The 112,714-nt window shown below is 54.1% G+C and carries 110 protein-coding genes, 3 tRNA genes and 2 pseudogenes (2 of these 115 cut by a window edge); 46 read left to right on the top strand and 69 right to left on the bottom strand.

Annotation, left to right across the window (positions count from 1 at the left end; genetic code table 11):
* A protein-coding gene (locus HMPREF0201_RS11950; protein WP_016536932.1) for a tellurite resistance TerB family protein crosses the window boundary here: on the bottom strand, positions 1-404 show its 5' portion. The gene continues 268 nt to the left of window position 1, outside the view; the window shows 404 of its 672 coding nt (coding positions 1-404); the start codon lies at positions 402-404; its stop codon lies beyond the left edge, outside the window.
* A gap of 119 nt (positions 405-523) precedes the next feature.
* A complete protein-coding gene (locus HMPREF0201_RS11955) occupies positions 524-889 on the bottom strand; it encodes a YebG family protein (protein WP_016536933.1) in 366 nt (121 codons plus the stop codon).
* Between the two features lie 136 nt (positions 890-1,025).
* On the opposite strand from HMPREF0201_RS11955, the gene purT reads away from it, so the two are divergent.
* Positions 1,026-2,204 (top strand): formate-dependent phosphoribosylglycinamide formyltransferase, encoded by a 1,179-nt coding sequence (gene purT, locus HMPREF0201_RS11960; RefSeq protein ID WP_039898340.1) that lies wholly within the window; start codon positions 1,026-1,028, stop codon positions 2,202-2,204.
* A gap of 69 nt (positions 2,205-2,273) precedes the next feature.
* On the opposite strand, the gene kdgA is transcribed toward purT, so the two are convergent.
* The 3 genes from kdgA to zwf all read right to left on the bottom strand — a co-directional run bounded on the left by kdgA (position 2,274) and on the right by zwf (position 6,517).
* Positions 2,274-2,915 (bottom strand): bifunctional 4-hydroxy-2-oxoglutarate aldolase/2-dehydro-3-deoxy-phosphogluconate aldolase, encoded by a 642-nt coding sequence (gene kdgA / locus HMPREF0201_RS11965; RefSeq protein ID WP_016536935.1) that lies wholly within the window; start codon positions 2,913-2,915, stop codon positions 2,274-2,276.
* Between the two features lie 60 nt (positions 2,916-2,975).
* The gene (gene edd / locus HMPREF0201_RS11970) at positions 2,976-4,787 is read right to left on the bottom strand and encodes a phosphogluconate dehydratase (protein WP_016536936.1); all 1,812 of its coding nucleotides are present in this window, start codon (positions 4,785-4,787) and stop codon (positions 2,976-2,978) included.
* A gap of 254 nt (positions 4,788-5,041) precedes the next feature.
* On the bottom strand, positions 5,042-6,517 hold the full coding sequence (zwf, locus tag HMPREF0201_RS11975) for a glucose-6-phosphate dehydrogenase (RefSeq protein ID WP_039898342.1): 1,476 nt from the start codon (positions 6,515-6,517) through the stop codon (positions 5,042-5,044).
* A 376-nt stretch (positions 6,518-6,893) separates the two neighbouring features.
* On the opposite strand from zwf, the gene HMPREF0201_RS11980 reads away from it, so the two are divergent.
* The 8 genes from HMPREF0201_RS11980 (at position 6,894) to msrA (ending at position 15,803) form a co-directional block, all read left to right on the top strand.
* Positions 6,894-7,763: a MurR/RpiR family transcriptional regulator gene (locus HMPREF0201_RS11980; RefSeq protein ID WP_016536939.1), complete on the top strand. Its 870-nt coding sequence runs from the start codon at positions 6,894-6,896 to the stop codon at positions 7,761-7,763.
* A gap of 126 nt (positions 7,764-7,889) precedes the next feature.
* Positions 7,890-9,332: a pyruvate kinase gene (pyk, locus tag HMPREF0201_RS11985; protein WP_016536940.1), complete on the top strand. Its 1,443-nt coding sequence runs from the start codon at positions 7,890-7,892 to the stop codon at positions 9,330-9,332.
* A 275-nt stretch (positions 9,333-9,607) separates the two neighbouring features.
* The gene (locus HMPREF0201_RS11990; RefSeq protein WP_244878509.1) at positions 9,608-11,662 is read left to right on the top strand and encodes a TonB-dependent siderophore receptor; all 2,055 of its coding nucleotides are present in this window, start codon (positions 9,608-9,610) and stop codon (positions 11,660-11,662) included.
* 2 nt (positions 11,663-11,664) lie between these two features.
* On the top strand, positions 11,665-12,633 hold the full coding sequence (locus HMPREF0201_RS11995; protein ID WP_244878510.1) for an ABC transporter substrate-binding protein: 969 nt from the start codon (positions 11,665-11,667) through the stop codon (positions 12,631-12,633).
* Positions 12,626-13,381, top strand: a complete 756-nt coding sequence (locus HMPREF0201_RS12000) for a class I SAM-dependent methyltransferase (protein WP_016536943.1) — start codon at positions 12,626-12,628, stop codon at positions 13,379-13,381. Before HMPREF0201_RS11995 ends, HMPREF0201_RS12000 begins: the two co-directional genes overlap by 8 nt.
* A 4-nt stretch (positions 13,382-13,385) precedes the next feature.
* Positions 13,386-14,381 (top strand): FecCD family ABC transporter permease, encoded by a 996-nt coding sequence (locus HMPREF0201_RS12005; protein WP_016536944.1) that lies wholly within the window; start codon positions 13,386-13,388, stop codon positions 14,379-14,381.
* Between the two features lie 188 nt (positions 14,382-14,569).
* A complete protein-coding gene (locus HMPREF0201_RS23200; RefSeq protein WP_016536945.1) occupies positions 14,570-15,082 on the top strand; it encodes a hypothetical protein in 513 nt (170 codons plus the stop codon).
* Between the two features lie 16 nt (positions 15,083-15,098).
* On the top strand, positions 15,099-15,803 hold the full coding sequence (gene msrA, locus HMPREF0201_RS12015) for a peptide-methionine (S)-S-oxide reductase MsrA (RefSeq protein WP_016536946.1): 705 nt from the start codon (positions 15,099-15,101) through the stop codon (positions 15,801-15,803).
* A 41-nt stretch (positions 15,804-15,844) separates the two neighbouring features.
* Here the strand turns inward: msrA and lpxM are convergent, their stop codons facing one another.
* From lpxM to znuA, 3 genes are all read right to left on the bottom strand, one after another.
* Entirely contained in the window at positions 15,845-16,825 is a 981-nt protein-coding gene (lpxM, locus tag HMPREF0201_RS12020) for a lauroyl-Kdo(2)-lipid IV(A) myristoyltransferase (RefSeq protein WP_016536947.1), read from the bottom strand.
* A 124-nt stretch (positions 16,826-16,949) separates the two neighbouring features.
* Entirely contained in the window at positions 16,950-18,272 is a 1,323-nt protein-coding gene (gene mepM / locus HMPREF0201_RS12025; protein WP_039898345.1) for a murein DD-endopeptidase MepM, read from the bottom strand.
* A 15-nt stretch (positions 18,273-18,287) separates the two neighbouring features.
* Positions 18,288-19,232: a zinc ABC transporter substrate-binding protein ZnuA gene (gene znuA, locus HMPREF0201_RS12030; protein ID WP_016536949.1), complete on the bottom strand. Its 945-nt coding sequence runs from the start codon at positions 19,230-19,232 to the stop codon at positions 18,288-18,290.
* A gap of 79 nt (positions 19,233-19,311) precedes the next feature.
* Here znuA and znuC point away from each other — a divergent pair, with 79 nt between their 5' ends.
* On the top strand, positions 19,312-20,064 hold the full coding sequence (znuC, locus tag HMPREF0201_RS12035; protein WP_016536950.1) for a zinc ABC transporter ATP-binding protein ZnuC: 753 nt from the start codon (positions 19,312-19,314) through the stop codon (positions 20,062-20,064).
* A complete protein-coding gene (znuB, locus tag HMPREF0201_RS12040; RefSeq protein ID WP_016536951.1) occupies positions 20,064-20,849 on the top strand; it encodes a zinc ABC transporter permease subunit ZnuB in 786 nt (261 codons plus the stop codon). The genes znuC and znuB overlap by 1 nt, the downstream gene beginning before the upstream one ends.
* Positions 20,850-20,908: 59 nt before the next feature.
* On the opposite strand, the gene ruvB is transcribed toward znuB, so the two are convergent.
* The 6 genes from ruvB to aspS form a co-directional block, all read right to left on the bottom strand.
* Complete coding sequence (ruvB, locus tag HMPREF0201_RS12045; RefSeq protein WP_016536952.1) at positions 20,909-21,919, bottom strand: Holliday junction branch migration DNA helicase RuvB; 1,011 nt, start codon at positions 21,917-21,919, stop codon at positions 20,909-20,911.
* 8 nt (positions 21,920-21,927) lie between these two features.
* Positions 21,928-22,539: a Holliday junction branch migration protein RuvA gene (gene ruvA, locus HMPREF0201_RS12050; protein ID WP_016536953.1), complete on the bottom strand. Its 612-nt coding sequence runs from the start codon at positions 22,537-22,539 to the stop codon at positions 21,928-21,930.
* 81 nt (positions 22,540-22,620) lie between these two features.
* On the bottom strand, positions 22,621-23,142 hold the full coding sequence (gene ruvC / locus HMPREF0201_RS12055) for a crossover junction endodeoxyribonuclease RuvC (RefSeq protein WP_016536954.1): 522 nt from the start codon (positions 23,140-23,142) through the stop codon (positions 22,621-22,623).
* 43 nt (positions 23,143-23,185) lie between these two features.
* Positions 23,186-23,926, bottom strand: coding sequence for a YebC/PmpR family DNA-binding transcriptional regulator (locus HMPREF0201_RS12060; protein WP_016536955.1), 741 nt, complete (start codon positions 23,924-23,926; stop codon positions 23,186-23,188).
* A 23-nt stretch (positions 23,927-23,949) separates the two neighbouring features.
* Complete coding sequence (gene nudB / locus HMPREF0201_RS12065; protein WP_016536956.1) at positions 23,950-24,393, bottom strand: dihydroneopterin triphosphate diphosphatase; 444 nt, start codon at positions 24,391-24,393, stop codon at positions 23,950-23,952.
* Positions 24,393-26,165 (bottom strand): aspartate--tRNA ligase, encoded by a 1,773-nt coding sequence (gene aspS / locus HMPREF0201_RS12070; protein ID WP_039898347.1) that lies wholly within the window; start codon positions 26,163-26,165, stop codon positions 24,393-24,395. Before aspS ends, nudB begins: the two co-directional genes overlap by 1 nt.
* Positions 26,166-26,434: 269 nt before the next feature.
* Between aspS and HMPREF0201_RS12075 the strand changes: the two genes are divergently transcribed.
* The 5 genes from HMPREF0201_RS12075 to cmoB all read left to right on the top strand — a co-directional run bounded on the left by HMPREF0201_RS12075 (position 26,435) and on the right by cmoB (position 30,033).
* Entirely contained in the window at positions 26,435-27,001 is a 567-nt protein-coding gene (locus HMPREF0201_RS12075) for a hydrolase (RefSeq protein ID WP_016536958.1), read from the top strand.
* Positions 26,998-27,816, top strand: a complete 819-nt coding sequence (locus HMPREF0201_RS12080) for a DUF72 domain-containing protein (protein ID WP_016536959.1) — start codon at positions 26,998-27,000, stop codon at positions 27,814-27,816. The genes HMPREF0201_RS12075 and HMPREF0201_RS12080 overlap by 4 nt, the downstream gene beginning before the upstream one ends.
* A 70-nt stretch (positions 27,817-27,886) precedes the next feature.
* Complete coding sequence (locus tag HMPREF0201_RS12085; protein WP_016536960.1) at positions 27,887-28,282, top strand: MAPEG family protein; 396 nt, start codon at positions 27,887-27,889, stop codon at positions 28,280-28,282.
* A 39-nt stretch (positions 28,283-28,321) separates the two neighbouring features.
* A complete protein-coding gene (cmoA, locus tag HMPREF0201_RS12090; protein WP_016536961.1) occupies positions 28,322-29,065 on the top strand; it encodes a carboxy-S-adenosyl-L-methionine synthase CmoA in 744 nt (247 codons plus the stop codon).
* Positions 29,062-30,033, top strand: a complete 972-nt coding sequence (gene cmoB, locus HMPREF0201_RS12095) for a tRNA 5-methoxyuridine(34)/uridine 5-oxyacetic acid(34) synthase CmoB (RefSeq protein WP_016536962.1) — start codon at positions 29,062-29,064, stop codon at positions 30,031-30,033. The genes cmoA and cmoB overlap by 4 nt, the downstream gene beginning before the upstream one ends.
* 53 nt (positions 30,034-30,086) lie before the next feature.
* On the opposite strand, the gene HMPREF0201_RS12100 is transcribed toward cmoB, so the two are convergent.
* Together HMPREF0201_RS12100 and cutC are read right to left on the bottom strand one after the other, a co-directional pair.
* Positions 30,087-30,365: a YdgH/BhsA/McbA family protein gene (locus tag HMPREF0201_RS12100; RefSeq protein ID WP_016536963.1), complete on the bottom strand. Its 279-nt coding sequence runs from the start codon at positions 30,363-30,365 to the stop codon at positions 30,087-30,089.
* Between the two features lie 229 nt (positions 30,366-30,594).
* On the bottom strand, positions 30,595-31,341 hold the full coding sequence (gene cutC, locus HMPREF0201_RS12105) for a copper homeostasis protein CutC (RefSeq protein WP_016536965.1): 747 nt from the start codon (positions 31,339-31,341) through the stop codon (positions 30,595-30,597).
* A 90-nt stretch (positions 31,342-31,431) separates the two neighbouring features.
* Between cutC and HMPREF0201_RS12110 the strand changes: the two genes are divergently transcribed.
* Positions 31,432-32,571: a MalY/PatB family protein gene (locus HMPREF0201_RS12110; RefSeq protein ID WP_016536966.1), complete on the top strand. Its 1,140-nt coding sequence runs from the start codon at positions 31,432-31,434 to the stop codon at positions 32,569-32,571.
* Here the strand turns inward: HMPREF0201_RS12110 and HMPREF0201_RS12115 are convergent.
* Positions 32,568-33,134 carry a VOC family protein gene (locus tag HMPREF0201_RS12115; RefSeq protein ID WP_016536967.1) on the bottom strand — a complete coding sequence of 189 codons (567 nt, stop codon included), beginning with the start codon at positions 33,132-33,134 and terminating at the stop codon, positions 32,568-32,570. The two genes, HMPREF0201_RS12110 and HMPREF0201_RS12115, sit on opposite strands and share 4 nt — an antisense overlap.
* A 244-nt stretch (positions 33,135-33,378) precedes the next feature.
* Between HMPREF0201_RS12115 and argS the strand changes: the two genes are divergently transcribed.
* Positions 33,379-35,112, top strand: coding sequence for an arginine--tRNA ligase (argS, locus tag HMPREF0201_RS12120; RefSeq protein ID WP_016536969.1), 1,734 nt, complete (start codon positions 33,379-33,381; stop codon positions 35,110-35,112).
* Positions 35,113-35,180: 68 nt separating this feature from the next.
* On the opposite strand, the gene flhE is transcribed toward argS, so the two are convergent.
* The 13 genes from flhE to HMPREF0201_RS12185 form a co-directional block, all read right to left on the bottom strand.
* A complete protein-coding gene (gene flhE, locus HMPREF0201_RS12125) occupies positions 35,181-35,576 on the bottom strand; it encodes a flagellar protein FlhE (protein WP_016536970.1) in 396 nt (131 codons plus the stop codon).
* Positions 35,576-37,654 carry a flagellar biosynthesis protein FlhA gene (gene flhA, locus HMPREF0201_RS12130; protein WP_016536971.1) on the bottom strand — a complete coding sequence of 693 codons (2,079 nt, stop codon included), beginning with the start codon at positions 37,652-37,654 and terminating at the stop codon, positions 35,576-35,578. The genes flhE and flhA overlap by 1 nt, the downstream gene beginning before the upstream one ends.
* Positions 37,647-38,798, bottom strand: coding sequence for a flagellar biosynthesis protein FlhB (gene flhB / locus HMPREF0201_RS12135; protein ID WP_016536972.1), 1,152 nt, complete (start codon positions 38,796-38,798; stop codon positions 37,647-37,649). Before flhB ends, flhA begins: the two co-directional genes overlap by 8 nt.
* Before the next feature lie 144 nt (positions 38,799-38,942).
* Positions 38,943-39,593, bottom strand: coding sequence for a protein phosphatase CheZ (gene cheZ, locus HMPREF0201_RS12140; protein WP_055696364.1), 651 nt, complete (start codon positions 39,591-39,593; stop codon positions 38,943-38,945).
* 10 nt (positions 39,594-39,603) lie between these two features.
* Positions 39,604-39,993, bottom strand: coding sequence for a chemotaxis response regulator CheY (cheY, locus tag HMPREF0201_RS12145; protein WP_016536974.1), 390 nt, complete (start codon positions 39,991-39,993; stop codon positions 39,604-39,606).
* A gap of 19 nt (positions 39,994-40,012) precedes the next feature.
* The gene (cheB, locus tag HMPREF0201_RS12150) at positions 40,013-41,062 is read right to left on the bottom strand and encodes a protein-glutamate methylesterase/protein glutamine deamidase (protein ID WP_016536975.1); all 1,050 of its coding nucleotides are present in this window, start codon (positions 41,060-41,062) and stop codon (positions 40,013-40,015) included.
* The gene (gene cheR / locus HMPREF0201_RS12155; RefSeq protein ID WP_039898348.1) at positions 41,059-41,925 is read right to left on the bottom strand and encodes a protein-glutamate O-methyltransferase CheR; all 867 of its coding nucleotides are present in this window, start codon (positions 41,923-41,925) and stop codon (positions 41,059-41,061) included. Before cheR ends, cheB begins: the two co-directional genes overlap by 4 nt.
* A gap of 19 nt (positions 41,926-41,944) precedes the next feature.
* Positions 41,945-43,549, bottom strand: coding sequence for a methyl-accepting chemotaxis protein (locus tag HMPREF0201_RS12160; protein ID WP_016536977.1), 1,605 nt, complete (start codon positions 43,547-43,549; stop codon positions 41,945-41,947).
* 42 nt (positions 43,550-43,591) lie between these two features.
* Positions 43,592-45,256 (bottom strand): methyl-accepting chemotaxis protein II, encoded by a 1,665-nt coding sequence (tar, locus tag HMPREF0201_RS12165; RefSeq protein WP_016536978.1) that lies wholly within the window; start codon positions 45,254-45,256, stop codon positions 43,592-43,594.
* 93 nt (positions 45,257-45,349) lie between these two features.
* Positions 45,350-46,306, bottom strand: a complete 957-nt coding sequence (locus tag HMPREF0201_RS12170; protein WP_016536979.1) for a Csu type fimbrial protein — start codon at positions 46,304-46,306, stop codon at positions 45,350-45,352.
* 35 nt (positions 46,307-46,341) lie between these two features.
* Positions 46,342-48,621, bottom strand: a complete 2,280-nt coding sequence (locus tag HMPREF0201_RS12175) for a fimbria/pilus outer membrane usher protein (RefSeq protein ID WP_039899340.1) — start codon at positions 48,619-48,621, stop codon at positions 46,342-46,344.
* A 55-nt stretch (positions 48,622-48,676) separates the two neighbouring features.
* Complete coding sequence (locus HMPREF0201_RS12180; protein ID WP_039898350.1) at positions 48,677-49,399, bottom strand: fimbrial biogenesis chaperone; 723 nt, start codon at positions 49,397-49,399, stop codon at positions 48,677-48,679.
* Positions 49,400-49,413: 14 nt separating this feature from the next.
* Entirely contained in the window at positions 49,414-49,944 is a 531-nt protein-coding gene (locus tag HMPREF0201_RS12185) for a Csu type fimbrial protein (protein ID WP_016536982.1), read from the bottom strand.
* Positions 49,945-50,604: 660 nt separating this feature from the next.
* Here HMPREF0201_RS12185 and HMPREF0201_RS12190 point away from each other — a divergent pair.
* A complete protein-coding gene (locus HMPREF0201_RS12190) occupies positions 50,605-51,876 on the top strand; it encodes a dicarboxylate/amino acid:cation symporter (RefSeq protein WP_016536984.1) in 1,272 nt (423 codons plus the stop codon).
* A gap of 46 nt (positions 51,877-51,922) precedes the next feature.
* Here the strand turns inward: HMPREF0201_RS12190 and cheW are convergent, their stop codons facing one another.
* The 6 genes from cheW to flhD all read right to left on the bottom strand — a co-directional run bounded on the left by cheW (position 51,923) and on the right by flhD (position 57,353).
* Positions 51,923-52,417 (bottom strand): chemotaxis protein CheW, encoded by a 495-nt coding sequence (cheW, locus tag HMPREF0201_RS12195; RefSeq protein ID WP_016536985.1) that lies wholly within the window; start codon positions 52,415-52,417, stop codon positions 51,923-51,925.
* Positions 52,418-52,445: 28 nt separating this feature from the next.
* Positions 52,446-54,467, bottom strand: a complete 2,022-nt coding sequence (gene cheA, locus HMPREF0201_RS12200; RefSeq protein ID WP_016536986.1) for a chemotaxis protein CheA — start codon at positions 54,465-54,467, stop codon at positions 52,446-52,448.
* A 10-nt stretch (positions 54,468-54,477) separates the two neighbouring features.
* On the bottom strand, positions 54,478-55,407 hold the full coding sequence (gene motB / locus HMPREF0201_RS12205) for a flagellar motor protein MotB (protein ID WP_016536987.1): 930 nt from the start codon (positions 55,405-55,407) through the stop codon (positions 54,478-54,480).
* Positions 55,404-56,294: a flagellar motor stator protein MotA gene (gene motA, locus HMPREF0201_RS12210; RefSeq protein WP_016536988.1), complete on the bottom strand. Its 891-nt coding sequence runs from the start codon at positions 56,292-56,294 to the stop codon at positions 55,404-55,406. Before motA ends, motB begins: the two co-directional genes overlap by 4 nt.
* Before the next feature lie 126 nt (positions 56,295-56,420).
* A complete protein-coding gene (flhC, locus tag HMPREF0201_RS12215) occupies positions 56,421-56,999 on the bottom strand; it encodes a flagellar transcriptional regulator FlhC (protein ID WP_016536989.1) in 579 nt (192 codons plus the stop codon).
* A 3-nt stretch (positions 57,000-57,002) separates the two neighbouring features.
* Positions 57,003-57,353 carry a flagellar transcriptional regulator FlhD gene (gene flhD / locus HMPREF0201_RS12220; RefSeq protein ID WP_209420411.1) on the bottom strand — a complete coding sequence of 117 codons (351 nt, stop codon included), beginning with the start codon at positions 57,351-57,353 and terminating at the stop codon, positions 57,003-57,005.
* A 938-nt stretch (positions 57,354-58,291) separates the two neighbouring features.
* Between flhD and uspC the strand changes: the two genes are divergently transcribed.
* The 3 genes from uspC to HMPREF0201_RS12235 all read left to right on the top strand — a co-directional run bounded on the left by uspC (position 58,292) and on the right by HMPREF0201_RS12235 (position 61,460).
* On the top strand, positions 58,292-58,711 hold the full coding sequence (uspC, locus tag HMPREF0201_RS12225) for a universal stress protein UspC (protein ID WP_039898351.1): 420 nt from the start codon (positions 58,292-58,294) through the stop codon (positions 58,709-58,711).
* 711 nt (positions 58,712-59,422) lie between these two features.
* Positions 59,423-59,923, top strand: coding sequence for a non-heme ferritin-like protein (locus HMPREF0201_RS12230; RefSeq protein WP_039898352.1), 501 nt, complete (start codon positions 59,423-59,425; stop codon positions 59,921-59,923).
* Between the two features lie 190 nt (positions 59,924-60,113).
* Positions 60,114-61,460: an anaerobic C4-dicarboxylate transporter gene (locus tag HMPREF0201_RS12235; protein ID WP_016536995.1), complete on the top strand. Its 1,347-nt coding sequence runs from the start codon at positions 60,114-60,116 to the stop codon at positions 61,458-61,460.
* 38 nt (positions 61,461-61,498) lie between these two features.
* On the opposite strand, the gene HMPREF0201_RS12240 is transcribed toward HMPREF0201_RS12235, so the two are convergent.
* Positions 61,499-61,750 carry a DUF2766 family protein gene (locus tag HMPREF0201_RS12240; protein ID WP_016536996.1) on the bottom strand — a complete coding sequence of 84 codons (252 nt, stop codon included), beginning with the start codon at positions 61,748-61,750 and terminating at the stop codon, positions 61,499-61,501.
* Positions 61,751-61,945: 195 nt separating this feature from the next.
* Between HMPREF0201_RS12240 and HMPREF0201_RS12245 the strand changes: the two genes are divergently transcribed.
* Together HMPREF0201_RS12245 and nadS are read left to right on the top strand one after the other, a co-directional pair.
* The gene (locus HMPREF0201_RS12245; protein ID WP_039899341.1) at positions 61,946-62,257 is read left to right on the top strand and encodes a type II toxin-antitoxin system RelE/ParE family toxin; all 312 of its coding nucleotides are present in this window, start codon (positions 61,946-61,948) and stop codon (positions 62,255-62,257) included.
* Positions 62,258-62,563 carry a NadS family protein gene (gene nadS, locus HMPREF0201_RS12250; RefSeq protein WP_016536998.1) on the top strand — a complete coding sequence of 102 codons (306 nt, stop codon included), beginning with the start codon at positions 62,258-62,260 and terminating at the stop codon, positions 62,561-62,563.
* Positions 62,564-62,578: 15 nt separating this feature from the next.
* On the opposite strand, the gene HMPREF0201_RS12255 is transcribed toward nadS, so the two are convergent.
* The 6 genes from HMPREF0201_RS12255 to HMPREF0201_RS12280 form a co-directional block, all read right to left on the bottom strand.
* On the bottom strand, positions 62,579-63,553 hold the full coding sequence (locus HMPREF0201_RS12255) for an ABC transporter ATP-binding protein (RefSeq protein ID WP_016536999.1): 975 nt from the start codon (positions 63,551-63,553) through the stop codon (positions 62,579-62,581).
* Positions 63,546-64,523, bottom strand: a complete 978-nt coding sequence (locus HMPREF0201_RS12260) for an ABC transporter ATP-binding protein (RefSeq protein WP_016537000.1) — start codon at positions 64,521-64,523, stop codon at positions 63,546-63,548. The genes HMPREF0201_RS12255 and HMPREF0201_RS12260 overlap by 8 nt, the downstream gene beginning before the upstream one ends.
* The gene (locus tag HMPREF0201_RS12265; RefSeq protein WP_016537001.1) at positions 64,516-65,361 is read right to left on the bottom strand and encodes an ABC transporter permease; all 846 of its coding nucleotides are present in this window, start codon (positions 65,359-65,361) and stop codon (positions 64,516-64,518) included. Before HMPREF0201_RS12265 ends, HMPREF0201_RS12260 begins: the two co-directional genes overlap by 8 nt.
* Positions 65,362-65,364: 3 nt before the next feature.
* The gene (locus tag HMPREF0201_RS12270) at positions 65,365-66,318 is read right to left on the bottom strand and encodes an ABC transporter permease (protein ID WP_016537002.1); all 954 of its coding nucleotides are present in this window, start codon (positions 66,316-66,318) and stop codon (positions 65,365-65,367) included.
* A 62-nt stretch (positions 66,319-66,380) separates the two neighbouring features.
* Positions 66,381-67,964 (bottom strand): ABC transporter substrate-binding protein, encoded by a 1,584-nt coding sequence (locus HMPREF0201_RS12275; protein ID WP_016537003.1) that lies wholly within the window; start codon positions 67,962-67,964, stop codon positions 66,381-66,383.
* A 260-nt stretch (positions 67,965-68,224) separates the two neighbouring features.
* Positions 68,225-69,388, bottom strand: coding sequence for a methyl-accepting chemotaxis protein (locus tag HMPREF0201_RS12280; RefSeq protein ID WP_039898354.1), 1,164 nt, complete (start codon positions 69,386-69,388; stop codon positions 68,225-68,227).
* A 342-nt stretch (positions 69,389-69,730) separates the two neighbouring features.
* On the opposite strand from HMPREF0201_RS12280, the gene yecR reads away from it, so the two are divergent.
* The 3 genes from yecR to HMPREF0201_RS12295 all read left to right on the top strand — a co-directional run bounded on the left by yecR (position 69,731) and on the right by HMPREF0201_RS12295 (position 71,937).
* A complete protein-coding gene (yecR, locus tag HMPREF0201_RS12285; RefSeq protein WP_016537005.1) occupies positions 69,731-70,072 on the top strand; it encodes a YecR family lipoprotein in 342 nt (113 codons plus the stop codon).
* Between the two features lie 138 nt (positions 70,073-70,210).
* Positions 70,211-71,485, top strand: a complete 1,275-nt coding sequence (locus tag HMPREF0201_RS12290) for an MFS transporter (protein ID WP_016537006.1) — start codon at positions 70,211-70,213, stop codon at positions 71,483-71,485.
* Positions 71,485-71,937, top strand: a complete 453-nt coding sequence (locus tag HMPREF0201_RS12295; protein ID WP_016537007.1) for a DUF3574 domain-containing protein — start codon at positions 71,485-71,487, stop codon at positions 71,935-71,937. Before HMPREF0201_RS12290 ends, HMPREF0201_RS12295 begins: the two co-directional genes overlap by 1 nt.
* A gap of 48 nt (positions 71,938-71,985) precedes the next feature.
* On the opposite strand, the gene HMPREF0201_RS12300 is transcribed toward HMPREF0201_RS12295, so the two are convergent.
* Entirely contained in the window at positions 71,986-73,167 is a 1,182-nt protein-coding gene (locus tag HMPREF0201_RS12300; protein WP_039899342.1) for a NupC/NupG family nucleoside CNT transporter, read from the bottom strand.
* Positions 73,168-73,514: 347 nt separating this feature from the next.
* On the opposite strand from HMPREF0201_RS12300, the gene ftnA reads away from it, so the two are divergent.
* Positions 73,515-74,012, top strand: a complete 498-nt coding sequence (gene ftnA, locus HMPREF0201_RS12305; RefSeq protein WP_039898356.1) for a non-heme ferritin — start codon at positions 73,515-73,517, stop codon at positions 74,010-74,012.
* A gap of 47 nt (positions 74,013-74,059) precedes the next feature.
* Here the strand turns inward: ftnA and HMPREF0201_RS12310 are convergent, their stop codons facing one another.
* Positions 74,060-74,635: a YecA/YgfB family protein gene (locus HMPREF0201_RS12310; RefSeq protein ID WP_016537010.1), complete on the bottom strand. Its 576-nt coding sequence runs from the start codon at positions 74,633-74,635 to the stop codon at positions 74,060-74,062.
* Between the two features lie 492 nt (positions 74,636-75,127).
* Here HMPREF0201_RS12310 and HMPREF0201_RS12315 point away from each other — a divergent pair, with 492 nt between their 5' ends.
* Both HMPREF0201_RS12315 and HMPREF0201_RS12320 read left to right on the top strand, forming a co-directional pair.
* Positions 75,128-75,787 (top strand): SGNH/GDSL hydrolase family protein, encoded by a 660-nt coding sequence (locus HMPREF0201_RS12315; RefSeq protein WP_016537011.1) that lies wholly within the window; start codon positions 75,128-75,130, stop codon positions 75,785-75,787.
* Positions 75,788-75,807: 20 nt separating this feature from the next.
* Positions 75,808-76,797 carry an acyltransferase family protein gene (locus HMPREF0201_RS12320; protein WP_255315106.1) on the top strand — a complete coding sequence of 330 codons (990 nt, stop codon included), beginning with the start codon at positions 75,808-75,810 and terminating at the stop codon, positions 76,795-76,797.
* A 175-nt stretch (positions 76,798-76,972) separates the two neighbouring features.
* Here HMPREF0201_RS12320 and HMPREF0201_RS12325 read toward each other — a convergent pair.
* The 6 genes from HMPREF0201_RS12325 to uvrY all read right to left on the bottom strand — a co-directional run bounded on the left by HMPREF0201_RS12325 (position 76,973) and on the right by uvrY (position 80,526).
* Positions 76,973-77,058: transfer RNA gene (locus HMPREF0201_RS12325), tRNA-Leu, on the bottom strand.
* Positions 77,059-77,069: 11 nt separating this feature from the next.
* Positions 77,070-77,143 (bottom strand) — tRNA-Cys (locus HMPREF0201_RS12330).
* A gap of 52 nt (positions 77,144-77,195) precedes the next feature.
* Positions 77,196-77,271: transfer RNA gene (locus HMPREF0201_RS12335), tRNA-Gly, on the bottom strand.
* A 167-nt stretch (positions 77,272-77,438) separates the two neighbouring features.
* On the bottom strand, positions 77,439-77,987 hold the full coding sequence (pgsA, locus tag HMPREF0201_RS12340) for a CDP-diacylglycerol--glycerol-3-phosphate 3-phosphatidyltransferase (RefSeq protein ID WP_016537013.1): 549 nt from the start codon (positions 77,985-77,987) through the stop codon (positions 77,439-77,441).
* Positions 77,988-78,044: 57 nt separating this feature from the next.
* Complete coding sequence (gene uvrC / locus HMPREF0201_RS12345; RefSeq protein ID WP_016537014.1) at positions 78,045-79,877, bottom strand: excinuclease ABC subunit UvrC; 1,833 nt, start codon at positions 79,875-79,877, stop codon at positions 78,045-78,047.
* Positions 79,870-80,526: a UvrY/SirA/GacA family response regulator transcription factor gene (gene uvrY, locus HMPREF0201_RS12350; RefSeq protein WP_016537015.1), complete on the bottom strand. Its 657-nt coding sequence runs from the start codon at positions 80,524-80,526 to the stop codon at positions 79,870-79,872. The genes uvrC and uvrY overlap by 8 nt, the downstream gene beginning before the upstream one ends.
* A 483-nt stretch (positions 80,527-81,009) precedes the next feature.
* On the opposite strand from uvrY, the gene HMPREF0201_RS12355 reads away from it, so the two are divergent.
* Positions 81,010-81,234, top strand: a complete 225-nt coding sequence (locus tag HMPREF0201_RS12355) for a DUF2594 family protein (protein WP_016537017.1) — start codon at positions 81,010-81,012, stop codon at positions 81,232-81,234.
* A gap of 67 nt (positions 81,235-81,301) precedes the next feature.
* Here HMPREF0201_RS12355 and sdiA read toward each other — a convergent pair whose 3' ends face one another.
* A complete protein-coding gene (gene sdiA / locus HMPREF0201_RS12360) occupies positions 81,302-82,024 on the bottom strand; it encodes a quorum-sensing transcriptional regulator SdiA (RefSeq protein WP_016537018.1) in 723 nt (240 codons plus the stop codon).
* A gap of 153 nt (positions 82,025-82,177) precedes the next feature.
* Between sdiA and HMPREF0201_RS12365 the strand changes: the two genes are divergently transcribed.
* The gene (locus HMPREF0201_RS12365; protein ID WP_016537019.1) at positions 82,178-83,536 is read left to right on the top strand and encodes a CoA transferase; all 1,359 of its coding nucleotides are present in this window, start codon (positions 82,178-82,180) and stop codon (positions 83,534-83,536) included.
* A gap of 30 nt (positions 83,537-83,566) precedes the next feature.
* On the opposite strand, the gene tcyN is transcribed toward HMPREF0201_RS12365, so the two are convergent.
* From tcyN to fliA, 6 genes are all read right to left on the bottom strand, one after another.
* The gene (gene tcyN, locus HMPREF0201_RS12370) at positions 83,567-84,319 is read right to left on the bottom strand and encodes an L-cystine ABC transporter ATP-binding protein TcyN (protein WP_016537020.1); all 753 of its coding nucleotides are present in this window, start codon (positions 84,317-84,319) and stop codon (positions 83,567-83,569) included.
* The gene (gene tcyL, locus HMPREF0201_RS12375; protein WP_016537021.1) at positions 84,316-84,984 is read right to left on the bottom strand and encodes a cystine ABC transporter permease; all 669 of its coding nucleotides are present in this window, start codon (positions 84,982-84,984) and stop codon (positions 84,316-84,318) included. The genes tcyN and tcyL overlap by 4 nt, the downstream gene beginning before the upstream one ends.
* Before the next feature lie 39 nt (positions 84,985-85,023).
* Positions 85,024-86,010 carry a D-cysteine desulfhydrase gene (gene dcyD, locus HMPREF0201_RS12380; protein WP_039899346.1) on the bottom strand — a complete coding sequence of 329 codons (987 nt, stop codon included), beginning with the start codon at positions 86,008-86,010 and terminating at the stop codon, positions 85,024-85,026.
* A 117-nt stretch (positions 86,011-86,127) separates the two neighbouring features.
* The gene (gene tcyJ, locus HMPREF0201_RS12385; RefSeq protein ID WP_016537023.1) at positions 86,128-86,928 is read right to left on the bottom strand and encodes a cystine ABC transporter substrate-binding protein; all 801 of its coding nucleotides are present in this window, start codon (positions 86,926-86,928) and stop codon (positions 86,128-86,130) included.
* Positions 86,929-87,013: 85 nt separating this feature from the next.
* Positions 87,014-87,559, bottom strand: a complete 546-nt coding sequence (gene fliZ, locus HMPREF0201_RS12390) for a flagella biosynthesis regulatory protein FliZ (protein WP_016537024.1) — start codon at positions 87,557-87,559, stop codon at positions 87,014-87,016.
* Positions 87,560-87,597: 38 nt separating this feature from the next.
* Positions 87,598-88,317, bottom strand: coding sequence for an RNA polymerase sigma factor FliA (fliA, locus tag HMPREF0201_RS12395; RefSeq protein WP_039898361.1), 720 nt, complete (start codon positions 88,315-88,317; stop codon positions 87,598-87,600).
* A gap of 392 nt (positions 88,318-88,709) precedes the next feature.
* Between fliA and HMPREF0201_RS12400 the strand changes: the two genes are divergently transcribed.
* Both HMPREF0201_RS12400 and HMPREF0201_RS12405 read left to right on the top strand, forming a co-directional pair.
* A complete protein-coding gene (locus tag HMPREF0201_RS12400; RefSeq protein ID WP_016537027.1) occupies positions 88,710-89,666 on the top strand; it encodes an ATP-grasp domain-containing protein in 957 nt (318 codons plus the stop codon).
* Positions 89,667-89,671: 5 nt separating this feature from the next.
* Positions 89,672-90,388, top strand: coding sequence for a class I SAM-dependent methyltransferase (locus tag HMPREF0201_RS12405; RefSeq protein WP_016537028.1), 717 nt, complete (start codon positions 89,672-89,674; stop codon positions 90,386-90,388).
* A gap of 74 nt (positions 90,389-90,462) precedes the next feature.
* On the opposite strand, the gene HMPREF0201_RS12410 is transcribed toward HMPREF0201_RS12405, so the two are convergent.
* The 5 genes from HMPREF0201_RS12410 to HMPREF0201_RS12425 form a co-directional block, all read right to left on the bottom strand.
* Positions 90,463-91,590: a DegT/DnrJ/EryC1/StrS family aminotransferase gene (locus HMPREF0201_RS12410; RefSeq protein ID WP_016537029.1), complete on the bottom strand. Its 1,128-nt coding sequence runs from the start codon at positions 91,588-91,590 to the stop codon at positions 90,463-90,465.
* Positions 91,591-91,655: 65 nt separating this feature from the next.
* Positions 91,656-92,597 (bottom strand): O-linked N-acetylglucosamine transferase, SPINDLY family protein, encoded by a 942-nt coding sequence (locus tag HMPREF0201_RS23370; RefSeq protein ID WP_244878511.1) that lies wholly within the window; start codon positions 92,595-92,597, stop codon positions 91,656-91,658.
* Positions 92,573-95,005 (bottom strand): class I SAM-dependent methyltransferase, encoded by a 2,433-nt coding sequence (locus HMPREF0201_RS12415; protein WP_016537031.1) that lies wholly within the window; start codon positions 95,003-95,005, stop codon positions 92,573-92,575. The genes HMPREF0201_RS23370 and HMPREF0201_RS12415 overlap by 25 nt, the downstream gene beginning before the upstream one ends.
* Positions 95,006-95,044: 39 nt before the next feature.
* The gene (locus HMPREF0201_RS12420; RefSeq protein WP_016537032.1) at positions 95,045-96,472 is read right to left on the bottom strand and encodes a hypothetical protein; all 1,428 of its coding nucleotides are present in this window, start codon (positions 96,470-96,472) and stop codon (positions 95,045-95,047) included.
* Positions 96,473-96,672: 200 nt separating this feature from the next.
* Positions 96,673-97,512 (bottom strand): flagellin N-terminal helical domain-containing protein, encoded by an 840-nt coding sequence (locus HMPREF0201_RS12425; RefSeq protein ID WP_016537033.1) that lies wholly within the window; start codon positions 97,510-97,512, stop codon positions 96,673-96,675.
* A gap of 414 nt (positions 97,513-97,926) precedes the next feature.
* On the opposite strand from HMPREF0201_RS12425, the gene fliD reads away from it, so the two are divergent.
* The 4 genes from fliD to amyA all read left to right on the top strand — a co-directional run bounded on the left by fliD (position 97,927) and on the right by amyA (position 101,687).
* Positions 97,927-99,348 (top strand): flagellar filament capping protein FliD, encoded by a 1,422-nt coding sequence (fliD, locus tag HMPREF0201_RS12430; protein WP_016537034.1) that lies wholly within the window; start codon positions 97,927-97,929, stop codon positions 99,346-99,348.
* Between the two features lie 9 nt (positions 99,349-99,357).
* Positions 99,358-99,768, top strand: a complete 411-nt coding sequence (gene fliS / locus HMPREF0201_RS12435) for a flagellar export chaperone FliS (protein WP_016537035.1) — start codon at positions 99,358-99,360, stop codon at positions 99,766-99,768.
* Positions 99,768-100,130 carry a flagella biosynthesis regulatory protein FliT gene (fliT, locus tag HMPREF0201_RS12440; RefSeq protein ID WP_016537036.1) on the top strand — a complete coding sequence of 121 codons (363 nt, stop codon included), beginning with the start codon at positions 99,768-99,770 and terminating at the stop codon, positions 100,128-100,130. The genes fliS and fliT overlap by 1 nt, the downstream gene beginning before the upstream one ends.
* 69 nt (positions 100,131-100,199) lie before the next feature.
* Entirely contained in the window at positions 100,200-101,687 is a 1,488-nt protein-coding gene (amyA, locus tag HMPREF0201_RS12445; protein WP_016537037.1) for an alpha-amylase, read from the top strand.
* Positions 101,688-101,744: 57 nt separating this feature from the next.
* Here the strand turns inward: amyA and yedD are convergent, their stop codons facing one another.
* Entirely contained in the window at positions 101,745-102,164 is a 420-nt protein-coding gene (gene yedD / locus HMPREF0201_RS12450) for a lipoprotein YedD (RefSeq protein ID WP_016537038.1), read from the bottom strand.
* A 193-nt stretch (positions 102,165-102,357) separates the two neighbouring features.
* Here yedD and yedE point away from each other — a divergent pair, with 193 nt between their 5' ends.
* Positions 102,358-103,572 carry a selenium metabolism membrane protein YedE/FdhT gene (yedE, locus tag HMPREF0201_RS12455; RefSeq protein WP_016537039.1) on the top strand — a complete coding sequence of 405 codons (1,215 nt, stop codon included), beginning with the start codon at positions 102,358-102,360 and terminating at the stop codon, positions 103,570-103,572.
* Positions 103,569-103,805 carry a sulfurtransferase-like selenium metabolism protein YedF gene (gene yedF / locus HMPREF0201_RS12460; RefSeq protein WP_016537040.1) on the top strand — a complete coding sequence of 79 codons (237 nt, stop codon included), beginning with the start codon at positions 103,569-103,571 and terminating at the stop codon, positions 103,803-103,805. The genes yedE and yedF overlap by 4 nt, the downstream gene beginning before the upstream one ends.
* 33 nt (positions 103,806-103,838) lie before the next feature.
* Here yedF and HMPREF0201_RS12465 read toward each other — a convergent pair whose 3' ends face one another.
* The 3 genes from HMPREF0201_RS12465 to HMPREF0201_RS23450 all read right to left on the bottom strand — a co-directional run bounded on the left by HMPREF0201_RS12465 (position 103,839) and on the right by HMPREF0201_RS23450 (position 107,045).
* Positions 103,839-104,693 carry a MurR/RpiR family transcriptional regulator gene (locus tag HMPREF0201_RS12465; protein ID WP_016537041.1) on the bottom strand — a complete coding sequence of 285 codons (855 nt, stop codon included), beginning with the start codon at positions 104,691-104,693 and terminating at the stop codon, positions 103,839-103,841.
* Positions 104,694-104,994: 301 nt separating this feature from the next.
* A complete protein-coding gene (locus HMPREF0201_RS23255) occupies positions 104,995-105,879 on the bottom strand; it encodes a YadA C-terminal domain-containing protein (RefSeq protein ID WP_209420412.1) in 885 nt (294 codons plus the stop codon).
* A 1,034-nt stretch (positions 105,880-106,913) separates the two neighbouring features.
* Positions 106,914-107,045 carry a hypothetical protein gene (locus tag HMPREF0201_RS23450; RefSeq protein WP_016537045.1) on the bottom strand — a complete coding sequence of 44 codons (132 nt, stop codon included), beginning with the start codon at positions 107,043-107,045 and terminating at the stop codon, positions 106,914-106,916.
* Positions 107,046-107,216: 171 nt separating this feature from the next.
* On the opposite strand from HMPREF0201_RS23450, the pseudogene HMPREF0201_RS12480 reads away from it, so the two are divergent.
* Positions 107,217-108,384: pseudogene (locus HMPREF0201_RS12480) on the top strand (IS3 family transposase).
* Between the two features lie 202 nt (positions 108,385-108,586).
* The gene (locus HMPREF0201_RS12485) at positions 108,587-108,907 is read left to right on the top strand and encodes a hypothetical protein (protein ID WP_016537050.1); all 321 of its coding nucleotides are present in this window, start codon (positions 108,587-108,589) and stop codon (positions 108,905-108,907) included.
* Positions 108,908-109,218: 311 nt separating this feature from the next.
* On the opposite strand, the gene HMPREF0201_RS23455 is transcribed toward HMPREF0201_RS12485, so the two are convergent.
* On the bottom strand, positions 109,219-109,440 hold the full coding sequence (locus HMPREF0201_RS23455; protein WP_071704138.1) for a YceK/YidQ family lipoprotein: 222 nt from the start codon (positions 109,438-109,440) through the stop codon (positions 109,219-109,221).
* 150 nt (positions 109,441-109,590) lie between these two features.
* Between HMPREF0201_RS23455 and HMPREF0201_RS23460 the strand changes: the two genes are divergently transcribed.
* The 3 genes and pseudogenes from HMPREF0201_RS23460 to HMPREF0201_RS12495 form a co-directional block, all read left to right on the top strand.
* Positions 109,591-109,716, top strand: a complete 126-nt coding sequence (locus HMPREF0201_RS23460; protein WP_016537051.1) for a hypothetical protein — start codon at positions 109,591-109,593, stop codon at positions 109,714-109,716.
* A gap of 148 nt (positions 109,717-109,864) precedes the next feature.
* The gene (locus HMPREF0201_RS12490) at positions 109,865-110,173 is read left to right on the top strand and encodes a hypothetical protein (protein WP_016537052.1); all 309 of its coding nucleotides are present in this window, start codon (positions 109,865-109,867) and stop codon (positions 110,171-110,173) included.
* 203 nt (positions 110,174-110,376) lie between these two features.
* Positions 110,377-110,871: pseudogene (locus HMPREF0201_RS12495) on the top strand (tyrosine-type recombinase/integrase); the annotation flags it as partial.
* Positions 110,872-110,906: 35 nt separating this feature from the next.
* Here the strand turns inward: HMPREF0201_RS12495 and fliE are convergent.
* Complete coding sequence (gene fliE / locus HMPREF0201_RS12500) at positions 110,907-111,224, bottom strand: flagellar hook-basal body complex protein FliE (RefSeq protein WP_016537054.1); 318 nt, start codon at positions 111,222-111,224, stop codon at positions 110,907-110,909.
* A gap of 229 nt (positions 111,225-111,453) precedes the next feature.
* Between fliE and fliF the strand changes: the two genes are divergently transcribed.
* Positions 111,454-112,714 carry the 5' portion of a flagellar basal-body MS-ring/collar protein FliF gene (gene fliF, locus HMPREF0201_RS12505; protein ID WP_016537055.1) on the top strand. The gene runs 434 nt beyond the window's last position, so 1,261 of the gene's 1,695 nt are visible here — the first part of the coding sequence; it begins with the start codon at positions 111,454-111,456; the stop codon falls past the right edge of the window.

The raw sequence follows: 112,714 nt of genomic DNA on the forward strand, positions 1-112,714 counted from the left end.
AGCTGTTGCTCGATGAACTGACGTTCTTTGGCGTCGATATGACCATCGCTTTTGGCGGCAAACACCAGGGCGGTTATCAGGCGCTCCGTGCGCACATCGACGGAAGAGTGCTGATGCCCGTAGCCACTGGCCTGCGGCTGGCTCTGGCGAACCCGCTCTTTGTACTTGTTCCACAACACGCTACCGGCTACCGCACCGCCGCCGACCAACAGGGCGCTGGTGCCGTATTTTGTTAGCAATTTGCGTGAAGACTTGCTTGCCAGCAGTAGCCCCGCCAGGCCGCCGAGTGCGCCGGGCACCAGCAGCTTGCTAAGCCCTTCCGGGCCAGCGCCTGGCTGGGAAGATTGCTGAGAGGACGTTGATTGCCCCAGTAACGACTGAAGCTGCTGTAACCAGTTATTCATGACAGGCACCCCTTATTGGCTTAACTCGTCGAGAGTAGGCCACGGCACGTCAAGAAACGTATCAGAGGGCTAAAGATGGGAAAAGAATCGCGCCGGTAGCCCGGCGCCGGCATGCCGTGTTATGCCGCTTTGGTGCGTTTGCGCCCGGTGTGTTCGCTAACGTTATCTTCAGATACCGCAGCCAGTTCCTGTGCATCCGCTTTTGGTTCAGCAGCGGCAGCTTCTGCCCCGACGCTTGCCGTTTCTGGCTCCGGCAGCTTGCCGTTTTTCAGCACGCCTGCCAGCAGGTCTTTGTTTTCCGCCATCCACATCGCCAGAGTGTCGCTCTGCCCTTCTTCAAGCTCGAGTGGGCTTTGCTGTAGCCATTCACCCAGCACTTCGGCTAGATCCAGCATTTTGTCGTAAGCGTCAGCGTCCTTTTTACTGGCAAAGGCCATTTTCTCTTGTCCCTCTCTCACCACCACATATTTAATTTCGACCGCCATTTTGCAGCTCCATTTACCTGTTTATTTATCCAGTATAACGTCATTCATTTTAACACACAAGCCGGAAAGGCGCTGCCAACGCAAACGTTTTCGTTTATACTGCCGCGGTCTTTTTTCTCTGTTAAGGCTAAATCACATGTCAACGTTGGGAACAGCTCTGCGCCCGGCAGCTACTCGAGTAATGCTGCTTGGCTCCGGTGAATTGGGTAAAGAAGTGGCCATTGAATGCCAGCGCCTCGGCGTGGAAGTGATCGCCGTAGATCGCTACGCCAATGCGCCTGCGATGCATGTCGCGCACCGCAGCCACGTCATCAATATGCTGGATGCCGCCGCGCTAAAAGCGCTGGTTGCCGCCGAAATGCCTGACTTTATCGTTCCTGAAATTGAAGCTATCGCTACCGACGCCCTGCTGGAACTTGAGCAACAGGGCCAGCGCGTTGTGCCGTGCGCTCGCGCCGCTAAGCTGACCATGAACCGCGAAGGTATTCGCCGTCTGGCGGCGGAAGAATTACAGTTACCAACCTCAAGTTACCGTTTTGCGGACAGCGAAGAGGCGTTCCGCCAGGCCGTGCAGGAAATCGGCCTGCCGTGCATTGTTAAACCGGTGATGAGCTCTTCAGGCAAGGGGCAAAGTTTCATCCGCACCGCCGACCAGCTGCCGCAGGCGTGGGAATATGCCCAGCTTGGCGGGCGCGCCGGTAAAGGCCGCGTGATTGTTGAAGGCGTGGTTAATTTTGATTTTGAAATCACGCTGCTGACCATCAGCGCCGTGGACGGGATCCACTTCTGTGCGCCTATTGGCCATCGTCAGGAAGATGGCGACTACCGCGAGTCCTGGCAGCCGCAGCAGATGAGCGACCTTGCCCTTGAGCGCTCTAAAGAGATTGCCGGGAAAGTGGTTACCGCACTCGGCGGGCACGGCCTGTTCGGCGTAGAGCTGTTTGTTTGCGGCGACGAGGTTATCTTCAGCGAAGTCTCCCCTCGCCCACACGACACAGGCATGGTAACGCTTATCTCGCAGGACTTGTCCGAGTTCGCCCTGCATGTTCGCGCCTTCCTCGGCCTGCCTGTCGGTGATATTCGCCAATACGGTCCTGCCGCTTCGGCGGTTATCCTGCCCGAGTTGCAGAGCGACAATGTTAAATACTCGAATGTCGGGGCGGCATTAGGCGGCGGATTACAGCTGCGCCTGTTCGGGAAACCGGAAATCGGCGGTAAACGCCGCATGGGCGTAGCGCTGGCGACCGGGAATAGCGTTGACGAAGCCGTTGCCAGAGCGATTGCTTCTGCGGCTCAGGTAAAAGTTGAAGGCTAAAAAAATCTCCCTTAACTAAGGACGATTTGTTGATTAAGCCCTGCCATCGCGGCGGGGCTTTTTTATTGCTTACTGTTTCGCGCCTTCTACCGCTTCGCGAGCCAGTTTGGTGATACGGTCGTAGTCGCCCGCTTCCAGCGCGTCCGCCGGAACCAGCCAGGAGCCGCCGATACACAGCACGCTTTTCAGCGCCAGGTAGTCACGGTAGTTAGCCGGGGAGATACCGCCGGTTGGGCAGAAACGGACCTGGGAGAACGGACCAGCAATAGCCTGCAGGGCTTTGGTGCCGCCATTGGCTTCAGCCGGGAAGAATTTAAACTCTTTCAGGCCGTAGTCCATGCCCAGCATCAGTTCAGAAACGGTGCTGATACCCGGGATAAGCGGGATGGTGCCTTCGGTTGCCGCTTTCAGCAGCGGCTCGGTCAGGCCAGGGCTAATAGCGAACTGTGCGCCTGCCTCCGTCACTTCCGCCAGCTGCTGCGGGTTCAGCACGGTACCGGCACCGATAATGGCTTCCGGCACTTCTTTGGCGATGGCGCGAATGGCGTCCATCGCACACGCGGTACGCAGCGTAACTTCCAGCACACGCACGCCACCGGCTACCAGCGCTTTTGCCATCGGCACAGCATGTTCCAGCTTGTTTACCACGATAACCGGAACGACCGGTCCTGTTTTCAGGATCTGTTCCGCTGTTGTTTTCCAGTTTTTCATCTGAGCGCCTCTTCAGCCAACTTGTAATTTGTGAACCGCCGCGGCCAGGCCGCCACGGGATTAAAATTTAATGCAGGTTGCGCCTTGTTCAGCGCCGGAAAGCTGTTCACGCAGCGCACCAAACATTTCGCGCCCCGTTCCCACGCGCTCTGCGCTGAGATCCGGGTGATAAGCGGTACGGGCGGCAAGTTCAGCCTCGTCCACCAGCAGCGTCAGTTCGCCGGTCTGGCCGTTAACGCGGATAATATCGCCATCCTGCACCTTCGCCAGCAGCCCGCCATCGTAGGCTTCCGGGGTGACGTGGATAGCAGAAGGAACCTTGCCAGAGGCGCCGGACAGTCTTCCGTCGGTGACCAGAGCAATTTTGAAACAGCGGTCCAATAATACTCCAAGCGGCGGCATAAGTTTATGCAATTCTGGCATGCCGTTGGCTTTTGGCCCCTGGTGACGCACCACAACCACGCAGTCGCGGTCGAGTTTACCTGCCTCAAAGGCCGGTAATACGTCATGCTGGCTTTCAAAGATAATGGCCGGGGCTTCAATCACCTGATTCTCAACCGGAACGGCAGAGGTTTTCATCACCGCACGTCCCAGGTTGCCGCTCAGCACTTTGGTGCCGCCGTGACGTGAGAACGGTTTTTCCATGGTCGCGATAACGTCGCTGTCCAGCGGTTTGCTGGCACCTTCGCGCCACGCCAGCTCGCCGTTGTCCAGCCACGGCTCCATGGTGTAATGCTGCAAACCAAAACCGGCAACGGTATTCACATCTTCATGCAGCAGGCCGCCTTTCAGCAGCTCGCGCATAAGAACAGGCACGCCGCCAGCCGCCTGGAAGTGGTTAATATCCGCCGGGCCGTTCGGGTAAAGGCGCGCCAGCAGCGGTACTATCTCAGAAATATCGGAGAAGTCATCCCAGTTAATAATGATGCCCGCCGCGCGAGCCATCGCAACCAGATGCATGGTGTGGTTGGTAGAGCCGCCGGTTGCCAGCAGCGCCACGATACCGTTCACCACCACTTTTTCATCGATCATTTTGCCCAGCGGCATCCACTCGTTGCCGTTGCCGGTCAGGCGGGTGACCTGCCGAGCGGCCGCGTCGGTCAGCGCGTGACGCAGTTCGGCATCCGGCTGTACAAATGAAGAGCCCGGCAGTTGCATCCCCATAAACTCAACCACCATCTGGTTGGTGTTAGCGGTGCCATAGAAGGTACAGGTGCCAGGGGCGTGATAAGAGGCCGCTTCGGCTTCCAGCAGCGCAAGGCGATCGACTTTACCTTCGGCATACAGCTGGCGAATGCGTACTTTTTCTTTGTTTGGCAGGCCGCTGGCCATCGGGCCCGATGGCACAAAGACCGCTGGCAGGTGGCCAAAGGAGAGCGCGGCCATCGTCAGGCCGGGGACAATTTTATCGCACACGCCGAGGTACAGCGCGCCATCAAACATATTATGAGACAGACCAACGGCGGTAGACATAGCGATGATTTCGCGGCTGAGCAGCGAAAGCTCCATCCCGTCCTGCCCCTGGGTTACGCCGTCACACATGGCCGGAACGCCGCCAGCAACCTGCCCGACTGCGCCAACGGAATGCAGCGCTTTGCGGATCTGTTCGGGGTAATGCTCATACGGCTGGTGGGCAGAGAGCATGTCGTTGTAAGAGGTAATGATCGCAATATTGTTACGCAACATGCTTTTCAGCGCGGCCTTGTCATCCGGCTGGCAGGCGGCAAAGCCGTGCGCCAGGTTACCGCAGGCCAGTTCGGAGCGGTGAACGGTTTGGCTCTTAGCCTTCTCGATACGTGCCAGATAGGCTTCTCTCGTTGGGCGGGAGCGCTCAATGATGCGCGATGTTACCCGTAACAAATTTGGATTCATAAAAATTCCTCAGAAAGTGGCTGTTCTCCCGCATTGCAGAAGGTTCGTTTTGGGTGCAAAAAACTGACTTACCGCCCATCAACCCTGCCATCGGGAGCAAAATCGCTTCAGCTAGTGTAAATAAAAAAGCCCCGCAGGTGAATCCACGCGGGGCTTTAATTCATAAAAAACTATGCCACTTCTGTGTTAGATCATGTTACCGGTAAAATGAAGGCAATTTGTTATCGCCTGTTTGCCGTTAACCTTCGCGACTGTTACTCAAATTCGTTCCATGAGTGCCCGTCGCGGGTGATCATAGCAACCGATGCTACCGGCCCCCAGGTGCCAGCCTGGTAAGGTTTCGGCGCATCGTTGTCCGCAGCCCAGGCTTCGGTGATGGAGTCGACCCATTTCCACGCCTCTTCTACCTCATCGCGACGAACGAACAGCGCCTGGATACCGCGCATGGTTTCCAGCAGCAGACGCTCGTAGGCATCCGCCAGATGCGATTCGTTAAAGGTCTCGGAGTAGCTCAGATCAAGCTTGGTGGTTTGCAGGTTATGCTTGTGCTCCAGACCCGGTACTTTGTTCAGGATCTGGATATCCACGCCTTCATCCGGCTGCAGGCGAATGGTCAGCTTGTTCTGCGGTAGCTCCTGCCAGGAGTCTTTGAACAGGTTAAGCGCCGGGTTCTTGAAGTAAACCACGACTTCAGAGCATTTGGTTGGCAGACGTTTACCTGTACGCAGGTAGAACGGCACGCCGGCCCAGCGCCAGTTGTCGATGTCCACGCGGATTGCCACGAAGGTTTCGGTGGCGCTGGATTTGTTAGCGCCCTCTTCTTCGAGGTAGCCCGGCACTTTTTTACCCTGAGCAAAGCCTGCGGTGTACTGACCGCGTACGGTTTTATCCCGCACGTTAGTACGGTCGATGCGGCGCAGAGATTGCAGAACCTTCACTTTCTCATCGCGGATATGGTCAGCAGTCAGATCGGACGGCGGAGACATAGCAATCATGCAGAGAATTTGCAGCAGGTGGTTCTGGATCATGTCGCGCATCTGCCCGGCCTGATCGAAGTAACCCCAGCGGCCTTCAATGCCCACTTCCTCGGCCACGGTGATTTCCACGTGATCGATGGTGCGGTTGTCCCAGTTGTTGGCGAACAGGGAGTTAGCAAAGCGCAGAGCCAGCAGGTTGAGTACCGTCTCTTTGCCCAGATAGTGGTCGATACGGTAAACCTGGCACTCTTCGAAGTATTCACCAACCTGGTCGTTGATCTCCTGGGAGGTTTCCAGCGAAGTTCCCAGCGGTTTTTCCATCACGACGCGAGCAGGTTTGGCATTGAGTTTCGCTTTACCCAAACCTTTGCAGATGGCGCCGAAGGTGCTTGGCGGCATCGCGAAATAGTTGATTGTGACGCGGTTCTGCTGGTCGAGCATTTTCCCCAGTTTGGAGAAAGCGCCGGTGTCGTTGACGTCCAGGTTGCAGAAATCAAGGCGACCGCTCAGTTTTTCCCACAGGCTCTCGTCAATCTTCTCTTTCATGAAGGTTTCGAGGGCTTCGCGTACCACTTTGGTGTATGTCTCTTTATCCCACTCCGCGCGGCCAACACCGAGAATACGGGTGTCCGGGTGGATTTGACCTGCTTTTTCCAGCTGATACAGGGATGGCAACAGTTTCCGGCGCGCCAGGTCGCCTTTTGCACCGAAAATGACCAGATCGCACGCCTGGGCTGTTTGCGTTACCGCCATGTTTGTCTCCTCGTTTCGGATATCCCGGCCGTTACCGCCCCTGAAGGGCGCGGATAGCATTAAGCCGGGCAACTCTTGTAATTTTATTACGCTGCAATGTACTGCTTTTGCTGAATTGACGACAACCGTTAAGCCCGGTTTGATCGCCACATTTGCTAACTTTTCCCAGAATGCCGCACTAAATCGTTATTTGATGCCGTTTTTTCGTACAATGTAACCGGTGCCAAAGTTAGACGCCGATCATGTAATGAAAAAAAACAACAACATTATGTCAGTGACACGCCCTTTAACATTTTAGCGAGAGTATATTCTTGCTAAATCGGCCCACGATTTCTCCAGTTAATGAAATCGCTAAAACCCATGAGTGCCCGTCTTTATGAATATGCTGGAAAAAATCCAGTCTCAGCTGGAACACCTTAGCAAATCAGAGCGCAAAGTCGCAGAAGTGATTCTCGCCGCTCCCCAGGATGCCATCCACTCCAGCATCGCCACCCTCGCCCGCAGCGCTGATGTCAGTGAACCGACCGTTAACCGCTTCTGCCGCCGCCTGGAAACCAAAGGCTTCCCTGATTTTAAACTACATCTCGCCCAGAGTCTGGCGAATGGCACGCCTTATGTAAACCGCAATGTTGATGAAGATGATAGCGTCGAGTCTTACACCGGCAAGATTTTCGAGTCCGCAATGGCGAGCCTCGACCGCGTGCGCCAATCGCTGGATATGTCCGCCGTTAACCGCGCGGTAGACTTGCTAACACAGGCAAAGAAAATTGCCTTCTTTGGCCTCGGCTCTTCCGCCGCCGTCGCCCATGACGCAATGAACAAATTTTTCCGTTTTAACGTGCCGGTTATCTACTCGGACGATGTCGTCATGCAGCGCATGAGCTGCATGAATTGTACCGAACAGGACGTCGTGGTGCTTATCTCCCACACCGGGCGGACCAAAAATCTGGTCGAGCTGGCGCAGCTGGCGCGTGAAAACGATGCCATCGTGCTCGCTATCACGTCCGAGGGCAGCCCGCTTGCCCGGGAAGCCACGCTTTCGCTGCTGCTTGACGTCCCGGAAGATACCGACATTTATATGCCGATGGTTTCGCGGCTTGCCCAGTTAACCGTAATTGACGTGCTGGCAACCGGCTTTACTTTGCGCAGGGGCGCAAAATTCAGGGATAACTTGAAGCGAGTCAAGGAAGCGCTCAAAGAATCGCGCTTTGATAAAGAACGTCTTATCTCAGGCGATGAACGTTAAATTTTGATAACAAAGTTGTAACTTATTAGGCTGTTCGGTTACGTTGTCATGGGTGCTCACAGCGCACCCTGACCCACCGAGTTTTGTTCACGCAACACCAAGTTGTTTCAGTCAACGGAGTAATACATGTCCAGACGGCTACGCAGAACCAAAATCGTTACCACCTTAGGCCCGGCAACCGACCGCGATAATAATCTGGAAAAGATTATTGCCGCCGGCGCTAACGTGGTGCGTATGAACTTCTCCCACGGCTCGGCTGAGGATCATCAGCTGCGTGCGGATAAAGTTCGTGAAATCGCCGCAAAACTGGGGCGCCATGTCGCGATCCTCGGCGATTTGCAAGGTCCAAAAATCCGTGTTTCAACCTTCAAAGAAGGTAAAGTATTCCTCAATATCGGCGACAAATTCCTGCTGGACGCCAACCTCGGTAAAGGCGAAGGCGACAAAGAAAAAGTCGGTATCGACTACAAAGGCCTGCCTGCCGACGTGGTGCCGGGCGATATCCTGCTGCTCGACGATGGCCGCGTACAGCTGAAAGTGCTGGACGTTCAGGGCTTGAAAGTGTTCACCGAAGTGACCGTTGGCGGCCCGCTTTCCAATAATAAAGGCATCAACAAGCTGGGCGGCGGGCTTTCCGCCGAGGCGCTGACCGATAAAGATAAAGCGGACATTCTGACCGCGGCGAAAATTGGCGTTGATTACCTGGCCGTTTCCTTCCCTCGCTGCGGCGAAGACCTGAACTACGCCCGCCGTCTGGCGCGCGACGCAGGCTGTGACGCGAAAATCGTGGCGAAAGTTGAACGCGCCGAAGCCGTCTGCGACGAAGCGGCGATGGACGACATCATCCTCGCCTCTGACGTGGTAATGGTTGCCCGCGGCGACCTCGGCGTAGAGATTGGTGACCCGGAGCTGGTCGGTATTCAGAAAACCCTGATTCGCCGCGCCCGTAAGCTTAACCGCGCCGTGATCACCGCGACCCAGATGATGGAGTCGATGATTACCAACCCAATGCCAACCCGCGCCGAAGTCATGGACGTGGCAAACGCCGTGCTGGACGGGACCGATGCGGTAATGCTGTCTGCCGAAACCGCTGCGGGCCAGTATCCTGCGGAAACCGTTGCCGCAATGGCTCGCGTCTGCCTTGGTGCAGAGAAGATCCCAAGCATTAACGTTTCCAAACACCGCCTGGACGTGCAGTTCGACAACGTGGAAGAAGCGATTGCCATGTCGGCCATGTACGCGGCGAACCACCTGAAGGGCGTTACCGCCATTATTTCCATGACCGAGTCCGGGCGTACCGCTCTGATGACCTCGCGCATCAGCTCCGGTCTGCCGATTTTCGCCCTCTCCCGCCACGAACGCACTCTTAACCTGACTTCGCTGTACCGCGGCGTCACGCCGGTCTATTTCGACAGCGTTAATGAAGGCGTTGTGGCCGCAAGCGACGCGGTAAACCTGCTGCGCGATAAAGGCTACCTGATTTCCGGTGACCTGGTTATCGTGACCCAGGGTGACGTGATGAGCACCATCGGCACTACCAACACCACCCGCATTCTTTGCGTTGAGTAATCCGCACACGCTATAACCGGGCAAGCTCTGCAAGGGCCGCGAGATACCATCGCGGCCTTTTTTATTTCCTGCGTCACGGACTGCCGCCAAATCCACACAAAACCCATTATTTTAAAATTATAATCAATGTGTAATGATATGTTATAACATTACACATTATGACTGAGTGAATCTTAGCTCCGCCATTATTTGAACAGGCACGTTCATTTGAGTACACACATACCGCTATGAAAATCCAACGCACCGTCTTATTTCCCGGCATATTGTTTACGCTTTTGTCTCCCCAACTTTTTGCCTCAGAGTGCAACACAGCTTCATGTGAAGAAAATATCACCGTAGAAAGCAACGCGCCTGCCGGGCTTGCCCCTGCCAGCGGCACGGCATCACGTCTGGGGTTGACCGACAAAGAAACGCCACGCTATGTAGAAACCTTTTCACAAAAAGAGATCCTCGCCCGCGGCGACCGCACGCTTGCCGAGACGGTCGCCCATGCTACCGGGATGTCCGGCGTAGCCTCTCCTACACTTTCAAACAGCTTTTCACTGCGCGGCTTTATGCCGGTGAGTTGGCTGTTGGACGGAATGGAAATGCCGGGCAGCACGCTTCAGTTGGGTAACCCCGCGCACTATCAGCAGGTGGATGTTTTGCACGGTCCCGGCTCCGCACTCAACGGCATCGGTGCAACCGCCGGAAGCGTCAACCTGGTTTCGCGCCAGCCGGGTTTCGTGCCATCCCCTGCAATGCTTAGCTATCAGTTGGGTAGCCACAGCACCCAGTCCTTGCTGGGCGGGGGCGGAGGTACGCTGCCGGGGGATAAGATTGCCTGGCGTCTTGACGCTTCCGGGAGCGGCGGCAATAGCCAGGTTCAGCACGAGCGCAACCGCCAGTCCAGAATCAGCGGCTCGCTGCTTTTCCGCCTCACTGACGAAACCACTCTGACGCTGTACGGCGACAGGATGAACAATAGCAGCGACAACCCCTACTTCGGCACACCGTTGGTAGAGGGTAAAGTGCAAAAGAATCTACGCGGCATCAACTTCAACAACCTGACCGACGCAAAGATAGCCAGCCATGCCACGGCATTGCAGGCCGTGCTGGACAGTGCTCTGGCCCCCGGGCTCACGTTTAATAACCATACCTGGTTTTACTCTGGCTACCGCTACTGGCACAACGTTGAACGCTATCGCTACGACACCGCCTCACCGGACACGATCAATCGTGACTCCTGGGGCGATTTAAGCCACAAAAATACGCTGTTGGCCAACCGTTCAAGCGTTTCAATCGACCATACTTTGCTGGGCCTTGATAACCGAATGGTTGCCGGGATAGAGCTACAGACCGGCCAATTTGATTACCAAAAAAACGGCTTTCCCGGCTCGCAGGATATCCCCATGTTCAGCCCTGCGCGCGAGCCGTTTAGCGCTGAAACCAACATTACGCGTGCCCCATGGAGCAAAGTTACCCAGCGCCAGTATGCGGCCTTTCTGGAGGACAGTCTTCAACTGACGGACCGTCTTAGCTTGCTGAGCCAGCTGCGCCTTACGAGACTGAATATGGACTGGCGCTACTACACGCCAGCGGCCAGTGAAAGCCAGAATCGCAGTTTCCTGAATACCGGCCTCGGCCTGAACTGGGACATCAGCAGCAACACCACGCTTTATGCCAGCTATGCTAACGGCAAGGAAGCGGGCGGCGACATCTTCTTTCTTAGCGCCGACCAGACGCACCTGCCTCTGACAAACTCGCAACAGTGGGAAACCGGGATCAAGAGTCAGTTCTGGGATCGCAGAGCATCGGTTAATCTTGCTCTCTATCAGTTGCGCAAAAACAACCTGTTTACTCCTTCAGCCTCCACGCCGGGCGAGCTCCTCGCCGTGGGGCAACAAACGTCCCGTGGCATTGAGCTTTCTTCTACGATACAACCCACCGAGCGCTGGGAAGTGGCGGGTAATGTCGCATGGACACATGCAAGTTTTAACCGATTTAGCGCGGGTTCTCCGCCTGAAAACCTGAACGGGAATCAGCCTGCCTACGTCCCGACATGGAGCAGTAATCTCGCAATAACCTGGCACCCTATCCACCCCCTCAGCCTGAGGAGCGATCTCCGCTATGTTGGCAGCAGCTACAATGACACCTCCAATAGCCGAAAAATGGACGATTACATCACGCTGGATCTGACTGCCGAGTACCAGCTAACGCCTAAAGTTACGGTGGGTTCGCGCGTACGCAACGTGACCAATACTTTCTATTCTTACCAGCGGACTTACGACGGCCAGGTTCTGATTGCTCCGTCTCGCACGTGGGAAGGCTGGGTGACGGTATGGTTCTGAGGTTGAAGTTAGCAACCTTAATGCTTACGGCGACCGGCCTGTTATTTTCCCCAACGGCCCCTGCCATAAGCCTGAGCAATTGTGGCGAGCCGCAGACGTTTACCGCGCCCCCTAAGCGTATTGTGGTTTACGGCAATCCGGCTCTGGAAAACCTCCTGGCGCTGGGCGCACGGACAGAAATTGTTGGCGTGGTAGGCTACGCGCCGCACAAAGATCCTCAAGGCAGAGCGGCCCGAACCGCCCTTTCGCTTCCCGTCGTAGCCGGGAATGGCCTGATTTCCGCCGAGGCGCTGCTGCTGCTACGCCCTGAAATGGTCTACTCCTCAAGCTGGTACTGGCTTTGGTCACCTGAAGGGGCAACACGCGATCAAATGACGGCCTGGGGAATATCAAGCTGGCTCTCGCCCGGCGCCTGCACAGGACAGCAGAGTGCACCTCAGCAAAAAATCAGCTTTGCCGACCTGTTTCGGGAAATTGAGGATCTGGCGAAAATTTTACGTCTCGAGAAACAGGGCAAGGCGCTCGTTAGTATGGCGAAAGTGCACCTTGCCACTCTGCGCCAGCGTGCGTGCCTCCTGCCCCCGGTGCGGCTACTCTGGTGGTATTCCGGCACGGACTCACCCTACGTTGCGGGGTGCTGTGGCGTTCCAGAAATGCTGAGTGAGGAAAGCGGCAGCCGCAATATTTTCTCTGATGTGCCAGCGCTTTGGCCAAATATCTCCTGGGAAGAGATAGCCCGCAGGGACCCGGATATCCTGGTACTGGCAGATCTGCCGAGGGGCGGTGCCGGAGACAGTGCGGGAGATAAAATAGCTTTCCTCAATCAATTCCCTCTTACCGCCGGCCTGCGCGCCGTAAAAGAAAAAAAATTCATCATTTTGTCCGGCTATGACATGGATCCCTCGATCCGCTCGCTGGACGCTCTGGACAGGCTCATCGCCTCACTTTCTGTTAAGGAAAATCATGACTGACATCACCCTGGACACCCTTGTCACACTTTGGGATAGGCAACAAAGCGCCTACATTGCCAGCAGGGAAGCACGCTTCGACGCCCTGATGGACATACTTGCACTGCAATTTGAGGGGGATTTCTCACTGCTTGAACTGGGATGCGGGGCAGCCTCTCTCACCAGACGCCTTCTTCAGCGTTTCCCGTCCGTACACGTCACCGCGGTGGATTTCGATCCGGTCATGCTGGCCATCGCCCGTGAAACACTCCTTCCGTTCGGCGACCGCGTTCGTATTTTGTCCGCCGATTTGGCCCTCCCAAGCTGGCAGGAAAAAATTGTCGGGCTGCGCCCGCAAGCTATCGTGTCCAGCACCGCGCTGCATTGGCTGATGCCTGACAGGCAGCACGCTCTACACTGTGAGATTCAAAGCTTGCTGGCCGATAACGGGGTATTTCTCAATGCCGATCACCAGCGTTTTAACCCGGCTGAAGTTAACAAGAAAGCCCTCAGTGAGCGCCATGACGCACTCACCCAGCAGCAGGCCTGGGATAACGGCGTAGTTGACTGGGATGCGTGGTTTACTCTTGCCAAAGAGATACCAGAAATTGCCCAGTTGATCCCGGCGCGGGAAGCCGTGTTCTCTGGTCGCCCGGTTCCCCCGCCCACTTCGCTAACCTTCCAGCTGGGGAGCCTCAGCCAGGCCGGTTTCCAGGAGACAGGAACCCTATGGCAGTTGATGGACGATTATCTGATTGCCGGGTGGAAATAGGCGCGTGAAGCTACTTCGCCTGCTGTTATGTGGCATAGCGGCTCTGGCAGCGCTGGTGTATAGCCTGCGTTTTGGGGCCGTTACATTGTCGCTTAACGATGTGATTCAGCTCCTTAACCCGGCCCTTCCCGAAGAGCCGGACATGGCGCTTTACCATAAAATCGTCTGGTCCTTACGCTTACCCAGAGCCCTCCTGGCGATGACCTGCGGCGGCGGGCTGGCGCTGGCGGGGGCCGTGCTTCAGACATTAACCCGCAATCCACTGGCCGATCCGTGGCTGCTTGGCATATCTTCCGGTGCTGGCCTGGGGGCGGTCGTTATCATTGCGCTGGGTATCCAGCCGCTGTTAACGGCCATCCCGTCCGGGGCATTTGCGGGCGCGATGTGCGCATTTGGATTGGTACTGCTTTTAGCCGGACTGGCCGTGACGCAGCCCGCCCGGTTTATTCTTTCCGGCGTAGCCGTTGGGCAATTGCTGAGCGCATTAACCTCACTGATCGTCTTCTGGCAAACGGATTCGACAACCTCGCGTGGGTTTACCTTCTGGCTGCTTGGTGCGTTTGGGCAGGCAACATGGGCGCAGGTGGCTATCTGTGCCACCGCGCTATTTTTTGTGGGGGCGCTTTGCCTGGCAATGTCCCCAACCTTGAACGTGATGGCGCTGGGAAATGTAGCTGCTAAGGGCCTGGGGGTTAACGTTATCGCCCTGCAGATATCGCTCTACCTGGCCATCACGCTGCTTACCGCCACGCTGGTTTCGTTCTGCGGGGCAATTGGCTTTGTCGGCCTGACAGTCCCCCATCTGGCAAAACTGATAATCGGCAATCGCCATCAATGGGTTTTGCCTGCCAGCATTCTCTGCGGCGCTATGCTGACGCTAGTGTCCGATACGCTGGCGCGTACGCTATTTTCCCCAAGAGAGCTTCCTCCGGGCATCATCACGGCGCTTATTGGCGTACCGGTATTTCTGTTCGCCCTCCACCGTCGCCCAAATCCTTAACTCCCTGCGCAGAAAAACGCAGGCCTGAGAGCCCTCCGCTTACGCCGCCCCTGGAGTTGTCACGAAATTGTTAACTCTCGAGGAGGATTTAGTGAGTATTCTCTTAATAAAGTACAGCCGCAGGTTCATGAAGAGTCCGGTCAATTTCACCCGACTTTCCGTTCTTTCACCCCACGGGGGCTTTGACGATGCTGGTAATTATTCTTGCTTATCTGGGCGGCCTGTTGACCATCGCCAGCCCCTGTATCCTGCCGGTGCTGCCTTTTGTGTTCGCTCGCTCCGACCAGCCCTTTGCCCGAACCGGGTTGCCGCTGCTGGCCGGAATGGCGATAACCTTTACCCTGTTTGCAACCCTGGCGGCAGTCGGTGGCGGCTGGGTGGTTGCCGCGAACCAATACGGCCGGGGCGTGGCGTTGGTCCTGATGGCGCTGTTTGGTATTACGCTGCTGTTTCCGCATATTGCCGAGCGGGTAATGCGCCCGCTGGTTAACATCGGCAAGCCTGCCCGCTTTAAAGTCACTATTGATGGTCAGGCACCCGGCAGCGTTCACGGGAGCGATGTCGCACCCGACGGCAGCGGAACGGTAACCGAACAGCGTCTGTATCAGCTTATTCGTCAATCAACCGGCGACGGCGAGCATACCTTCAGCATTGAGTTTGAAGATGCGGACGTCAACGCTTATGCCTTCACCTTTGGTTAAATCAGGCGGGAATCAAATGAAATCATTTATTCGTTCAAAATGGGTTTTAGCCGCTCCAGCGCTGATGATTGCGACGCTGGTTTTTCAAAACACGGCGTGGTCTCAGGCCGAATCGGCGGTGAGCATCCCGGCACCACAACAGGATGAAGCACCTGCGGGCGCACATCTGGAGACAGCGGTCTTTGCCGGAGGGTGTTTTTGGGGCGTTCAGGGCGTCTTTCAGCACGTTAAGGGCGTAACCAGCGCAATATCCGGCTACACCGGCGGCAAGGCCCGAACTGCAAATTACGAAACTGTGAGTATGGGGATGACCGGCCACGCGGAGTCGGTGCAGGTTATCTTCGATCCCACTCAGGTGACCTACGGCCAGCTACTGCAAATTTTCTTTTCCGTGGCCCACAATCCGACGGAGTTAAACCGTCAGGGGCCGGACTACGGAACGCAGTACCGTTCCGCCATTTTCCCGATGAATGAATCTCAGACGAAGATAGCGCAGGCCTATATCACCCAGTTGAACCAAAGTCATAGCTTTAGCGCACCGCTGGTAACGACCGTTGAGCAAGGCGCTCACTTTTACCCTGCGGAGAAATACCACCAGAACTTCCTCAACGACAACCCGAATTACCCCTACATTGCTATCAACGATATTCCAAAAGTTGAGCAGCTAAAGCAGTTCTTCCCGGTTTTGTGGAGTGACAAACCGGTGTTAGTTAAATCCTGACGATTGTCACCGCGCCATACACGGCGCGGTTCTTCTCTGCACTACTTCTTCTTTTTCGGGTATAGCTCATCCCGGCAATACGGCTCTGTTTCGCCCTCTTTGCGGGTTTTCAGCAGCTTCAGGATCCAGGTGTACTGCTCAGGGTGCGGGCCAACCAGCAGCTCCACTTCTTCATTCATGCGCCGCGCGAGGGTGTGGTCGTCGGCTTCCAGCAGGTCGTCCATCGGCGGGCGAATAAATATGTCCAGCCGATGGGTTTCACTGTTATAAACCGGGAACAGCGGGATCACTCGCGCCCGGCAAACCTTCATCAGGCGGCCAACGGCCGGAAGCGTCGCTTTGTAAGTCGCGAAGAAATCAACAAATTCACTATGCTCCGGGCCGTGATCCTGATCCGGAAGGTAATAACCCCAGTAACCCTGGCGAACCGAGCTGATAAACGGCTTGATACCGTCGTTTCGGGCGTGCATACGCCCACCAAAGCGGCGGCGAACGGTATTCCAGACGTAATCGAATAACTGATTGCCCTGGTTGTGGAACATTGCCGCCATTTTTTGGCCTTCAGAAGCCAGCAGCATAGCGGGGATATCTACCGCCCAGCCGTGCGGCACGAGGAAAATCACGTTCTCGCCGCGCTCGCGGATTTCATCGATGATTTCTTTTCCATGCCAGTCCACGCGCTGCATAACTTTCTTCGGATCGCGCAGGCCAAGCTCGGCCATCAGCACCATGGCCTGAGGGGCGGTAGCAAACATCCGGTCGATAATGGCTTCGCGGCGCTCTTCCGGCAGCTCCGGGAAACAGTAAAGCAGGTTTATCTGGGCGCGGCGACGAGCGCTTTTGGCCAGCCGCCCGGCTAAGCGCCCAATTTTCCCCAGCAGCGGGTCGCGTAGCCCCGGTGGCAGCAGCGCCAGCCCGGCAAACGCGCCCACGCCAAGCCATGCGCCCCAGTAGCGCGGGTGTAGAAAGGCTTTCTGGAATTCTGGGATGAACTCACTGTGGTTTTTTTTTGCTTTTTCCATGCGGCTCTCAGTATTTCGCCAACGCGTTGACGATACGAATTTATGGCTATTTTAGCGGGGCAAAGGCTGGCAGACAAAAGAAAAAGCCGGTAACAGGTACCGGCTTTATACTCTTTAAGCAGAATCAGTCAAAACGCAGCTGCGGGACAACCTCTTTTACCTGAGCAAGGTAATCGCTGCGATCGGAACCGGTCAACCCTTCAGAGCGCGGCAGCTTCGCCGTCAGCGGGTTTACGGCCTGCTGGTTGATCCACACTTCATAATGCAGGTGCGGGCCGGTTGAGCGACCCGTGTTGCCGGAAAGCGCAATGCGGTCACCGCGTTTCACTTTCTGGCCCGGTTTCACCAGCAGCTTTTTAAGATGCATGTAGCGCGTGGTGTAGGTCCGCCCGTGCCGGACGGCCACGAAGAAACCGGCCGCGCCGCTGCGCTTAGCCATCACGACTTCACCGTCACCCACAGCCAGAACCGGCGTGCCCTGCGGCATCGCAAAGTCCACGCCTTTATGCGGCGCTATGCGGCCCGTAACCGGGTTAAGACGGCGAGGGTTAAAGTTAGAAGAAACGCGGAACTGTTTCACGGTCGGGAAGCGCATAAAGCCTTTTGCCAGGCCCGCACCGCTGCGGTCGTAGAACTTGCCGTCTTCGGCGCGAATAGCGTAATAATCTTTACCATCGCTGCGCAGGCGCACGCCAACCAGTTGGCTTTGCTCACGTTTGCCGGCCAGCATTTCACGGGACATGAGCACCGAGAACTCGTCGCCTTTTTTCAGCTTACGGAAGTCCATCTGCCACTGCATCGCTTTGATAACAGAGCTAATTTCAGCGCTGGTTAAACCGGCGTCTCTGGCGCTGGCAACAAAGCTTGCGCCCACAGTGCCCTTCAGTACGCTGTTCACCCAGTCGCCCTGCTGGGTTTCGCTGCTCATTTTAAAACCGTTTTCAGTACGATCGTAGGTGCGCGTTTCGCGGCGAGACATTTCCCACGTCAGGCGCTGGAGATCGCCATCCGGAGTGAGCGTCCAGGAGATCTGTTGGCCGATTTTCAGGTTACGCAGGTCTTTATCAACCGAGGCAATCTGGCTGATATCGCCCATCTCGATGCCGTACTGATTAAGAATGCTGCTCAGCGTATCGCCGGTAGAAACAACATATTCATGAACGCCCGCTTCGCCGGACGTTTTATCGTCAAGCTCGTCCTGCGGGATGGTGTCATCTTCGGCGTCGGGAGACTGATCAAGAGGTTCACTGGCCTCCGGCAGCAGCGAATGGATTTCGCTTTTCTCAAGCTCGATAGTTTTAATTATCGGGCTGGACTGCGGATGGTAGATGGACGGTCGCCACACGGCGACCGCGAGAGTAAGAACCGTAAGGGACCCCAGCATAACGCGGTGGGGTCGTGACAAATTGTCAAATGCCATGGCGACAGAGCGGGCTATCTGTTGCACGTATTCACTTCCTCGTTAATCTCCTTTCAGGCAGCTCGCGTACTGGTTCGCAAGTCCGGTCATAAACTGCATATAGCTGTTTTTACCCAATGCGACACTCATTCCCAGAGGATCTAACGTGCCGGAGCGAACATTAGTGCCTCGGGCTACGGCGTTAATGACCGCTGGCCTGAATTGTGGTTCAGCAAAAACGCAAACCGCTTTGTGCTCAACCAACTGTGTTCTGATTTCATGTAAACGCTGCGCACCAGGCTGTATTTCAGGGTTTACGGTAAAGTGACCAAGCGGGGTCAAACCGTAGTGTTTTTCAAAGTAGCCATAGGCGTCATGAAAAACGAAATACCCTTTTCCTTTCAGCGGTGCCAGCACGGAACCCACCTGCTTATCGGCGTCGGCTAAGCCTGACTCGAATTGTTTCAGGTTGGCGTCAAGTTTGGCTCGATTTTCGGGCATAAGTTCCACTAATTTATCGTGGATTGCAACCGCTGACAGCCGCGCCACCTCTGGGGAGAGCCAAATGTGCAAGTTGTATTCACCGTGATGGTGATCTTCGTCACTATTTGCGCCATGAGCCTGTTCATCGCCATGGTCGTGCTCGTCGTCGTCACCGCCTTTCATCAGTAAAGGTTTCACGCCGCCCAGCGCCGCAAGCTGCAGCTGTTTTTGCTCGGGAAGCTGGCGAACGGACTTTTGCATGAAAGCTTCCATCTCAGGCCCGACCCAAACCACTAAGTCCGCGCCCTGTAAGCGTTTTACATCTGACGGACGTAGCGCATAATCATGTTCGGAAGCGCCATCTGGCAGTAATACTTCTGTGCTGGTGACGCCGTCGGCAATGGCGGATGCGATAAAACCGAGCGGCTTAATCGAGGCGACAACGGCGGCGCTGGCTGCGGTTGCGCCGAAGCCCCAGAGAGCGGTGGAAAATGCAGCGAAAAGAAGTGTCTTTTTATGTAACATAATGCAACTTATCATCGTGAATGCCTTAAGAATTGTGATATTATAACATTCGCTAACTTATGCAACCCCTGAAATTGTCATGACTAATTTGGTTGAACTAGAAAATATTTCGGTCTCTTTCGGCCAGCGCCGCGTGCTGGCCGATATCTCTCTGGCGCTAAAGCCGGGCCGCATCCTTACGCTGCTTGGGCCAAACGGCGCAGGTAAATCTACCCTGGTGCGCGTTGTGCTTGGCCTGGTCAAGCCGGATAAGGGCGTGATTAAGCGTGACCAGCATCTGCGTATTGGCTATGTGCCACAAAAGCTGCATCTTGATGCCACTTTACCGCTGACGGTCAGCCGTTTTTTAAGGCTGCGCCCGGGCGTGAAAAAAGCAGATATCCTGCCCGCGTTAAAGCGAGTCCAGGCCGCTCACCTTATTGATGCCCCGATGCAAAAGCTCTCGGGTGGCGAAAATCAGCGCGTGCTGCTGGCGCGGGCGCTTCTCAACAAACCACATCTGCTGGTTCTGGATGAGCCAACCCAGGGTGTCGACGTTAACGGCCAGCTGGCGCTTTACAATTTGATCGATCGGCTGCGCCAGGAACTCAACTGTGCGGTGCTGATGGTTTCGCACGACCTTCACCTTGTGATGGCAAAAACCGACGAAGTGCTGTGCCTTAACCACCACATCTGCTGCTCCGGCACGCCGGAAGTGGTGTCTATGCACCCGGAGTTTATCGCCATGTTTGGCCCGATAGGCGCCGAGCAGTTGGGGATTTATCGTCACAATCATAATCATCGTCACGATCTGCAGGGTCGCATCGTTTTGCGCAGAGGGAATGGTCAGTAATGCTTGAATTGTTATTGCCCGGCTGGCTGGCCGGGATACTGCTCGCCTGTGCGGCTGGTCCATTGGGTTCGTTTGTGGTCTGGCGCCGTATGTCCTACTTCGGCGACACGCTGGCGCATGCCTCTTTGCTTGGCGTAGCCTTCGGCCTGCTGCTCAACGTCAATCCCTTTTATGCGGTCATTGCGGTGACGCTGCTGCTGGCGCTTGGTCTGGTCTGGCTTGAAAAACGCCCTCACCTCGCCATAGATACTCTGCTCGGCATTATGGCCCACAGCGCCCTGTCGCTCGGCCTTGTGGTCGTGAGCCTGATGTCGAACGTGCGCGTAGACCTGATGGCGTATCTGTTTGGCGATTTACTCTCCGTCACCCTGCCGGACATTATTTCTATCGCCATCGGTACTGCGGTAGTGCTAGGTGTACTCGCGTGGCAGTGGCGCAACCTGCTGGCGATGACCATCAGCCCGGATCTTGCGCACGTAGACGGCGTAAATTTACAGCGCGTGAAGATGCTGCTGATGCTGATAACGGCCCTGACGATTGGCGTTGCGATGAAGTTTGTTGGCGCGCTGATAATCACCTCGTTGCTGATCATCCCTGCCGCCACGGCCCGCCGCTTTGCACGCACGCCGGAGCAGATGGCCGGGTTTGCCGTGCTGATTGGTATGCTGGCCGTTACGGGCGGGCTGGCCTTCTCGGCGGTTTACGATACGCCAGCGGGCCCTTCTGTGGTGCTGGCCGCCGCCGCGCTGTTTATTCTCAGCATGGCGAAGAAACAGCCGGCTTAATACCGCTGTGCTATTGAATTGAAAAAGGCGCCCTGAGCGCCTTTTTTCTTATCGGGATTTTACGGCTGAGCCGGAGGCACAATGCCGAAGTGGGTCCAGGCTCGCGGCGTGGCTATTCGCCCGCGCGGCGTGCGCTGTAAGAACCCTTGCTGGATCAGGAATGGCTCAAGCACGTCCTCTATCGTTTCGCGCTCTTCGCCAATTGCCGCCGCCAGGTTGTCCAACCCTACCGGGCCACCGAGAAACTTGTCGATGACTGCCAGCAGCAGCTTACGGTCCATGTAGTCAAAGCCTTCGCTGTCAACGTTGAGCATATCCAGCGCCTGGGATGCTATCTCGGCGGTGATTGCCCCGTCGTGTTTCACTTCCGCAAAATCACGCACCCGGCGCAGCAGGCGGTTTGCAATACGCGGCGTACCGCGGGCGCGGCGGGCCACTTCCAGCGCACCTTCCTCGCTCATCTCCAGCCCAAGCACGCTGGCGCTACGCCCAACGATATGTTGCAAATCAGCAACCTGGTAAAATTCGAGGCGCTGCACAATACCAAAACGGTCACGCAGCGGCGACGTCAGCGACCCTGCACGCGTAGTCGCGCCTATCAGGGTAAACGGCGGCAGGTCTATTTTGATTGAGCGCGCCGCTGGGCCTTCGCCAATCATAATATCGAGCTGATAATCTTCCATTGCCGGGTAAAGCACTTCTTCTACAACCGGTGAAAGACGGTGGATCTCATCGATAAACAATACGTCGTGAGGTTCGAGATTGGTCAGCATCGCGGCCAGGTCACCGGCTTTCTCCAGCACAGGGCCAGAGGTCGTGCGCAGATTTACGCCCATCTCATTGGCCACAATGTTGGCGAGCGTGGTTTTACCCAGCCCCGGAGGGCCAAAAATCAGCAGATGATCGAGCGCGTCACCGCGCAGCTTCGCCGCCTGAATGAAGATTTCCATCTGCGAGCGGACGTGCGGTTGCCCGACGTACTCTTCAAGCAATTTGGGGCGGATCGCACGGTCAATCAACTCGTCCTGGGTAACGTTTCCTGGCGATACCAGGCGGTCTGCTTCAATCATCCTCTACCTCATAGCGCAGCGCGCAGCGCTTCGCGGATCAGGGTTTCGCTATCGGCACCGGCGCGGCCCACTTTGCTTACCATTCGGCTGGCTTCCTGAGGTTTATAGCCCAGGGATACCAATGCGGCAACGGCTTCTTGCTCAGCATCGTCCGTCTGGCCATTATCCGGGGAAGTCAGCACCAGGTCGGCTGCCGGAGTAAACAGGTCGCCATGCATGCCTTTAAAGCGGTCTTTCATCTCAACAATCAAGCGCTCGGCGGTTTTCTTGCCCACGCCCGGCAGCTTGATCAGAGAGCCAATTTCTTCACGTTCGACGGCGTGAACAAACTGCTGGGCCGACATGCCGGAAAGAATGGCCAAAGCCAGCTTAGGGCCGACGCCGTTAACTTTAATAAGCTCGCGGAACAGAGTGCGTTCCTGCTTATTATTAAAACCGTAGAGCAGTTGAGCGTCTTCACGCACCACAAATTGGGTAAACACCACCGCTTCTTTGCCGATGTCCGGCAGCTCGTAGAAGCAGGTCATCGGCATATAAACCTCGTAGCCTACGCCATTAGTTTCCAGCAAAACCAGCGGAGGCTGTTTTTCCAGAACGATGCCTCTGAGTCGACCTATCACATTGTGCTCCTGGGGATTTACGTTGATGCGCGAAAATGAGTTCTATAATACGAAAAAGGCTGGATAAATATCCAGCCTTAATTATTTTAATCTGCCCCTGGCGAGATTGAGCCGCGACTCGCTCATCTGGGCCGCATTCTGCGTGACGTGACAATGGGTAATGGCGATAGCCAGCGCGTCCGCCGCGTCCGCCTGCGGATTAGCCGGAAGTTTTAGCAAGGTTCGCACCATATGCTGCACCTGGCTTTTCTCCGCGCTGCCAATGCCAACCACCGTCTGCTTTACCTGACGAGCGGCATACTCAAACACCGGGAGGTCAGCATTCACGGCGGCGACAATCGCCGCGCCGCGAGCCTGCCCCAGCTTGAGCGCTGAGTCCGCATTCTTCGCCATAAATACCTGCTCAATAGCGAAGTATTCAGGCTGGAACTGGGTAATGATTTCGCTCACCCCCGCGTAGATAAGCTTCAAACGCGAGGGTAAGTCGGCGACCTGCGTTCGGATACAGCCGCTGCCGAGATAGGTCAACTGCCGTCCGGTCTGGCGAATAACGCCATAGCCGGTAACGCGTGACCCCGGATCGATACCGAGAATAATCGCCATCACGCGTCTCCTGAATACAGGTCAATAAGGCTGGGCTGCGCCATTAAAGGGTAGCCGCCACCTCGTCAGAGATCTCACCGTTGTGGTAAACCTCCTGCACATCATCACAATCTTCCAGCATATCGATAAGGCGCATCAGTTTAGGCGCGGTCTCCGCATCCATATCCGCTTTGGTAGAAGGGATCATGGACACTTCGGCGTTATCCGCCTTCAGGCCTGCGGCTTCAAGTGCGTCTCGCACCGCGCCCATTTCTTCCCAGGCGGTGTAAACGTCGATAGCGCCGTCGTCAAAGGTCACAACGTCTTCAGCACCGGCTTCCAGCGCCGCTTCCATAATCTGATCTTCATCGCCAGCTTCGAAGGAGATAATGCCTTTTTTGCTGAACAGATAAGCTACGGAGCCGTCGGTCCCGAGGTTGCCGCCGCATTTGTTGAAGGCGTGACGCACTTCGGCAACGGTACGGTTACGGTTATCGCTCAGGCACTCAACCATCACGGCGGAGCCGCCAGGGCCGTAGCCTTCATAAATGATGGTTTCCATGTTGGCATCATCATCGCCACCCACGCCGCGAGCAATCGCACGGTTCAGGGTGTCACGCGTCATGTTATTAGACAGCGCTTTATCGATAGCGGCGCGCAGACGCGGGTTAGACCCTGCGTCGCCCCCGCCCAGACGGGCAGCGGTTACCAGCTCGCGAATAATTTTAGTGAAAATCTTACCGCGTTTGGCATCCTGTGCCGCTTTACGGTGTTTCGTGTTGGCCCACTTACTATGACCTGCCATAACAATCTCCAAAAGCGCCTGTATCAGGCGGCATCAATTACAAACTCTTCAATCGCCTGCCGGTTGCTCCATGACTTGGTCATCAGGGCCGCCTCTTCGGCGGGTACCCATTTCCAGGCCAGATGTTCCGTAATGGTAATCTGGCGTTCATGAGGCAGCGCAAGACAGAACCAGGATTCGGTATTGCGCGTTATCCCCGGCGCATAGCGATGACGCAAATGAGTAAATATCTCAAACTCCACGCAGCGCTGGCAGTCAACTAAAGGGAGCGGCTCTTCGACCACGTCGATAGCGACTTCTTCCATTACTTCGCGCTGGGCGGCATGCAGCGCGCTTTCCCCCTCCTCCAGGCTGCCGGTAACCGACTGCCAGAATTCAGGATCGTCGCGCCGCTGTAACATCAGCACCCGTTTGGTGTCCTGCGCGAATATCACTACCAGAACCGAAACGGGACGCTTATAGGTCATCAGTTTTTCTCTGCCTTTTTAACCACTTCAATGCCCAGCTCGGCAAGAGATGCCGGGTTCGCGAAGCTTGGTGCTTCGGTCATCAGGCAGGCCGCAGCCGTGGTTTTCGGGAAGGCGATAACATCACGGATGTTGTCGGTGCCGGTCAACAGCATGGTCAGACGGTCCAGACCGAACGCCAGGCCCGCGTGCGGCGGCGTGCCGTACTTCAGGGCATCCAGCAGGAAGCCGAACTTCTCGCGCTGTTCCTGCTCGTTAATCCCCAGAATGCCAAACACGGTTTGCTGCATCTGGCCGCTGTGGATACGTACGGAACCGCCGCCCACTTCGTAACCGTTGATCACCATGTCGTAGGCGTTAGCAATCGCGGTTTCCGGCTGCGCCGCCAGTTCTTCCGGCGTCATGTCTTTCGGCGCGGTGAACGGGTGGTGCATTGCGGTGAGGCCACCTTCGCCGTTGTCTTCAAACATCGGGAAGTCCACGACCCAAAGCGGCGCCCATTTGGCTTCTTCGGTTAACTGCAAATCTTTACCGATTTTCAGACGCAGAGCGCCCAGCGCATCGGCAACCACTTTCTTGCTGTCCGCGCCGAAGAAAATCATATCGCCGTCGGCTGCGCCGGTACGCGCCAGAATCGCTTCCACGATTTCCGCATTCAGGAATTTAGCCACCGGGCTGGTGATACCTTCGATACCTTTAGCGCGCTCATTAACCTTGATGTAGGCCAGACCGCGAGCGCCGTAAATTTCGATGAACTTGCCGTAGTCGTCAATCTGTTTACGGCTGATTTGTGCGCCACCCGGCACGCGCAGCGCGGCAACGCGGCCTTTTGCGTCATTGGCCGGGCCGGAGAACACTTTAAACTCAACGTCTTTCACCAGGTCAGCAACGTCCACCAGCTCCAGCGGGTTGCGCAGATCGGGCTTGTCGGAACCGTAACGACGCTCGGCTTCGGCAAAGGTCATTACCGGGAAGTCGCCCAGCTCAACGCCTTTGATATTCACCCACAGCTCACGAACCAGTTTTTCCATTACTTCGCGAACCTGCGGCGCGGTCATAAAGGAAGTTTCTACGTCGATCTGGGTAAATTCAGGCTGGCGGTCGGCGCGCAGGTCTTCATCGCGGAAGCACTTCACAATCTGATAATAGCGGTCAAAGCCGGACATCATCAGCAGCTGTTTGAACAGCTGAGGAGACTGCGGCAGCGCGTAGAATTTGCCTTTATGTACGCGAGAAGGCACCAGATAGTCACGCGCGCCTTCCGGGGTCGCTTTGGTCAGCATCGGGGTTTCGATGTCGAGGAAGCCGTGATCGTCCATAAAGCGACGCACGAAGCTGGTCACTTTCGCGCGGGTTTTCAGGCGCTGTGCCATTTCCGGACGACGCAGGTCCAGATAGCGGTACTTGAGACGCGCTTCTTCGGTGTTAACGTGGTTGGAGTCCAGCGGCAGCACGTCTGAACGGTTGATGATGGTCAATTCGGTGGCGAAAACTTCAACTTCACCGGTAGCCATATCTTTATTTACGTTACGCTCATCGCGAGCGCGGACGGTGCCGACGACCTGAATACAGAACTCATTACGCAGTTCAGAGGCGAGCTGGAACGCTTCCTGACGGTCCGGGTCGAAGAACACCTGCACGATGCCTTCACGATCGCGCATATCGATAAAGATAAGGCTGCCGAGGTCACGGCGACGATTGACCCACCCACTAAGCGTTACTTGCTGTCCCACATGGGATTGATTGAGCTGCCCGCAATATACTGTACGCATGAGATATCCCTTAATTAGCTGCACGCGACCCGCCACCTGCGACGGCAGGCGCTTTGGTGGCAGCTATTTCGACTGTCACAACTGGATGAAAAAAGGGGGCTATTATACTGGAAATAATGGCTGGCGATAACCCCGAAACCGCCGACTGGCGCGAATCGAAGCGCCGGTATTGCAGATTCTCACAAAAATTAACAAAATTTGTAAACTCAGCAACCTGGCTTCCAGCGTAAGGTATTGCCCCTCAACCCTCTATCTGAACCGGAGTCACAATGACAGAACTCAACGCATCCCGCACTGCCCTGGTAGTGATTGATTTGCAGGACGGCATTCTGCCGTTTGCCGGTGGGCCGCACAGCGCCGACGACGTTGTGGCTCGCGCTGCGCGCCTTGCTGACAAATTCCGCGCTAACGGCTCGCCGGTGGTTATGGTCCGCGTTGGCTGGTCTGCCGACTATGGCGAAGCCCTGAAACAGCCGGTTGATGCGGCGCCTCCGGGCAATAGCTTACCCGCGAACTGGTGGGATTACCCAACCGCGCTGGGCAAAAAAGAGAGCGATCTGGAAGTCACTAAACGCCAGTGGGGCGCGTTCTACGGTACCGATCTTGAGCTACAGCTTCGCCGCCGCGGCATCGACACCATTGTACTGTGCGGGATTTCAACCAACATCGGCGTTGAGTCCACCGCGCGCAACGCGTGGGAAATGGGCTTCTCGCTGGTACTGGCGGAAGATGCCTGCAGCGCGTCCAGCGCCGAGCAGCACAACCACAGCCTGAAGTTTATCTTCCCGCGCATCTCTCGTGTTCGCAGCACCGACGAAATCATCGCCGCGTTATGATTTATATCGGCCTCCCGCAGTGGCAGCACGCCAAATGGAATCGCCTCGGCATAACCTCGCTTGAGGATTACGCCCGTCATTTCAACTGCGTGGAGGGCAATACTACGCTGTACGCGCTGCCAAAAGCAGAAAGCGTGCAGCGCTGGCGGGAAATGACGGACGATAATTTTCGTTTCTGTTTTAAATTTCCCGCCACCATTTCCCATAATGCCGCCCTGCTCCACTGCGGCGATTTAACCGCCGAGTTTTTAGAGCGCATGTCGCCGCTGGAAAATCGCATCGGGCAATACTGGCTTCAGCTCCCGGCAACCTTTGGCCCAGGCGATTTGCCCGCGCTATGGAATTTTCTCGACGCTTTACCGTCCAGCTTTACCTACGGCGTTGAAGTGCGCCACCCGCTGTTTTTCAGCAAAGGGGCCGACGAGCAGGCGCTAAACCGCGGGCTGCATGAGCGTAAAGTTAACCGCGCAATTCTCGACAGCCGCCCGGTACATAGCGCGACTCCACACAGCGAAGCCGTACGCGAAGCGCAGAGAAAAAAGCCCAAAGTACCGGTTCATGCCGTGGTTACCGCCGCGAACCCGCTGGTGCGCTTTATCGGCAGCGACAATATGGAGCAAAACGCCGCGCTGTTTGACGTCTGGCTAAAAAAACTGCCTGAATGGGCAGCTAACACCACGCCATATCTGTTTTTGCATACCCCGGACATCGCACAGGCCCCTGAACTGGTTCATACGCTCTGGCCCGCGCTGCGGCAGGCTTTCCCCGATCTTGGGCCACCTCCGGCCATTCCTCAACAAAACACACTTTTCTGAGCACTAGCGACAGCACCACGGTTGCGAGCTATCATAGCGGGAGCCGTAACTGTTTCGACATGGAGTTAATATGGTAAGCGCGCTTTACGCGGTGCTGGCTGCTTTGCTTTTAATAAAGTTTTCGTTCGACGTCGTTCGCCTGCGCACGCTATACCGCGTCTCTTACGGTGACGGAGGTTTCAGCGAACTCCAGAGCGTGATTCGTATTCACGGCAACGCCGTAGAGTATATTCCCATCGCCCTGCTGCTGCTTTTGCTCATGGAAATGGACGGCGCTGAAACATGGATGGTGCACCTTTGCGGCATCATGCTGCTGGCGGGACGCCTGCTGCACGCTTATGGATATCACCACCGCCTGATTCGCTGGCGTCGCTCCGGCATGGGCGCGACCTGGTGTTCGCTGCTGCTGATGGTGCTGGCCAACTTATGGTATATGCCGTGGGAGTTGGTTTTCTCGCTCCATTAACGCAAAATACGCCCCTTTCGAATTTCCGGATTTAACGTTATGTCTGACCGCGATACGCTGTTTTCCGCCCCGATTGCCAAACTGGGCGACTGGACCTTTGATGAGCGGGTAGCCGAAGTGTTCCCCGATATGATCCAGCGCTCGGTGCCAGGTTACTCCAATATCATTTCTATGATAGGCATGCTGGCAGAGCGCTTTGTGCAGCCGCATAGCCAGGTTTATGACCTCGGCTGCTCGCTGGGGGCGGCAACATTATCCGTGCGTCGCAATATCCATCACGATAGCTGCAAAATTATCGCCGTAGATAACTCCCCGGCGATGGTTGAACGCTGCCGTCGCCATCTGGACGCTTTTAAAGCCCAGACTCCGGTCGACGTCATTGAAGGCGATATTCGCAATATTGCTATCGAAAACGCCTCGATGGTGGTGCTTAACTTTACGCTGCAATTCCTCGAGCCTGACGACCGCCAGCTGCTGCTGAATAAAATCTGGCAGGGCCTGAAGCCGGGAGGCGCGCTGGTGCTGTCGGAAAAATTCAGTTTTGAAGACGCGGAAGTAGGCGAGCTGCTGTTTAACATGCACCACGACTTTAAACGTGCCAACGGCTACAGCGAGCTGGAAATCAGCCAGAAGCGCAGCATGCTGGAAAACGTTATGCTCACCGACTCGGTGGAAACCCATAAAAAACGACTTAAACAAGCGGGCTTTGAACACGCCGAACTTTGGTTCCAGTGCTTTAACTTTGGCTCTCTGGTCGCCGTCAAATCCGGAGAAGCAGCATGATTGATTTTGGTAATTTTTATCAGCTTATCGCCAAAAACCATCTGGCACCGTGGCTGGAAACGCTGCCGGCTCAGATAGCCAGCTGGCAGCGCGAGTCCCTGCACGGCCAGTTCAAGCACTGGTACAACACGGTTAACTACCTGCCGGAAATGACCCCGCACCGTCTTGACCTGCTGCATAGCGTGACCGCCGAAGCGGCTGCGCCCCTGAGCGAAGGGCAAAAACTCGGCATTGAAAAACTGCTGCGTAACCTGATGCCGTGGCGTAAAGGCCCGTATTCCCTGTACGGCGTGGATATCGACACGGAATGGCGCTCTGACCTGAAATGGGATCGCGTGCTGCCGCACATCTCCCCGCTGGCGGGCAGAACCATTCTCGACGTAGGCTGCGGCAGCGGCTATCACCTGTGGCGCATGATAGGCGCGGGCGCACACCTGGCAGTCGGTATCGATCCTATGCAGTTGTTTATCTGCCAGTTTGAAGCGGTGCGTAAGCTGTTGGGTAACGATCAGCGCGCCCACGTTCTGCCGCTCGGCATTGAGCAGCTTCCCGAGCTGAACGCTTTTGATACCGTGTTTTCCATGGGCGTGCTTTATCACCGCCGTTCCCCGCTGGATCACCTCTGGCAGTTGAAAAACCAGCTGGTCAAAGAGGGGGAACTGGTGCTGGAAACCTTAGTGGTTGAAGGCGATGAGAATACCGTGCTGGTGCCGGGCGAGCGTTATGCCCAGATGCGTAACGTTTATTATATTCCGTCCGCTCTGGCGCTGAAAAACTGGCTTGAGAAATGCGGTTTTGTTGACGTGAAAATTGTTGACCACAGCCTTACGACCCAGGAAGAGCAGCGCCGTACCTCGTGGATGATAACCGAGTCATTGGGCGACTTCCTCGACCCGAACGACAGCGGTAAAACTATCGAAGGCTACCCTGCCCCACTGCGCGCCGTGCTGGTGGCGCGTAAGCCATAACAGGCTAATAAAAAAACCGGCGCTTAACGCCGGTTTTTTATCTTCTCTAAAGTTTAGCGGTAAACCTGAGCCGTTCCGCTCCACAGGCTGGAGTCACCCGGCGTCCCCAACCCTACGATTTGAATTTTACTTCCGCCAATTTTCTGCGCTTTTTCTCTCAGCTGGTTGATGGCGTCGTCGGTGCTTCCCGGCACGCCGCTGACTGAAACCACGCCGATGCGATCCTGGTTTACGGAACCGCTATTGATGAGTTCAGGCAACGGCGCGGCAAAAGCGGCGGAGGCGAAAACGGAAGACAGAGCCAGAATCACAGTTGCTGTTAATTTTTTCATTTTTAAATCCCTCTAACGTTGATAGTTGTCGGAGAGGATTATTCACAATTGAGCGTTTTGGAACGTAAGTTGCTGGAAAACGAAGTTAAACAATGTGTGGAGAAAGTGATGGAAAGGTTACATAACGCTTCACCCGTTACAAAATAAAAAAAGCCCCGCGCAATCCGCCGGGGCCTGGTACGAGCAAGCATCATATTGGGCGACATGATGCGCGGTAGAAACCTTCTGCTCAGCGCGGCTCGTTTGCCGCCAGAGCGTTTTTCATTGCCGCTACTACATCTGCATCCACGCAGTAGCGATTAAACTCATCGGCCTCGGCGTCGGCGCTCATAGAAACGCCCGCTTTACGGTAACGCATCGGGGATGGAACCGAGCGCCCTGCCGAGCTGTGAAGCTCTTCAACCCCGTTTTCAACGAACTTGTTCAGGTTGCTGAGACGCACGCCAGCACCGGCCATGATAATTGGAGCACGGGAATGCTGTTTTAGTTCCCGAAGAAGCGAGATTCCCGTTTCGGCAGTTTGCTGCTGCCCGGAAGTCAGTATTCTTGCCACGCCCAAATCGGCCAGCTGCTCCAGCGCCAGCAGCGGGTGATGACACATATCGAAAGCACGATGGAAAGTGACCGCCATTCCCGCCGCGGCCTGCATAACCTGCTCCATGCGCGGTAAATCTATATTGCCGTCTTCATCCAGCATACCAATCACCAGCCCCGGAAAGCCCAGGTCGCGCACAAAGGCGATGTCTTCCAGCATGGTGGCAAATTCGCCGTCGGTATAACAAAAGTCCCCGCCGCGCGGGCGAATAATTGGGTGCACGGGAATCGAAACTTTCCGCCTCACCTCGCGCAGTAGACCAGCAGAAGGCGTAAGGCCTCCCTCTTTGGGCGCCGAGCAGAGTTCAATTCTGTCCGCTCCGGCCTGTTCTGCAGTCACCGCACAATCTATTCCATAACAACATATTTCAAGCAAAGCCATTGATTACTCCTTAAAATCCTGCAGCCTGCCGGTTGTGTACCTGACCAGGAATGATAATCTGAAAACAGGTTCACAAAAAGGTAGCGTACTATGGCATTCAATTTTGATGAATGGATCGACAGGCGTCACAGCGACAGTTCGAAATGGAATAAATTTTCTGAGAATGTGCTGCCTATGTGGGTCGCAGATATGGATTTTCGCTCGCCCCCTTGTATCCTTGAAGCGCTCCGCACGCGGGTTGAGCACGGCGTGTTTGGCTACGGCGGTCGCCCGCATGAACTTGCCGAAGTTGTGACCCAAAGAGTTGCAAGTCTCTACCAATGGCAGGTCAAACCGGAATGGCTGGTTTTCCTGCCGGGCGTGGTAACCGGCCTCAATTTATGCGTTCGCGCTTTCACCTCAGCAGCCGAATCAACAATTGCCCCCACGCCGATCTACCCGCCGTTTCGTCACTCTTCCGCTTACGCTCAACGCCGGCAGCTTAATGCCCCGCTCAGGCTGAAAGAAAAACGCTGGATTGTCGACTTTGATGCATCAGAAGCCAGCATGACGGGCGGCGAGAAATTACTGATGCTTTGCAACCCGCAAAATCCCGGCGGCACGGTTTACCGGCGCGAAGAGCTGAAACAGCATCTGGCTTTTGCCCAGCGGCACGATCTGGTCGTTTGCTCAGATGAAATCCACTGCGATTTATTGCTGGAGCCCGGCGTACAGCATATTCCGTTTGCTACCTTAAGCGAGGATGCGGCGCAGCGCTCCATCACGCTGATTTCGCCATCTAAGACGTTCAATATTGCCGGGCTTGGCGCATCGGTTGCGGTGATTCCCAACGCCGAGCTGCGCCGCAGATTCAGGGCAGAGAGAGCAGGAATGGTGCCGGAAGTTGATGTTCTGGCGCTGACGGCAGCCGCAGCCGCGTGGCAAGACGGCGAAGCGTGGTTGCGGGAGTTGCGGGCTTATCTGAGAGCGAACCGCGACAAGCTGGCCGCCGCCATCAGCGCCATGCCGGGCTTGATAATGCACGCGCCCGAAGCGACCTACCTGGGCTGGGTAGATGCCAGCGGGCTTGCCGTAGATAACCCGGCGCAATTCTTCCTGGACGCCGGGCTGGGCTTTTCTCCCGGCGCTGACTTTGGCGAGCCGCAGTTTGTGCGCATCAACTTCGGCTGTACGTCCGCCCTGCTTGATGAGGCTATCGAGCGCATTCAAAAGGCGACAGCAAACCGCTAGTCGGCCTGCTCGCTGGCCACGATCTGCTCGATGCTCCACGGATGGAATTTGATGGTCACTTTGCCGTCGGTGACCGCAAGTGTTGGGTTCGGCAGCCGCTCGCGCTCGCCTTTTGGCGAACTGGTTTTGACCGAGATCCCCGTTTCACGCAGCCCGGCGTCGGACAGCAAATCCAGCGCCCGCGCGTTAAGCGTTGCAGGCTCGCCCGGCAGCACAATCTCAATATGCTCCCAGCCTTCATGCGGGTAGCGTTTTTCACCCGGCCACGGCAGCTCAACCACCGTAAAGCGCCAGTGCTCCACGCACACCGGCTGGTCTAATTTGTACAGGCAGATTGGCCTGCCGTTAATGATATTCTCACTCAGCAGCGTGCCGCATTTTTCCAGGCCAGCGCGCCAGCGTTCGGCGGTCGCGTTCTGGTGGCAGCGCAAAGAAATGTGATCGGCCTCAAGGGGTGCGATCTCCAGCCCGAGTCGGGTGGCAAGTTCTGTTAACGCTTTCGTAAAGCGCGGCAGATCTGCCGAAATATCATGCAGTTCATCAACCGCCTGCCAGTTTGCCATGCTGCATTCCTCATCTTTAGAAAGCGCGTAATCTACCGCGTTCCCGGCCGCTAACCAACACCCCAAAAGCGCCGGGAATGCGTGAATGGTTATTCACTGTACCGTCGATAATAATTGCAAAGGCGGCAGGCAAGGCTTTTGCTGACGTCGGGCGGCAAATAACGTTATACTCTCGCCCTGTTTCTTTCCCCATTTAGAGGCGGCCCAGTGCGCGGCGGCCCAGTACAAATTGTAAGGTATCCCGGTGAATATTCAGTCTCTTCTCTCAGAAAAAGTCAGTCAGGCACTGATTGCTGCAGGCGCGCCAGCGGACTGCGAGCCGCAGGTTCGTCAGTCGGCAAAAGTTCAGTTCGGCGACTATCAGGCCAACGGTGTGATGTCCGTCGCTAAAACCCTGGGCATGCCGCCACGACAAGTTGCAGAGAAGGTCATCGCTAACCTCGACCTGACCGGCATTGCCAGCAAAGTTGAGATTGCAGGCCCGGGCTTTATCAACATCTTCCTTGAGCCGGAATTCCTGGCGAAAAGCGTTGACGAAGCGGTTGCTTCCGAGCGCGTTGGCGTTGCTGTGGCTAAGCCACAGACCATCGTCGTGGACTATTCCGCACCGAACGTTGCCAAAGAGATGCACGTCGGCCACATCCGCTCCACCATTATCGGTGACGCAGCGGTGCGTACCCTGGAATTCCTCGGCCATAAAGTTATTCGCGCTAACCACGTCGGCGACTGGGGCACCCAGTTCGGCATGCTGATTGCGTTCCTCGAGAAACAGCAGCAGGAAAACGCAGGCGAAATGGCCCTGGCGGACCTTGAAGAGTTTTACCGTGCCGCCAAGAAGCACTACGACGAAGACGAAGCTTTTGCCGAACGCGCCCGCGCCTACGTGGTAAAACTCCAGGGCGGCGACGAATACTGCCGCGAGATGTGGCGCAAGCTGGTCGATATCACCATGACCCAGAACCAGCAAACCTATAACCGCCTTAACGTTACCCTGACCCGCGACGACGTGATGGGTGAAAGCCTGTACAACCCGATGCTGCCGGGCATTGTTGCCGACCTCAAAGCCAAAGGGCTGGCGGTAGAAAGCGAAGGCGCAACCGTGGTGTTCCTTGACGAGTTCAAGAACAAAGACGGCGACCCGATGGGCGTTATCATCCAGAAGAAAGATGGCGGCTACCTTTACACCACCACCGATATCGCCTGTGCAAAATACCGCTACGAAACCCTGCACGCCGACCGCGTGCTGTATTTCATCGACTCCCGCCAGCACCAGCACCTGATGCAGGCCTGGACCATCGTGCGTAAAGCAGGTTACGTTCCTGAGTCGGTCACGCTGGAACACCAGATGTTCGGCATGATGCTGGGCAAAGACGGCAAGCCGTTCAAAACCCGCTCAGGCGGTACGGTAAAACTGACCGACCTGCTTGATGAAGCGATGGAACGCGCCCGCAGCCTGGTCGCGGAGAAAAACCCGGACATGCCTGCCGACGAGCTGGAAAACCTGGCGAAAGCGGTTGGCATCGGCGCGGTCAAATACGCCGACCTCTCCAAGAGCCGCACCACCGACTACATCTTTGACTGGGACAACATGCTGGCGTTTGAAGGCAATACCGCGCCATATATGCAGTACGCCTATACCCGCGTGCTCTCCGTGTTCCGCAAAGCGGATATCGAAGAGGCCGAGTTGCTGAAAGCCAAAGTGGTGCTTGCCGAAGCGCGCGAAGCGCAGCTGGCTGCACGCCTGTTGCAGTTCGAAGAGACGCTGAACGTGGTCGCACGCGACGGTACGCCGCATGTTATGTGCGCCTATCTTTACGACGTAGCTGGCCTGTTCTCCGGCTTCTACGAGCACTGCCCGATCCTCAGCGCTGCCGACGAAGCAACCCGCAACAGCCGCCTGAAGCTGGCGCTGCTGACGGCGAAAACCCTGAAACTGGGTCTGGATACCCTGGGTATCGAAACCGTAGAACGTATGTAATCGACCGGCCTGCACTCTGCGGGCCTGGATAAAAAAAGCCCGGTCATTTTGGACCGGGCTTTTTTGTTTTAACGCGTGTAGTTAACGATGACCTGATTACTGCGAACCCGCAGCGGCGGATACATAGAACCGCCTCCCGGCACCTCCCAGACAAAGCGCAGAGGCTCATTGGCATCGGTATTGGTCAGCCCGCGGGTCGTGCCGCTCTGCCCGTCAATAGAAGTACAGTTCGTTTGCGAGCACAGTTTTACCGTCAGTCCGGCGGGCGTCGGGCCATCCAGTACGTAGGTCCAGGCAATCAGCGACATTCTGCCGCTGACCGGCTGCGGCGGAGCCAGCGGCTGCGAAGAGGCGGCCACGCCGCGATGATCCAGCGTTACCCCAACTCCGCTACCCTGCCAGGCACCGTCGCCCAGCGCCAGCGCGCCGAAGGGAATGAACATCATTAAAAATAAAGCGCGCATTATTTCGCTCCAATCGTTGAAGTCATGCGGATATTGCGGTTGTCGGACAGCTCAAGGCTCGACAGCACAACAAGCTGCGGCAGCGTGCGGCGCAGGAAGCGGGCAAGCAGCGGACGCAGCGCGTGGTTCACCAGCAGCACAGGCGGCGCGCCCATCATCTCCTGGCGCTGTAAAGCTTCCTGAGACTGCTCAAGCAGGCGGTCAGCAAGGCCCGGCTCCAGCCCGCCGCCGCCCTGCAAGGCCTGCAACAGGAGGCGCTCAAGGGAAGCATCGAGGCCAATAACCTGCACTTCGCCGGTGCCCGGGAACCATTGCTGGGTAATAGCGCGGCCCAGCGCCACGCGCACCACGGCGGTCAATTCATGCGGATCGTTTTGGATCGGCGCATGCTCGGCCAGCGTTTCAAGAATGGTGCGCATATCGCGGATCGGCACCTTCTCTTCCAGCAGATTTTGCAGCACCTTATGCAGCGTGGTTAAGGTCACCACCGCAGGAATAAGATCTTCGGTAAGCTTCGGCATTTCCTGCGTCACGCGGTCCAGCAACTGCTGCGCTTCCTGGCGGCCAAACAGCTCGGGAGCAAATTGCCCAATCAGGTGATTAAGGTGCGTTGCCACCACGGTACTGGCTTCCACCACGGTGAAGCCCTGGATCTGCGCCTGCTCTTTCAGCGCGCTTTCAATCCAGATAGCCGCGAGACCAAAGGCCGGATCGATGGTTGCCTCACCCGGCAATGTGCCCGCTGCGGTGCCGGGGTTAATCGCCAGCCAGCGGCCAGGGTAAGCGTCACCGCTGCCAATTTCAACGCCCTTCATCAGGATGCGATAACGCGCCGGAGGCAGGTCCATATTGTCGCGAATGTGTACCACAGGCGGCAGGAAGCCCATCTCCTGAGCGAATTTTTTACGAATACTGCGGATGCGGCCCAGCAATTCACCGTCCTGCTGGAAATCCACCATCGGGATCAGGCGGTAGCCCACTTCCATACCCAGCGGATCTTCGAGCTGAACGTCATTCCATGTTGCCTCAACCGCCTGAGTATTTTCAGGTAATTTCACCGGCTGAGGCGCGGCTGGCGCTTCCATCTGGCGGCCACGCATCCACCAGGCAAGTCCCAGCAGCGCTGCGGTAAACAGCAGGAAGACAAAGTTTGGCATTCCCGGCACCATGCCGAGCAGGCCGAGTACGCCAGCCGAAAGCAGCATAACGCGCGGGTTGTTGAACAGCTGGGTGACCATCTGCTCGCCAACGTCCTGGTCGGTGGCTACGCGGGTAACGATAACGCCCGCGGCGGTTGAGATAACCAGCGCGGGGATCTGGGCAACCAGGCCGTCGCCGATGGTCAACAGCGTATAGCTCTGCGCCGCCGCTCCCATCGCCATATCGTGCTGGATAACGCCGACCATCAGGCCGCCCACCACGTTGATAACCATAATAATGAGACCGGCAACGGCGTCGCCGCGCACGAATTTACTCGCACCGTCCATCGAGCCGTAGAAGTCGGCTTCCTGAGTCACTTCCGAACGGCGTTTTTTAGCTTCCTCTTCGCCAATAATCCCGGCATTCAGGTCGGCGTCGATAGCCATCTGCTTGCCCGGCATCCCGTCCAGCACAAAACGCGCGCCCACTTCGGCGATACGTCCGGCACCCTTGGTAATAACCATAAAGTTGATGATAACCAGGATGATAAACACCACGATCCCGATGGCAAAGTTCCCGCCAACCAGGAAGTGGCCAAACGCTTCAACCACCTTCCCCGCCGCCGCCGCGCCGGTGTGGCCGTCAAGCAGGATAATACGGGTGGAGGCGACGTTCAGCGCCAGGCGCAGCAAGGTGGTGAACAGCAAAATGGTAGGAAACGCGGCGAAGTCCAGCGTGCGCTGGGTGAACATCGCCACCAGCAGCACCATTATCGACAGCGCAATGTTAAAGGTGAACAGCAGATCGAGGACAAACGGCGGCAGCGGCAGCACCATCATCGACAGAATCAGCAGGATCAGTACCGGCCCGGCAAGGATCTGCCATTGCCCAGATTTCATGTTGCCCGGCAGGCGCAACATCGCAGCCAGATTAGCCATCGGAGTCCTTCTCGTTTGCAAAGTCCAGCGCCTCAGGCACCGGCAGATTTTCAGGTTTCTTCGGAATTAAACCGCCCGCCACGCGCCAGCGCCTGAGCTGCCAGACCCAGGCCAGCACTTCCGCCACGGCAGAGTAAAGCTGGCCGGGGATCTGCTGGCCAATTTCGGCGTGGCGGTAAAGCGCACGGGCCAGAGGAGGCGCTTCCAGAGTCGGAATGCGGTTTTCATTACCAATTTCTCTAATGCGCAGCGCTATCAGTCCGGCTCCTTTGGCCAGCACCTTCGGCGCGCTCATTTTGTTTTCGTCGTACTGCAAGGCCACCGCATAGTGGGTCGGGTTGGTGACGATAACGTCGGCCTTCGGCACGTCCGCCATCATGCGGCGACGCGCAATCGCTCGCTGCTGCTGACGAATACGCCCTTTAATATGCGGGTCGCCTTCGTTCTGCTTATATTCGTCACGAATATCCTGACGGGTCATACGCAGCTTTTTAATATGGCTGTAGATCTGGAAGAAGACGTCAAACCCGACCATCGGGATCAGCCCCAGAATCACCAGCAGGGCGCACAGCGCGACCATGTTCAGCGCATTAGCAAGCGCCGTCACCGGGGACTCGCTCATCAAACGCATCATCGCCGGCCAGTTATGCCACAAATACCAGGCGGCCACGCAGCCCACCAAAATGGCTTTCAGCAGCGCCTTGAGCAGCTCGGCTGCGGTCTGCATCGAGAACATGCGCTTTAGCCCGGCAATCGGGTTCAGCTTGCCGAGATTGAATTTGATTGATTTACCGCTGAAATTCACGCCGCCGAGCAGCATCGGCGCGGCAATCGCCACAATCACCAGCCCGGAAATCAGCGGCAGCAACGCCATCACCGCCAGTTTTATCAGGTGGCTAATCTGGTTCACTATCAGGCTGGGATCGTTAATGATTTTATGATCAAAGTGCAGGCCGTCGGACAGCATCGCGCCCAGCATGCGCCCCAGCGACGCGCCGCCCATCCAGATAATGCACAAGCCCACCAGCAACATCAGCAGTGAGGTCAATTCTCGGGAACGCGGGATCTGCCCCTCTTCACGCGCCTTTTCTAGTCGGTGGGCCGTGGGGGCTTCTGTTTTTTCCTGATCGCTATCTTCAGACACCGCAACAGTCTCGTGGCCGCAATTTCAAGGACAGCATGCCAGAGCACGGTTGGGCTAATAGAGGAATTACAAACGTTTTTGTACGTTTATTTTGACGTTAAGAAACCGCCTCCCCCGCGCACGCGGGAAAGGCGGTGGTGTCGATTAGAAGCCTAAGCTGTCCAGTAAATCATCGACCTGGTCCTGGCTTGCCACCACGCCTGCGGCGCTGGCGTCAAGCTGAGGACCGTTAAGCAGGCCTTCGTTCACGCGTTTGGCGCGCGCGTCCGGCTCCGGCATGTTCTCCAGCAGCACCATCAATAGCTGGCGTTCAATCTCCTGGATAACATCCATCATGCGCTTAATAACCTGACCGGTAAGGTCCTGGAAATCCTGCGCCATCATGATTTCCAGCAGTTGGGCGTTGGTGAAGCTGGTGTGTCCCGGCACCTCCGACAGATAGCTGCGGGTATCGGTTACCAGCTCACGGGCATCTTTCAGCTCGATTGGGTTTTCAAACCATGCATCCCAGCGGCCGCTCAGCGCCTTTGCTTCACTCTCCATCTGGTTCTGGTGAGGCTGAGACAGCTCCACGCAGTTCAGGGCGCGCTCTGCGGCCTGGGCGGTCATTTGCACCACATAGTCCAGACGGTCACGGGCATCAGGGATAGCTTCTGCTGCTTCGGCAATCGCCTGATCCAGGCCCAATTCACGCAGGCTGTCGCGCAGCATACGAGTCAGACTGCCGATACGAGCGATAATATCGGTCGGTGAATGCTCGTGTATCTCTGTTGCCGGGTTTGTTGATGAGTGCATTTGCGCCTCCTTACATGCCGAGCTTTTCGAAAATTTTGCCCAGTTTCTCTTCCAGGGTTGCCGCGGTAAATGGCTTAACTACGTAACCACTCGCCCCGGCCTGTGCTGCCGCAATGATGTTCTCTTTCTTGGCTTCCGCCGTGACCATCAGAACCGGCAGAGCTGACATCGCCCCGTCGGCGCGGATGGTTTTCAGCAGTTCCAGGCCGTCCATGTTCGGCATGTTCCAGTCAGAAATAACAAACCCGAAGCCGCCAGCCTGGAGTTTGTTCAGCGCATCTACGCCGTCTTCGGCTTCTTCAACGTTGTTAAAACCCAGCTCTTTAAGCAGGTTACGCACGATGCGGCGCATAGTTGAAAAGTCGTCTACGACCAGAAACTTAAGTTCTTTGTCCGCCATAAAATCCGGGCTCCTTCAGTTAAATACGTATTGCCTGTCCGGCACTAATTTTCGCCAGCATTTGCTGGCTAACCTGGCTTAAATCGACCACTTCGCTGACGCCACCGGAATTGATGGCCTCACGCGGCATGCCGAACACCACACAACTTGCTTCGTTTTGGGCGATGGTCCACGCCCCTGCCTGGTGCATCGCCAGCATCCCGGCGGCACCGTCATTACCCATCCCGGTGAGGATAACGCCGACGGCATTACGCCCCGCGTACTTCGCCACCGAATGGAACAGCACATCCACTGCCGGGCGGTGCCGGTTCACTGGTGGGCCGTCATGTAATTTGATTTGATAGTTCGCACCGCTTCGCGACAGCTCCATATGCTTATCACCCGGCGCAATGTAGGCATGCCCCGGCAGCACTCGTTCGCCGTCTTCTGCCTCTTTCACGCTAATCTGACACAGCTTATTCAGGCGCTCGGCGAATGAGCGCGTAAAGCCGGGCGGCATATGCTGGGTTATCAGCAGCGCCGGGCTGGAAAGCGGCAGCGGCTGTAGCACATGGCGAATCGCCTCGGTGCCGCCGGTGGAGGCCCCAATGGCAATCAGCTTCTCAGAGCTCAGCAACGGCCCCGCTTTCAGGGTAGCCGGGGCAGCCGCTGGCGCACGCGCAGCCAGTTTTGCTCTCGCCGCCGTACGCACCTTCTCGGCTATCATTTCGCTGTAGGCCAGCATGCCTTCGCGGATGCCCAACTGCGGCTTGGTGACGAAATCAATGGCGCCCAGTTCCAGCGCGCGCAGCGTCACCTCCGACCCTTTTCCGGTCAGCGAGGAAACCATCACTACCGGCATCGGCCGCAGGCGCATCAGTTTTTCGAGGAAGTCGAGGCCGTCCATGCGCGGCATTTCGACATCCAACGTTAATACGTCCGGATTGAACTTCTTAATCAGATCGCGGGCCACCAGAGGATCCGGCGCGGTCGCCACCATTTCCATATCGCTATGACTGTTGATAATTTCCGTCATTATCTGCCGCATTAGCGCAGAGTCATCGACCGATAAGACACGTATTTTCGTCATGTTCTTTCCTTACTCAGCCCGTAAACCGTCTGGCCACGCAGCCAGAAGTCGCGGCTGAGGTTACTGAAGTTCTCCGAATGCCCGGCAAACAGTAATCCTCCGGGTTTCAGCAGCGGGACGAAGCGCTGCAAAATGGCCTGCTGCGTGGGTTTGTCGAAATAAATCATCACATTTCGACAAAAGATCGCGTCAAACGGCCCCGGCACCGGCGCCTGCTTATCCAGCAGGTTGATCGGCGCAAAATCAATATGGTTTGCCAGTTCGCTGCGCACCCGCACCAGCCCGTCGTGCGGCCCGGTTCCGCGCATGAAATAGCGCTGCATCTGTACCGGGGAAAGCGTTTTAAGCTCCTCCTGGCGGTAGACTCCGCTCCGGGCTTTTTCCAGCACCTGAGTGTCGATGTCGCTGGCAAACACCTTCCAGCGTCCGGCGCCCGAGCCTAAAACATCCGCCAGGGTAATGGCGATGGAGTATGGCTCCTCCCCGGTGGATGCCGCCGCGCTCCAGACTTTGTATTCGCCGGAGTGCTTGCGTGCGTGCTCCGCCAGAATCGGGAAATGGTGCCCTTCCCGGAAAAAAGCGGTCAGGTTAGTGGTCAGCGAGTTGATAAACGCCTGCCACTCGGCGCTGCTGGAGTTAGCCTCCAGCATGCCTAAATAACGTCCAAAATCATCCAGCCCCAGCAGACGCAGGCGGCGTACCAGACGGTTATAAACCATGTCCCGTTTATGGTCGGCCAGCACAATTCCCGCGCGCTGATAGATTAACTGGCATATCCGACGAAAATGCGTGTCGGATAGCGGCAGACGCTGTGTCATCTGTAACATTAATGACTGTTGCCCAAGGGGCGTTGGTGATGTCATAGCGCCTTCTTAATTACGATCACGATGTAACCAGCACTCCGGAAGGAACAAATTCACCGCTGGAATGCGGCGGTTCGCTGCCGTTTAACTTAAACACGGCGACCACTCCGGAGAGATATTCGGCCTGACTTGCCAGCGCATCGGTGGCACCGGCGGCTTCTTCCACCAGCGCGGCGTTTTGCTGAGTCACCTGATCCATCTGGCTGACGGCCTGGGCGACCTGCTCGATTCCGCGACGCTGCTCGTCAGAAGCGGAGGCAATCTCACCCATAATGTCGTTAACCTGGGTTACCGAGCGAACAATCTCGGCCATGGTCGTGGCGGCGGTATCTACCAGCCTGGAACCCTGCTGTACCCGGTCAACGGACTCTTCAATTAATACTTTTATCTCTTTTGCCGCCTGCGCGCTGCGGCTGGCAAGATTGCGAACCTCGCCCGCTACCACCGCAAAACCTCGCCCCTGCTCACCGGCACGGGCAGCTTCCACCGCCGCGTTAAGCGCCAGGATATTGGTCTGGAAGGCAATGCCGTCGATAACGCTGGTGATATCGCTAATTTTTTGCGAGCTACCGGCGATATCACGCATGGTATTGGCAACATTTGCAGCCTGCTGCCCGCCCTGCTTAGCGGTATCTGCCGCGCTGCGTGAGAGCTGTGCCGCCTGGCGCGCGTTATCCGCGTTCTGGCCCACGGTTGCGGTCAACTGCTCCATGCTGGCAGCGGTTTCGGCCAGCGAGGCCGCCTGCTGCTCGGTACGGGCGGAGAGGTCGTTATTCCCTGCGGCAATCTCCTCAATACCGGAGTGCATGGCGCTGGTACCGCCGCGAACCTGGCTTACCGTCTCTTTTAATGAGGACTGCATATTTTTCAGGCTGGCAAAGATTTCAGAGATCTCGTTGCGGCCATAGACCGCAATCGGCTTCGCCAGATCCCCCGCGGCAATGCTCTCAAAGTGGCTGCGTACAATCGCCAGCGGCTGAACAATCATCTTGCGGGACCAGGCCAGGGAGCCAAGCATCAGCACCACGGCAATAATCGTGACCGTAAAGAAAATGACCGCCGAGATATGGTAATTTTTCTGGCTGTCGCCGCTGGCGGTAGCCACAATCTGATTAATACTCTGCTGCCAGGCGTTGAAGTTAGCGTCAAAAACGTCCTGCGATTTCTGCACCGGGGCGCTCATAAAGTCGGAGAGCTGGTTGTTTTCGAGCCAGGTCGCCTGATGCTGTAAATCGTCACGGAAAGCGCTATAGCTCTGCTTCGTGGAGGCCATCATCTGCTCGCCCTCGCCGCTTTTATGCGGGGTCTCGAGGAACTGATTAAACAGCAGATCCGCCTGGGTCAGGCTGCCGCGGGCATTAGCCATCAGGCGCTTGATATCTTCCGCCGGATAGCTCAGAGCCGTAAGCGTTCCGGCGCGGTTTAAAGCATTGCTGGCGGCCAGCAGCGCCGCGCGGCTTTGGGTTAACGTATCGCGCTGCTGATTACTGACCTCGACCATTTTAAGGTTCTGAAAATCATCACGAAAAGCCCAGAAAGACAAACCATTACTGCCAATCTGCAGCACGCCGCAGATAATCACAATCAGGAAAAGAGTGGTCGAGACTCGGATACGGTTTAACATCAAAGCTTCCCTCTACCGGCCAGCAGGCCGGTATTCATCTAATCAGAAAGTTTCCCAGTTATCGTCATCACCGGCCCTGGCCGGAGTACGCGGGGTGTGAACCACGGGGCCTGGCGTTACCGCCGCCGCCGCAGGCTTTTTACTACCCGCATTCCCTTGCAAACGGAACGTCGCAACCGACTGAGTCAGGCGGCTGGCCTGCTCCTCCAGCGCGGCGGCCGCAGCAGCAGACTCTTCCACCAGCGAGGCGTTCTGCTGCGTCACTTTGTCCATCTCCGACACCGCCAGCGCGACCTGGTCTATACCACGGCTTTGCTCATCGGATGCAGAGGCTATTTCACCCATGATGTCGGTGACCCGCGTAACCGCGTTCACGATGTCGCTCATGGTTTCCCCCGCGCTTTCAACCAGCACCGAGCCGGTATCCACGCGCGAGACGGAATCTTCAATCAGGGACTTAATCTCTTTTGCCGCCTGGGCGCTGCGGCTTGCCAGGTTACGCACTTCGCCTGCTACCACGGCAAAGCCGCGCCCCTGCTCTCCGGCGCGTGCGGCCTCAACGGCGGCGTTCAGCGCAAGGATGTTTGTCTGGAAGGCAATACCGTCGATCACGCTAATAATGTCGGCGATTTTCTTTGAAGAACCGGCGATGTCGTGCATGGTCTTGACCACGCCATCTACCACTTTTCCGCCGCGCTGGGCGGTTTCGGAAGCGTTAAGCGCCAGTTGAGAAGCCTGACGAGCGTTTTCGGCGTTCTGTTTAACCGTGGCGGTCAACTGCTCCATGCTGGCGGCAGTTTCTTCAAGAGAGGCAGCCTGCTGTTCGGTACGGGAAGAGAGATCGTTGTTGCCGGCTGCGATTTCGCTGGTGCCGCTATAAATAGCGTCCGACCCTTCGCGCACCCGGCTCACGGTGTTAATTAATTCCCGCTGCATATGCTGGACGCTGGACGCGAGCTGGCTCAGCTCGTTTTTACCGACCACGGCAATGTTTTCCGTCAGGTTGCCGGAAGCAATCTCGCGGATATGGTTAATCACCACGTTCAGCGGCCTGAGTAACACATGGCGCATCCCGAACCAAACCAGCAGGATAACCGCAGCCAGGGCTAAGGCCAGAACACCAAGCTGCCAGATGGCAAAGGTGTACCCGGCGCGGCTGTCCACATAAGAGGCTTCATACATCCGGTCGTTCAGAGCCAGATAGCCGTCATACGCTTTCTCCAGCGCATTCTGCATCCCCTGGGTGGACTGGCCGAAATAGGCGTCCATATTGCCGCTTTCGAGATAGCCAATTAATTCCGCCAGCGCCTGGTGATAGGCCAGGTAATCGCCGTCAATATCTTTGACGACGGCGTTCATTTCGTCGGAAATCGGCGCAACTTGTTTAAAGTTGTTGTAGTGCTGCTCGGCGTTCAGCAAAGATTTTTTGGCGTTGTTCAGCAGATCCGTTTTCGCCGCGCTTTGGCTATTCGTCGGGTCCATCATCATACGTGCGGCGGAGCGGCTAAGGTTGATGCGCGTATGCAGCATCAGGACCCACGCCTGATTTAACTCGGCCTGCTGAACCCGTAATTCGCGGGAAACTTTAAAGTTGTCATTATTGTTTTTTAAGGAATTAAAGAACATACCACCGGAAATGATTTGCAGCAGCGCGAACACCACAAGCACCATCATCAGCATGGTGACCACGCGAATACGGTTTAACATACGACGCCCTTTTAACGACTTGTTCCCGAGGTTATCGGCACGTACCGCGGGAACTTTACGTTAAGTCACAGGGAAATTGGCCGATTGGGCGCGCTAGTAGGTCACGGTGATGGTCACCGTATCGGCGTAATCATCGGGGATGTAGTTAGTGCTTGGGATAGTGACATAGACCGGGTACTGCTGCGCGACGCCCGTGCCCGTGCTGGACCGATTGTTCAAGGCCGTATTCCCCCAGACGGCGCCCGATGTCCCCGAAGCCTGCCTTAGCTGGTAAGGCACCTGGTCGGTGTTAGCCCCTGTCCCTTTTAGTACCCCGGTGCCCCCCGTGTTGTTATTCGAAGGGGAAAGCCCAATCGTATAGGTCGTGCCATTGGTACAGGCAACGCCGATGGTGTTGCTCGAAGCCAGATTGCTTTGCATTGCGGCGACTGCCCCGAAGCTCACGTTATTGGCATAGCTGATATTGCACTGCTTGCTGACGGCCGCTATCACATTAAAGGGAAAGTTTGTTGCGACAGATGTCCCACAGCCAGCGGGGGGAGCCAGCAGGCCGGTATTAAGCGTGACCGTCGCCATTCCGCTGGTGTAAATGTCCTGATAGCTCCCCGGTGCAGCTGAAGTTTGCGGAAGCGTCATTTGCCCGTAGACCGTCAGGCTTCCGGTGACGGGCGTCAGGTTAAGCAAATTTAGCTGCACCATCGGGAAGGTCGTCCCCGTCTGAAACTGGCTGCCCCACGCCCCTCCACTGACGGTTCCCTGGTAAAGCTCATAGCTCAGCGTACTGGCAGGCGGCCCGGCAAAAGACATTTTATGGTTCCCCACCCCGGCACCATCAATGTTGAAACAGAGCGTCACCCCGGCCAGCAGGTCGCCTAATTGCTTGGAACAGCTGTAATCAAACGTCATCGAGGTATTGGGCGTAGCCGTCGCCAGCGGATTGACGGTGCCAAAGTTTACCGTCTGCACATTGCTCACCGAACACACCACCGCGTGGCTAATTCCCGGGGACAGCAAGAGCACCGCCAGCAGCAAAAGTTGTTTTAATCTCATGCGGGAAACTCCTGTATCAAAAGGCCACAGATTCGCTAGCGGCACACTATCGGCCCGATATTCGGTACGCTTTTCTGGTTTTCGGGGTAATCAAATTCGGCGATACAAATGCCGCTGTCGGTGGTCACTCTGAGCTGATTGCGCAGTTCAAGGGCATCAAAGTAGGCCTGACCATCAAAGCCCACCACCGTGTCCTGCCCGGCTCCCGCCATCGATCTGACGGGGCTACCTTCTCCGATGGCGTTGCCTTTCGCATCGACAAGGATCACCAGCGCGGCACGCACCGGCTTAATATCAAAACTAACCAGCGTGCCGGAGCGGTCGGCAGGCGTGGCGTTGAGATTAACATTACGAATACGCATGCTGGCGGGCAGGTTCATGGGGTCGATGCTGATCAGGTTGTTTTGATAACTGTTCAGCGGCGTCACCAGCAACAGTCCGTTACCGTCGCTGTTTCCCACAAGGTTATTCTGCAATTTGACCGGTACATTCGGGATCCCATCGGTAGAGACAACGGCAAACCCGTTATTGATCTCCCGCGCGGCGAAGATGCCGCCGCCCATCATCACAACAGATCCCGTCGCCCCGGCGTAGCCGTAGTTATTATCAGGAATACTGCGGTAGCCGGTATAAACCCGACCATTGCGCCCCAGGTAGCCAACCTCGCCCTGCCCGCTTTGCTGCGAGCTCTGCTGGCTGGCGGCCAGATTCCAGCCTACGCCGCCTTCAGATGGCGGAGTCTGGCTGGCGTTGAGCTGATACCCCATCTTGTCGCCGGTGCGCTGAACGGTGGCCCCGGCGGTCAGGTTATTACGGGTACTGACGGTCACCATCAGGTAAACGCTGCGGTCGCGGCCGTCGTCAATGTTCTGGTTAAAGCTGGCGCTGAGGGAGACGTTATCGGTGATGGATTTGAACCAGGTGGCGTTGGCGTAGCGTATGGCGCTTTGTTCCGGGTAACGAAACTGCAGGTAACTCATGCTGAGATTGCCCCCAACGCCGAAGTTATACCCTACCACCGCGCTGCCGCTAAACGCTGAGGGGGCTGAGCCATAACGCGTGGCAACATCGCGGTAATCTCCGGAGGTTGCCGTGGCGCTGGAGCTAAAGCTGAAGCGGCCGTCGGACCAGCGGTAACCCAGCCCATATAAATAGCCGTTCGCCCCGGAGTCCGAGCTGGCGGCCAGCGCGGTTGAAATTGTTCCCGACTGGCTTGCCGGGATCCAGTCGCTGCTCAGCCCGCCGTTAATCAGGCTATCGCTGGTTTCAAAATGCCCCCCGGCGGTCAGAGTGTTGCTGAAACCTCGCCGCCAGGTCCCGCTGATTGCGGGTTCGCTGGCATAATCAAATGAGGAGTAACCGTAATTTTTCCGCACCACGCCCAGCTCCAGAGACCAGTCCGTCAGCCCTTCCCGGAGCAGAAGCTGATCGTTATAAAAGGAGAAGCTCTGCACGCTGGTTCTGCCGAGCGCATCCGTCATCATTACCTGGGCGTTACCCGCCCCGGTAATATTCGGCAGCGTATTAATCTGGAAACTGCCCGCAGGCACGTTGCCGTTGTAATACTTGACCCCGTTAACGTATAGCTCAACGTCCGACGGCAGGGTTGCTGAACCCAGGAACGAAGGCAGCGGCGTGGTGGGCATATAGGGGTTGAGACCAAAATCGGTACCAATTTTTATCCCGGCGATACGGGTCTGGCGCGACCATGAGAGCGAACTGGTTAGCGTGTCCCCCAGGGTAACCGCCAGCATTTTATCGGCAAAGGAAGTGCGCCAGCTGGTATCCAGGCGGCTAAATGACTGGTTATCATTTTGCTCCGTAGAATAACGTGTCAACTGGGTGGAACTCAGCACGCCCGCCGCATTGAACGCGCGGAACTCGCTGAAGGTGTTAACGTTACTTTCTTTTCCCGTATCGGCGTAAATATCATAATTCAACAACGCGCCGTAGGCGTTTGACGCCCTGGGGGCAGAGACATCCGACGAGTTAAGCTGGGTGGTTTTCAGGTCTAACAGGCTCAGCGGCGCGGTCAACGCCAGCGTTTGCTGTCCCACGTTATAGTCGATCGTTATTTGAGCGATGTCATTCAGATAATACGGCGGTTGAGCTTTTTCCGGCGGGCGAAAACCCAGCTGCCGCAGAGCCAAAGCGGTACCGTATAATTTTCCATCAGCGTAGCCAAGATGAACCAGACCCACGGGATTTCCATTCACCGTCGTGTCGAGATATAAATCAATGCCTACAGGCTGTGTTGTATTATTAGTGGCCGCATTCTGAGGTAGGTCATTATGGGTATTTTGTGCTGCTGCCATGCCGGAAATAACCAAACCATTAAGCAATAAAATTTTTACCAGAGAATATGGCCAGTCATAAATTTTGTTCTGTTTGTTGACCATTGATAGTGACTTCAACTTTCCCGCTATGGTAAGCATCATTAGCAGACGATGATATTATCCACCGCATACTCGAATCTGGAAGGACATAACCCAGCAGACCAGAAGTAATAACTTTTCGTACGCCATTAGGTTGAATAAACGTCATTGCCGACAGCTGAGCGTGGCTGTTTCCCTGATTACTCACTTCAACAAACGCTTTGCCATCTATATTGATTAATTTCCAGTTTAACTTTGCCGAGGCTTCCGCCTGCCCGGCGGGCTGCAAAAACACCGGAACGGAATAGCGCATCACAAACTGAATTTTATTTCGCTGAAGCTTTGGCGGTGGAAGTTCATCGATAAACAAGCGATAAGCCTGCTCAACTTGATTAGTTGCAGGACCCGTGCGAATCACCCGAATAAGCTGACGCTGCCCGGCAGGCAGCGTCACGATAGGCGGGCTGATGACCAGCCCCTGAGAAGCCGAAAGTTTGTCGGCATAACTGCTCTGCTGCCAGCTAAATACGCGTACCTGCGCGTTAAGCGGCGCGTCACCTTCATTGCTGAGCCAAATGCCATCTGCGTTTTGCGTGGCATGCAGCATCAGATTAACCGGGGAGATTTGCAGCCCTCCGGCTAACGCATTCCCTCCAGCGGCCAGCCCCAGCATCAGGCATACGCAGGCGCAACGTCGTCCACCAAATTTCAATTTCATCCGCTGTCCTGAAATCAGTAGTTAACGTTGACGGTGACCGTGTCCGCATAGCTGTCTGGCGTAAAGTTAGCGCTCGCCGCCGTCGCATAGACGGTATAAGTTTGCGCGGCTCCCGACCCCGTACCCGCTACGCCGTTACCGACGACGGTAGTGGTGGCGGTATTCCCCCAAACGGGCCCGGTAGCGGATGTCTGGTTCAGTTGATAAGGGACTTTATCGGTGTTGGTGGCCGAGTTAGCCACGGATGACATTGCACCTGAACCGGTGGTCGTTCCTCCGTTTGCCGCCGAAGGGGCCAGACCGATAAAATAAGGGGTTGTCTTTGAACAGTTAACGGTAAAAGTATTGCTTTGCGAGGTGTTTACTGCACTGGCATTTACCGTCCCTAAGTTAATATTCGAGCCACTACCGGCGGTAACCGCGCAGGACTTCTGAATAGTAATCAGTACCTGGAACGTGCCGTTTGCCACCGCCGCATTAGCCGATGGAATAATCGCAAACGCAGTACAAGAAAGAATTAAGCGTGCAGCTGTGGCTGAATTCATATCCTTACCCTTATTCAAAATGACTCAATCATGCTTCGTGGATACGCAGCGAAGCGGCACGGGACGATTTAACGCCAGCCGGTATTGCACTTTAATACCGGCAGCTGACTCCATTAACTTATGGTTAATATAATTCGTCCTGAAGTCGCATACATTTTCCATCAAATACCGTTATCTCTCCCTGCCCCAATAATATTGGGACTCTCTTCACCTGATTGTACATTTTACAACCAGGCACAACGGCTTATGTTCGCGACATTCATAGACGAACTGGTAAGAAAAAAATCAGTACGTTACGCCATCACTTAGTTGAAATTTAGTTTAGAGATCGCGAAATAACCAGACCGCGCAGTCAAATTCAGTAAAACAGTGTATTGACGAGTTATCTTCATTAAAAACAAAGAATTAGACACACACCCATTCACTTTAATGCAAACTGAAAAGAATATATCCGCAATTTTGTGATCTTATTCACATGGAATGATTAAGTGCTGCTTAATTAACAATTTACAGAATTTATAAAAAAGAGTTGTATATCGGCGCGCTTTGATTCAAGTTATGCTCCGCGCACTTATGACCCATTCACAATAATTATATAAGGGTCAGTAAGTTACAAAAAAACACAATTCAACTACAGTCAACTACTGGGTTACTAAGTCAGTGGCAAGTTCAAACAAACTCACGCTATTCATTATTCTGTTCATGATAGCGGGGATCTTCTGCGGAGCGGCTATCCACGAATACGCCGGTGCCGACATCATCAAAAGCTACGCCGATAACATCACGCTGTTTACCGACATCTTCCTGCGATTGATCAAGATGGTGATTGCGCCATTGGTCTTCAGCACCCTGACGGTCGGTATCATGAAGCTTGGCGAAACCTCCACCATTGGCCGCGTCGGCGGGAAGGCGATGGTGTGGTTTGTCTCCTCTTCAATCTTGTCGATTCTGGTCGGCCTGTTTATCGTCACCCTTGCACATCCTGGCGCAGGTATGAATTTGCAGGTTCCGGCAGAAGCGGTACAAACCGGCCTGGCGGTGAGCGGCATGACGCTGAAAGCGTTTATCTCGCACACTATTCCGACCAGCATCGCCGGCGCAATGTCCGATAACGAGATCCTGCAAATCGTCGTGTTTTCTATGTTCTTCGGTATTGCAGGGGCATCTCTGGGCGAGAAGTTCAACGCGCCGCTGGTCAGCGCCCTGGATGTGGTCTCTCACATCATGCTCAAAGTGACCGGCTACGTGATGTACGTCGCGCCGCTGGCTATCTTCGCGGCCATCTCTTCGGTGATTGCAACTCAGGGTCTCGGTATTCTGCTGAACTACGCGTCATTTATCGGCGGTTACTACGTGGCGATTGTGCTGACCTGCATTGTGCTGATTAGCGTGGGCTACATGGTGCTGAAGCGCGATGTGTTCCGCCTGCTGGCGATGCTGAAAGATCCGGTGCTGGTTGCCTTCACCACCAGCAGTTCCGAAGCCGCTTATCCGAAAACGCTCGACCAGCTCACCCGCTTCGGCTGCTCGCGCAACATCGCCTCGTTCGTGCTGCCTATCGGCTACTCCTTCAACCTCGTGGGTTCGATGGTGTACTGCTCGTTCGCTTCGATGTTTATTGCCCAGGCTTATAACGTTCACCTGTCATTCTCTGAAATTGCCGTGCTGATGCTGACGCTGATGCTGGCCTCTAAAGGGATTGCCGGGGTGCCTCGCTCCGCGCTGGTGGTACTGGCCGCAACCATCCCAAGCTTCAATATCCCGGTCGCGGGTATTCTGCTGCTGATGGGCATCGACCACTTCCTGGACATGGGCCGCTCGGCTATTAACGTTCTGGGTAACGGCGTGGCGACGGCGATGCTGTCGAAAAACGAAGGCATGCTGGAAGAAGGAACGGTAAGTACCGCTCCCGGCAAAGAAATCCAGGCCTAAAAAAAGGGGCTACCTCACGGTAGCCCCTTTTTACTCTCCCACCCGATTAAGCCACAGCAGAATCAAGCAGTTCCATCTCTTCGCTGTTCAGCAGCTTCTCGATATTTACCAGAATCAGCATACGCTCGCCCAGAGCACCCAGGCCCGTGAGGTATTCTGTTGACAGCGTCACCGCAAACTCCGGCGCAGGGCGAATCTGGTCGGCGGTCAGAGACAATACGTCTGACACGCCGTCAACCACGATACCCACAACGCGTTTCTCAAGGTTGAGAACGATAACCACGGTATTATCGTTATATTCCACGCCGTCTTGTTCGAACTTCAGGCGCAGGTCAATAATCGGCACGATAACGCCGCGCAGGTTGGTCACACCCTTGATAAAGGCCGGAGTGTTCGCGATACGCGTTACCTGATCGTAACCGCGAATTTCCTGCACTTTCAGGATATCAATACCGTACTCTTCGTCGCCGAGGGTGAACACCAGAAATTCCTGTCCCACGTTTTCCCCGGTCAGTTTTGTCACATTTGTTAGTGCAGTCATTTGCGTACCTATTTTCTTAAGCAGTTAATCAGGCGACGGTTAGCGCCAGACGTTGTTCACGGTTCAGACCCTGCAGCGCAGAGACATCGACGATCAGCGCCACGCTGCCGTCACCCAAAATGGTGGCAGCAGAAATGCCCGGCACTTTGCGGTAATTGCTTTCAAGGTTTTTAACCACAACCTGATGCTGACCAATCAGCTGATCGACCAGCAGCGCATAGCGACGACCGGCGCTTTGCAAAATAACCACAATCCCCTGAGTCGCCTCGGTTTTGGCTCCCTGAACGTCGAAGACTTTCCACAACTCTACCAGCGGCAGGTATTCACCGCGCACTTCCAGCACGCGTTCGCCGCCCGCCAGCGGATGCAGGTCTTCTTCCTGCGGTTGCAGAGATTCCATTACCGCGTTCAGCGGCAGAATAAAGACTTCGTTGCTGACTTTGACCGACATCCCGTCGAGGATAGCGAGCGTCAACGGCAGCAGAATGCGAATGGTGGTGCCTGCCCCAGCCTTAGACTGGATTTCAACATGGCCGCCCATTTCCTGGATATTACGCTTCACTACGTCCATGCCCACGCCGCGCCCGGAAACGTCGGTGACCTGCTCGGCGGTGGAGAAGCCAGGCGCGAAAATAAGCATGCCGACTTCATCATCGCTCATGCTCTCGCTAACCGGCATCCCCTGAGACAGAGCTTTAGCCAGAATACGCTCGCGGTTCAGCCCTGCTCCGTCATCGGTCACTTCGATGCAGATATTGCCGCCCTGATGCTCCGCAGAGAGGATCAGGTTGCCGACCTCAGATTTCCCGGCAGCAAGACGTTTTTCCGGCGACTCGATGCCGTGGTCCAGGCTGTTACGCACCAGGTGCGTTAGCGGATCGATAATGCGTTCGATCAGGCTTTTATCCAGTTCGGTGGAGCTGCCCATCAGCGTCAGCTCTACCTGCTTATTCAGTTTACCGGCAAGGTCCCGCACCAGGCGCGGGAAGCGGCTGAACACGTATTCCATCGGCATCATGCGGATGGACATTACGGACTCTTGCAGGTCGCGGGCGTTGCGCTGTAGCTGCCCCATGCTGGTAATCAGGTCGCCGTGATTCACCGGGTCCAGCTCGTTGGAGCGCTGGGCCAGCATCGACTGGGTAATGACCAGTTCGCCGACCAGGTTAATCAACTGGTCAACTTTTTCTACCGCTACGCGGATGCTGGTTGATTCAGAGACGCGGGCTGCAGGCTTATCACGTTCTACGCGGCCGGTTGCCGGAGTCAGCGGCTCGGGTAATCCGGCTTTTTGCACGGCAACGGCTGTTTGAGCCGGAGCTTCGGGAGCCACCACGGCGGTTGTTTCGGCCACGGCCGGAGCGCTGGCAGCGGCGGTTACCGGAACAAAGCTAATCTGCTCTGGTTCAATCACAAAGCAGAGCACAGCGGTGATGTCGTCTTCGCTAACGCTGGTTTCAAGCGTGGCGGTTACGGATGCGGCATCTTTCACTACGTCGCTCACGGTGCCAAGATTGCCCAGCTCTTCGAGCATCAGATCGAGTTCGGCCTCTTTCAGCCCGTCGATAACTACGCGCAGTCTGCCGCCATTATCCGTCGAAGCCGGAGCGGCCTGCTCGGTTTCAACCACTGACAGTTTCGCCGGTGCCGTTGGGGCTTCACCTTTGGCCTCAAGAGCCAGCTGGCGCAGCGCCTTACAGATGTAGTCGAAGCTTGCTGCGTCCGGCTCTTCAGAGTTTTTATAAGCGTCCAACTGTTCCTGCATAATATCCTTGGTTTCCAAAAACAGGTTGATGATATCGGTGTTAAGCTGCATCTCACCGCGCCGCGCCTCGTCCAGCAGGTTTTCCATCAGGTGAGTGGTCTCCTGCAACACGGAGAAGCCAAAAGTCCCTGCCCCGCCCTTAATGGAGTGGGCCGCGCGGAAAATGGCGTTTAGCTGTTCGGAGTCCGGCGCTTCGGGCACCAGATCCAGAAGATGCTGCTCCATGTCGGCCAATAGCTCGTCGGCTTCGTCAAAAAATGTCTGGTAAAAATCACTGATATCCATGCTCACGCTATCACCTCGTAGCCGGTTGTGGCGCAATTGTATTATTCACCGGAGCCGTTACAGGAACCTGTTGCAGAACGCTAACCGGCTGGTTATCGCTCTCCGAGTTCTCGTGCATGATGGCGTCTTCGGTCTGTTTATTAAGCACCAGCAGACTGATGCGACGGTTAATGGCGTCACCGCCCCCACGTTTGGAGAGGCTCATCTGCGAGGACATACCGATCACACGCAGAACTTTTCCATCGTCCAGCCCACCGGCAACCAGCTCGCGGCGGGAGGCGTTAGCGCGGTCGGCGGAAAGCTCCCAGTTGCTGTACCCGCGCTCGCCGTTGGCGTAAGGCAGGTCATCTGTATGGCCGGACAGGCTGATTTTGTTAGGAATACCGTTCAGCACCGGAGCAATTTTGCGCAGAATATCGCGCATATACGGCTCAACTTCCGCGCTCCCGTTTTTAAACATCGGGCGGTTCTGGCTGTCGATAATCTGGATGCGCAGACCTTCCTGCACCAGATCTATCTGCAAATGCGGACGCAGCGCACGCAGTTTCGGATCGGACTCAATTAGCTGATCCAGGTCGCCTTTAATCCGCTTCAGGCGGTTGGCTTCCATACGCTTGCGCAATTCTTCGATGTTGGGCTGTTTTTTAACTTCGCCCTGCTGCTGGGTGACATCATCACCGCCGCCGGGGATCGGGCTGTCGCTGTCAGCGATACGCTGGCCGCCGGTAATCGCCTGCGCCAGCGGAGTACGGAAATAGTCGGCAATTTGCGCCAGCTCTTTCGGGCTGGAGATAGAAATCAGCCACATCACCAGGAAGAAGGCCATCATCGCGGTCATAAAGTCCGCATAGGCAATTTTCCATGAGCCATGGGCCGCCCCACCGTGGCCCTTGTGCTTGCGGCGTTTTACAACAACGATGGGGTGAGCCTGGTTTTTCATACTTCTTCTTCCGTCGCGCGCTGTCCGTTTGGAGAGCGTACGGCCCGGACGTGCTCTTCAAGCTCAATGAACGACGGACGCTCGCTTGAGTAGAGCGTTTTACGGCCAAATTCGACGGCGATAGGCGGCGCGTACCCGTTGAGACTGGACAATAATGTAACTTTTACACACTGCATCATCTTGGTGGTTTCAGCGCTTTTTTGGCGCAGCACGCTCGCCAGCGGGGAAATAAAACCGTAGGCCAGTAAAATACCCAGGAAGGTCCCTACCATTGCGTGCGCAATTAACGCGCCCAGCTCCGCAGCGGGTCTGTCGGCAGAAGCCAAAGCGTGTACTACGCCCATTACTGCGGCAACGATACCGAATGCCGGTAATGAATCCCCCATTAGCGCAAGGCTATTGGCAGGTATTTCCGACTCGCTTTCATGAGTCTCGATTTCTTCATCCATCAACGCTTCAATTTCGAAGGTATTCATATTTCCGCTAATGATAAGACGCAGATAATCAACAATGAAATCAAGCATCATAGTGTCCGCTAAAATACGCGGGTAGCTGGCAAAGATTTCACTTTCTTTGGGATTTTCGATGTCTCTTTCAAGTGAAAACATACCCTGCTGACGAGACTTAGCCATCAGCCGATAAAGCAATGCCATCAAATCCATATACATGCTTTTGGTATATTTTGAACGTCTGAAGAGCAGCGGAAGCGCTTTTAAGGTGCCCTTAATCGCTTTACCGTTATTCCCTACAATGAACGCCCCAATACCCGCCCCACCAATGATGATAAACTCAGCTGGTTGATAAAGTGCGCCAAGGTGGCCGCCGGTTAACATATAACCGCCGAACACTGTCCCTATAACAACCAGGTAACCTATTAAAATCAGCACGAGATCATCCTTACGCCGTTGAGTGTAGCGAGGATGCCCAGGAAGGCAGAAGCAGCGTTATGTGCGGGCATAAAAAAAGCAGCGGCAATCACTCACCGCTGCTGGAATGCTCAAACACAGAATCTGTTAAACAGCCTGTTCCACCTGGTCATCCAGCAGTTGTGGAATAATATCGGCAGTGTTCTGGGAAAGTTTACGTCTTTTTACCGCTCGTGATGGCGGTTGGCACAGACTGCAGGCAAAGCTGCCCACCGGCTGATGCGCGTGAGTGATAAAATTGCCATTACAGCAGTTGCACTGGCTGAGCTGGAGCATGCCGCTCTCAACAAAACGCACCAGCGTCCAGGCGCGGGTTAGCGCCAGCAGAGGACCTTCCGGCTGGGAAGGACATTGTTCAAGATACAGGCGATAGGCTTTGATAACCGCATCAACGCCGGTACATAGCCCACTTCGAAGTAAAAACTGCCAGGCATTACAGAACATGGAAGCATGAATATTTTGCTCCCAGGTCATAAACCAATCGGTAGAGAAAGGCAGCATCCCTTTTGGAGGAGGACTTCCACGGAGTTCTTTGTAGAGTTTGATCAGGCGACCCCGGCTCAACTGCGTTTCGCTTTCCAGCATTTGCAGTCGTGCACCGAGTGTTATCAGCTCCATTGCAAGCTGAATGTCGCGAGCTTCCTGGACAATACTTTTCTCGCTCATTTGTTATGCCCTTTTTTTCTTAGGTGCCTCGGCAGGCGTCGACACCTCATTCAGTAAACGGGTAGATAACAAAATACCGGTATGAATTTGCTGTAAATCATCCACACGGGAGTCTTGCGTTAAGCGAGTAATCGTTTGGTGATCGTTAAAACGGAACTGACACACTAATTGGTTAGTTTCCGCCAATTTAACCATCTGTGGCAGCGTTAATTCGCCCAGAGTATTTGCCATATCTTCAGCGATTCCTAATCGAAACATTGCTGAAGCTTTGTCCTGACTAATAAGACGCTGTGCAAGCAATAAGTACGACAAATTAATGTCGTAAATATGTTTTAGCAACTCGGAAGTATGCATTTTTTCCATCCCGAATAACCAACTATTATTGTATGCGGCCTAGCCTAAATATTTCGGATGACAGTACAGTGTCAAACACAGAAAATTCTCCAGAAACTTACGGCTGCAAGAAACCGGAGCGAACCTGTCGCACTCATACCTGTTTTCTGAACTATTAGGGGGTTGTTACCGCACCCCGCGATGTCGCCGGGTTGCCCCGGTAGAATTAAAACAATCGTTACGGCCAAAATGCACGGATAAATCTTACGCTCTGACTAAACTCCCCGCACTCTGCGGTAGAAGCCCTTTCCCTGACAAAGCCCGAACGTATGTTGTCGTTCATCATTTTATTACAAAAAACTAAGATTTTTCCTAATTCGGGCAAACTCTACTCGTAGCCCCTTGCACATACAATGCAGCCACCTGCGATTTTGGAATTTATGTGACGCGGATCACATAAATACATCACCCAAAGAGGTGAGAAGCATCAGAATCGCTTTTCATTTGCATAATTATTAGCCAGATCAAGAATTTTCCTCACGGCCAGGAGTGAATAGTTATACCAAAAACTCACAACTGCATGAGTTACCGTAGCTTTTTATACGATACCGTTGCTTAGGAATGCATAAGCGATCACATTTTGCGAATGCAGTTAGGGGTAATCTGCTTATATTCATAGACTTAACCTAAATTATAACTGAAGTTTATCCGAGTGCAGGGATTTCAAAAGGGGCAGTTATCGAAACTTATCGCCCGATCCAGGTTCGCAAATTAATCCGCGAGACTGATGGTAAATTTTCACAGATCGACTACTCAGTAATGTTGCAAATTCGTTTCATAAGAATAACTGAACAATTTCTATGATTAGCTTCACAATTCGTATGGTGATTGCCGTTGCGCCTGAGCAACATCTGGTGTAAGAAAATGTTAACAATTCACGCTAAATGTGGGGTGAGATTATGAGCTATAGCCACGTACTGGTTGCTGTTGCCGTCACGCCTGAAAGCCACCTGCTGGTGCAGAAGGCCGTCTCCATCGTTAAACCCGTCAACGGGCGAATTACTCTGGTCACCCTCGCCTCAGATCCGGAACTGTATAACCAGCTTGCCGCTCCGATGATGGAAAACCTGCGAGAGTTGATGCTGGAGGAGACGCGCCTTTTTCTCGATGAGATAAGAGAAAAAGCACAATATCCTATTGAAAATATAATTATTTCCAGTGGGGAACTAAGCGAACATATCCTCAACATCTGCGAAAGGCAGGATGTTGATTTGGTCATTTGCGGCAATCATAACCAGAGTTTTTTCTCTAAAATCATGTGCTCGGCCAAAGCCGTAGTCGCCGCCAGCGCGGTAGACGTTCTGCTGGTCCCGCTTTAGCCACTGCCACAACAGGAAGCGGAGAAGCTTCCGCTTCCCGGCAATGTTGTTCTCTATATTCCAGGTTATTCCATAGAGACTAATTTCGTCAGTTTATGAAAGAGCAACTTTTTACCCTGATTCCATCTTTATTTTCTTCCGCCCGCGCGGCTTTAAAATAACCGATATATTTTTGCCCATAAAATCATCCACTCCGGTCCCCAACAGGGCCCCCAACGACCCTCGCCCGGTCATAAGGATTTACGATAGTCGGTCGGAACCTATTCATTAGCCGGGCCAGCGGATGTTGGTCCCCTGAAAGCACACCGAACAGGAAATGACCAGATCAAGCTTTTGCTATTTATTGGCCGAACGCAATTTTTTAAAATATCGACAGCGGGGGATTCTGTGCAAAAAATGACGTGCAACCCGATCTATTTAAGTGTGGCTAAAGTTACTCATGCAATAAAACTGTATAAACACAATAAATTTAAAACTCTCATCCACACACCTCCTCAACTTTCAAAAAAAAAATAAATAAAACAATGACATATAGAATATATTATACATCAATAACAATGAGTTACATGAGCACCTCATGCCTGCGCAGGAATGAATTCATTTGCTTTAAAATAAAAAACAAATAATTCTTTTTAAGACTTTTCCCGCTATTAATTGCAGAGTATGTTTACTTAATTGCCCGTAACATGTTCCATGAATAAGGATGTTAATATGCCTGCTGCCAGCCTGATCCAGAGACTTAATGCCCAAATAAACCGGGAATTTTACTCCTCACACCTCTGCCTGCACCTGAGCGCCTGGTGCACTCAACACAGCCTGACCGGCAGCGCCAATTTTTTGCGTAGCCAGGCTCAAAACAACGTGACCCACATGATGCGGGTTTTCAACTTTATGAAGCAGTCAGGCGGAATGCCGAGCGTAGGGACTATGCCGCCGCCAAAGTGCGAATGCCTGAACCTGGAAGAGTTGTTCCAGCAAACGCTGGATGATTACTACCTTCGGCATGACACGCTGTCCGGGCTGAAAGAAGAAGCCCGGGCCGCCAATGCCGGAAAGGTGGAGAGTTTTTTGGTGTCGCTAAGCAAAGAGCAGGATCGGGATGGGAAGATATTGTTGGCCATTCTTGAACAGCTGAAGGAGGCCAAAAGCGCCGGATTGTGCATGAATCAGGCGGACCGAAAGCTGCTCGAACTAATAGACCGCTGCCACTGAAACTCGCTTAGCCTTTGTTGTTGGCCCCGGCTCAGCCCGGGGTGTTGATTCCCTCCCCTCCATGCCAGAATGTTAATAAATAGTTAATAAGCAGATGTTTTTATTATCATTTAACAAATAAGATCTATTCCACAAAATATAACCTTACATTTTGTAATGCTTCTGTTAATCATCACTTTCAGAGGCACTTATGATAACCATCGAATTTATTGTCATTATTTTATGTTTGCTGGCCGGTACCCGTTTTGGCGGGATGGGGCTGGGCCTGATTAGCGGTATCGGCCTGTTTATTCTGACCTTTATTTTCGGGCTGGAACCGGGCAAACCGCCGGTAGACGTCATGCTTACGATCCTTGCGGTCATCGGCTGTGCCGCCACGCTACAAACCGCAGGCGGGCTGAACGTCATGATGCAGTTTGCCGAACGCCTGCTGCGGCGGCATCCGCAGCACATCACGCTGCTGGCCCCTTTTACCACGTGGATGCTGACCTTTTTATGCGGCACGGGGCATGTGGTTTATACCATGTTCCCGATTATTGCCGATATTGCGCTGAAAAAAGGCATCCGTCCGGAGCGGCCAATGGCGGTCGCTTCCGTTGCCTCTCAGATGGCTATTACCGCCTCACCGGTCTCGGTAGCGGTCGTTTCTCTGGTTTCTATACTGGCGGCAGGACACGGCGTTATTCCACACGCCTGGGGAATTCTTGAGATCCTATCCATCTCCGTACCTGCCTCGCTGTTTGGCGTACTGATTGCCGCGCTCTGGAGCCTTCGTCGCGGCAAAGCACTGGAAGACGACGAGGAATTTCAGGCAAAACTTCGGGATCCTAAGCAGCGCGAATTCATCTTCGGCAGTACCGACACATTAATGAACCAGACCTTCCCGAAGCAGGCATGGTGGTCAACGTGGATCTTCTTTCTCGCGATTCTCGCCGTCGTGTTACTCGGTGCCTTTCCAGAGCTGCGCCCTTCGTTTGCGGTAAAAGGCGTGATGAAGGCGCTGTCGATGAATCTCGTGATCCAGATGATGATGTTGATCGCCGGGGCGGTGATGCTCGTCACCTGCAAGGTGAACTTCAGCGCAATATCTAACGGCGCGGTATTCAAGGCGGGGATGGTTGCCATCTTCTCGGTGTTCGGCGTGGCGTGGATGAGCGACACTTTTTTCCAGGCCCATCTGGGCGAACTCAAGCAGGCGCTGGAAGGCGTCGTGCAGAGCCATCCGTGGACTTACGCTATCGTGCTGTTTCTGGTTTCGAAGCTGGTAAACAGCCAGGCCGCAGCCTTAACAGCGGTGGCGCCGATGGGACTAATGCTCGGCGTCGAGCCTAAAATGCTGATTGCTTTTTTCCCCGCCTCCTACGGCTACTTTATCTTGCCGACCTACCCAAGCGACCTGGCCTGCATCGGATTTGACCGCTCCGGCACTACGCGAATTGGGAAATTTATTCTTAACCACAGCTTTATTCTGCCGGGGCTTATCGGCGTGATTAGTTCGTGCGTTGCCAGCTATCTGCTGGTGCAGACATTTTTATAAGCAGGAAATACGCCCTCCCGGAAGGGAGGGTGCAGTGTTTAATGAGCGTCTTTTTGCTGAGTAAACTTCAGTTCGATCAGGGCAATCGCTTTTTGAATCGCACGGCGAGTTACCGGATCTACCGCCGCCGGGTGGGTGGTAAAGTCGATAGTTTTCAGCTGCTCCGCCATTTTTTCGCGCACTTCAACCGGAGCAATCACGTCAATCACATCAAGAATTTGTTTAATTACCAGCTGGCAAGCCACGACATCAGAAACCAGTTCCTGGTCAGCGGAAAGTTGTTCGGCCATTTTAATCTCCTGTTTTAATTGCGCGACAGTCTACCCGCGCCCCTCCTGACGAGGCAACAGAACATTGCTGGAAAGCGCCTCGGAAAACCCGCATCAAAGTAAGAAAAAAATAAAACTGTATGATATTTAACTAAGCCATTGACTTACACCCTCAGTTTGATAACCTGACCTGGCCATACGCCAATGGCGGATAATATGCTCTTTATAGAAAACCCCATCTTTACCCATGATGTCGCGACTTTACTCACGGACCAGGAGTTTGCCCAGTTTCAGGCGTACCTGGCCTTCAACCCTAACAGCGGAGACGTAATCCCTGATAGCGGTGGGTTGCGTAAAATTCGCTGGCCCTCCAAAGGCAAAGGAAAACGCGGCGGTGTGCGGGTTATCTATTTTCATAAGTCAGCCTTTTATGTCATCAGATTGCTGCTGATTTATCAAAAAGGGATAAAAACCGACCTGAGCGAGGCCGAGAAGCAGCTGTTGCGCAAACTTAATGAGAGGTGGTAAATGGATAAGCAGCTTTTTGAACGTCTGACCGCCAGCATGGCGGAAATGAACGAAATAATAGAGGGGACGCGTGAAGCAGGCCGCACCACGCTGGTCACCGCCATACAGGTGAAGACTATTCGCCAGGCAACCGGGCTTTCACAGGCAAAATTTGCCGCGCTTATCGCCGTTAGTGTCGATACGTTAAAAAACTGGGAGCAGGGCCGCCGTGAACCTACCGGCCCTGCCCGCGCGCTGCTGCGGGCAATTCAGAACGATCCGCTTCATGTCATCCCGGCACTTGCCCCACCGGACGCCGGGGCCTGAATACCCCGGCAGTCTCTATTTTTCAAACTGCCAGCAGGCAACACGATGCCCGGGGGCTATCTCTTTCATCTGCGGTGCCTGCTCACGGCATTGCTCCATAGCCCGTGGGCAGCGGCCCGCAAATTTACATCCTGATTGCGAAGCAAACTCCCCGGTATTTTCGCCTTTTAAGCTCCCCTGCTCCAGCATCTGAACATGAGGGTCGGCAACCGGAATAGAGGCCAGCAGCGCCCGGGTATAAGGGTGGGCAGGCTGATGATAAAGCCGCTCCGCCGGCGCCTCTTCCACCAGCGAACCGAGATACATTACGCCGATGCGGTCAGAGATATGGCGCACCATCGACAAATCATGGGCAATAAAGAGATAAGTCAGCCCGAATGCCTGCTGCAAATCCTGAAGCAAATTGACCACCTGAGCCTGCACCGAGACATCCAGCGCCGACAGCGGCTCGTCACACAGCACAAACTCGGGGTTAACCGACAGCGCCCTGGCAATGCTTATCCGCTGGCGCTGGCCGCCGCTGAACTCGTGAGGAAAGCGGTCAAGATGTTCCTCGTTCAGCCCAACTTGTTTTAGTAATTCAAGCGTGCGCGATGCTCGCAGCTGCGCGTCATAACCGTGGATCCGCATCGGCTCGGCAATCAGCTGCGCGACCGTCATGCCCGGGTTCAGCGACGACCACGGATCCTGGAAAATTGACTGCATGCGGCGACGCAGCGGCTTAAGCTGCCGCTCACTTAGCTCCGCGATATTTTGCCCCGCGAACTCGATTTCGCCTGAAGTGACGTCGAACAGCCGTAATATGCTGCGCCCGAGCGTGGACTTACCGCAGCCGGACTCGCCCACCAGGCCGTATGTTTCTCCCGGAAGAATATCAAGACTGACATTATCCACCGCTTTTAAGGCTGTGTTTTTGCCGAACCATCCCCGGCTGGAAGTAAAATGTTTACTCAATCCGCGAACGCGGATCAGCGGTTTAGTTTCAGACATGGGCGGCCTCCTGCTCCCACAGCCAGCAGCTGGCTTCGTGCCCCGGAGCCACGGCGTATTTATCTACAGGCTCAGTACACTTTGCCATACGCTGCGGGCAGCGCGCGGCAAACGGACAACCGGCCGGCGGATTAAGCAGCCCCGGCGGGCTGCCCTCGATCGGCGAAAGGCGCTCCCCTTCTCCGTCAGGGCGCGGGAGCGATGCCAGAAGCCCACGGGTATAAGGATGCGCCGGGCGATAAAAGATATCTTCAACGCTGCCCTGCTCCATCACCAGCCCGCCATACATCACCACCACGCGCGAACAAACCTGCGCTACTACGCCCAAATCGTGAGTAATCAGCAAAATGGCGGTATCGGTCTGCTGCTGGAGCTGCTTGAGCAGCCGCAGAATTTGCGCCTGGATGGTAACGTCCAGAGCCGTTGTTGGCTCATCGGCAATTAGCAACGACGGATGGCAGGAGAGCGCGATAGCTATCATCACCCTCTGGCGCATGCCGCCGCTAAACTCGTGCGGGTACTGCTCATAGCGTTTTTCCGGCTGGGCAATCCCGACCTGCCCGAGCATGGCGATGGCTTTTTCTTTAGCCGCTTTTCTGCTTAGCCGCTGGTGGCGAATCAGGATCTCGCTCATCTGTTTGCCGATGGTCAACACCGGATTCAGGGCGGTCATCGGATCCTGAAAAATCATGGCTATTTCATTTCCGCGCAGCTGCCGCATTTGCCCGACGGTTTTGCGGGCCAGGTCCTCTCCCTGAAAGCGAATATGCCCGCCAACTATCTTGCCGTTTGCTCCCAGCAAGTTGATGACCGATTTACAGGTCACGCTTTTACCGCAGCCGGACTCGCCGACAATCCCGACGACTTCCCCGCGCCGCAGATTAAAACTGACGCCGCGCACCGCGTGAACTTCGCCTTCTCGGGTGAAGAATGAGGTTTTGAGGTTGTCTATTTCCAGCAGGTTACTCATTTCGGTTCGCCCCCGGTTCAAAAGCGGTACGGAACACATCCCCGAGGACATTAAAACTAAGCACCGTCAGCAGGATCAAAACGCCGGGGAACATCGCCAGCCAGGATGCTTCCCCGATATAAGATTGGGCGTTATTCAGCATACTGCCCCAGGAAGCATGCGGCTGCTGAACGCCAAGGCCAAGAAAGCTCAACGTTGACTCCATCAAAATGGCCGAAGCGATATTCAGCGTCGCCGCCACGATAATCGTCGGTAAAATATTCGGAATAATATGGCGCGCAATAATCAGCAAAGGATGCTCTCCCGAAGCCCGGGCATAGATGACGTATTCACGCTCTTTAACCGACAGCGTTTCGGCCCGGATCATGCGCGACATGTTCATCCACGTTAGCGCGCTGATAATCAAAATAATATTGGCAATACCGGGCTTCAGGTAGGCGTTAAGCACCAGCAGCAGGAAAAACGCCGGAATCGACATCAGAATATCCACCAGCCTCATCAGCAGGTTATCAATTCTGCCGCCAAAATAGCCGCTCACCGTCCCCACCAGCGTGCCGATAAGCGTTGAGAACACCATCGCCAGAAAACCCACCATCAGCGATATCTGCCCGCCGTACAGCGCTCGGGTAAAATAGTCACGCCCGTACTCGTCGGTGCCAAACCAGTGGCTGGCCTGGGGCGGAAGCATACGGGCCTGGAGCGACATCTGATTTGGGTCCCAGGGGCTGAAAAATGCGGATAACGCGGCTAGCGTAAAAATAACCAATACCGCCAGAGAAAACTGTGCCGGACGGTTTCGCTTCATCCCATGTTTAAACTGTTGCCATCTTCTGCTCATTAGCTACCTCAGCGCCTTAATGCGCGGGTCAGCCACGCGGTACAAAAGGTCCGCCAGCAGATTACCGGTGACCAGCATAATGGAGGAAAGCAGGATAATCGCCATGATCAGCGGGTAGTCCAGCGAAGTGATGGACTGAATGCCAAGCAGCCCCATGCCGGGCCACGAAAAGACGCTTTCGGTCACGTAAGCGCCGACCACCAGTTCACCGAAGGAAAGCCCAAACAGCGTAATCACCGGCAGCAAAACGTTTTTCAGCACATGGCGGAAGAGAATCGAGCGACGGGTTGCCCCGTAGGCCAGCTGAGTTTGCACGTAATCCGCCGACAGCTGGCTAATGGTGTTGGAGCGGATGTAGCGCACATAGCTGGAGAGGTTGTAAAAGGTCAGCGCGATGCAGGGCAAAATACCGTGGCGCACAACGTCAAGCCAGGAGTCCTCCATGCCGATGGTGCGCATTCCCATGCTCGGCAGCCAGTTCAGCTGCACCGAAAATACCGTAATCAGCAAAATGCCAAACCAGAAAATCGGCACAGAAATGCCAACATAGGCAAAAAGATTCAGCACGTTATCCAGCCAGCGATGCTTATACGCCCCGGCCAGCAGACCAAGCGGTATGGCAAGTACGATAGCCAGCAGCAGCGAAGCCCCCATCAGCCCAAGCGTAGCGGGAATGCGTTCGGCAATCATCGTGAGCACCGGGCGATGGTAAATCAGCGAGTAGCCAAGGTCACCGTGCAGCAGGTTTTTCAGCCAGAGTAAATACTGCACCGGCAAGGGCTTATCCAGCCCCATGCTTTGGCGAATACGCTCAATGTCTTCCGGGCTCATGCGCGGCGTAATATACGCCTGTAAGGGATCGCCCGGCGCGAGCTTCACCAGCAGGAAAGAGACCAGCGAGATAAATAGCAACATTGGCAGCAGTTGCAGCAGCCGCCGGAGGAACAGGTTATTCATATTTTCTACTCCCCTCACCCCGCCCTCTCCCAAAGAGAAGACCGGATGAGGGTCAATGCTGGTTATTGTTGATAAATCTTCGACAGATCCTGGAACATATAGACCGGCTTAGGTTCGGCTTCTTTGGTGCCGCCAAAACGTTTATCCACCGCGACAACCGCATTGGTATACGCTATGGGATACCATGCCATATCGTTCGCTACCGTTTGCTGAATTTGCTTATAGATAGCGCCGCGTTTGGCTCCGTCCGTTTCAGTTGCGCCTTGCTCCCACAATGCGTCAAATGCCGGATTTTTGTAGTGCGCGTAGTTATAGGCTTCGTTGCTCATATATAAAGACTTATAGCCGTCCGGCTCCGCGCCCATAATGTAGCCTCCCAGGCTCAGCTCATAGGCGGTATTGTTCATATCCTGGCTGCGCTGGGACATGGCGTTAGCGTCCAGCGGCAACAACTCCACGTTAATACCAATAGCCTTCAGCTGCTGCTGGATATACAGCCCCATGCTTTCCTGAGTCTTGTTGCTATTGATATACGCCAGGCGCAGCTTCAACCCTTCCTGCTGCCCGGACGCTTTAAACAGCGCTTTGGCTTTTTCGAGGTCAAACTTATACGGCTCGACGTCGTTGGTCTGGTAGAGCGTGTCCGGCGTTAAAATCGAGGCGGCTGGGGTGGCATAATCCAGCGAGGTGAACGCCGTCTGCACAAGATCGTCCTTGTTCAGCGCGTAGGCAATGGCCTGGCGTAACGCTTTGCTCTTCATACTTTCGACGTTCTGGTTAAACGTCATATAAGCCAGACGACCTTCCGGATAAATCACAAAGTCGAATTTGCCGGTCGACTTCAGCCGGGAAACGTCCTGCGGATCCACCATCTTGAGGTTGATCTCGCCGTTTTGCAGCGCAAGGTTCGCCGAGTTTGAGTCTTTGGCGAAGCGATAAGTCACCGACTCCAGCTTCGGTTTCCCGTTCCAGTAATCGTCAAAACGCGTCAGAGCATAGAATTGACCGGCACGATATTCTTTAAATTTGAACGGCCCGGATCCGACGGGCGCATCGTTTTTGCTGCTCTTTTCCAGGTCGCCGTTCTCGGAGGCAAAAATATGCTGCGGGATAGGGAATACCTGCACCAGCGTACCGGCAAAGGCGGCGCTCACCTGCGGCAGGGTAAATTTAACCGTCAGGTCATCTATCTTGCTCACGCCCAGCGGCTTATTGCCGTAAACAAACATGCTGCGGAAGAAGCTGTGCTGCTTCTCATCAAGCAGTTTATTGAAGGTAAAGACGACGTCGTCAGCGGTAATCGACTGGCCGTCCTGCCATTTCAGGCCTGGTTTTAGCTTCAGCGTCCAGGAGAGGTTGTCTGCGGCGGGCGTCAGGCTTTCGGCCAGCCCCCATTCGATTTTGTCGCCGTTGTAGCTATAAAGAGGCGAATAAAGCGCCTGCATAATAGTCAACGTCGTGCGGTCGCTGGCGTACAGCGGGTTCAGCACCAGCGGGTCGCCCGAGGTGATGCCGATAATCAGGCTACCGCCCTGTTTGGCTTCTTTCGCCGGGGCAGGGGCTGCCGCTGTGTCATTCTTAGGGTTATCGCAGCCGCTTAACGCCAGGGCGGCTATCAGCGCCGACAAAATCAAAGGTTTACGCATTGCTTCAGGAACTCCTTATTAAGTTGCAGCCCGCATAGTGAGGTACAGGTAACTACTTGTAAATGCACCTAAAAAGCATAACCTTAGTCGAATTTTGACTAACCGCACGCCGCCTGTGCTGCCCGCAAGCAGAGAATATGATTTAACCAACCTGCGTCACAAAATAGTTGCTACACAGTCACCCTTTAGGTATTCAGCCCTGGCTAAAAGACGTAAAAAAGGCAGCCATATGGCTGCCTTAGTAGAGTCAAAAGAGCGGGTTATTTCTGCGTGGCGCTTTCCCCCGAACGGAACATCGCAACTACGTCGTGAAGATGATGTGCCTGCTTCTCAAGTTCGCCCGATGAGAGTACGGATTTCTGCACCAGATTGACGTTTTGCTGGGTCACGCTGTCCATTTCCCTTACCGCCACGCCGACCTGCCCAATCCCCTGGCTTTGCTCAAGCGAAGCGCTGGCTATCTCGCCCATAATATCGTTAACCTGCTTAACGGCTTTCAGGATCTCATCCATAGCTTCACCGGCCTTTTTAACCTGCTGCGAGCCGGTATGAATGTTGCTGACGGATTCGTTAAGCAGGGTTTCAATCTCTTTCGCCGCCCCGGCACTGCGGCTTGCCAGATTGCGGACTTCGCTGGCGACCACGGCGAAGCCTTTGCCCTGCTCGCCTGCTCTTGCGGCCTCAACTGCCGCATTCAGCGCCAGAATATTGGTCTGGAAAGCGATGCTGTTGATCACGGTAGTAATATCGACAATTTTGTTGGCGCTGCTGGCGATAACATCCATGGTCTTCACCACCTGTTTTACCGAAGCGCCGCCGTTCACCGCCGTGTTAGTGGCATTCTGAGCCAGGTGGCTGGCGTGGTTGGCGTTATCGGCATTGAGCTTTACCGTGCTGTTAAGCTGCTCCATGCTGGCGCTGGTCTGCTCCAGCGCGGCTGCCTGCTGCTCCGAACGGGAAGAGAGATCGGTATTGACTCCTGAGACTTCCGTGGCGTTGGCGCGTATTGCGTCCGCGCTATCCCGAATGCTGTTGACGGCTTTTTCCCAGTTGGCCTGCATTTTCTGAATCGGCGGAACCATCAGGCCAATGCAGTTGCGGCCAAGATCGGGCAAAGCAACGGTAAGCTCGCCGCGCGCCAGGACGTGCATATGGTTACGAATGGTATTTACCGGCTTCACCAGGCAAAACCACAGATAGCGTTCGGTGAAAATAGTAATAGCAATGCTTACCACCACCGAAAGCATCAGCATAAACTGCGCGTCGGTAATCCAGCTTTTTTGCTCCGCAGTCAGCGCCGCAGTCTGCTCAAGACTGTACAGCAGCCATAGCGTTATACCGGCCACGCTAATCCATGCGACGGTCGAGAGGATTTGTATCAATACCACCATAGCGCGGATCTTGATATTGCGAATAACATTCATCTGTGTGTTTCCCCGGTCAAAAATTAAAAGGCATATCCTGTGCTGTTTTAAACGCCGCCCGTCCTGATTTATCCGCTTGTATAGCTTCATAAGTGAAATTAAATCGCGCCGTAGCGCTATTGTCGGCACGTTTCAGCAAAACTTGACGTCTATTTGATCAAAAAATAACCGAGTGTTTTGTGGGGAATTTCCGTTATGTAAAACGCATTTACATTGCAATTTGAATTAGGGATTATTTAAAGCTCGAATTTTGCCAAATTCAGCTCCCGCCTGCCGGAATGGGCTTTTCCTTTCTCACCGCGTGCTACCATGACGAGGGTTAAGCATGAGGAATAAATAAAGATGAAGCTCATTTATCTGGCCGCGGCCGCCCTGTTACTCGGCGGTTGCACCGTGAATAAAACGCCCGTTCCGCTCAATGCCAACGAGCCTTCCGGCGTGGTTCGCCTGGCCTACAATCTGCCACCGTTACAAAATGCGAAAGTAGACAAATTCCTCGCGCAATCTACCGCATCCCGCCAGTGCCAGCAGTGGGGCTATGCCAGCGCCTTGCCTTACGGCAGCGATATTAAAACCTGCACCACGTTTAGCGGCAGCTTGTGTCTGAATACCCAGGTTGTGCTGGAGTACCAGTGTCGGGGAGTTAGCGGGCCGCAATTTGCAGGCGTCACCAGCAACTGGTAAATACCGGCAAATTCATCTACTTTTGACACATTCTCAGCAAACGAGTCATCTCGCCAATGTAACCCACGCCTGACGATAAATATCTCACGCTGCCGCTCCCGGAACGGCAGCCTGTACCTATTTGTTTATCAGGAATTGATGATGACTCTTTTACTGCTACGCGCCCTGCGCCAGCACCGCTGGTTTGCGCTGCTCGGGCTTGCCCTGCTGTTCTCTTCCGTTGGCAACGGACTGACCTATGTGCTGGTCTTTAGCCAGCTGCTCCAAAGCCAGGCAACGCCCGCCTGGCTCTCCCTCGCTTACGTTCTCGCGCTTGCTCCTGGCCTGCCGGCCAGCTTTATCGGCGTCCGGCTACTGCGCCGATGGCCGCCGTTTAAGATATTGATCGTTGCGGAAATGGCGGGGCTTTGCGGCCTTGCGCTGCCACTTTGGGCGCTAGCCGACCATCACCCGGTGTGGCTGCTGTTAAGCCAGGCAGCAGCGGCTTTCAGCACCGGGCTTACGGTGCCGGTGCTCAGCCAGCTATTCAAAAAGGGATTACCGGAAAAGCTGATGCCTGCCGCCGCGGGTGTTGAAACCCTGGTGTTCGCCGCAAATGTCATTTTCGGCGTGGGTATAGGTACTTTGCTCTACGGGAAAGTGAGCCTCTGGCTACTGCTGATGCTGGATGCGCTAAGCTTCTTGCTTGCGGTGATGCTGCTTTGCCGGGCCGCAACCCGATTTATGCCCAACGCGGACGACCCACACGCATCTTCATTAGCACGCTTCCGCTGGCGCACGCTTAAGCCGCAGCAAAGACGCAGCCTGCTTCTGCTGCCGTGTCTGGCGATGATTGGCGCCCCTGCAATGGCGCTGCTGCCCGCTTTAGCTCCCTCTTTACCCGGGGATAACACCGACAACGGGCTGATTTTACTCTTTGCCCGCAGCACGGGTCAGCTGCTGGCGCCGCTGGTGCTGAGCGAAAAACAGGTTCGTCATCGTGCCGGTAAAACCTCCCCACTGCTGCTGGCCCTGCTCTTTTTCACTCTTTGCTATTTCGGCGTTGCGCAGTCCGGCAGCCTGTGGATTGCCGTGCCGCTTATCATCATCGCCCACCTGTTCAGCAACTGGTTTTATCTGGTGGCAACGCTCAACGTTATGGACAGCTTTGCTCCGGCCCATGTTGGCGCGGCGATGGCCTCAAGCTGGCGGCTTCAGCTTGGCATCACTCTACTACTACCGACGCTTACCGGCGCGCTGGCTAACCACTTCCCGCCGCAGTGGGTACTGCTGGGAAGCGGCATCTTCGGGATTATTATTGCCCTGTTTATGCTCGGTAGCTTGCCAAAGTTACGGAATTGTAATTTGATAACGCGGCGGAATATTTCCGCACTTAATTTTAATAATGATGATGACAGTAAGACAGGTGGATAATGGCATTTTATAAAGCAACACTGGCAGCAGCGCTGGCTCTGACACTGGCTGGCTGCGTAGCACCGGCTAAAACAACCGCACCGGTAGCACCAGCACCTGCCGCCGCCCCGGCTAAACAGTGCCAGGTCGGTGACGCAATGACGCAAACCACGCTCTACTTCGGTATTAGCCGCCCTTCAGGTGCAATCATCACCGCCAAAGAATGGCGCAGCTTTGTTGATAAGGACGTAACCCCACGCTTCCGCGACGGGCTGACAGAGTATGATGCGAAGGGCCAGTGGCTTAATGCGAAAGGCGAAGTGACCCACGAGCCAAGTAAAGCGCTGATGTTAATTCGCGGTAGCGATGTGGAAAGCAGCAAGAAAGTAGACGAACTGCGTAATATCTATAAAACCCGCTTTGCGCAGGAATCCGTAATGCGCGTTGACCAGCCGGTCTGCGCCGCATTCTGATAACGAGATAACGTTAAACAAACGGCGGGTTTCCCCGCCGTTTTTTATTTACAGCACCAGCCCGGCAAATGCCGCAGACAGCAGGCTGACAAGCGTCGCGCCATAAACAAGGCGCAGGCCAAAGCGAGAAACAACATTGCCCTGTTTTTCATTCAGGCCTTTAATTGCCCCGGCTACGATGCCGATTGACGCAAAGTTGGCAAACGACACCAGGAATACAGATAAGATCCCCAGACCGCGCGGCGTCAGCGTCGCCATGATTTTTTGCAGCTCAATCATCGCCACAAATTCATTCGCCACCAGCTTGGTTGCCATAATACCGGCGGCTTTCAAAGCATCCGGCGCTGGAATGCCTACCAGCCAGGCAAACGGGTAAAACACGTAGCCGAGGATCTGCTGGAAGCTCAGGCCGAACACCGTCGCGAACAGCGCGTTGATGGCGCTAATCAGGGCAATAAAACCAATCAGCATCGCCAGAATTATCATCGCTACTTTGAAACCGGCGAGGATGTACTCCCCCAGCATCTCAAAGAAACTCTGCGATTCGTGCAGTTTCTCAAGCTTGATTTCGGGTTCATCGCCCGGGCTTGTCGGGTTAATTATCGACACAATAATGAAGGTGCTGAACATATTGAGGATCAGCGCCGCCACAACATACTTCGGCTCCAGCATCGTCATGTACGCGCCGACAATAGACAGCGAAACGGTGGACATCGCCGTAGCCGCCATGGTGAACAGACGGCGGGAGCTGAGATCCCCAAGAACGCCTTTATACGCAATGAAGTTTTCCGACTGGCCCAGGATAAGCGAGCTGACGGCGTTAAACGACTCCAGCTTGCCGAGACCGTTAACTTTAGAAAGCAGCGTGCCCACAATGCGGATAATAATCGGCAGAATGCGGAAGTGCTGCAAAATCCCGATAAGGGCGGAGATGAAGATAATCGGGCACAGCACGCCAAGGAAGATAAACGCCAGCCCGGCCTTGCTCATACCGCCGAACACAAAGTCACTTCCCTGCCCGGCAAAGGTCAGAAGGTGCCCAAAGAAGCCGGATACGCCGTTAATCACCCACAGGCCGCTGTCGGAGTGCAGGAAGAAGAAAGCCAGCAGGCCTTCAATAACGACAAGTTGTAACAAATAGCGGATGCGAATGGTCTTACGATCGAAGCTCACCAGCCACGCCAGTCCCATAATGACAAAAAGTGCGAGTAGAAAATGAAGGATATTCATGTGCAGTCTAATTTTGAAAGAAAGGTATTTAGCCACAGCCTCCGCGCGAGGTAAATGGTGGCCATAAGAATATTTAACCATAAGTTTTTCCAATGACAGCATAGACTTACACTTAGCGTGGTTACTTTTTTTAACGTTAAATATTGCAGAGAAAATAAAATTTCAGAGCAAATAAACAGTAAAAACGAAACACGATTAATTCTCATTATTAATTCATTTCTTCACAAATAAAATAATAGTAACAACCATTCTCATTACACTAATATAATTAACAATTCCTTTGCATTCGTAAAAATAAATAATTAAAGTAGCGCCATTAACGCCCCCCACAATTTATGGAGCCTGTGATGCTGAAGACGGAAATGATCGAAAAACTGAACGAGCAGATGAACCTCGAACTCTACTCCTCGCTGCTCTACCAGCAGATGAGCGCCTGGTGCAGTTATCACAGCTTTGAGGGAGCGGCCGCGTTCCTGCGTCGCCATGCACAGGAAGAGATGGAACATATGCAGCGCCTGTTCGCATATTTAAGCGACACCGGAAATATGCCGCGCATTAACGCCATTGCGTCTCCATATTTAGAGTACGCCTCTCTTGATGAGTTATTTAAAGCGACTTACGAACACGAGCAGTTAATTACTCGTCAGATTAATGAGCTGACCCACTCAGCGATGATCTCCCAGGATTACCCAACCTTTAATTTCCTGCAGTGGTATGTTGCCGAGCAGCATGAAGAAGAGAAGCTGTTTAAATCCGTACTGGATAAACTCAGCCTGGTGGGCAAAAGCGGTGAAGGCCTGTACTTCATCGACAAAGAGCTGGCAACCCTGGACACCCAGGCTTAATTGTCGCTGTTACTCAGCAGGCCACTGCGGCCTGCTGATGTTTTATCTTAGTGTAACGCCCCGCCGTCGCGCTGGCTGTGCCAGTAGCCGTACAGTTCCAATGCAGCCGGTTTAATCGCTTCGATACTCGCCCAGAATGCCTCCGGCGACAGCGTGTCAAACTTCTCCAGATTCTCTTCAAGACCATGTAAAGCAATGGCTTCAAGCGCAGGTTGCAGCGCTGCCGGGAGCGCAGGCCACTGTTCCAGAGCAACGCCGCGCATATAGCCGTAGCACCACTCCTCAACGATGGTAATTTCACGCCCATCCACTTCGTCGGTGCCAAACAGCGGCTCAAACTGCTCGGGATACCCGGCAAGACGCTCGGCAATATCGTTCATATGCTGGAATACCAGCACGTTAAAACGGGTTAACTCGTCGGCATTTTCCCACTCTGGCTCGGCATCGCCTCCCCATACTGCTCTCAGCACGGTTGCTGGCTCGGTCACTTTCGGGCCGGACAGGATGGCCGTCAGCAGCCCGTCCAGCTCGGCCACATCGATGACGGAATGGGTGGTCCCGTACTTCATCAGCACATCGTCAAGCCATACAATTTCGTCTTCGTTTAACGGTCCCTGGGTCATATGCTGGCTCCTCTGCGTAGCTCTTTTTAATAAAATGAGATGTATTCTACCCGCTCCGGGGCCTAAATGATTGCCGTGCTTTCACTCCGGCGATAAACAGTCCATCAGCATGGCTTTATTTATCTGCTCCGGGGTCGCAGCATACAGCTTTTACGAGATTCCGGCAGGAATAACCTGGTCATCGCCCGCAGCAATCACCAAAAGCTTACCCCCGTAGCCAGAATGAAGTTTAGTGTTAATTGTAGAATGACATTTATTCCTGTAAGCAGAAACACTTGCAATTAGAGAATAAAAAACAGGCAGTAGGCACAAAAATATAATGGGAAAGGCGCGCCTGGGGAATTTGCTTTTGCCACAGCATAATTGCGGTGAGATAATGCCAACCTTAAGTACAAAGTCACTCCATAAAAACCTTGCGCTATCTGGTAATTAATAACGTTACTGTCACGTAATGTTAGTAATTTATTGATTCATCTCTGGGAGTTTTAAAACGTGAATACATTACTTGCCGGCGTCACGTTGCTTATTTTGGGCGACAGTCATGTCGCCTTTAAGGATTCTCTGCTTTCTGTTTTACCCGAAGCCTATGAAAGCATGGGGGCAAAAGTTGTTACCTATGGCGTTTGTTCTTCAAGCCCGGCGGGTTGGGTAAAAGGCCCGAAAGACACCGGCTGCGGCGGCGTAGTCAGAAACGGCACCGGCCCGATAGCCGACCCTTCTGCCGCCACATTTCCCTTCCCGGACGTCGCCAGCCTGATTGATAAATGGCAGCCGACGGCGGTGATGTTTATCTACGGCGACACCATTGGCAGCTACACCGCAGACCCTTTCCCTGCCGAGTGGATTGAAAACCAGGTGAAACCCGTAGCCGCGCTGGCCGGAGCCAAAACAAAATGCCTGTGGGTGGGGCCGACATGGGGCACGTTTAACCCACGCTACGGTAAAACCGAAGAAACCACCAAACGCATCACCGGTTTCCTGTCATCCCACGTTCAGCCCTGCACCTACATCGACAGCACGTCGTTTATGCAAAATAAAGCGGTTGAAACCGTAGATGGCCTTCACCTGACGCCTAAAAGCTACAAAGCCTGGGGCGCTGGGATTGTGGACGCGACTTTGCCGCTACTAAGCGGGAACGGGAGTAAGAGCTGATTACTCAACGTCGACACGATATTGACGGGCTGCGCGGGCTGGCCGTGCTGCTGGTGATGTTTTTCCATGCCGGATGGATTTCAGGCGGTTTTGTTGGGGTAGATGTTTTTTGCGTCATCTCGGGCTATTACATGAGCAAGATGGCGCTTATGCAGCAGCCTTTCGCCCCGATTAAATTCATGATCAGGCGTATACAACGCCTATTACCAGCACTGTTATGCATGGTGATAACGGTCTCAGCCCTGATGCTGTGGTGGCTATTGCCGCGGGACAGAACTGATATTGCCTCAAACGGCATGTCCGCCCTCTTTTATTTATCTAATTTTTGGGCTCATCAGAACGTCGGCTATTTTGCCGGACAGTCGCTCGCCTATCCGTTCCTGCACACCTGGTCTCTGTCGCTGGAAATGCAGTTCTACCTGCTTATCCTGCTGCTGGGTATGGCCGGAAGGCGCTGGGGCACGCTAATCGCTATCGCGGTCATCTCTTTTGCCGTCTCGCAGTCCAGCTGGAGCATGGGATATTACGGTCTGGTAGACCGACTCTGGCAGTTTGCCCTCGGCGGCATTGTTGCCTGGCTACCGCTCTCTCGCTTGTCTTCGAAGCTAAACTCGCTGTTTTACTGTATAGCGACCGCGGCTATCGTCGCCTGCGCCCTGCTGTATAACAACGCCTTTGCCAGCCCTTCGGCCTGGTCTTTACTGCCCTGCCTGGCCGCGGCCCTGATTCTGGCGCTGCCGAACGCTTCGGCAAACAGGTTGCTGGCCACGCTCTCCCCGCTGGGGCTTATCTCTTATTCACTCTATTTGTGGCACTGGCCGGTCATTGTCGGCGCTACCTATTTCTTTGAAAAGCAGATAACCGGCATCTTGATGGCCGCCGCACTCGTCACCTCTGTCGTGCTGGGTACCCTTAGCTACCTGCTGGTTGAGCGCAGAGCGCCGGTCAAGCTGCTGCTATCCATTAACGTGCTGGCCGCTGCCGGGCTGTTTATCGTCAGCAGTTATTGAGAGATCCAACTAATAAAGGGGGAGCGTGATTTTCGGCGCTCCCTTTTTTATTTGCGGGAGGCCAGCGGCGGAATAGATCGAGGAAAAGCGTTAGCTAAATCGCAGGCAATAAAAAACCACCCGAAGGTGGTTTACACGACACTGCTTATCATTGATTTTATTCTTTATATTCCCATGGTACCCGGAGCGGGACTTGAACCCGCACAGCCATAAGCCGAGGGATTTTAAATCCCTTGTGTCTACCGATTTCACCATCCGGGCTCGGGGAAAATTGGAGGCGCGTTCCGGAGTCGAACCGGACTAGACGGATTTGCAATCCGCTACATAACCGCTTTGCTAACGCGCCAAAATCTCTTGCCTTTGCAGGCTGTAACAGACAAATATCTATTACTTAAATCTGGAGCGGGAAACGAGACTCGAACTCGCGACCCCGACCTTGGCAAGGTCGTGCTCTACCAACTGAGCTATTCCCGCAATTTGTACAAGTGACTGTTGGTGGCCGTTAAGCTAATCACTTGATTTTGTTATCATCCGGCAAGCCGTGCTGCCGTTCGATGCGATGCATTCTACTTACCTGACGCAATGAGTCAATGAAATTTTCTAACACCGCGAATCGTTTGCTGAATTTTGCGCCGGATAGATCACGGTTCGAGCAAATCGCCGCGTGCGGCAGCAAGATATTGGAACATTGACCAGAAAGTTAGCACAGCCGCGATGAAGAAAAGCGCGATCCCGATGTACTCGATCCACATGTTCGGATGCCACAGCATACCGATCAGCGCCAGCATCTGCGCCATGGTTTTCGTTTTACCTATCCATGAGACGGCAACCCGGCTACGTTTGCCGATTTCAGCCATCCATTCACGCAGCGCGGAGATAATAATCTCGCGGGCGATCATCGTTGCCGCAGGCAGGGTCACCCACCAGGCATGATAGTGCTCAGCCACCAGCACCAGGGCCACCACAACCATGACTTTATCCGCCACCGGGTCGAGGAACGCGCCGAAGCGGGTGCTCTGGTTCCAGCGCCGCGCCAGGAAACCGTCAAACCAGTCGGTAATCGCCGCCAGCCAGAAGATAAAGGCGCATAGGAAAGGGGCCCAAGTGAACGGCAGATAAAATGCCAGCACAAAGAATGGGATAAGGATGACACGAAACAGCGTGAGCAGTGTTGGGATATTGAATCGCATAGTGCCGGTTAACTATCTGTCATAAGTGGAAATTGTCTCTATGTTGCTACAGAGGCCCTAATGTTTCAACGAGTAGTAGATCTTTTCTGCCAATGCCTGCGAGATCCCCGGCACTTTTGCTATTTCCTCTATCGATGCATTGATTAACGGTTGCAATCCGCCCATATACTTTAGCAGGGTCTGGCGGCGCTTAGGCCCAATGCCCTCGATAGTCTCCAGCGAACTGGTACTTTTCACTTTGGCGCGTTTTTTACGGTGCCCGGAGATAGCATGGTCGTGTGAGTCATCGCGGATATGTTGAATAACGTGCAGCGCCGGTGAATCCGGCGGCAGAGCGAAGCCCTCACCTTCCGGCTCAAGGAACAGCGTCTCCAGCCCTGCCTTGCGGTCGCTGCCTTTTGCCACACCGAGCAATAAAGGATGATGCTTGTCCCATGGCACGTCCAGCTCGGCAAATACCGCCTTCGCCTGCCCCAGCTGCCCTTTCCCGCCGTCGATCAAAATCACATCCGGGATTTTACTTTCCTCGATGGCTTTACCGTAGCGACGGCGCAGTACCTGATTCATCGCCGCATAGTCATCCCCCGGCGTAATGCCGGTGATATTGTAGCGACGGTATTCCGAACGCAGCGGTCCGTTGGTATCGAACACCACGCAGGAGGCAACGGTTTGCTCGCCCATCGTATGGCTGATGTCAAAACACTCCATCCGCTTCACTTCCGGCAGCTTCAGCACTTCCGCCAGCGCTTTCAGGCGCTGATGAATGGTGGACTGCTGGGACAGTTTCGTCACCAGCGCCGTTGCTGCGTTGGTACGAGCCAGCTTCAGGTAACGGGCGCGGTCGCCGCGCGGTTTCGTCTGCACGTTAACTTTGCGCCCGGCTAATTCACTCAGAGAATCCGCCAGCAGCGATTTATCCGCCAGGGCAAAATCGAGCAGGATCTCGCCCGGCAAGGTTCGCATCTGGCTGCCCTGCAAATAAAACTGCCCGACAAAGGTTTCCACCACTTCGTTGAGTTCGGTTCCGGCCGGAACCTTCGGGAAGTAGCTGCGGCTCCCCAGCACTTTCCCCTGGCGGATAAACAGGACATGAACACAGGCCATCCCCGCATCGAACGATACGCCGATAACATCGAGATCGTCACCGGTATTCGAAACAAACTGTTTCTCGGTAATGCGCCGCACGGCCTGGATCTGATCGCGGATCCTTGCGGCCTCTTCGAAAGCCAGGTTCTGGCTTGCCTGCTCCATTCGGCCTATCAGCTGCGTCAACACCTGGTCGTCTTTACCGGCCAGGAACAGGCGCACGTAATCAACCTGCTGGGCGTACTCTTCTTCGCTGACCAGGCCCGCCACACAAGGGCCGAGGCAGCGGCCAATTTGGTACTGAAGGCACGGGCGCGAACGGTTGCGGTAAACGCTGTTTTCACACTGACGAATCGGGAAGACTTTTTGCAGCAGCGCAAGCGTCTCGCGCACCGCGTAGCCGTTAGGGAAAGGGCCAAAATACTCACCCTTCGCGTGTTTTGCCCCACGGTGCATAGCAAGCCGCGGGTGGCTATCGCCGCTCAGGAAGATAAAGGGGTAAGACTTATCGTCACGCAGCAGCACGTTATAGCGCGGCTGGTAGAGCTTGATGTAGTTGTGCTCCAGCAGCAGCGCTTCGGTTTCGGTGTGGGTAACGGTCACGTCGATATGCTGGATCAGCGCCACCAGCGCCTCGGTTTTGCGGCTTGCCAGATTAGTGCGGAAGTAGCTCGACAGACGTTTTTTCAGGTCTTTGGCTTTGCCGACGTAGATAACGGTGCCGCCGGCATCGTACATACGGTAGACGCCGGGCTTGCTGGTTACCGTCTTAAGAAAAGCCCGGGAATCAAAGGTTTCACTCACTACTGATTAACGTCTCCGCGTTGAATAGCCCGTGGCGAATCGCAAGGTGAGTCAGTTCCACATCGCCGCTGATATTCAATTTACTAAACATCCTGTAGCGGTAGCTGTTCACCGTTTTCGGGCTGAGATTAAGCTGCTCAGAGATCTCATTGACCTTCTGGCCTTTGGTTATCATCAGCATAATCTGTAATTCACGCTCAGACAAACTGGCAAACGGGGATTCAGCCTCTGGCTCAATCTGGCTCAGGGCCATCTGCTGCGCGATATCGGAGGCGATGTAGCGCTGCCCCGCATTAACCGAGCGAATAGCGTTCACCACATCCTGCGGTGCCGCTCCTTTACTCAAATAACCGGCCGCGCCCGCCTGCATCACTTTGGCAGGTAATGGGTTTTCGGTATGGATAGTCAACATGATAACTTTGATATCTGAAGAGTAACGCGCAATTTTGCGGGTGGCTTCCAGGCCGCCGATGCCCGGCATATTCATATCCATTAAGACAACATCGACCGGATTGCTGCGGCACCATTTGATGGCATCCTCGCCGCAGTTCACTTCACCCGAGACTTTGATGCCCTTAATCTCTTCAAGAATGCGTCGTATCCCTGCGCGCACCAGTTCGTGGTCATCAACAAGAAGAACGTTGATCAAAGGACTATTCTCCAGAAGGGGATAACGCTGCTGATAGCTAATTGAGGCATATATTAGCTTTTTTCAGGCCACATTAAAATCCAAATTGCAGCCAGCAACATTTTGCTAACCACACAGAGAATATATCTTTACTTTCGATGGCACTTCTGTGGCATGCGTCAACTTTCTTCACACCCTGATGACAGCCTATTACCCGACAATAAAACACAGCTTATTATCCCAATTGGGCACGAGGGAGAATAATCCTCTTATTCTCCTGCCTTATTTAACACTGGTTAAACGGCAGCAAAACAATTTGTTTTTTTATATAAAAATGAGCACGACCAATAAGCAACAGCGCTTCATTGTTTATTACCATAAACACCGAACGCTTTCCCCTGCCTTAACATGAATAACTTTGCCAAAGCTTATGCTATACTCCGCCGCCGTATGAATATCACTGTGCATAATGGCAGCGAACTAACTAAGCATTGAGGAAAGTAAATGAGCACTCCTGATTTTTCCACAGCCGAAAACACCAGCGAACTGGCGCAAGAAGTTGCCTGTATGAAAACGCTGTTAACCCTGATGCTTCAGGCTATGGGCCAGGCTGATGCGGGCCGAGTTATCCTGAAAATGGAAAAGCAAATCGCTCAACTGGAAGACCAAACTCAGGCTGAGGTATTCACTAATACCGTTAAGCAAATTAAACAGGCTTACCGTCAATAAGCCGGGGGCGGCTGGCAAGTAGCGTTTCGCCAGCCGTCAGCGCCTGACGCACACTGCTGTATTGTGCTTAGATAATCCCCATCGCCGCCGCATAACACGCAATCTGCGTTTTGTTAGGGGCATTAAATTTCTTCTGCATATTCTTCTGGTGGAAATTCACCGTATTCTCAGAAATAGACAAAATAATAGCGATTTCCGCCGAGGTTTTTCCTTCCCCCGTCCATTGCAAAATCTCACGTTCGCGCTTGCTAAGCTTCATTTCCAGCATTTCCAGCGCCGGATCTTCCAGGCGAGCCATGGTGGATAAACTCAGTTCCGCCAGGTAATTAAGACGCAATCCAAGTTCATCATCCGGCATTAGCTCTGAGCGAATCGACGTCCGTGACACGGAGAAGAAGCCTGCTGCGCGGTTAGGCGCCATCACGCAAAGCGATCGGCCAGAAGCCAGCCCGTGGTCGCGTGCGGCGTCCCAAAGGTCTCTGGCATCGGCAAATAATGTGTCACTCCAGATTATTTCCCCGCGTATAAAGCTAGCCTGTTTAAGCACCGGATCGACGGCGAAATAATTTTCGCTGACATAACAATCCAGCCATTTTTGCGGATAAGAACTTTGCAGCGATAATTTAGGCCGGGTAAAAGGCACCGGGTGCCGGACACACAGTGAAAAATAATCAAACTCAAGCTGCTGAGTTTGTCGTTGAACTAAAGTTTGTAATTCGCTGGCTTGAGTAATTGACAGGAATTGCTCGAGCATATCCCGTCGCCAGCTAAAAAAGTCGCGATCCAGCATTATATCTGGCGTGTCTCCTGGCGCTAAAAATGAATTCATTAATAGAATGTAATACGCTAACACATTTATTAAAGTTATTGATGATATTTATTGTCTGGATCGCACAATTCTTCGGTTATAACGAATGTCAGGAAAAATTTACTGGAGCTGAGTATGGTTACCTCTGCGTTTTCCCCTCTTCTTACCGCAATGATAAACGCCCTCGGGCTGAGGACGCCTGTGCTTCCCGTTATCGTCGGCGGAGAAGGTGAATTACCTTCCTGCTTCCCGGTCACCGGGCTGGCGACGGCAAGCATCGCCGCCGCAGGGATAGCCCTGAGAGATTTGTTATCACGCCCCGATGCCCCGATGTATCTCGACCAGAGGCTAGCCTCATTTTGGTTTTCCTCGAGCCATATGCCGATTAACCGCGCGCCGGCTGCCCTGTGGGACGAATTCGCCGGAGATTACGCAACGCGAGACGGCTGGATCAGGCTGCATACCAATGCGCCCCACCACCGCATGGCGATGGAACAGATCCTCGGCATCAGCGAGAACAAAACCGCGCTCGCCCGGCAGGTAGCTGGCTGGAAAAAAGGCGAGCTTGAACAGGCTGTGGTTAACGCCGGTGGCTGCGCCGCCGCGATGCTCAGCCGCGATGAATGGCTTAGCCACCCACACGGTAAAACCGTGGCCACAGAACCCTTATTCTGGCAGAACCTGCACGACGAAGCGCCACGTATAAAAATGCATCTTCCCGTTGCTCGCCCGCTGGCGGGCATAAAGGTACTCGATCTGACCCGGATTATTGCCGGGCCGGTGGCCACTCGTTTTCTTGCCGGTCTTGGCGCAACAGTTTTACGCCTCGACCCACCGGGCTGGGAAGAGCCCACCCTTGCCGAGGAAGTCACTCTCGGTAAAAAATGCGCCCGCCTTGATCTCAAATCCGCAGCGGGACGCGAACAATTTAAAGCCCTGCTTTGTGAAGCCGACGTGCTGGTGCACGGATACCGCTCGGACGCCCTTGAAGCGCTGGGCTTCGACGAACAAAACCGCCAGGCGATATCTCCGGGCCTGATTGACGTTTCGCTCAATGCCTGGGGCTGGACCGGCCCCTGGCGTAACAGGCGAGGGTTCGACAGCCTGGTGCAAATGGCCTGCGGAATCGCCGAAGCGGGCCAGCGCTGGCAAAATGCCCTCAGGCCTCACCCGCTGCCGGTTCAGGCGCTGGATCACGCCACCGGCTATCTGATGGCCGCCGCCGTACTTCGGGGGCTAAAAATAAGGCAAGAGCAGCACCGGGGCTACAGCGCCCGGCTTTCCCTTGCCCGCACCGCCGCAATGCTGCTCGCCTACGATGTTGGAGAACAGCGGCCGCTTGCCGCAATAAATAAACGGGACCTACAGCCGCTGATGGAATGGTCGGTCTTCGGCTGCGGAAGCCGCCTTAAATTCCCGCTGATGCTGGCCGGTACACCGCTCGCCTGGGCTACTCCGCCGGTGGCTTTGGGATCTGGTTCTCCCGGCTGGTAAAGCAATGGCCCGCGCAGGGCCACGGGCCTTTTAGCGATTGAGAAACTTATCCAGAAATTGCCGCGTGCGGGGCTGCTGAGGGTTGGCAAAAAGTTCTTTTGCCGGCCCCTGCTCTACAATCTTCCCCTGATCCATAAATATTGCCCGGTCGGCAACGTCCCGGGCAAAGCTCATCTCATGGGTGACGATAACCATGGTGCGCTTCTCTTCCGCCAGCTGGCGAATAGTGCTCAGCACCTCTCCCACCAGCTCAGGGTCAAGCGCCGAGGTTGGTTCATCAAACAGGATAACTTCCGGGCGCATCGCCAGGGCGCGGGCAATGGCGACACGCTGCTGCTGCCCGCCGGATAAACGGCGCGGATAGCTGGTTTCTTTCCCGCTCAGGCCGACTTTTACCAGTAGCTCGCAGGCCATAGCAATCGCCTGCTCTTTCGGCTCACCCTTAACGATGACCGGACCTTCAATTATGTTTTCCAGCACCGTGCGATGCGGGAAAAGATTGAAGTTCTGGAATACAAAACCCACCTGCTGGCGCAGTTCGCGGATTTTCTCTTTCTGTTTTGCCAACGGCCGGGCGGCGTCAATAACAATATCACCTACCTGAATCGTGCCGCTTTCCGGCTCCTCAAGCAGGTTGATGCTGCGCAATAGCGTGGTCTTACCGGAGCCGCTTGGGCCGATGATCGCCACCACTTCACCCGGCTTCACCTCGAGATCTATGCCGTGCAGCACGGTCACACCGTGGAACTTTTTCACCAGTTTTTTGATATCGATGGCGCTCATTTCGGCTCCCTGTCCTGGCGATTAAGCTGGTTTTCGAAATAATTTTGCAGCGAGGAGAGCACCGTCGCCATCACCCAATAAACCAGCGAGGCGGCAAGATACATAGTAAACACTTCCAGGGTGCGGGAGGTAATCAGCTGCGCCTGGCGGAACAGCTCCGGCACCTGAATCGTCGCCGCCAGAGAAGTATCTTTTACCAGGCTGATAAAGCTATTCCCGAGAGGCGGCAACGCCACGCGCAAGGACTGAGGTAAAATAGCCCTGCGCAACGCCTGCCCGCGCGTCATACCGATACTTGCAGCCGCTTCCCACTGCCCTTTATCAATGGACGAAATAGCCGCGCGCAGCGTTTCTGACGCATAAGCCGCGGTATTTAACGACAGGCCAATCATCGCCGATGGAATAGGATCCAGCTCGATGCCAAACTGCGGCAACCCGTAATAAATCATAAACAGCTGGGCGATGAGCGGCGTGCCGCGAAAAATCGACACATAAAAGCGCGACAACAGCGAGAACGGTAAAAACGAAGACAGGCGCATCAGCGCCAGCATAAAACCGAGGATCAGGCCGAAGAACATCCCGCCGATACTCAGCTCCAGGGTAAAAACTGCCCCTTTGAGCAGATAAGGTGCCGAGTCCAGCACCAGTTGCAGACTTTCTTGCATTATGGTTCCTGATTATCAAGTCTTGCCCTGCTCCGCCCTCTACAGGTGCGGATGATAGGCAAACAACGCGGGCGCGCCGCCGGTATGAATAAAGACTATCGGGCCCTGATCCTTAAATCTTTTTTGCGCCACGCCGTCGATAAGCCCGGCCATTGCCTTACCGGTATAAACCGGATCGAGCAGGATCCCTTCCAGCCTGGCAAGCAGTTTTACTGCCTCCATACCTTCATCGTTCGGCGTGCCGTAACCCGGCGCGAAATAGTCGTCCCACAGGATGATGTCGCTGGTAGCGCTGACCTCAAGAGACTGGGCAACCGCCTGCTGCAGGGCAATAACCTTTGGTTTCTGCTGCGCGACGGTTCTTGAAACCGTTACGCCAATAAGCTCTACGTCCGGCATCAGTTGCTCAAGGCCAACCGCGAGGCCCGCATGAGTACCGGCGCTGCCGGAAGCCACGACTACGGAGGACAGATTAACCGCGTCCTCACACTGCTGAGCAATTTCCAGCGCGCTTTCAACATAACCCAGCGCACCCAAGGCGTTAGAACCGCCAACCGGAATAACATAAGGGCGGAACCCCTGAGCTTCCAGGCGAACGGCAATCTCTTCAAGCTGCTTGTCCGGGGCGGTTAACGCCTCACACATTTCAACTTCAACATTAAACAAGTCGAGCAGCAGACGGTTACCGTTGGTCAGGTAGTTTGGCGCGCTGGTGCCGATAGGGTTTTCCAGCAGCGCCACGCAGTTTAAGCCCAGCTTAGCCGCTACCGCCGCAGTCTGGCGCACATGGTTCGACTGAATAGCACCCGCGGTGACCAGCGTGTCGGCACCTTCGCGCAGTGCGTCAGCCGCAAGGAACTCAAGCTTACGCAGCTTGTTGCCGCCCATAGCCATCGGCGTAACATCATCACGTTTAATATAGATTTCGCGGCCAAGATAATCAGAAAAGCGCGGCAGGTATTCCAGCGGAGTAGGCGCGCCGATAAATTCCAGACGCGGAAAACGCGTTAAATGATGCAGTGACATAGGGCCTCCTGAGCCGATATCGATATCCAGTTTCATTATGCACCAGACAAGCACGTTGCCCCGCCCCGGTAAATAAAAAAGGTGCTGAAATCAGCACCTTTTCACGGTGAGCGAACGCTATTTAGTCACGTCAGCGCCAAACCACTTATCGGAAAGCTTCGCCAGAGAGCCGTCTTTCTGCATCTCAGCGATAGCCGCATCGATGGCCTTCAGCAGATCTTCATTGCCTTTACGCACGGCAACGCCTGATTCCTGACGGGAGAATGCGTCGCCCGCTACCGCCAGCGTATCTTTAGTTTTCTTGACAAGATCCAGCGCGGCAAGGCGGTCAACCAGAATAGCGTCAATACGGCCTACGCGCAGATCCTGATATTTGGTTGGGTCATCATCATAGGTACGAATATCTACGCCCGGCACGTTTTCACGCAGCCACTGCTCGTAGTTAGTTCCGAGGCCCACGCCCACTTTTTTACCTTTCAGGTCAGCTGCGGTTTTAATGCCGCCTTCATTGCCTTTTTTAACCAGCGCCTGAATACCGGAAACGGTATAAGGCGTGGAGAAGTCGTATTTTTTCTTACGCTCTTCGGAGATAGTGACCTGGTTAATGACCACGTCGATACGTTTGGAGTCTAAAGATGCCAGCATGCCGTCCCATTTAGTGGGTTTCAGCGCCGCTTTAACGCCAAGATGCTGAGCCAGCTGCTCGGCAAATTCGACTTCAAAACCGGTGAGCTTGCCGTCATCGCCCTGGAAGCTGAACGGAGGATAGGTGCCTTCCAGGCCAACCTGCAGCGTGCCGCGCTCTTTGACTTTATTAAGAAGGTTTTCTGCCGCGAAGGTTTTTACGCTGGCGCCAGCCACCAGCGCCACTGCCAGTACGCCCATCAGCGCCTGACGCCCTGCCATTGCTAGTTTCATGTTTACCCCGATAATTTACATTTTTTCTAGTGTAGCGGCCCGGCCTGGGATATATCAAAACCAGTCCGCTACAACTTATGCAAATTTAGTATATATCGGAAGTTGCGCTAATTTCCTGACGCGGGATCGCATACCCCTGCACCTGAAATTGCCAATACTTTCGCAATGCAATGCGGTAGTTATTGGTGCTGGTTCTCGGCAACCAGGCATCCAGAGTTTCATCCAGCAGCCCTTGCGGCGAGCCGGGAAGCGGGACTTTATTCTCGCTTAAATGGTTGCCAAGGCGACGCAGGCGCACCACATACTCACGTATCGTCCCGTGGCTCATTTCGGTTTGCTCAAAGAGATATTGCTTGAAACCGATAATATCGAAGTAATTATTTTGTTCTTTGCAGTGCAAATCGCCACAAAAACGACACAGCGCAACCCATTCCTTCTGCTCGATAAGCCAGGTGGCCTCGTCAATTAAGGTATCCAGTTGAGCAATGGTGGCTTTATTAATAATGACCCCGCTACGCGTCAGCGTGATACGGTCAAGAAGCTTGCTGCAATGTGCACAATGTGTCTGGGTGTGTTTGAAATCTTTGAGATAGCGGCTTAATGGCCGTCTTTTTGACTGCTGCACCGTCATGATAATTCCCAGGTCGTCAGATAATTGTGCGGCACTCCTTACAACTTACCCAATTTGGTGCGCAAGCGCTTAATCGCCTGGCTATGCAGCTGGCTTACCCTCGACTCACCAACATCAAGCACCGCGCCAATCTCTTTAAGATTCAGCTCTTCCTGGTAATACAGCGTCAGCACCAGTTGTTCGCGTTCCGGTAAAGCTTCAATGGCTTCCATCACGCGCTGGCGCAAATTACTGTCCAGTAATTGCTGCAGCGGGTTTGCCTGCTGATGTTCCTCGGTGACCAGTTCGATACTATCGCCGTGCTCTTCACGCCACTCGTCATAAGAGAAGAGTTGGCTATTGTTTGTGTCGAGCAACATCTGGCGATACTCGTCGAGTGGGATCTCCAGCCGCTCCGCGACTTCCGTCTCGGTAGCGTTGCGCCCCAGCTCCTGCTCCAGTTGACCAATCGCCTGTGCCACGCCGCGGGCGTTACGCCTGACGCTTCGCGGCACCCAGTCACGGCTGCGCAATTCATCAAGCATCGCCCCACGGATGCGTTGCACCGCGTAGGTAGTAAATGCCGTTCCCTGCAGGGCATCGTAACGTTCGACTGCATTCAACAACCCGATGCCGCCTGCCTGTAGCAGATCGTCAAGCTCTACACTCGCCGGCAGACGTACCTGCAGGCGCAATGCTTCGTGACGCACAAGCGGTACATAACGCTGCCACAGCGAGTGTTTATCCATTACACCTTCAGCGGTATACAGTGAATTCACGATAAACAGCCCTGCGTTAATTGAGTTATCGGCATGATTATCCGTTTCTGGAGGGGTTTTAATCGTCAGAATAGTGGGTGAAATGGGGGGTTATTTGGGGGTTATGAAGAAATAAACCTCTCGGATTTTAGCCATAAGCTATGGCAAATCGTGTTCAGGCTTACTTAAAAGTATCAATTGGTTGTTAATTATTAACGCCACATACTATAGCTATTCCTTGCTAATTAAGCCGGACAATCTATCGTCCAAAAAAGATGGAAAAAAACCTTTTATTCCGGGCCTGAGCGCGCGCCCTTTTATCTTAAAGTGGTAAATATACGTGTTGTCTCTACGCGCCAAAAACTGGTTCCCATGCCTCCCGAGCCGGTTCGATTACAAGGCAGGTTACCCGCATGAAGATTTTAATTACGGCTTTAGGTTCAATGTCCGCCAACGCCGTGATAGATGCGTTGAGACGCGAATCTCATACCGTCATAGGATGTGATATCTATCCTGCCCACTGGCTTTATTGTTCCCAACGGGTTGACGCTTTCATTCAGGTCCCCCGCGCTACCGATGCCGAAGCCTATATTGAAAGCATCAATGCTATTTGTGGCGACCATGACATCGACCTGATTATTCCGCTTACCGATGTTGAAGTTGACGTACTTTCCCTGCACCGCACTCGGCTGCGCTCGCCTTCGGCTCTAACGCTGATGGACGCGGAGTCTATCGCTATTGCCAGGGACAAATTCGCCTGGAACCAGCGTTTTGCCGGCAACGATATCTTTCTGCCGCTGCCCTCGATACTGTTGGCCGACTACCGGCCGCAGGCGCTAGGCTTCCCGGTTATCCTCAAGCGCAGGGATGGCCGCAGCAGCGAAGGGCTTCGCCGTATTGAGACCGAAGTCGAACTGCTCGAACTCAGTGCCAGACTTAACGGCGACGACTGGATCGTGCAGCCATTTCTGGCAGGAGAGGTCCACGTTATCGATATTGTGCGCCAGCAAGAAACCGGCGCATGGGCAGGTATCGCGCGCAAAGAGCTGCTGCGTACCGCCAACGGGGCCGGGCTAACCGTTGAAATATTGCCAGACGACGCATTGGTTGCAAAAGCCGCCGCAGTCGCCCGGCTGCTGGATCTGAACGGCTGCATCAATATTGAATTTATGCGCCATGAGACTGGCGATTACCTGATGGACATTAACCCTCGCTTCTCGGCGGGAGTCGAGTTCTCGGTGATGGCAGGCTACGACATGATAATTAACCATATTCATTGCTTTACCCGTCAGCCAATCCAACCCTCTGTTGCGGTACAAAATGCCGTATTTACGCGCCACTACGTCGCTGAAAAATCAATTACAGGATAGAGAAAATGAGCCAAACCACCGAGCCAGCTAAGCTGATTACGGCCGAGGACTGGGACCAAAAATGGCAGGGAATTTTCGATCATTATCAGAATGATATTCGGCACGCCTACTATATTGATGCCGTCAGAAAGAGCCACGAAAAGCGCGTGCTTGAAATTGCCGCCGGCAGTTTTCGCGATATCGTGCAGCTGACAAAACGCGGCGTTGAAGGCCACGGCATCGACTTTTCACCCGAATCGGTGAGCCTGGCGAAAAAACTCTATCCTTCTTTGCAGGATCGTTTTTCCGTAATGAACGCCTTCAATCTGCAATACCCGGATAAGCATTTTGACCTGACCTACCACAACGGGTTCTGGGTACTGTTCTCGGACGAAGATATCCAGAAGATGGCTCAGGAGCAGGCGCGTATTACCCGCGGCAGAATGATTATCACCGTGCATAACGCCCACAACCAGTCGTTCGTGAACTACTTCAACTCTAAAAAAGAGAGCGACTCGCTGTTTAATATTCGCTTCTTTACCGTCGACCAGATGCAGGAGATCCTCGGCAAGGTCGCCAAAAAAGTAACTATCATTCCGGTGGGCAAAGGCAAAAAAACGCATGAAGACTGGCTCATCCGCCACGGCCTGCACAACCCGCTGTTGATAAACGGCATGTTTAAATGGTCCGGCGACCGCTATCTCGAGCGCAGCGAACGTTTGATGTGCATTGCCGAACTGTAAACAACTATTCGCCTCAGCAAAAAGGGCTCTGTCTTACGACAAAGCCCTTTTTTGTTATTCACTCCGCCAGCACGCTATGCCGCGGCGCTTTGCCCAAGGCTAATACGTCTTACCGCGGCGATAATACGCTGCTGCCCCTCTTCGCCCAGGTCAGGGAAAATAGGCAGGCACAGCACCTTCTGAGAAAGCTCATTGGCTACCGGCAAATGTTCCGGGGCGGAAGAAGGCAGATGCCGGTACATGGCAAACGAGCTGATGAGCGGGTAGAAGTAACGGCGTGAATAGATGCCCTCTTCTTTCAGGGCCTCATAAAGCGCATCGCGGCTAATCGGGAAGCGCTCATCCACCAGAACAGGATAATAGGAGTGGTTCCACTCAAAGTCGCTTTTCTGAGTATAGAACTCCAGCCCAGGAATACCGGCCAGCCCCTCGCAATAGCGCCGATAAATGTCGGCGCGGGCGCTTAATGCCCCGTCAATATGCTGAAGCTGTAGCAAGCCAAAAGCCGCCTGTACTTCATTCATTTTGGCGTTAATGCCCGGTGCAATCACCGTGGTTTCATCGGCAAAGCCAAAGTTTTTCAGGTAGTCGATGCGTTTTTTAGTTCTGGCATCCGGGCAGATAATCGCCCCGCCCTCGATGGTATTAAACACCTTGGTGGCGTGGAAGCTCAGAATAGACAGATCTCCGCAGTTAAGAATACTGGAGCCGTTTTGCTTCACGCCGAACGCATGAGCGGCATCATAGATAACCTTCAGGCCGTACGTGTCTGCGATGCGCTGAATTTTATCCACATCGCACGGGATGCCGTAGCAGTGTACCGGCATAATCGCGGTAGTTTGCGGGGTGATCAGAGCCTCGATAGAGTCCGCATCAATATTAAATGTCTGCGGGTCAATATCGGCAAATACCGGCGTCAGGCCATTCCACAGCAGGCTGTGTGAGGTGGCTACAAAGGAGTAAGGCGTGGTAATCACTTCGCCACTCAGCCGCAGGGTCTGGAATGCCGTCAGCAGCGCCAGCGTGCCGTTAGAGAATAGCGATAAGTATTTAACCCCCAGATAATCGGCCAGCGCCTTCTCAAGCTGCTGATGAAACGGACCGTTATTGGTGAGGTACTTATTGCCCCAAATTTGCTCGAGATACGGAATAAACTCTTCGAGCGGCGGCAGCAGCGGGCTGGTAACAAAGATATCTTTCATAGTGCATACACCTCAGCGTAGAGACGGCGGGGACGGCGAGTGCATCGTTACCCGCCGCGGCCACATCACTCCATTACGGTAAAAGTACGGGGCGCCTCGCCCGCGCAATAAATGCGCCAGGCCTCCTGCAACGCTCTCCCAAATGTGCCGGCAACGTTAAAACCGTCCTCCGTTTCCATCGGGATCCTGCCGCGCATCGTCGTACGTATTTCACTTAGCTCGGCAAAACGATCGCGCCAGCTAAGTGCTTTTTGGATGTAATCTTCCTCTGTGTAGGCGATAAACTCTTCCAGCCCGTGGATCCGCATAATGTCCACCCCCTGGCGGGCGGCCATGGTCGCGCCGCACAGCGTCAGAGTTGGCACGCCCATCCAGCAAGCATGGTTGCTGGTGGTGCCGCCGGAGTAAGGGAAGGCATCCAGCAAAATGTCGATTTCATGGTGATAGGCCAGGTAATCCACCAGCGAGGCTCTTCTCTTGAAAATCAGCCTCGACTCATCAATACCCAGCTGCTGCAACTTTTTCGTCATAGCCGCTACCATCTTGTCATCGTTCATAAAGCCAATGACAAACCGCGACTCGGGATACAGGGTCAGAATTTTGGCCCAGACCCTGAGGACTTCATCGTTGATTTTTTTCGGGCGATTAAAGCTGCCAAACGTAAGCCAGCCATTTTTAAGCGCCGGCAGCGGCTGAATATCCGGGCTTTGCGGATGGGGTTCGAAGAACTTACGCATCTCAATAAACATGATGCTTTCAGTCAGTTGCTGTTCGAGGTCGGCAGGCTGGGCAAGCGTCGCGGTCAGAATGCGATAATCCATGGTGCTCAGGCCGGTTGTCCCGGGGTAACCAATCCAGGAAATTTGCACCGGTGCCGGGCGTAGCGCAAACGCGGGCAGGCGGTTATCTGAAGTATGGCCGGAAAGGTCGAACAGAATATCTATGCGATCCTCATTAATCTGTTCGGCAAGCCGCCGCTGGCTCAACTTGTCAACATGGCGCCACAATACGGAACCGGCCCTAAGTGCTCGGTTACCTCGTCGCGAATGGGCGACACGCTGTAGCCCACCAGTTCAAAATGCTCGCGATTCAGCCCATCCCAGAATGGCTCCAGGAAATGGCTGACGGGATGTTTACGCAGATCCCCGGAGACAAAGCCCACACGCAGTTTTTTAGCCGGATCTTTTTCCCCGGCGTAAGAAAAATGCAGATCGCAGGCTTTGGCCCATTTATCCACCGCCTGCCCGTATTGCAGGTGTTTTTCAAACAGCTGTTCAGCCGTCACGTTGTGGTCGTGAGTCAGCACAAACAGCAGGCTGGTGAAGTACTCAAAATTGCCCGGCTCAAGCTCTATTGCCTTGTTAAGGAACCAGGCCGCCTCGTCGAGTTTTTGACTGTCGCTTAAAATCACCCCCATGGTCGCAAGATGAATGGCCTTAACGCCCTCACTGCGCAGGGAGGCTCGGGAACATTGCTCCGCCAGCGCCATCTCTCCGTGCTGATAATAGGAGTAGGCCAGGCTATGCCAGAAATTGACATTTTTGTCCTCGAGCCTTAATAACCCTTGTAAAACCACCCGGGCATGATAGTGATCGCTGGTTTTCTGAAATGCGGTTGCCAGGTCGTAATAAATATCCAGGCTGGAGAAGTAATAGCCCATCAGGCGACACAGCGCATTTATCGCGTCATCCCACTGATTGGACAAAATGCAGGTACGGGAATAGCAGCGTAACGCTGAGATATCCTCGGGATTATCGCTCAGTAATTGCTCAGAGCGCGCCTTTGCCTGCTGAAGATCTTTAGCCTGAATGAGCTGATTTATCTCATCATAAATATCGTCGCCGCTTTGTTCCGTACGCGGCACGTCATTAACATCCTCACTCAGGAGTCCGCCCCGATTGGTGGAAACGCTAAGCAGGAGTAAGGTATTCAGCAACTGCCGTAAATATTGAGTGTTTCCGGTACGCAGAAAAGATTGATAATGTTTTTTCCAGGCAAGGGGAGATCCCGTCAGCGCGCCTTTATTGCGCAGTGAGAGAAAACATTGCCACGCATCATCGCCGACACCGGCCATCCCGCCGCGCAAGTAGCACAGCTCTTCCGCCGTCAGAGTAAAGTCTTCGCCCCAATAATTTTGCAGCGTCAGCGCTTCACCCTTTTCCGCATCGAAAGATTCCGGCGGCACGATGGCGCTTAGCGTATCGTTTTCTGCCCTATTGTAGGCACCTGGTGATGCGCTCCAGTAAAGGCCGGAAGGCTGCTTAAGGTAGAGCTCCTTTAGCGTCGCCAGCACTTGCTCACGAACGTCGGCATGCTCTTCGGGCATACGGCAGTTAAAGACTAGCTGATCGACGCTCAGGCTGAGTGGCCATGCCGCGCCCAGCAGATCCAGCACCCGGAGCGTAACGGGATTGTCGCTACTTAACGCTTGCCCGCTGCCGCTGGTATGCCCTTTAACAATCTGAGCATTGTCATTGATTCTGCGCGTAAAGCTCCCCGACCAGTGAAGCGTTTCAAGGCTCGACAGATCGGGAAGCGGCGGAAAATGCGCCTCTTCCCGTGCGGCAGCCAGCAGGCTGAAACGTTCGCTACGTGATACGCTAAAATCCAGATATTGCTGAGCCGCTATCCGATCCTGCCCGGCAACCAGACCATGGAGCGTGGCAACTTTGTCACCGTAATAGCCCGGTAATTCATACTGCGGTACGGCATCTCCCGCATAACCGAAGCCCAGCTCATCGACTTTGCTATAAAACTCACTAAAGGTAAGCGGTTCAACGGCAGGCGCAAGGTAACGCAGAGTCAGCATTAAATCGCTCTCTCGCTCGGCCTCTTCAACACGCGTTTTTAGAGCACCCTGCGGCAACGTCATCGCCAGATAACTCAGCATGCCGCGCGCGGCGTTGACCTGTACCTCAGCATCGCTATTACCCCCACGCATGGCATGGTAGCTGAGAGCATCACGGATAGCCGCAGTGTCACCGGCTCCCGTCGAAGGGTACCAGTGCAGGCAGACAACGCCTGATTTGGAGAGGTTTTGGCGACACCACGTCAGCAGCGCTTCTTGCTCAGGAGCCCCGAGCAATGAGAAAGCACCGCGCACAATGATGTAATCAAATTCACCGCCTTCAATAGCCAGAATATCTCCCAGCCCCGCATTAAACAGCTCAACATTTGCAAGCCCATGCGCCAGCGCACGCCGCTGCCCCACGGCAATACTGGCCTCATCAATATCAATGCCAATAACAATGCTTTCCGGGCACGCATGCGCATGGGCCACAATGCCCTGCCCCTCACCACAGCCAAGCTCAAGAATACGCGCACGCTCGGGCGCCACCGCAGGCAGATGGTAGAGGTGGGCCGCGCACTGAATGGCCGCGGGAGAAATATTGCGATCCGGGTAATACTGACTCACGTTACGCTATCCATTATTTTCAGGAGAAATGACCTGGGGTCAGCCGATTAATGCGCTGTAGTTTTCCAGCAGCGAAGATTTGTATTCTCTGTAGGCCTCGCTTTCCTGCCGGGACTTACCCAGCACCCAGCAAAATGCATCTTCACCGTGCCCGGCATCCGCCAGTTTGCTGATTGCTTCACGGCCGATTGCCATTTTTTCCATAGCGCTAAGTTCATTTTCTGCCGCGGCAAGAGCTATCTGATCGAGGAACCATTCGGCGTTATTGTTTTGCAGATTGATATCGATAAACCGCGCGACGGTCGCAAGATATTTCGCCGACGGCTCGCCGCCTTCGCTATAGATAAACGCCGCCAGAATGGACTCCCAGAACGGGGCATTTTCATCCCAGGTCAGCAGCAGATCTTTCGCTTCAAGGGTCTCTTTCAAAGCTGACCACGGTTTTCTTACCAGGCTATCGGCATCCAGCAGCAGAACAGGAGAAGCTATTTTTTTCAGGGCATGCGGTAAGAAGACCAGGCGACGGCTGGCGTAATGCACTTTGTCCGCCTTGCCCGTCCTGAACGCTTCGCTACTCAGCGAAATACCCAGCTCGGGCATTGCCTCACGCAGCCCGGAAATCTGCTGTTCCAGTCCGGCGTCACAGTTATAAATGTGGAAGTGAACGTTAAGCTCGCTGCGGTTGGTATTAAAGATTGAGAGCAGCAAAGACAGGCCGTGCGCCGAGAAATAGGCTTTGTCGCAGCCGACCAGAACGGTTGTTTTGCTATTGTTCGCCGGTTCAATCAGCCATTGGTAGCGTTCGCTATCCGGCCGGCAGAGCGTGTCTGCCAACGGGCGAAAATCGATAAATGAATCCGGGCAGCCACCGAGCCGATAGAGAGCCGAAACCACCATCAATAACGTCATAGGATCTTCGCCAATAAGCTCCATATTTCCGGTGAGCTGCTCAATAATGACATAGGCCTGATTAAAATCTTCTTCCATCAGGCAAACCAGCAGCAGGATTTTCAACGCCACCGGAGATTCGCTAAGCTCGGAAAGGTTATTGGAGATCAGGAAAATCGCAGAGCTAATTTCATTAATGCGGAACAAGACCTGAACGCCAGCAACCAGATAGTTTTTATTGCCGTCGAGCTTCAGGGCTTCAACAATATAATGAGTTATTTTCTCAATTTTATCGGCATCGACAGGCTCCGGATTAGCATGCTGATGCATATCCAGCGCTGAATTCGAGAGGATAATAGCCCCCATCATTAGCTTCAGCGCCCTATCCTGTTCCGGATTCAGCCCGGTCTGAGCAAGGGTTAATTTGTCGTTCAGGGAGGCAAAATCAGGGTTGGCGAAATTAAGGACTTCAGTCACCAACCACGCGGGCAAAACATCCGCTTCCGGCAGGAAAATAGTGCGGGTAAACAGATCGCGGTAATATTGTTGCAGCGCCCGGGTGCGAGAGAAACTGTTCATAACTGTCCTTTGATGTGCATTTTTTTGCCAGACCGGTGATTGTCTGATGCTAGCATTCGCACGGCAGGCATAATGAGCAGAACAAAACTGAAATTAGCGCCTTATCCTTCATATTAAAAAACGGCGGTCGGCGGCTATTTTCGACAAAAACAAAAAAAGGCTGCTGTTTCCAGCAACCTTTCTTGTAGCAGTCTGCGAAATTAACGCAGCAGGGACAGCATTGCCTGTGGAACCTGGTTTGCCTGGGACAGTACGGAAGTACCAGCCTGCTGCAGGATCTGCGCGCGGCTCATGTTGGAAACTTCGGTCGCGTAGTCAGCATCCTGAATACGGGACTGTGCAGCAGACAGGTTGGTGATGGAGTTGTTCAGGTTGTTGATAGTGGATTCGAAACGGTTCTGAATCGCACCCATGTTAGAACGAGCTTCATCGATTTTTGCAATTGCAGCATCAGCAGCAGAAACAACAGCCTGTGCAGTAGTGTGGTCGGCGATTGCAGTGCTCAGGCCGCCGTCCAGGCTAGCGGAAGAAGCGGCGATCAGCGCGTTGCTGCCGATAACGATGGTGTCGTTAGAGGTGGTGTTAGCGCCAACCTGAATGTTCAGACCGGTGCTGCCTACGGAACCGTCCAGCAGTTTTTTGCCGTTGAAAGAAGCACCGCCAGCGATACGGTCGATTTCGGACAGACGCTGGGTGATTTCAGTCTGGATGGATTTCAGGTCAGTGGTACCGTTGGTGTCGGTAGCAGCCTGCAGAGACAGCTCACGGATACGCTGTAAGTTGGTGTTGATCTCGTTCAGGTTACCTTCAGCGGTCTGAACCAGAGAGATACCGTCGTTAGCGTTACGAGCGGCCTGAGTCATACCCTTAACCTGGGAAGTCATACGGTTGGCAATCGCCTGACCAGCAGCATCATCTTTTGCGCTGTTGATACGCATACCGGAAGACAGACGCTCGATAGCGGTACCCAGTGAGTTCTGAGATTTGCTCAGGTTGTTCTGAGTAGTCAGGGACAGCAGGTTAGTATTGATAACTGACATAGTTTTAATTCCTTAAAAATTGGGTTTAGGTTCGGTGCCTAACACTCACGGCGTCTCTCACCGTCAACAAGGTTATCGACGCCCTCAGTTCCAACTTTAGAAATAATCACAGAAAAAATATCAACCCTTTGAATTAAAAGAAAAATTAATATCAATATATTCTTTTTTCTTTCGTTTATACCTGCATTTCCCTCCGCCGGTTTATATCAACAGGCGGAAATGAAAATAAATACTCCCCGGCCTTCTGATGCGAACCGACTACTCTATTAATGAAGACATACGCTTCGACAATCGGCTTATAAGACTAATTCCCACCCGGCTATTCGACTGATTATTTTTTTCAACTGGCAGTAAACTTTTCGTCCAGTCCGCCGATAAGTAGTGTAACTACCAGCGACTTAAAGGAAGACATCAATGGCATCGATCTCTAGCCTTGGAGCAGGCACGACCCTGAACCTCCAGGACACATACGATAAGCTTTACGCGGCAGAACAGACTAAATTAACGATTTTTGATACCCAGACCAAAACGTATCAGGCTCAGTTTAGCGCCTTCGGTCAATTAAAAACGGCGATATCGGGTCTGGAAACGGCGACCGCTGCGTTAACAAAAAGCGGCGCACTGCTGGCAACATCCGTCAGCAGCACCAACACCGCATTCAGTGCCACAACCACCAGCGATGCGATTCTGTCTGACTATACGGTTAACGTACAGCAGATGGCGAAATCCCAGGTGCTGATGAGCGGTAGCATTGCCAGTAACACCGCGCAGCAAGGAGCGACGACCGGTGGAACACGGACAATCACCATTACTCAGCCAGGGACAACGACCCCGCTGAACGTGACGCTGTCCGACTCGGATACCTCGCTGAACGGTATCGCCAAAGCCATTAATGCGGCCAACGGGAACGTTTCCGCTTCCGTGGTTAAAGCAAGCGACGGTGATTACCGCCTGATGCTCTCCTCCAAGAGCACCGGCGTGCAGTCTGACATGACCGTCACCGTGACCGGCGATGACAAACTTCAGGGCGTTATTGGCTACAACTCGGCCAGCAAATCCGGCGCGTTAAATGAGCAAACGCCGTCGCAGAATGCCAAAGTACAGGTCAACGGCGTCGTCATTGAACGCCAGAGCAACACCATTTCCGACGCCATGCCGGGTGTGACGCTGAACCTGAAAGCAAAAAGCACGGCTGACGAGACGCTCAGCGTTACGCGTACCAGCGATGCCAGCAAAAAGGTTATTAATGACTGGGTTAAAGCTTATAACTCCCTGCAGTCAACCATTGCCAGCGTCACCAAGTATGTGAAAGTTACCGCAGGTAACGCCCAGGACCCGAATAACGGCGCACTGGTCGGAGACAGTACGGTTCGCGGCATTCAGGCCGATATTCGCAGCATGCTGACCAACGTTCAGGCTGGCGATTACAGCATCATGGCTCAGCTTGGCGTTAGCCAGGATCCGGTTCTGGCTCCAGACGGCTCCAGCGTGCTGAAAGTGGATGATGCCAAGCTGACCAAAGCGTTGACGGATAACCCGCAGGGCGTGATCAACTACTTTGTTGGCGACGGTAAAACCACCGGTTTTGCTACCCAGTTGGATACCAAGCTGAACAACATGCTGAGTACCAGCTCAATCAATGCCGGCGTGATTAAAAATGCGCAGGATGGCCTCACTTCAACCCTGAAGACCGTGGCTGACCGTAAGCAGGATATGAGCGACAGTATTGACGCCACCATGGCACGTTACAAGGCACAGTTTACCTCTCTGGCAAACCTTGTCAGCAAGATGACCAATACGGGGAACTACCTGACGCAGCAGTTCACCAAAAGTTAAGGATTTAATATGTACAAGAGTTCTGGTGTACAAGCCTATCAACAGGTCGGTCTGGAAAGCGCCGTTATGAGTGCCAGTCCACACCAGCTCGTGGTGTTGTTGTTCGACGGGGCACTCAGTGCCCTTGTGCGGGCGCGCCTGTTTCTGGAGCAGGGCCAAATGGCCCCCAAAGGCGAGGCGCTCTCCAAAGCCATTAATATTATTGATAACGGACTGAAAGCAGGTCTGGATATGGAGATCGGAGGGGAATTGCCCGTTAACCTTGCGAATCTTTATGACTATATGGTGCGGCGTCTCCTGCACGCTAATTTGCGCAACGATGTCGACGCAATCAGCGAAGTAGAAAGGTTGCTCGCCAATATTGCGGATGCATGGAAACAAATAGGCCCTTCTCCCTCTACACTTCAGGATGCTATCTGATGAATGATTTCATCTCATCCCTAAATGAATGGTATGCCCTTCATGCCCTCAGTCAAACCATGCTTGACCTTGCTCATTCTGGAAAGTGGGATGAGTTGATAGAACAGGAAGTGAAATACGTTCAGCTGGTGGAGGCGATTGCCAATAATCCTATTGCCCAGGCCAGCAACAGAAGCCAGGAAGAAGCGAAGGGACTGCTGGATATGATCCTCGCGAATGAAAACCAGATCAAAGCGCTGCTGCACGGTCGGCTTAGCGAACTGCGCGACCTTATCGACCAAAGCGGCCGCCAGAAATCGCTCAACAACACCTACGGATTTCTTTCCGGCAATGTTTTAATGCCCAGCGATTTAAATCAGTAAACCTGCCTGTTTTCGCTTCTTACTCCATACTCCAGAGGTCAGCTAAATGACTTCTGGAGCACGGATGATATGAAGAACCCCACCCTGTTACAGTTTTTCCACTGGTATTCCCCCGGCGACGGCAGTCTGTGGCGCGAAGTTGCGGACCGTGCAGGCAGCCTCAGCGACATCGGCATCAATATGGTTTGGCTCCCGCCCGCCTATAAAGGCAGCTCTGGCGGCTATTCCGTAGGCTATGACAGCTACGATCTTTTCGACCTCGGTGAATTCGACCAGAAAGGCAGCGTGCCGACCAAGTACGGCGATAAGGCCCAACTGCTGACGGCGATTCAGGCCCTACGTGATAACAACATTGCGGTGCTGCTGGACGTGGTGGTGAACCACAAAATGGGCGCCGATGAAAAAGAACAGGTGCGGGTTAACCGGGTCAACGAAGAAAACCGCAACGAAATTTCGGAAGAAGTCATAGAATGCGAGGCCTGGACTCGCTACACCTTCCCCGCCCGCGCCGGGCAATACTCGCAGTTTATCTGGGACTACAAATGCTTTAGCGGCGTTGACCACATTGAAAACCCGAACGAAGACGGCATCTTTAAAATCGTCAACGACTACACGGGCGAAGGCTGGAACGACCAGGTGGACGACGAGCTTGGCAACTTCGACTATCTGATGGGCGAAAACATTGATTTTCGCAACCACGCGGTCACCGAGGAGCTGAAATACTGGGCGCGCTGGGTAATGGAGCAAACAGGCTGTAATGGCTTCCGGCTGGATGCGGTAAAACACATTCCGGCCTGGTTCTATAAAGAGTGGATTGAACACGTACAGCAGGTTGCCGCTCAGCCGCTATTTATCGTTGCCGAATACTGGTCACACGAGGTCGATAAACTCCAGGAATACATCGCCCAGGTCGAGGGCAAAACCATGCTGTTCGACGCGCCCCTGCAAATGAAATTTCATGAGGCCTCCCGCAAGGGCCGCGATTACGACATGAGCCAAATTTTCACCGGCACCCTGGTGGAAGCCGACCCGTTCCATGCCGTCACCCTGGTTGCCAACCACGATACCCAGCCGCTGCAATCCCTCGAAGCTCCGGTGGAGCCGTGGTTTAAACCACTGGCCTATGCGCTGATCCTGCTGCGTGAAAACGGCGTGCCCTCGGTATTTTACCCGGACCTTTTTGGTGCTCACTATGAGGATGAAGGCGGAGACGGCCAAAATTACCCGATTGAGATGCCGGTTATTGAACAGCTGGACGACTTGATTCACGCCCGGGAACGCTTCGCCCACGGCGTACAAACGCTGTGGTTCGATCACCCCAACTGCATCGCTTTCAGCCGCAGCGGAACCGATGAAGATCCGGGCTGCGTGGTGGTCATGTCTAACGGGGATAACGGCGAGAAAAACCTGACGCTGGGCGAAAACTTCGGCGGGAAAAACTGGCGTGATTACCTCGGCAACCGCGAGGAAACAATCTCCACCGACCAGAGCGGCAGCGCAACCTTCACCTGCAACGGCGGAAGCGTCAGCGTTTGGGTGCTGGAGGATGTTCTGTAGCGTTATCTCACCGGCCCCCTCCCATCGCCACATCAGGAAGAGGGGTCGGATGAGGGCTTACTCTTTGGGCAGCTTGCTGTCCAAAGGGTTTTTAGCGAGGAAATCAGCGCACTCTGTCGTCAAACGATCAACGCGCTTCAAAGTCATTCCGGCGTACTCCAGCGTGTCGCCGTCGCGCTCTATAGCGTAAATCTCACGTTTTACGGTCACGTTGCTAAGCTCGCCGGAAAGCTTTGTCAGCTTGCCCGGCAGGGCAATCACACGCTGCCACTGGCGGCAATCGAGAGTATCGCCGTCGGCGGTAACCACCAGCGAAGCAATCGCCTCCGGGCTAACCAGCTTGCTCTGCGGTCCGTTCGACTGCCAGTAGCCCGCCAGCCCTGCCGGAGCCGGCTCACGAACGACTTGCTTATAATCTCTGACCTCGGCGCAGCCGCTCAGAGCTACCAGCGCTGCCAAAAGTAAAACCTTCTTCATCGTCTATCCTGACTGCGGAGAAAAAATAATTTTGGCATTAAAGCCACGCCCTCGCCAGCAATTCCTCCATTGGCCGAAAAATTGATCCAGATTGATTTTTCATGTTTTCAGCCTGTTAACCCCCGGATATCGGCGTATGATCGCGCCCTCTTCGTCCCATGTGGCGCGTTCTTCTGAGTTCAGAGGCGAAACAATGACCTGGCAACACTTCAAACACCAATACCTGGTAACCTTCTGGAAACCGATGCCCGCGGTAATCGCCGCCGGCATTCTCTCCACCTACTATTTCGGCATCACCGGCACCTTCTGGGCGGTCACCGGAGAATTCACCCGCTGGGGCGGCCAGCTGCTACAGCTGATGGGCGTTCACGCCGAAGAGTGGGGCTACTATAAGCTTATCCATCTCGACGGCAGCCCGCTGACCCGCATCGACGGCATGATGATCATCGGCATGTTCGGCGGCTGTTTTGCCGCAGCACTATGGGCCAATAACGTCAAGCTCAGGCTGCCGCAGCACCGGATCCGCATCATTCAGGCAGTGGCGGGCGGCATTATTGCAGGCTTCGGGGCAAGGCTTGCCATGGGCTGCAACCTCGCCGCCTTCTTTACCGGTATTCCTCAGTTTTCTCTGCACGCCTGGTTCTTTGCTCTGGCAACGGCAATCGGCTGCTGGTTTGGCGCACGCTTCACCCTGCTGCCGATGTTCCGCATTCCGGTGAAACTGCAAAAAGTCTCTGCCGCCTCTCCTTTGACGCAAAAGCCTGACCGGGCAAAACGCCGCTTCCGCATCGGCATGCTGGTGTTTATCGGTATGCTCGGCTGGGGAGGCTTTACCGCCATCAACCAGCCTAAGCTGGGGCTGGCGATGCTGTTCGGCGTTGGCTTCGGGCTGCTTATCGAGCGGGCGCAAATCTGCTTTACCTCCGCTTTCCGCGATATGTGGATAACCGGCCGTACCCATATGGCCAAGGCTATTATTCTCGGCATGGCGGTAAGCGCGATAGGTATTTTCAGCTACGTGCAGCTTGGCGTAGAAGCCAAAATCATGTGGGCCGGGCCAAATGCGGTTATCGGTGGCCTGCTGTTTGGCTTCGGTATCGTGCTGGCCGGTGGCTGCGAAACCGGCTGGATGTATCGCGCCGTTGAGGGCCAGGTGCATTACTGGTGGGTTGGCCTGGGGAACGTTATCGGATCCACGCTGCTGGCCTGGTTCTGGGATGATATTTCACCCGCGCTTGCCACCAGTTGGGATAAAGTGAACCTGCTCAACACCTTTGGGCCGCTGGGCGGGCTGCTGGTCACCTACCTGATGCTGCTGGCGGCTTATTTACTGATTGTCGGCTGGGAAAAACGCTTTTTCCGGCGTAAAAATCAGGCTATCGCTAACGCTACCGGGGAGGCAGCATGAGCCAGAATATTGTTCCTGATTATCGTCTCGATATGGTGGGTGAACCCTGCCCTTACCCTGCGGTTGCCACGCTTGAAGCCATGCCACAGTTGAAGAAAGGTGAAATCCTTGAAGTGGTAAGCGACTGCCCGCAGTCCATCAACAACATTCCGCTGGATGCAAAAAACCACGGCTACACGGTGCTCGATATCCAGCAGGACGGGCCGACCATTCGCTACCTTATTCAGCGTTAATCAGTAAAAAGGGGCAACACTTTGCCCCTTCAATTAACGAACCGGTTTCACCCACGCGCCCGAGTCCAGCAGAAAGCGTTCGGCGCTGGCAATCTTCTCTACCGCTCTGTCACCGTGCTTTGCAACCATCATTGCCAGCAGGCATTCCGCAATTCCCATAGCCGACACCACCGAAGGGAAAAATGACGGGCTGTGTGCGGAAAAATAGAGCGTGCTGGCCGCATCCTGAGCCAGAGGCGAAAGCGGCGAGTCGGTCAGCGCCACAATTTTACTTCCGGCACGCCTGGCCGCTCCCAGAACGTCGAGCGACTCCCGCGAATAAGGCGCAAAGCCAATCATCAGCACCACATCCTTTGGCGTCAGCTCGCGAGTGAATATCTCGTAGTTACTGGCCTGGCCGTCAATCAGGGAAACATTCTTATTAAACAGGCGGTAGATATAAAACAGCGTGTAGGCAACCGAATAACTGGCGCGGAAACCGCAAACATACACATGATCCGCCGCATCCAGCACTTCTACGGCCACCGTCATTGCCTGCTGGTTTTCCGCCTCGGTATGGGACAAATTGGCGGCGTGAGCATCAAAAACTTCCTGATAAAGCGAAGCCGTACTGCCTTTATCTACCAGTTTTTCCGCCCTCGCCTGATGGCTTTCAAGGCTTAACCCCAGCCCCTGAACAAACGCCTCTTTCAGTTCACCCCAGCCAACATACCCCAGGCGCTGGGCCAGGCGCAGCAAAGTGGCGGGTTTAACGCCAATACGCGAGGCAAAAGCCCGCATAGAAAGCGTAACCAGGTCGTTGATATTATGCAGGGTCAAATCCGCCGCACGCTGCAGCTCCGGCGTTAAAGTGGAGTAGTTACTTTCTATCGTCTGTTGCGGGGTCATAGGCAGATAAGGCGCTCCGGTTGCGACCGGAATTACAAACCGGTGCCAAAAGATATCACCCTGATTTTGCAGTGGAATTGCTCACTGCGTCAAACAAATGCGCGCAACGCCCCGGCTTTGCTGGCTAAAACGATACCTGGCTCAACAAACTGAGATATATGTCTCAATTATCCGTGATAAAAAGAACATCGCTGCAGCACATATCCCCATAACGCCGCACGCAATAAAGATAAAAATCCAATAAGACCGCATCGCCACTCTCTACGCAAAAAAGCCTCCGAAGAGGCTTTATAAGCTTACATCACCACTGATATGCCGCGCCTGCACCCACGACAAAGTTCTGCTGCGAGTCATTCGAGACCGAGGCTTTAATAACGGTGTTTTCTGTCGCACGGGCGGAAAAGCCAACGGCCAGAGCGCTTTCACCATCCGTTGTACCAGCACCTGCGCCAACAGAGAAGGTAGCGCCCTGAGTAACCTGCGGGATGTTTGCCATCGCCGCGACGCCCGCAATACCCGCAGAGGCACGCTGGCGGTTATCGTCTACCTGGTTTTTGAGTCTGGCAAAGCTATTGCCTGCGCCGGTATTGGCTTCTAAAGCATCAATACGGGATTCATGGTTAGCCAGTTCCGCAGAATGTGCCGCTACAGCCTGATTGGTTTTAGCCAGCGCCGCTTTATTGTTTTCAGCATTGGCAATTGCGGCATCGGTTCTGGATTTTGCATAAGCACCGGTCATCTGAATTTGCCCATTCAGCACATTCAGCGCTTTGTTTTGCTCTTCGTTTTCTGTCGCATTGTTGATCAACGCGGTTTTGGTGGTTGAGCCAAGATTTGCAATAGCCTGCTTATTCCCTTCGACCTGAGTACCGGTCACCTGAATTTGCCCATTCAGCACATTCAGCGCTTTGTTTTGCTCTTCGTTTTCTGCCGCATTATTGATCAACGCGTTTTTGGTGGTTGAGCCAAGATTTGCAATAGCCTGCTTGTTACCATCGACCTGGTTTCCCAGAGTTGTCCTCGCCGAAACCTCCGCATCGGTCTGCGCCTGCAGGTTATTAATTGCGCTATCATGCTGGAAAACGGTAAGCGCCGTATTCTCCAACAGAGAGGACTCACCTGAGGTAAACACCGGATCATAATTATTTGGAGCATCGATCACCGTCGCTGCGTTAGCGAAACTCATTACAGAACTCAGAATTGAACCAATAATTAAAGCCAAAGTTGCCTTTTTCATTCTAAAAACCTACTATATATTCGCTTGTGAAGATTTAGTAAAATCCGATCAAATTGATAGTTAACCGGCTGCAACCGGTTAACTATCACCCTTCAGTCATTTATTTATTTATTCAATTATCAAAAACACATCAGTTAATAAAAGCGGGTTAATAATTTCGCCCGAAATTAATTATCTGAATCACTTCTATTACGCCGAATAGCGACATAAAACACCCAAGCCGCGCAGCACAAACCCGCACAACCACCTGTTAATTATGCTCTTTTACTTTATTTAGTTATTAAATTAATCTGCACACTTTGCCACCAGGAGATACGGCAACAATAAAATAAAATAATAATATTGCGTGATAATTGATGCGCTGAATATGCATTGCGTGAGGGGAACGAAGTTTGATCTACGTCATGCTATTGAGCATTTATTTAGCTTTAGGTGGGAATATTCTTAATGCCTTTCATATGAAATAGGCAATTGTTAATTGAATATTGTTGAAAAGTTCTGCTGCGGGATGTTAATGAAATTAAAATACGAATGATTATTAAATTTAATTGTCTTGCCACGATCAAGTAAAAGGCCTTCAACAGGCCATTTACCCGCCAGGCGGCTACACCTGCATGTTCATGATATGAGGAGTCGAATTGTAAGATAGAGAAAGAACAGGAAACATCACGATTCAAGACAGAGATTTAGCGCGAGAGTGTTTGGGCTACTGGTAAGTTCACGCAACCTCGCGCTAGTTTTTTTGTCCCATCAGTGTCCCATAAGTTTTATTGGTGGTTTTTCATCGCCGCGCTTACGTCTGCCTGCTTATTGTTCCAGGCGCTGTTCTGCGGCATCTCTACGCGCACAGATACAAAGCTGTCAGCTGGTATGGCTAGCCATGCGAACTCGATCAACCATCTCTTGGTACTTCTGCACCATGCTAGACATTTCACGCAGCACGGAAGAAGCAATAACAAGCTTGATGGTAGACGACAGGCGGCTCAGGCTGGTATTAAGCTTGTCTGAATTCTTGGAGAGCTCATCAAGCTCGTTTTTGTTTTTCTCACCGAGGCGATAAGCTTGCCGGTTTCAAGGTCTACCTCGTAATAAATACCGCCTAAATCCTGCGCCATACTTTTCTCCGGGCATAAAAAAACCCGCCGTGGCGGGTTGTTAATAAACTTTAATTGCAGTTTATCGGTCGTCCAACGAAGATTATGTCTCCATAGGATTGAAGTGGTTTACTGAATTTGGCCACCTGAATAGAGGTGATATGCTCACCTCAGAACAACACAGGTGCTCCAATGAAAAGAAGAAATTTCAGTCCTGAATTCAAACGCGAATCCGCTCAGCTGGTTGTCGATCAAAACTACACCGTCTCTGATGCCGCTAAGGCTATGGATGTCGGTCTTTCCACGATGACAAAATGGGTCAAGCAACTGCGTGAAGAGCGTCAGGGCAAAACACCAAAGGCCTCTCCGATAACACCGGCACAAATCGAAATACGTGAGCTGAAGAAAAAGCTACAGCGTATTGAAATGGAAAATGAAATATTAAAAAAGGCTACCGCGCTCTTGATGTCAGACTCCCTGAACAGTTCTCGATAATCGGAAAACTCAGGGCGCGTTATTCTGTGGTCACTCTCTGCCATGTATTCGGGGTTCATCGCAGCAGCTACAAATACTGGATAAACCGTCCTGAAAAGCCAGACGGCAGGCGGGCTGTATTACGCAGTCAGGTACTTGAGCTGCATGGCATCAGCCACGGTTCGGCCGGAGCGAGAAGCATCGCCGCAATTGCAACCCAGAGAGGCTACCAGATGGGCGCTGGCTTGCTGGCAGGCTAATGAAAGAGCTGGGGCTGGCCAGTTGCCAGCAGCCGACTCACCGGTATAAGCGTAGCGGTCATGAGCACGTTGCTATCCAAAATCATCTTGAGCGACAGTTCGCCGTAACAGAGCCCAACCAGGTGTGGTGCGGTGATGTAACCTATATCTGGACAGGTAAGCGCTGGGCGTACCTCGCCGTTGTTCTCGACTTATTCGCAAGAAAACCAGTGGGCTGGGCAATGTCATTCTCACCGGACAGCAGACTCACCATGAAGGCGCTAGAAATGGCATGGGAAACGCGCGGTAAGCCCGCTGGAGTGATGTTCCACAGTGACCAGGGCAGTCATTATACGAGCAGGCAGTTCCGGCAATTACTGTGGCGATATCGGATCAAACAGAGTATGAGTCGGCGTGGAAACTGCTGGGATAACAGTCCAATGGAACGCTTCTTCCGGAGTCTGAAGAACGAATGGGTGCCAGTGATGGGTTACGTAAGCTTCAGCGATGCAACTCATGCCATAACGAACTATATCGTTGGATATTACAGCGCGCTCAGACCGCATGAATATAACGGTGGGTTACCACCAAACGAATCGGAAACCCGATACTGGAAAAACTCTAAAGCTGTGGCCAGTTTTTGTTGACCACTTCAAACCATGGATGGAACCCTCCTGGAAGTAACTTACGCCTGGAAAGATGGCACATCCATGATGAAGCATTTGAATGGAAATCGCACTGGTCGAGAAGATTGCATCAACGGACAAAGTATTTTCAAGTTAGTGAAAGATATCGATCAGGTCGCTTAGGCGGCCTTTTTTATTACATACGGTTTAACAGAGGTGAGAGATGGAAATCGCAGTATCAAGCATCAAAGAGGGCCAGGTGTTTTACGCCATCAACCTTGGCAGCCAATTTCCTGAATTTAAAAAATTCACAGCAAACACAACGTCGGGGAAACAGGTTAAGGCCACTGAGACGGGAAATCGTGGCTGGGGGAGTTATGAAAGAACATTACGTTCAGCTGACTGTCGATTCTTCAGTGGCTTCATTTCAGCTCGTGGCATTTGGGTTGGATCACGACTGACTCCAGAGGAGAAGCGGATTGAAAGGATGCTTGAGCAAGCCAGAAAGTCCATTGATGAAATCATGGCCAAAGATGACCTTTAGCCCGTTCGGCGCACAACTAAATAGAGGGTGAGGATATGGAGTGGCAAAAAGTCAGCGATGTTTTACCGGGTGGGAAAAATGATGTTCAGATTTATTGCTCTGACACGAAAGAGCAATTTGTAGGCTTTCATATTGGTAGCGGTCAATTTCAATACGCAATTTAGGATGGCATGAAGATTGCCTGTGTTCCAACTCACTGGGCAAAACTGCCTCCATCACCCACCGAGTAACCTCCGCATCAGCTTTCACTGAGATCTGATTCTGATTCACCCTCGTTGTTCCTGTTGCCCACTCCTGTGGGCTTTTTTGGTCTACATATCAGCAGGGATCATGATGGTATCGGAGACAATTGAAAACGGAAGATCAAGGATTAATAGAAGTGGCACAGGAAAAGGAGTGCCCCCCATAGCCCTAAAGTCGAATTGTGTTGCAGGATAAATTCCTCCTGAGTATTCGCCATCATGTCTGCCAAACATCATTCCACAACCAGAAAGAAGAGATGACATACAAATAAGGAGCAAAATCCGTTTCATTGTTAATTCCCAATTAATTTTTAGAAATACTAGCACACCTCATCCATTGAATTAATTTCGCCCTCGCCAGGAATCTTAATTTCAGATATTTCGCGTCCATTCCTAAGCTAAAGGCTGAGGAATGAACACAACTAAACAGGAGCATCAACCATGCAATTCTCTATTGCAGGGGCGGCATCGGTATGCCCTGGATTCAACGCCTTCAGCTATATCGAACGTCACCCGTCAAACATTCTCAACTCTGCCAACTTCACTCCACCACCGAAAAAGAGCTGACTGGATAAGTTGGTCGATTTTCTTCGTCAGGAGGGGCAGCCATGAGCGGTCAGTCACCTGAGAAGAAATGGTCAGATACGCAATTCGCCAGGCTGATGAAAGACCTCGGCGTACCCGTGAAAATTCCTGAGCCAGTGAAGGAGGAATCATGAGACTGACTTTTGCAGATAAGCAGGAAATTAAGGCCATCATTTCCGGCCTGAGCGAGCGCGACAATGAGCGCATTTCCGAAGAAGTTGAGCGACTGGCGAAAGGTGCTGACCCGATAACCACCATTCTACGCAATTTCAGGCCTGACGAGCACACAGCAGACGCCGTTGAATATCTCGAAGGTGATGATGTGGATTATCAGGAAAAGTCCTCTGAGTGGTTCTGGGATGCATTAACCGCGCGGGTAACTGCTGAGTATGCCTTCGGTATCTTTAAGGCAAGACATGAACATAGGGAGGCGGCGTAATGGCTAGCAACATCGTTCAGCGGGTTTTCGATATCGTTAACCCGCTTAAAGCGGAATTCGAGCAGGTATGCAGCGAACCGTCGATCAACTTTAAGCGCGAGTCTGAGTTCGCAATGCTGATTTTCGCTAACAACGATTATCTGGCCGGGGTCGCAGCAAACAACACCGTCTCGACCCGCAGCGCGATTATGAATGTCGCAGCTACCCCGCCAAAAACTGATGCTGGCACAGACAGGGTGATCATACGGATTGATGCTGCTCTGGAAGTTCTTCGCGATCAGGCGGAACTAACCAGATTAGGAAAACAGCATGAGGTCGATGTGGTTTTGAGGGAGTACAAAAAGAAGGAGCTCCACAAATGTACATTTGTGTTTAACCCATCCATTCACGCAAAGAATGGGCGAGCAGGTCATCATTATGCTGTAGGGTCAGTAAACCAAAGCTGGGAAGCGGCAATGCGAAGGGCTGGATTGAGATACCGAAAGGCATATCAATCCAGGCACACATATGCATGCTGGTCACTTACAGCAGGGGCAAACCCGAACTTCATCGCATCTCAAATGGGGCACGCCAATGCCCAGATGGTTTATCAGGTTTATGGTAGATGGATGACTGATAATGACCGTGAGCAGCTTGCCATCCTGAACCAGAAATTATCGTCATTTGCCCCATCCATGCCCCACGCAAAAGTTGTTTGATTAAATTATTCAGTAAAATCAAATAGCTTAATCAACTACACCTGCATGTTCATGATTTCCTGGTAGGCAGAAACCAGTTTGTTACGCACCTGCACGCCCATCGCCAAAGAAACGGATGATTTCTGCAAATCAACCATCACATCATTAAGCGCAATGCCCGGCGTGCCGAGAGCAAATTTCTCTGCCTGAGCGCGAGCGGTGTTAGACGTCTCGCTGACGCGGCCCAAAGCAGCCTGCAGCTCACCGGCAAAACTCACTCCCGGCGCGGCAGCGGTAGACGCCGCGGGATTCGTCGCCGCCAGTGCGGTGGTCTGGAGTTGTTGCAGTACGCCTTCGATACCCTGAATAGCCATTTCTTAGCCCCATTTTTATTAAGCGGGTGAAGATTAACACCTTGTCAATAGGATAAAGGCGGTAAATAGACGTAAAAAATAGAGCTAATTCAGCCATCGAAATCTTCCGAAAAGAAAATAATGACACTGCCATCCATATGGAACTTTTGTCGTGTTTGTCGACCCGGGAGTCTGTCTTGTTCACTCTTTACTCAGAATTTTATGTCAACGCTAAGCCGCGAGGTGCCCAATGACCACTGCTGCTCAGGCGCAAACGCCGCAGAACAAGACTCTTGAGTGGTTGAACCGCATTCGTGCTAACCCCAGAATACCGCTGATGATGGGCGGTGCCGCCGCCGTTGCCATCGTGGTCGCTCTGGTGCTGTGGGCAAAAGCCCCGGATTACCGCGTGCTTTACAGCAATCTTGCCGACCAGGACGGCGGCGCGATTGTTACCCAGCTCACGCAGATGAACATTCCTTATCGCTTCTCCGATAACGGCAGCGCGATTATGGTTCCGGCAGACAACGTCTACGACCTGCGTCTGCGTCTTGCCCAGCAGGGTCTGCCAAAAGGCGGCGCGGTTGGTTTTGAGCTGCTGGATCAGGAAAAATTCGGCATCAGTCAGTTTAGCGAGCAGGTTAATTACCAGCGCGCGCTGGAAGGCGAACTGGCCCGCACCATTGAAACGCTTGGCCCGGTAAAAAGCGCCCGCGTTCACCTCGCCATGCCAAAACCTTCGCTGTTTGTCCGTGAGCAAAAATCACCTTCCGCTTCCGTTACCCTCAGTCTTGAACCCGGCCGTGCGCTGGATGAAGGCCAAATCAACGCCGTTGTGCATATGGTTTCCAGCGCCGTAGCTGGCCTGCCGCCGGGTAACGTGACCTTAGTGGACCAGGGCGGCCATCTGCTGACCCAGTCCAACACCGCGGGACGCGATCTTAACGACGCGCAGCTTAAATACGCTAACGATGTGGAAAGCCGCTACCAGCGCCGTATCGAATCTATCCTTGGGCCGATCGTCGGCAACGGCAACGTACACGCCCAGGTCACCGCTCAGATTGACTTTGCGAATAAAGAGCAGACCGAAGAGCAATACCACCCGAACGGCGACCCGGCTCAGACCGCGGTGCGTTCGCGCCAGTTGAACCAGACGTCTCAGGTTAACGGCCAGTTCCCTGGCGGCGTGCCGGGCGCACTGTCTAACCAGCCTGCTCCGGCCAACACGGCACCTATCACTACGCCGCAGCAGAATAATCAGAACAACCAGGCCAACAACGGCCAGCAGAATCAGAGCACGACTTCAACCTCCAGCCAGAACGGCAGCAGCAATACTTCCCGTGACGAAACCACTAACTATGAAGTGGACCGCACCATTCGTCATACCAAGCTGAACGTCGGTGACATCCAGCGCCTGTCCGTCGCTGTGGTGGTGAACTACCGCACGCTGGCAGACGGCAAACCTCTGCCGCTGACCGCAGACCAGTTGAAGCAAATCGAGAACCTGACCC

This window comes from Cedecea davisae DSM 4568 (assembly GCF_000412335.2).
GTDB classification, from domain to species: domain Bacteria; phylum Pseudomonadota; class Gammaproteobacteria; order Enterobacterales; family Enterobacteriaceae; genus Cedecea; species Cedecea davisae.

Bases quoted from the DNA above. Each gene is read 5' to 3' on its own strand.
- HMPREF0201_RS11955 (WP_016536933.1), bottom strand. From the start codon at position 889: ATGGCGGTCGAAATTAAATATGTGGTGGTGAGAGAGGGACAAGAGAAA.
- purT (WP_039898340.1), top strand. From the start codon at position 1,026: ATGTCAACGTTGGGAACAGCTCTGCGCCCGGCAGCTACTCGAGTAATG.
- kdgA (WP_016536935.1), bottom strand. From the start codon at position 2,915: ATGAAAAACTGGAAAACAACAGCGGAACAGATCCTGAAAACAGGACCG.
- edd (WP_016536936.1), bottom strand. From the start codon at position 4,787: ATGAATCCAAATTTGTTACGGGTAACATCGCGCATCATTGAGCGCTCC.
- zwf (WP_039898342.1), bottom strand. From the start codon at position 6,517: ATGGCGGTAACGCAAACAGCCCAGGCGTGCGATCTGGTCATTTTCGGT.
- HMPREF0201_RS11980 (WP_016536939.1), top strand. From the start codon at position 6,894: ATGAATATGCTGGAAAAAATCCAGTCTCAGCTGGAACACCTTAGCAAA.
- pyk (WP_016536940.1), top strand. From the start codon at position 7,890: ATGTCCAGACGGCTACGCAGAACCAAAATCGTTACCACCTTAGGCCCG.
- HMPREF0201_RS12000 (WP_016536943.1), top strand. From the start codon at position 12,626: ATGACTGACATCACCCTGGACACCCTTGTCACACTTTGGGATAGGCAA.
- HMPREF0201_RS23200 (WP_016536945.1), top strand. From the start codon at position 14,570: ATGCTGGTAATTATTCTTGCTTATCTGGGCGGCCTGTTGACCATCGCC.
- msrA (WP_016536946.1), top strand. From the start codon at position 15,099: ATGAAATCATTTATTCGTTCAAAATGGGTTTTAGCCGCTCCAGCGCTG.
- lpxM (WP_016536947.1), bottom strand. From the start codon at position 16,825: ATGGAAAAAGCAAAAAAAAACCACAGTGAGTTCATCCCAGAATTCCAG.
- znuA (WP_016536949.1), bottom strand. From the start codon at position 19,232: ATGTTACATAAAAAGACACTTCTTTTCGCTGCATTTTCCACCGCTCTC.
- znuC (WP_016536950.1), top strand. From the start codon at position 19,312: ATGACTAATTTGGTTGAACTAGAAAATATTTCGGTCTCTTTCGGCCAG.
- znuB (WP_016536951.1), top strand. From the start codon at position 20,064: ATGCTTGAATTGTTATTGCCCGGCTGGCTGGCCGGGATACTGCTCGCC.
- ruvB (WP_016536952.1), bottom strand. From the start codon at position 21,919: ATGATTGAAGCAGACCGCCTGGTATCGCCAGGAAACGTTACCCAGGAC.
- ruvC (WP_016536954.1), bottom strand. From the start codon at position 23,142: ATGGCGATTATTCTCGGTATCGATCCGGGGTCACGCGTTACCGGCTAT.
- HMPREF0201_RS12060 (WP_016536955.1), bottom strand. From the start codon at position 23,926: ATGGCAGGTCATAGTAAGTGGGCCAACACGAAACACCGTAAAGCGGCA.
- nudB (WP_016536956.1), bottom strand. From the start codon at position 24,393: ATGACCTATAAGCGTCCCGTTTCGGTTCTGGTAGTGATATTCGCGCAG.
- aspS (WP_039898347.1), bottom strand. From the start codon at position 26,165: ATGCGTACAGTATATTGCGGGCAGCTCAATCAATCCCATGTGGGACAG.
- HMPREF0201_RS12075 (WP_016536958.1), top strand. From the start codon at position 26,435: ATGACAGAACTCAACGCATCCCGCACTGCCCTGGTAGTGATTGATTTG.
- HMPREF0201_RS12080 (WP_016536959.1), top strand. From the start codon at position 26,998: ATGATTTATATCGGCCTCCCGCAGTGGCAGCACGCCAAATGGAATCGC.
- HMPREF0201_RS12085 (WP_016536960.1), top strand. From the start codon at position 27,887: ATGGTAAGCGCGCTTTACGCGGTGCTGGCTGCTTTGCTTTTAATAAAG.
- cmoA (WP_016536961.1), top strand. From the start codon at position 28,322: ATGTCTGACCGCGATACGCTGTTTTCCGCCCCGATTGCCAAACTGGGC.
- cmoB (WP_016536962.1), top strand. From the start codon at position 29,062: ATGATTGATTTTGGTAATTTTTATCAGCTTATCGCCAAAAACCATCTG.
- HMPREF0201_RS12100 (WP_016536963.1), bottom strand. From the start codon at position 30,365: ATGAAAAAATTAACAGCAACTGTGATTCTGGCTCTGTCTTCCGTTTTC.
- cutC (WP_016536965.1), bottom strand. From the start codon at position 31,341: ATGGCTTTGCTTGAAATATGTTGTTATGGAATAGATTGTGCGGTGACT.
- HMPREF0201_RS12110 (WP_016536966.1), top strand. From the start codon at position 31,432: ATGGCATTCAATTTTGATGAATGGATCGACAGGCGTCACAGCGACAGT.
- HMPREF0201_RS12115 (WP_016536967.1), bottom strand. From the start codon at position 33,134: ATGGCAAACTGGCAGGCGGTTGATGAACTGCATGATATTTCGGCAGAT.
- flhE (WP_016536970.1), bottom strand. From the start codon at position 35,576: ATGCGCGCTTTATTTTTAATGATGTTCATTCCCTTCGGCGCGCTGGCG.
- flhA (WP_016536971.1), bottom strand. From the start codon at position 37,654: ATGGCTAATCTGGCTGCGATGTTGCGCCTGCCGGGCAACATGAAATCT.
- cheZ (WP_055696364.1), bottom strand. From the start codon at position 39,593: ATGCACTCATCAACAAACCCGGCAACAGAGATACACGAGCATTCACCG.
- cheY (WP_016536974.1), bottom strand. From the start codon at position 39,993: ATGGCGGACAAAGAACTTAAGTTTCTGGTCGTAGACGACTTTTCAACT.
- cheB (WP_016536975.1), bottom strand. From the start codon at position 41,062: ATGACGAAAATACGTGTCTTATCGGTCGATGACTCTGCGCTAATGCGG.
- cheR (WP_039898348.1), bottom strand. From the start codon at position 41,925: ATGACATCACCAACGCCCCTTGGGCAACAGTCATTAATGTTACAGATG.
- HMPREF0201_RS12160 (WP_016536977.1), bottom strand. From the start codon at position 43,549: ATGTTAAACCGTATCCGAGTCTCGACCACTCTTTTCCTGATTGTGATT.
- tar (WP_016536978.1), bottom strand. From the start codon at position 45,256: ATGTTAAACCGTATTCGCGTGGTCACCATGCTGATGATGGTGCTTGTG.
- HMPREF0201_RS12170 (WP_016536979.1), bottom strand. From the start codon at position 46,306: ATGAGATTAAAACAACTTTTGCTGCTGGCGGTGCTCTTGCTGTCCCCG.
- HMPREF0201_RS12175 (WP_039899340.1), bottom strand. From the start codon at position 48,621: ATGGCAGCAGCACAAAATACCCATAATGACCTACCTCAGAATGCGGCC.
- HMPREF0201_RS12180 (WP_039898350.1), bottom strand. From the start codon at position 49,399: ATGAAATTGAAATTTGGTGGACGACGTTGCGCCTGCGTATGCCTGATG.
- HMPREF0201_RS12185 (WP_016536982.1), bottom strand. From the start codon at position 49,944: ATGAATTCAGCCACAGCTGCACGCTTAATTCTTTCTTGTACTGCGTTT.
- cheW (WP_016536985.1), bottom strand. From the start codon at position 52,417: ATGACTGCACTAACAAATGTGACAAAACTGACCGGGGAAAACGTGGGA.
- cheA (WP_016536986.1), bottom strand. From the start codon at position 54,467: ATGGATATCAGTGATTTTTACCAGACATTTTTTGACGAAGCCGACGAG.
- motB (WP_016536987.1), bottom strand. From the start codon at position 55,407: ATGAAAAACCAGGCTCACCCCATCGTTGTTGTAAAACGCCGCAAGCAC.
- flhC (WP_016536989.1), bottom strand. From the start codon at position 56,999: ATGAGCGAGAAAAGTATTGTCCAGGAAGCTCGCGACATTCAGCTTGCA.
- flhD (WP_209420411.1), bottom strand. From the start codon at position 57,353: ATGCATACTTCCGAGTTGCTAAAACATATTTACGACATTAATTTGTCG.
- uspC (WP_039898351.1), top strand. From the start codon at position 58,292: ATGAGCTATAGCCACGTACTGGTTGCTGTTGCCGTCACGCCTGAAAGC.
- HMPREF0201_RS12230 (WP_039898352.1), top strand. From the start codon at position 59,423: ATGCCTGCTGCCAGCCTGATCCAGAGACTTAATGCCCAAATAAACCGG.
- HMPREF0201_RS12235 (WP_016536995.1), top strand. From the start codon at position 60,114: ATGATAACCATCGAATTTATTGTCATTATTTTATGTTTGCTGGCCGGT.
- HMPREF0201_RS12240 (WP_016536996.1), bottom strand. From the start codon at position 61,750: ATGGCCGAACAACTTTCCGCTGACCAGGAACTGGTTTCTGATGTCGTG.
- HMPREF0201_RS12245 (WP_039899341.1), top strand. From the start codon at position 61,946: ATGCTCTTTATAGAAAACCCCATCTTTACCCATGATGTCGCGACTTTA.
- nadS (WP_016536998.1), top strand. From the start codon at position 62,258: ATGGATAAGCAGCTTTTTGAACGTCTGACCGCCAGCATGGCGGAAATG.
- HMPREF0201_RS12255 (WP_016536999.1), bottom strand. From the start codon at position 63,553: ATGTCTGAAACTAAACCGCTGATCCGCGTTCGCGGATTGAGTAAACAT.
- HMPREF0201_RS12260 (WP_016537000.1), bottom strand. From the start codon at position 64,523: ATGAGTAACCTGCTGGAAATAGACAACCTCAAAACCTCATTCTTCACC.
- HMPREF0201_RS12265 (WP_016537001.1), bottom strand. From the start codon at position 65,361: ATGAGCAGAAGATGGCAACAGTTTAAACATGGGATGAAGCGAAACCGT.
- HMPREF0201_RS12270 (WP_016537002.1), bottom strand. From the start codon at position 66,318: ATGAATAACCTGTTCCTCCGGCGGCTGCTGCAACTGCTGCCAATGTTG.
- HMPREF0201_RS12275 (WP_016537003.1), bottom strand. From the start codon at position 67,964: ATGCGTAAACCTTTGATTTTGTCGGCGCTGATAGCCGCCCTGGCGTTA.
- HMPREF0201_RS12280 (WP_039898354.1), bottom strand. From the start codon at position 69,388: ATGAATGTTATTCGCAATATCAAGATCCGCGCTATGGTGGTATTGATA.
- yecR (WP_016537005.1), top strand. From the start codon at position 69,731: ATGAAGCTCATTTATCTGGCCGCGGCCGCCCTGTTACTCGGCGGTTGC.
- HMPREF0201_RS12290 (WP_016537006.1), top strand. From the start codon at position 70,211: ATGATGACTCTTTTACTGCTACGCGCCCTGCGCCAGCACCGCTGGTTT.
- HMPREF0201_RS12295 (WP_016537007.1), top strand. From the start codon at position 71,485: ATGGCATTTTATAAAGCAACACTGGCAGCAGCGCTGGCTCTGACACTG.
- HMPREF0201_RS12300 (WP_039899342.1), bottom strand. From the start codon at position 73,167: ATGAATATCCTTCATTTTCTACTCGCACTTTTTGTCATTATGGGACTG.
- ftnA (WP_039898356.1), top strand. From the start codon at position 73,515: ATGCTGAAGACGGAAATGATCGAAAAACTGAACGAGCAGATGAACCTC.
- HMPREF0201_RS12310 (WP_016537010.1), bottom strand. From the start codon at position 74,635: ATGACCCAGGGACCGTTAAACGAAGACGAAATTGTATGGCTTGACGAT.
- pgsA (WP_016537013.1), bottom strand. From the start codon at position 77,987: ATGCGATTCAATATCCCAACACTGCTCACGCTGTTTCGTGTCATCCTT.
- HMPREF0201_RS12355 (WP_016537017.1), top strand. From the start codon at position 81,010: ATGAGCACTCCTGATTTTTCCACAGCCGAAAACACCAGCGAACTGGCG.
- sdiA (WP_016537018.1), bottom strand. From the start codon at position 82,024: ATGCTGGATCGCGACTTTTTTAGCTGGCGACGGGATATGCTCGAGCAA.
- HMPREF0201_RS12365 (WP_016537019.1), top strand. From the start codon at position 82,178: ATGGTTACCTCTGCGTTTTCCCCTCTTCTTACCGCAATGATAAACGCC.
- tcyN (WP_016537020.1), bottom strand. From the start codon at position 84,319: ATGAGCGCCATCGATATCAAAAAACTGGTGAAAAAGTTCCACGGTGTG.
- tcyL (WP_016537021.1), bottom strand. From the start codon at position 84,984: ATGCAAGAAAGTCTGCAACTGGTGCTGGACTCGGCACCTTATCTGCTC.
- dcyD (WP_039899346.1), bottom strand. From the start codon at position 86,010: ATGTCACTGCATCATTTAACGCGTTTTCCGCGTCTGGAATTTATCGGC.
- tcyJ (WP_016537023.1), bottom strand. From the start codon at position 86,928: ATGAAACTAGCAATGGCAGGGCGTCAGGCGCTGATGGGCGTACTGGCA.
- fliZ (WP_016537024.1), bottom strand. From the start codon at position 87,559: ATGACGGTGCAGCAGTCAAAAAGACGGCCATTAAGCCGCTATCTCAAA.
- HMPREF0201_RS12400 (WP_016537027.1), top strand. From the start codon at position 88,710: ATGAAGATTTTAATTACGGCTTTAGGTTCAATGTCCGCCAACGCCGTG.
- HMPREF0201_RS12405 (WP_016537028.1), top strand. From the start codon at position 89,672: ATGAGCCAAACCACCGAGCCAGCTAAGCTGATTACGGCCGAGGACTGG.
- HMPREF0201_RS12410 (WP_016537029.1), bottom strand. From the start codon at position 91,590: ATGAAAGATATCTTTGTTACCAGCCCGCTGCTGCCGCCGCTCGAAGAG.
- HMPREF0201_RS12420 (WP_016537032.1), bottom strand. From the start codon at position 96,472: ATGAACAGTTTCTCTCGCACCCGGGCGCTGCAACAATATTACCGCGAT.
- HMPREF0201_RS12425 (WP_016537033.1), bottom strand. From the start codon at position 97,512: ATGTCAGTTATCAATACTAACCTGCTGTCCCTGACTACTCAGAACAAC.
- fliD (WP_016537034.1), top strand. From the start codon at position 97,927: ATGGCATCGATCTCTAGCCTTGGAGCAGGCACGACCCTGAACCTCCAG.
- fliS (WP_016537035.1), top strand. From the start codon at position 99,358: ATGTACAAGAGTTCTGGTGTACAAGCCTATCAACAGGTCGGTCTGGAA.
- fliT (WP_016537036.1), top strand. From the start codon at position 99,768: ATGAATGATTTCATCTCATCCCTAAATGAATGGTATGCCCTTCATGCC.
- amyA (WP_016537037.1), top strand. From the start codon at position 100,200: ATGAAGAACCCCACCCTGTTACAGTTTTTCCACTGGTATTCCCCCGGC.
- yedD (WP_016537038.1), bottom strand. From the start codon at position 102,164: ATGAAGAAGGTTTTACTTTTGGCAGCGCTGGTAGCTCTGAGCGGCTGC.
- yedE (WP_016537039.1), top strand. From the start codon at position 102,358: ATGACCTGGCAACACTTCAAACACCAATACCTGGTAACCTTCTGGAAA.
- yedF (WP_016537040.1), top strand. From the start codon at position 103,569: ATGAGCCAGAATATTGTTCCTGATTATCGTCTCGATATGGTGGGTGAA.
- HMPREF0201_RS12465 (WP_016537041.1), bottom strand. From the start codon at position 104,693: ATGACCCCGCAACAGACGATAGAAAGTAACTACTCCACTTTAACGCCG.
- HMPREF0201_RS23255 (WP_209420412.1), bottom strand. From the start codon at position 105,879: ATGAGTTTCGCTAACGCAGCGACGGTGATCGATGCTCCAAATAATTAT.
- HMPREF0201_RS23450 (WP_016537045.1), bottom strand. From the start codon at position 107,045: ATGGCGCAGGATTTAGGCGGTATTTATTACGAGGTAGACCTTGAAACC.
- HMPREF0201_RS12485 (WP_016537050.1), top strand. From the start codon at position 108,587: ATGGAAATCGCAGTATCAAGCATCAAAGAGGGCCAGGTGTTTTACGCC.
- HMPREF0201_RS23455 (WP_071704138.1), bottom strand. From the start codon at position 109,440: ATGAAACGGATTTTGCTCCTTATTTGTATGTCATCTCTTCTTTCTGGT.
- HMPREF0201_RS23460 (WP_016537051.1), top strand. From the start codon at position 109,591: ATGCAATTCTCTATTGCAGGGGCGGCATCGGTATGCCCTGGATTCAAC.
- HMPREF0201_RS12490 (WP_016537052.1), top strand. From the start codon at position 109,865: ATGAGACTGACTTTTGCAGATAAGCAGGAAATTAAGGCCATCATTTCC.
- fliE (WP_016537054.1), bottom strand. From the start codon at position 111,224: ATGGCTATTCAGGGTATCGAAGGCGTACTGCAACAACTCCAGACCACC.